The sequence below is a fragment of the Nocardia arizonensis genome (assembly GCF_001310275.1).
Taxonomy (GTDB): Bacteria; Actinomycetota; Actinomycetes; order Mycobacteriales; family Mycobacteriaceae; genus Nocardia; species Nocardia arizonensis.
Window position 1 is genome coordinate 1 of sequence record NZ_LGYZ01000118.1, and the last position, 94461, is coordinate 94461.

The 94461-nt window shown below is 69.5% G+C and carries 49 protein-coding genes; 35 read left to right on the forward strand and 14 right to left on the reverse strand.

What is annotated here, in order from left to right; genetic code table 11:
* The 5 genes from APZ21_RS33360 to APZ21_RS26820 all read left to right on the forward strand — a co-directional run.
* Window positions 1–417, forward strand: a 417-nt coding sequence (locus APZ21_RS33360; RefSeq protein WP_204249162.1) for an antitoxin VbhA family protein, incomplete at its 5' end; no start/stop codon positions are given.
* A gap of 14 nt (window positions 418–431) precedes the next feature.
* A complete protein-coding gene (locus APZ21_RS26805; RefSeq protein ID WP_054816054.1) occupies window positions 432–749 on the forward strand; it encodes a hypothetical protein in 318 nt (105 codons plus the stop codon).
* A gap of 112 nt (window positions 750–861) precedes the next feature.
* Window positions 862–1620: a MerR family transcriptional regulator gene (locus tag APZ21_RS26810; protein ID WP_054816055.1), complete on the forward strand. Its 759-nt coding sequence runs from the start codon at window positions 862–864 to the stop codon at window positions 1618–1620.
* 178 nt (window positions 1621–1798) lie between these two features.
* A complete protein-coding gene (locus tag APZ21_RS26815; RefSeq protein ID WP_054816056.1) occupies window positions 1799–3361 on the forward strand; it encodes an MFS transporter in 1563 nt (520 codons plus the stop codon).
* Window positions 3362–3403: 42 nt separating this feature from the next.
* The gene (locus tag APZ21_RS26820) at window positions 3404–4210 is read left to right on the forward strand and encodes an alpha/beta fold hydrolase (RefSeq protein WP_054816057.1); all 807 of its coding nucleotides are present in this window, start codon (window positions 3404–3406) and stop codon (window positions 4208–4210) included.
* Window positions 4211–4213: 3 nt separating this feature from the next.
* Here the strand turns inward: APZ21_RS26820 and APZ21_RS26825 are convergent, their stop codons facing one another.
* Window positions 4214–5431: a lipase family protein gene (locus APZ21_RS26825; RefSeq protein ID WP_082393481.1), complete on the reverse strand. Its 1218-nt coding sequence runs from the start codon at window positions 5429–5431 to the stop codon at window positions 4214–4216.
* A 367-nt stretch (window positions 5432–5798) separates the two neighbouring features.
* Here APZ21_RS26825 and APZ21_RS26830 point away from each other — a divergent pair, with 367 nt between their 5' ends.
* Genes APZ21_RS26830 through APZ21_RS36070 form a run of 3 tightly spaced genes read left to right on the forward strand, consistent with a single transcriptional unit; the run spans window position 5799 to window position 7930 of the window.
* Window positions 5799–6995, forward strand: coding sequence for an NAD(P)/FAD-dependent oxidoreductase (locus tag APZ21_RS26830; RefSeq protein ID WP_054816058.1), 1197 nt, complete (start codon window positions 5799–5801; stop codon window positions 6993–6995).
* Window positions 6996–7046: 51 nt separating this feature from the next.
* The gene (locus APZ21_RS26835; RefSeq protein WP_054816059.1) at window positions 7047–7808 is read left to right on the forward strand and encodes a glutamate racemase; all 762 of its coding nucleotides are present in this window, start codon (window positions 7047–7049) and stop codon (window positions 7806–7808) included.
* Window positions 7805–7930, forward strand: a complete 126-nt coding sequence (locus APZ21_RS36070; RefSeq protein WP_275426227.1) for a hypothetical protein — start codon at window positions 7805–7807, stop codon at window positions 7928–7930. Before APZ21_RS26835 ends, APZ21_RS36070 begins: the two co-directional genes overlap by 4 nt.
* On the opposite strand, the gene APZ21_RS26840 is transcribed toward APZ21_RS36070, so the two are convergent.
* Both APZ21_RS26840 and mftR2 read right to left on the reverse strand, forming a co-directional pair.
* Entirely contained in the window at window positions 7914–8969 is a 1056-nt protein-coding gene (locus APZ21_RS26840) for a ferredoxin--NADP reductase (protein ID WP_054816092.1), read from the reverse strand. The two genes, APZ21_RS36070 and APZ21_RS26840, sit on opposite strands and share 17 nt — an antisense overlap.
* A 55-nt stretch (window positions 8970–9024) precedes the next feature.
* Window positions 9025–9663 carry a mycofactocin system transcriptional regulator MftR2 gene (mftR2, locus tag APZ21_RS26845; protein WP_239476828.1) on the reverse strand — a complete coding sequence of 213 codons (639 nt, stop codon included), beginning with the start codon at window positions 9661–9663 and terminating at the stop codon, window positions 9025–9027.
* 550 nt (window positions 9664–10213) lie between these two features.
* Between mftR2 and mftF the strand changes: the two genes are divergently transcribed.
* The 6 genes from mftF to APZ21_RS26875 all read left to right on the forward strand — a co-directional run bounded on the left by mftF (window position 10214) and on the right by APZ21_RS26875 (window position 58317).
* Entirely contained in the window at window positions 10214–11617 is a 1404-nt protein-coding gene (mftF, locus tag APZ21_RS26850; RefSeq protein WP_054816061.1) for a mycofactocin biosynthesis glycosyltransferase MftF, read from the forward strand.
* A 21-nt stretch (window positions 11618–11638) separates the two neighbouring features.
* Complete coding sequence (gene mftG, locus APZ21_RS26855) at window positions 11639–13102, forward strand: mycofactocin dehydrogenase MftG (protein WP_054816093.1); 1464 nt, start codon at window positions 11639–11641, stop codon at window positions 13100–13102.
* Between the two features lie 177 nt (window positions 13103–13279).
* Window positions 13280–14605: a GAF domain-containing protein gene (locus tag APZ21_RS26860; RefSeq protein WP_239476829.1), complete on the forward strand. Its 1326-nt coding sequence runs from the start codon at window positions 13280–13282 to the stop codon at window positions 14603–14605.
* A 485-nt stretch (window positions 14606–15090) separates the two neighbouring features.
* Window positions 15091–32808: a non-ribosomal peptide synthetase gene (locus APZ21_RS26865; protein ID WP_082393480.1), complete on the forward strand. Its 17718-nt coding sequence runs from the start codon at window positions 15091–15093 to the stop codon at window positions 32806–32808.
* Window positions 32808–58067, forward strand: coding sequence for a non-ribosomal peptide synthetase (locus tag APZ21_RS26870; protein WP_054816063.1), 25260 nt, complete (start codon window positions 32808–32810; stop codon window positions 58065–58067). The genes APZ21_RS26865 and APZ21_RS26870 overlap by 1 nt, the downstream gene beginning before the upstream one ends.
* 28 nt (window positions 58068–58095) lie before the next feature.
* The gene (locus tag APZ21_RS26875) at window positions 58096–58317 is read left to right on the forward strand and encodes an MbtH family protein (protein WP_054816064.1); all 222 of its coding nucleotides are present in this window, start codon (window positions 58096–58098) and stop codon (window positions 58315–58317) included.
* 147 nt (window positions 58318–58464) lie between these two features.
* On the opposite strand, the gene APZ21_RS26880 is transcribed toward APZ21_RS26875, so the two are convergent.
* Window positions 58465–59478, reverse strand: a complete 1014-nt coding sequence (locus APZ21_RS26880) for an NsdA family TPR-like regulatory protein (RefSeq protein ID WP_156371353.1) — start codon at window positions 59476–59478, stop codon at window positions 58465–58467.
* Window positions 59479–60103: 625 nt separating this feature from the next.
* Between APZ21_RS26880 and APZ21_RS26885 the strand changes: the two genes are divergently transcribed.
* Window positions 60104–60292: a hypothetical protein gene (locus APZ21_RS26885; protein WP_054816066.1), complete on the forward strand. Its 189-nt coding sequence runs from the start codon at window positions 60104–60106 to the stop codon at window positions 60290–60292.
* A 3-nt stretch (window positions 60293–60295) separates the two neighbouring features.
* Window positions 60296–60562: a hypothetical protein gene (locus APZ21_RS26890; protein ID WP_054816067.1), complete on the forward strand. Its 267-nt coding sequence runs from the start codon at window positions 60296–60298 to the stop codon at window positions 60560–60562.
* A 407-nt stretch (window positions 60563–60969) separates the two neighbouring features.
* On the opposite strand, the gene APZ21_RS26895 is transcribed toward APZ21_RS26890, so the two are convergent.
* The gene (locus APZ21_RS26895) at window positions 60970–61194 is read right to left on the reverse strand and encodes a hypothetical protein (protein ID WP_054816068.1); all 225 of its coding nucleotides are present in this window, start codon (window positions 61192–61194) and stop codon (window positions 60970–60972) included.
* A gap of 652 nt (window positions 61195–61846) precedes the next feature.
* On the opposite strand from APZ21_RS26895, the gene APZ21_RS26900 reads away from it, so the two are divergent.
* Genes APZ21_RS26900 through APZ21_RS26915 form a run of 4 tightly spaced genes read left to right on the forward strand, consistent with a single transcriptional unit; the run spans window position 61847 to window position 64041 of the window.
* Window positions 61847–62293, forward strand: coding sequence for a hypothetical protein (locus tag APZ21_RS26900; protein WP_156371354.1), 447 nt, complete (start codon window positions 61847–61849; stop codon window positions 62291–62293).
* Window positions 62290–62610, forward strand: coding sequence for a hypothetical protein (locus APZ21_RS26905; protein ID WP_054816070.1), 321 nt, complete (start codon window positions 62290–62292; stop codon window positions 62608–62610). The genes APZ21_RS26900 and APZ21_RS26905 overlap by 4 nt, the downstream gene beginning before the upstream one ends.
* Window position 62611: 1 nt before the next feature.
* Window positions 62612–63376, forward strand: coding sequence for a hypothetical protein (locus tag APZ21_RS26910; protein ID WP_054816071.1), 765 nt, complete (start codon window positions 62612–62614; stop codon window positions 63374–63376).
* A complete protein-coding gene (locus APZ21_RS26915) occupies window positions 63373–64041 on the forward strand; it encodes a hypothetical protein (protein ID WP_054816072.1) in 669 nt (222 codons plus the stop codon). Before APZ21_RS26910 ends, APZ21_RS26915 begins: the two co-directional genes overlap by 4 nt.
* A 414-nt stretch (window positions 64042–64455) precedes the next feature.
* On the opposite strand, the gene APZ21_RS26920 is transcribed toward APZ21_RS26915, so the two are convergent.
* A complete protein-coding gene (locus APZ21_RS26920) occupies window positions 64456–65364 on the reverse strand; it encodes an oxygenase MpaB family protein (protein WP_054816073.1) in 909 nt (302 codons plus the stop codon).
* A gap of 393 nt (window positions 65365–65757) precedes the next feature.
* On the opposite strand from APZ21_RS26920, the gene APZ21_RS26925 reads away from it, so the two are divergent.
* The 11 genes from APZ21_RS26925 to APZ21_RS26975 all read left to right on the forward strand — a co-directional run bounded on the left by APZ21_RS26925 (window position 65758) and on the right by APZ21_RS26975 (window position 75765).
* Window positions 65758–65982 carry a hypothetical protein gene (locus APZ21_RS26925; RefSeq protein WP_054816095.1) on the forward strand — a complete coding sequence of 75 codons (225 nt, stop codon included), beginning with the start codon at window positions 65758–65760 and terminating at the stop codon, window positions 65980–65982.
* Window positions 65982–66170 (forward strand): hypothetical protein, encoded by a 189-nt coding sequence (locus APZ21_RS26930; protein ID WP_054816074.1) that lies wholly within the window; start codon window positions 65982–65984, stop codon window positions 66168–66170. The genes APZ21_RS26925 and APZ21_RS26930 overlap by 1 nt, the downstream gene beginning before the upstream one ends.
* A gap of 301 nt (window positions 66171–66471) precedes the next feature.
* Window positions 66472–67326, forward strand: a complete 855-nt coding sequence (locus tag APZ21_RS26935) for an MlaE family ABC transporter permease (RefSeq protein ID WP_054816075.1) — start codon at window positions 66472–66474, stop codon at window positions 67324–67326.
* 1 nt (window position 67327) lies between these two features.
* Window positions 67328–68191: an ABC transporter permease gene (locus APZ21_RS26940; protein WP_054816076.1), complete on the forward strand. Its 864-nt coding sequence runs from the start codon at window positions 67328–67330 to the stop codon at window positions 68189–68191.
* Between the two features lie 8 nt (window positions 68192–68199).
* Window positions 68200–69636, forward strand: a complete 1437-nt coding sequence (locus tag APZ21_RS26945; RefSeq protein ID WP_054816077.1) for an MlaD family protein — start codon at window positions 68200–68202, stop codon at window positions 69634–69636.
* A 2-nt stretch (window positions 69637–69638) separates the two neighbouring features.
* The gene (locus APZ21_RS26950) at window positions 69639–70661 is read left to right on the forward strand and encodes an MCE family protein (protein ID WP_054816096.1); all 1023 of its coding nucleotides are present in this window, start codon (window positions 69639–69641) and stop codon (window positions 70659–70661) included.
* Entirely contained in the window at window positions 70658–71668 is a 1011-nt protein-coding gene (locus tag APZ21_RS26955; protein WP_054816097.1) for an MCE family protein, read from the forward strand. The genes APZ21_RS26950 and APZ21_RS26955 overlap by 4 nt, the downstream gene beginning before the upstream one ends.
* The gene (locus APZ21_RS26960) at window positions 71668–72768 is read left to right on the forward strand and encodes an MCE family protein (protein WP_054816078.1); all 1101 of its coding nucleotides are present in this window, start codon (window positions 71668–71670) and stop codon (window positions 72766–72768) included. The genes APZ21_RS26955 and APZ21_RS26960 overlap by 1 nt, the downstream gene beginning before the upstream one ends.
* Window positions 72765–73883 (forward strand): MlaD family protein, encoded by a 1119-nt coding sequence (locus APZ21_RS26965; RefSeq protein WP_054816079.1) that lies wholly within the window; start codon window positions 72765–72767, stop codon window positions 73881–73883. The genes APZ21_RS26960 and APZ21_RS26965 overlap by 4 nt, the downstream gene beginning before the upstream one ends.
* Entirely contained in the window at window positions 73880–75058 is a 1179-nt protein-coding gene (locus APZ21_RS26970) for an MlaD family protein (protein WP_054816080.1), read from the forward strand. Before APZ21_RS26965 ends, APZ21_RS26970 begins: the two co-directional genes overlap by 4 nt.
* 8 nt (window positions 75059–75066) lie before the next feature.
* Entirely contained in the window at window positions 75067–75765 is a 699-nt protein-coding gene (locus tag APZ21_RS26975; RefSeq protein ID WP_174553628.1) for a hypothetical protein, read from the forward strand.
* A 13-nt stretch (window positions 75766–75778) separates the two neighbouring features.
* Here APZ21_RS26975 and APZ21_RS26980 read toward each other — a convergent pair whose 3' ends face one another.
* Complete coding sequence (locus APZ21_RS26980; RefSeq protein ID WP_054816081.1) at window positions 75779–77047, reverse strand: TetR/AcrR family transcriptional regulator; 1269 nt, start codon at window positions 77045–77047, stop codon at window positions 75779–75781.
* Between the two features lie 187 nt (window positions 77048–77234).
* Window positions 77235–78482 (reverse strand): TetR/AcrR family transcriptional regulator, encoded by a 1248-nt coding sequence (locus APZ21_RS26985; protein ID WP_054816082.1) that lies wholly within the window; start codon window positions 78480–78482, stop codon window positions 77235–77237.
* 324 nt (window positions 78483–78806) lie between these two features.
* On the opposite strand from APZ21_RS26985, the gene APZ21_RS26990 reads away from it, so the two are divergent.
* On the forward strand, window positions 78807–79535 hold the full coding sequence (locus APZ21_RS26990) for a DJ-1/PfpI family protein (RefSeq protein ID WP_275426228.1): 729 nt from the start codon (window positions 78807–78809) through the stop codon (window positions 79533–79535).
* 19 nt (window positions 79536–79554) lie between these two features.
* Here the strand turns inward: APZ21_RS26990 and APZ21_RS26995 are convergent, their stop codons facing one another.
* The 6 genes from APZ21_RS26995 to APZ21_RS27020 are packed head-to-tail and all read right to left on the reverse strand — an operon-like array spanning window position 79555 to window position 87639.
* Window positions 79555–81489, reverse strand: coding sequence for an acetoacetate--CoA ligase (locus APZ21_RS26995; protein ID WP_054816084.1), 1935 nt, complete (start codon window positions 81487–81489; stop codon window positions 79555–79557).
* Window positions 81490–81520: 31 nt separating this feature from the next.
* The gene (locus APZ21_RS27000) at window positions 81521–82336 is read right to left on the reverse strand and encodes an HpcH/HpaI aldolase/citrate lyase family protein (RefSeq protein ID WP_054816085.1); all 816 of its coding nucleotides are present in this window, start codon (window positions 82334–82336) and stop codon (window positions 81521–81523) included.
* A complete protein-coding gene (locus APZ21_RS27005) occupies window positions 82333–82809 on the reverse strand; it encodes a MaoC family dehydratase (protein WP_054816086.1) in 477 nt (158 codons plus the stop codon). The genes APZ21_RS27000 and APZ21_RS27005 overlap by 4 nt, the downstream gene beginning before the upstream one ends.
* Window positions 82806–83966 (reverse strand): acyl-CoA dehydrogenase family protein, encoded by a 1161-nt coding sequence (locus tag APZ21_RS27010; RefSeq protein WP_054816087.1) that lies wholly within the window; start codon window positions 83964–83966, stop codon window positions 82806–82808. The genes APZ21_RS27005 and APZ21_RS27010 overlap by 4 nt, the downstream gene beginning before the upstream one ends.
* Complete coding sequence (locus APZ21_RS27015; RefSeq protein ID WP_054816099.1) at window positions 83963–86035, reverse strand: acetyl/propionyl/methylcrotonyl-CoA carboxylase subunit alpha; 2073 nt, start codon at window positions 86033–86035, stop codon at window positions 83963–83965. The genes APZ21_RS27010 and APZ21_RS27015 overlap by 4 nt, the downstream gene beginning before the upstream one ends.
* 5 nt (window positions 86036–86040) lie before the next feature.
* A complete protein-coding gene (locus APZ21_RS27020) occupies window positions 86041–87639 on the reverse strand; it encodes a carboxyl transferase domain-containing protein (RefSeq protein ID WP_054816088.1) in 1599 nt (532 codons plus the stop codon).
* Window positions 87640–87838: 199 nt separating this feature from the next.
* Here APZ21_RS27020 and APZ21_RS27025 point away from each other — a divergent pair, with 199 nt between their 5' ends.
* From APZ21_RS27025 to APZ21_RS27035, 3 genes are all read left to right on the forward strand, one after another.
* Entirely contained in the window at window positions 87839–88390 is a 552-nt protein-coding gene (locus APZ21_RS27025; protein WP_082393482.1) for an SACE_7040 family transcriptional regulator, read from the forward strand.
* A gap of 90 nt (window positions 88391–88480) precedes the next feature.
* On the forward strand, window positions 88481–89227 hold the full coding sequence (gene cobM, locus APZ21_RS27030; protein WP_054816090.1) for a precorrin-4 C(11)-methyltransferase: 747 nt from the start codon (window positions 88481–88483) through the stop codon (window positions 89225–89227).
* Window positions 89228–89569: 342 nt separating this feature from the next.
* On the forward strand, window positions 89570–94461 hold a 4892-nt coding region (locus tag APZ21_RS27035), incomplete at its 3' end, for a non-ribosomal peptide synthetase (RefSeq protein WP_156371355.1).

Genomic DNA, 94461 nt, shown 5'->3' on the forward strand with positions numbered 1-94461 from the left:
GAGGCCGCGCCTGCATTCGCAATCGTGGAGGCACGTGACCAGCTCGAAATCCGCCCGGTAGAGCGCGTCAAGTGTACACATTTGTGTACACTTGACCGTATGTTGATGGAGACCCTTTCGGTGCGAGAAGCGCGCGAGCAGTTGTCCGGGTTGCTCGACAGGTTTCGTCGTGGCGATCGCACACCGATAGGTGTCGGCGCGCACCGTAAGACAGAGGCCGTCATGGTGCCGGTCGAAGTCTTCGAGGAATTGACCGAGGAACGCAACCGGTCGATGCGGCAGGCGGAGGCTTCCGTTCGGCTCGAAGGACTTTCGCCGAGCTCCGAAGCGCAGACGATCGTCGACCGGTGGGCGAACGGTGAGATCAGCACCGCGCAGATGCGAGAAAGCGTGCGGCGGCTGCACGGTGTTCGGTGACCACGGATCCATATTTGGATCCCGATTCGGGCGTGCTACGTAACCGTCTCGGAATCGTCGACGCCGGCCGGTTGCGTAGCGTAGAAGCCGATCTGACCTTCGCCGCGATAACCGACCTGGGAACCCGCATCCTGCCCGGCGTCTACGATCTCGACCACCTGCGAGCCTTTCACCGGGAGATCTTCGGTGATCTCTACACGTGGGCCGGCGAGATCAGATCGATGGGGATCGCGAAATCCGACCCATTCTGCCTTCCGCAGCATATCGAGCAGTACGCGGACGATGTCTTCCGTGTGACAACGGACCGCTTCGCGACGCCTTGTCGTCGTTGATTCGGGGCTGATCCGAGCCCGCGGCGATTTCGGGTTGACCTTGACGTTGCGGCAACTTCTAGCGTTGTCGGTGGAGGGCGGAAGGTCCGGCCTCCGGGCGAGGGGATGGGTGATGAGTTGGTCTATCGCGGAAGTGGCGCGGATGTCGGGGGTTACGGCCCGGACGTTGCGGCACTACGACGATATCGGGCTGCTCGCGCCATCCCGCGTGGGCGCCAACGGGTATCGGTATTACGAGCGGGAGCAGTTGCTGCGGTTGCAGCAGATTCTGGTGCTGCGGAAGTTGGGTTTGGGGCTGGCCGAGATCGCGGAATCGGTTGATTCCGAACCAGATACGCTCGCCGCGCTGAAGCGGCAGCATGTTCGGCTTGTCGGTGAGAGCGACCGCCTGGCACGGATGGCCGAGACCGTGGCGCGCACCATCGCGGAATTGGAAGGGAGGGCCGACATGGCCGTCACGATCAACCGTCCTGAGAACCTGTTCGAGGGTTTCGACCACACCGAGTACGACGACGAGGCGCGCCGTCGCTGGCCCGAGGAGTTCGAAGATTCTCGGCGCCGGACCGCCGAACTCACGCCCGAGGACATCGAGCGGATGCAGCGCGAGGCCACCGCGGCGATGATCCGCATGGCAGAGTTCATGGCCGCGGGCACCCCAGTCGATGATCCCGCGGTCCAAGCCGAGGTCGACGGCCACTACCGCGGTACGTGCCGCTTCTGGACCCCGAATCGCGAAGCGTACAAACGCCTCGGCCGCATGTACGTGGACGACGAACGTTTCACCGCCACCTACGACAAGATCGCCGAGGGGCTGGCCGAATATCAGCGTGACGCCATGATCGCGTACGCCGATTCGCGTCTGGACGACTAGGGCGACGCGGCGGTCGCTCGGAAGGCGCGCACGGCGTGCCGTGCGGCGTCTCCGCGATACGCTGGACGGTAGCTGACCGGCGTGTCGCATGTCGACCCGAGGCCGCGCCCGCTGTCTTCCGCGGGGCCGGACCCGCGCTCGCCGGGTCGCTGACGCCCGCGCGGGACGCGGCGACCGAATGAGGCGACGATGCGGGAGGTGCGTGGTGGCTGCGATCCGGTCCCGCGGCGACGCGAATACGACGCCGATCGTCCTCGCACTGGCGATCGCGTTCACGGTCACCGTCGTCGATCCATTGGTGCTCAGCCTCAACCTGCCCGAGGTGAGCCGGGACCTGCACGTCCCGGCTCAGCTCGTCGGGTTGCTCGGCGGAGCGGCGACGCTGGTGATGGCCGCGGGCGTCCTCGCCGCGGGCAATCTCGCAGATGCCTTCGGGCTCAAACGGCTGATGATGTCGGGGCTGGTTCTCGTCACGATCGTCAACCTGCTCTCGACGCTCTCGCCCGGCTACGGATTCCTGTTCGTGATGCGCCTGGTGGGCGGCCTCGGGATGACGGCGCTGCTCGGTGTGCCGCTGGCACTGCTGAAAACCTCGGTCCCGGAGGACAAGCGGGCGGCGGCTATCGGCGCGTTCATGGCCGTCGAGATGCTTCTGTGCGGGGTGACGCCCGCGTTGACCGGCTTGGCGGTGGCGGCGGTCGGATGGCGGGTGCTGTTCCTGGTCGCCCCGCTGCTCGCCCTGGCCTCGCTGTGGCTGAGCGCCAAGTACGTTCCCGAGTCGCCCGTCCGAGAGCGCGGACGGCTCGACGTGGTCGGCATCGTCCTGGTCGGAACGGCTCTGCTCGCGCTCGTCGTCGGCCTCGCGGCGGCGCAGAAAGGCGTCTCCCGGCCTCCGACCGTGCTGGCTGCGGTGGTCGGTGCGGTGGCCGCCGCACTCTTCGTGCGCCACGAACGCCGCGTCGCCGAGCCCGCCTTCGACTTGGCGTTGTTCCGCAGCTGTGGGTTCAGCGTGGCCCTCACGGCGAACCTCACGCTCAACCTCCTCTCCGCGGGGCTCGGTATCGCACTCGGGCAGTTCGGCAGCTTGGTGCTCTCGCTGTCGCCGGAGTCCATCGGCCTGTTGTACCTGCCGGGAACTCTGCTGATCGCCGCCGCGGTGATTCTGACCGGGCGCCTGATCGGGAAGTACAGTCCGCGACCGGTGATGGTCGCCGGCCTGGCAGTGCTGGGGATGAGCGGGCTGTTCATGGCGGGAACGGTCGGCCCAACCATGGCGATCTGGTTGCTGGTGCCCGCCGTTTGGCTGTGCAACCTGGGGGCACTTGTCACATCCACATCGGTGTCGGAGACGGTCCTGTCCGAGGCGCCGCCGGCGCAATCCGGCACGGTGGCTTCCGCGCAGCTGGCCGCTGGAATGACCGGTTACGCGCTCGGGCCGACCATCTACCTGCTGCTTCTCCGGGTCTTCTTCGAAAAGGAGTGGCTGGCGGAGGCCGAGTCGCGCGGATTGTCCGCGACCGACGCCGAGCGGACCGTCGACGCCGTGCGCGGCAGTCTGGCGCTCGGCCCCGGCAGCGGCGGATTCGATCCGAATCTGATCCGGTACGCCAACGGCCTGCATCTCGGACAGGACTTCGCGGACGCACTGCGGCTCACCATGCTGACCGTCAGTCTGCTTCCGTTCGTCCTCGCGGCGGCGGCCTATCTGCTGATGCCACGCCGCGAAGGTCGCGCACACTGATCTCGGCTGACAAAATCACATCCTCTCGGCGACCATTGACGTATGAGCAAGCTCGACGGTGTGTTCGGTGTCACGGAGGGGGCGTTGGCGTGCGGGCTGCCGTATTTCGCGTTCGGGGCGGGGCAGCCGTTGGTGTTCCTGCGGTGGTTCAGTCCTGACCATGCCAATCCGTCACGGTGGATTCGTGACTCCGAGATCAGGACGCTCGCACGGCTGGCGTGCCGGTTCCGGGTGTACGCGGTGACTCGGGCGCCGGGGATGGCCGAGGGGACCACCATGGCCGATATCGCGGCGCAGCACGCGGAGGCGCTACTCGCGGAGTTCGGTGAGCCGGTGGATGTGCTCGGGATCTCCTCGGGCGGTTCGGTGGGGTTGCAGCTGGCCGCCGATCACCCGGGGGCGGTGCGGCGGCTGGTGATCGCGGCCGCGGGGTGTCGGCTGGAGGAGCGGGCGCGGGCGGATCAGCTCAACTACGCGGAGGCGGCCGCGGCGGGAAAGCGGGCGCTGCATCATATGGCCCCGCATTCGCGCGGGCCGGTGGATCGGCTGGTGTTCGCGGCGATGTGGTTGGCCGATCCGTTCCTGCGCCCGCGCGACCCCGCCGACACGCTGGCGTTCGTGCGCGCCGAGGACGCCTTCGACATCTCCGACCGGCTCGGGGAGATCAAGGCGCCGACACTGGTGATCGGCGGTGAGCGTGACGAATATTATTCGGCCGCCAATTTCCGACGCACGGCCGACGGGATTCCGCATTCCCACCTGATCATCTATCCAGAGGCGGGGCATATCGCCGCGATCACGCACCGCCGATTCGCCCGCGACGTCATCGACTTCCTCGACGCGGAGTGACGCTCAGCAGTTCGACGGCGCGGGCTCGCCGCGCAAGCGCGCGTCCAGCCACATCGCGGCGGCGGGCAGTCCGAGTACCGCCGCGGACATATGCTCCGGCGACGGGGTGAGTTCGGCCTGCACGGGCACACCGGCCGCGCAGTAGCGTCGGTTGGTGGCGACGATGGAATCCACCGGTATGAGCGGGTCGGAGGCCGAATGCCATTCGAATATCGGCATATTCGGCACGCCGTCGAAGAGTTCGAGGCTGTTCTCCTCGATGACTGCCCGCGCCTGCGGATCGGTCGTCAATGCCATACTGCTCGCGAAATCGGAGACGCTGCGCCACGCGCCGATGGCGAGAATGTCATTGGTGCAGCCATTGGCGACATCGTCACGCGCGGCCAATCCGCGGGCATTCATCGAATCGCTGATGGGGAATCGGTCAGGGTATTCGCGTTCGAGCCCGATGCCCGCGGCCATCACCAACCCGAACGCCGGATGCGGCTGGGTGTTCACCACTTCGATCATGCGCATCAAATTCATCGGGACGCCGCCGGTGGCCGCGCCGACGATATCGAGTTCGGGAGCGTAGCGCGGGGCCAGCGCGGCGGCCCACGCGGTGGCCATTCCGCCGCCGGAGTAGCCCGCCATCGCGACCCTGCTGTTGTGTAGTCCGAGATCGGGGACGGCGCGGACCGCGCGAATGCCGTCGAGGGTGATCTGACCGCCGAGACGGGCGGCGCCGTAGGCGAAGGTGGGCCCGAGGTGGTCGGGAAGGGCCACGCTCCACCCGCGCGCCAGCACCGCGTTGAGTGCCGCGGCCTCGCGGACCTGGAGATTCGGGTCGGAGGTGTAGAGCACGCGGGAGATCGCGCACTGGGCGCCGAGACCATTGATGACGTGCTGATACGACAGCAGCGGTGCGTCGGCGGCCCGCCACGGCGGACTGAGCACGGTGGATGTCGCCGCGATGGGCCGCCCTTGGGAATTGGTGGAGCGGAATTTCACCAGGGTGACCGCGGTTCCGGGAAAGGTCGCCAGCGGCGGCATGACCCGCGTTTCCAGAACCTCGCCGGGGAATTTCTCGGCGATATCGGCCGGTGCGGCATAGAACGGGTCGGGATCGGGTGTCGGATAGCGTGGAGCGGCGCAGGCGGCGCCGGAACCGAATGCGGAAAGGGCGGTCGCGCCGCCGATGAGTACGGCGGTGAGAGTGCGAAAGACAAGATTTCCATCGATCCTGGGAGTCGGCACGTGGGATGACTACCACGGGCCGGGACCGACGATTGGAAACGTGTTCTTTTCAACCCTTCTGTGTCATGGTCTCGGGTGCCGCGTTTGTCGTAAATGGAAATTTTCCGGCCCCGCCGACAGTGTATGTGAACGAAGGTGTAACGAATGCCGGATGCCGGGCGTGGCGTGTGCGTCGGATTCGGGCGAGTCGGGCGAGTCGGGCGGTGTGCGCGGACCGGCGCGCGAGTGCCGTTCCCGCGACGGTGGATACGATGGCTCTGCGATCGTCCGATCGCTGCGTGGACGCGGGAACCCACCCTCGACCAAGCAGACATTAGGGTGCTCGGTATCGAACGGGTGAAGGGATGGCCGCATGACAGCGCCGATCGTGATCGTCGGGGCCGGGCTCGCCGGCCTGCGCACCGCCGAGGAATTGCGCCGCGCGGGCTACGAGGGGGAACTTGTCCTGGTCGGTGCGGAGCCGATGCTGCCCTACGACCGGCCGCCGCTGTCCAAGCAGTTCGTGCGGGGTGAGACCACGGACACCACTTTGCGGCCCGCCGAATTCTTCGAGGAGAAGCGGATCGAGCTGCGGCTCGGCACCGAGGCGACGGCGGTCGACACCGCCGCGCGCACGGTGACCCTGTCCGACGGCTCCGCGCTGTCCTACGACCACCTCGTGGTCGCCACCGGACTGCGCCCCCGTCGGCTGCCGGGCCTGCCGGATCTCGCGGGCGTGCACGTGCTGCGCGATCACGCCGACGCCACCGCACTGCGGGCCGGGCTGACCGGCGCGAAGTCGGCGCTCGTGGTCGGTGCGGGCTTCATCGGTTGCGAGGTCGCGGCCGCCCTGCGGGCCGAGGGACTGGCCGTGACGCTGGTCGAACCGCAGCCGACCCCGCTGGCCTCGGTGCTCGGGGAGACCATCGGCGAACTCGTGGCGAGGATGCACCGCGCGGAAGGCGTCGACCTGCGCTGCGGCACCGGACTCGACACCCTGCTCGGCGACGACGCGGGGCGGGTGCGCGGTGCGCGGCTGTCCGACGGCTCCGAGGTGGCCGCCGATCTGGTGGTGGTCGGCGTCGGCTCGCGTCCGGTCACCGAATGGCTGGCCGAGTCCGGCATCGAGTTGGCCGAACCCGCGGCCGGCGGCGGCGTACTCGCCGACGAGGTCGGGCGGACCTCGGCCGACCGCGTGTGGGCGGTCGGCGATGTCGCGGCCTGGCTGCACGAGACCGGCGACCGCAAGCGGGTCGAGCACTGGACCAATGCGGGCGAACAGGCCAAGATACTGGCTTGCGCGCTGCTTGGCGCGCAACCTCCGAGCGCGGTCCGGGTGCCGTACTTCTGGAGCGACCAGTACGACGTGAAGATCCAGGCTCTCGGCACACCGGGCCCGGACGACACCGTCGATCTCGTCTCCGACGACGGTCGCAAATTCCTCGCCTACTTCTCCCGGGACGGCAAGCTCACCGGTGTGGTCGGCGGCGGCATGACGGGTGCGGTCATGAAGGTGCGCGCCAAGGTCGCCGCGGCCGCACCGGTCGCGGAACTGCTCGCGGCCACCTAGCGGCCCGGCGGCCGTGTCGGAGCGCTCGGCGACCTGTAATACGGTGGTCCGGTGATCGTCGCGCTCATCGATTCCGGTTTGGGGTTGCTGCCCACGGCGGCCTGGCTGCGCACACTGCGTCCCGATGTCGATCTGCTGTTGCAGACCGATACCGATGGCGCTCCGTGGGGGCCGAAACCGGAACCGTGGGTCGTCGAGCGCGTGGTGGACGCGGCGCGCACCTCGTTGCGCGAGGGCGCTGAGGTGATCGTGCTGCCGTGCAATACCGCGAGCGTGACCGCGCTCGCGCAGGTGCGCGCGGAGGTAGGGTCCGCGGTGCCGGTCATCGGCACCGTGCCCGCGATCAAACCCGCCGCGGCGGTGTGCCGTTCGGTCGCGGTGTGGGCGACGGCGGCGACCACCGCGAGCCGGTATCAGGCCGATCTCATCGCCACCTTCGCCGGTGACGCGAAGGTGGTCGGCGTGGCCTGTCACGGTCTGGCCGATTCGATCGACAGCGGTGATCTGGTGGCCGCCGGTGACGCCATCGCCCGTGCCGCCGAACAGACTCCGTGCGATGTGGAGGGCGTGGTGCTGGGCTGCACCCACTATCCGCTCGTGATGGACGCGATCCTGGCGGCGCTGCCAGAGGGCGTGCGGCTGTTCGACAGCGCGCAGGCCGTCGCGGCGCAGACGATCCGTCGCATGGACGCACTGGGTCGCCCGAGCGCCGGGACCGGTGCCGTGCGGGTGCTGAACAGCGGTCGCCCTGCTGAATTGCCCAGGGGCGCGGCGGCTTTCGAATCCGGCCGCGTGCTCGGGGCCCGGCCGTGACCGACGCCGGTACGGCCGAACGGGTGCGGGCGGCGCTCGCCGACGCCGCGCTCGCCTACGTGACCGAACATCTCGACCCGGCGGTGCGGACGGCCCATCGGACCCTCAGAACTGGATCTTGAGGCGGTCGGTGACCGGTCGCGCCTGGCAGCCGAGGATGTAGCCGTTCTCGATGTCGGCCGGATCGAGGATCTCCGCGTTGGCCATCTCGACCTGGCCCTCGAGCACCGTGCAGGCGCAGGAGCCGCATTCGCCTTCCTGGCAGCTGTAGGGCACGTCGATGCCCTTCGCCAGCATGATGTCGACGAGGGTCTGGCTGCGCGGCCATGACAGCTCGTGCACCTCGCCGTCGAGTTCCACCTCGACGGTGGCGGCGTCGGCGGCCTCCTGTTCGCTGACCTCGACCGGCGCCTGATCCGCGAACGGGTCTCCGGCAAGGGAATTGAACACCTCGGCGTGGGTGCGCGCGCGCGGCACCTCGAGGCGGGCCAGCGCGTCGTGCACGCGGTCCATGAACGGCTTCGGGCCGCACATGTACGCGTGGTATTCGCGGTACGGTCCGACGAGGGCGGCCAGCGCGTCGGCGGTGGGCAGACCCTGGAGGGTTTCCAGCCAGTGGATCACGACCAGCCGCTGCGGATTCTTGGCCGCCAGTTCGGCCAGTTCGGCGGCGAAGATGACCGCATCGGGATCGCGGTTGGCGTAGACGAGCACGATGCGCCCGTTGCCGCGGGCCAGCGCCGACTTGAGGATGGAGATGACGGGGGTGATGCCGCTGCCCGCGCCGAACAGCAGCAGGTCGTCGTCGAGATCCTTGGGCGTGAAGACGCCCGAGGGCGGCAGCACTTCGAGGCTGTCGCCCGCTTTGACGTTGTCGCACACCCAGTTCGAGCCGTAGCCGCCCGCGGTGCGCTTGACGGTCACCTTGGGTTTGTCGTCGGTGTGCGGCGAGCTGGCCAGCGAATAGCAGCGCGCGACCGACCCGGTGAGGTCGCTTGGGATGCGCAGGGTCAGGAATTGGCCCGGCTTGTACTCGAACCTGCTCTTGGATTCCTCGGGCACGTCGAAGACCAGCGAACAGGTGTCGGCCGTCTCGGCGATGACCGCGGACACCCGCAGTACGACCGAACGCGACCCGTGTGGAACCTCGACGGTAGTCATCTCGCCCTCTCGTACGTTGGTCTGCGCGACCGGCAAACTAGAACGTGTTTCAGTTTCATCGTACGTCCACGTCCGCCTGACGGACAAGCTGGGCTTCCAGACCGGCGATCAACACCTCCATGCCGAAGTCGTAGACATACTTGCCGCGCAGGTCGGAAATGTATTTCGCGGCCTTTGCCACGACCTCGGGCAGTGCGACGTCCGAGAGCGTCGTGGACTCGCGCGGATTCACCCGGCGCCGCCCGAACAGATAGGTGTGGATGGTCGCGTAGGCGGCCAGCACATTGCGTTCGGTGAATCCGGCCTCGAACAGGATCTCCATGATCGCGGTGATCAGATCGAGCTGTTTGCCCAGCATCTGCTCGATCAGGATGTCGCCGAGGCCGGGATGTTTGCGCAGTTTCTCATCGATCTGATCGACGAGATCGCGCAGCCGCCGCTGCCACGGACCCGATTCCCGGGGCGGCGTGCGCACCCCCGTCAACGCCGCGGTCGCGACCAGATCGAGCAATTCCCGTTTGTCCGCGACGTAGTAGTACGGTGCCATCGGAGAGACGCCGAGTTCGCGGGAGAGCCGTCGCATGGATAGCTTCTCCACGCCGTCCTCGCGGACCACGCGCAGCGCGGCCTCGACGATCTCGGACTCCGACAGCGTATTGCCGCCCCCGCTCGCCTGCATTCGTCCGACTCCCATGCCACCTCTACCACCGCCGGCGGGGATGCCGGCACGTTCTGTTCAGCTGTGCTCCACCGGGAAGTCTAGAGTGCGGCGGCGTCGGCCGGTTCCGCCCCGGCGGACTCGGTGCGCGACGCGCGCGCCACGCCACCGAGGCGCGCGCTTGCGCAACGGCTCCGGGGTGAGATGATCGTCGGCGCGCCGGAGCGCATGCCCGGCGCCGCGGGTACTGCGCCCGCGGTGGCGCAGTCCGTCCGGCCCCGACGCGGGGGTGGTCCCGCGGTCGGGCGGTGCTGTGCCCGTTCCACCCGATGCCGCCTCGGTTGCTCGCAATAAGCCGACAATCGAAAACGTATCCGCCGTCGCGGGCGGAACCGAAATTTGCCTGTCCGTTGCCGAGGGAGGGATTACCACGTGTCGCAGCCCGGTCGCACACGAATTCCGGGGGATGGGGCCGACTTCGGCGCGATGTTCCGCGCGGAGGTCGTCGCGGACTTCCGCGCGGAATTCCGTCCTTTTTTCCGTACCGATGATGCCCGCGCTGGAATCGCCACCTAACATGCCAGGAATGCGCCATGATCGCCTGCCCGACGGATTCGGGGTGCGGATCGATCCCCGGGTGCGCGCATATTCCGGGGGACGCATCCTGATCGGCGGCTCACCCGCTCGGTTGCTGCGACTTGCCCCAGAGGCCGCCGAGATGATCGGCGACGGGTATCTCGAGGTCACCGGCCCCAAGTCGGCGGTCGTTGCCAGACGGCTGCTCGACTCCGGCGTCGGCAATCCGCGGCCCCGGCTGTTGCCCTCCCCGGAGGATGTGACCGTCATCGTGCCGCTGCACAACAATCCCGACGGCCTGGCCCGGCTGCTCGCGGTCCTGCGCGGCCAGAACGTGATCGTCGTCGACGACGGCTCCGACCAGCCGGTGCGTATCACGGACAACCGGGGCAGCCGCTGCCGGGTGACGGTGCTGCGCCACGAGCGCAAACAGGGTCCGGCCGCGGCGCGCAACGCGGGGCTGCGAGCGGCGACAACCGAATTCGTCGCCTTCCTCGACTCCGACGTGGTGCCGCGCAGCGGGTGGCTCGAGGTCATGCTCGGCCATTTCAGCGATCCCGAGGTGGCGCTGGTCGCGCCGCGCATCGTGGCGCTCGATCCCGAATCGAACGCGCTGGCCCGCTACGAGCACACCCGTTCCTCGCTGGATCTTGGCCGCCGCGAATCGGCGGTGCATTCGCGCGGGATGGTCTCCTACGTGCCGAGCGCCGCGCTGCTGGTGCGTCGGGAGGCGCTGCTCACCGAGGGCGGATTCGACGAATCCATGCACGTGGCCGAGGATGTCGACCTGTGCTGGCGACTCGAGCAAGCGGGCTGGCGGTTGCGCTACGAACCGGCCGCGCACGTCGCGCACGACCACCGCATCTCCTTTCGGGCCTGGTTCGACCGAAAGCTGTTCTACGGCACCGGGGCCGCGCCGCTGGGCGAACGCCACGACGCGAGCATGGTCTCGCCGCTGTCGGTGCCGTCCTGGACGCTGCTGGCCGCCTTCCTGTTCGCCACGCTGTCGAAATGGGGTGTGCTCGGCGGTCTGATAACCCTCGCCACGGCGCTGGTCCGGCTGCGGCGCGTCTTCACCGAATTGGACAACCCGACCAGGATCGCCGCCATCTATCTGGCCCGCGGCTTCTTCGCCGGACTGTGGCGGCTGGCATCGGCGATGTGTAGGCACTACTGGCCTGTGACATTGCTGGCGATGGCCTGTTCGCGCCGTATCCGGCGCATCGCGGTCACGATGGCGGTGGCCGACGGTCTGGCCGACTGGTTCACCCACCGCGACGCGGGCGGCCTCGATCCGTTCCGCTATATCGCCTACAAGCGGCTCGACGACATCGCCTACGGCACCGGCCTGTGGCTCGGCGCGTTCCGGGCGCGCAGCCTGGAGGCGCTCAAGCCCACCGTGCCGACGCGCTGAGCGCGCGGGATGGTTCCGCTCGTGGTCGATACGCTGATCGTCGGCGCGGGGACCGCGGGTTGTCTGCTCGCGGCCCGGTTGAGCGCGGTGCCTGGGTATCGGGTGCTGGTGCTGGAGGCGGGGCCGGTGTGGCCGGATCTCGCCGCGGCGCCGCCAGCGGTGCGCCGGGCCGACCGCATGCCGATCGGACCCGAATCGCCGTGGGTGTGGCGGTATCGGACCGGGTTGACCGACGGGCCGGACGCGGTCGAGGCGGAATTGGTGCGCGGGCGGCTGCTCGGCGGATCGGCCGCGGTCAACGGCGGATATTTCGTGCGCGCTACGGCCGCGGACTTCGCGGCGTGGACGACCGAACTCGGCGGGTGCGGACAATGGGCGCTGGACACCGTATTACCGGCGTACCGGCAAATCGAGCGCGATCACGATTTCGGCGCGGCTCCCGGACACGGACTCAACGGTCCGATTCCGGTGCGCCGGACGGCGAATCCGGCTCCGGTCAGCATCGAATTCGCGGCGGTCGCGGCGGCGGCCGGTTTCCCCGAAATCCCTGACCTCAACGCATTGCCGGATACGGTGCCCGACACCGGCTTCGGTCCGGTGCCGTGCAATGTCGCGGACGGTATGCGCGGCGATACCGCCTCGGCCTGTCTGCTGCCGGTCGCGGCGCGGCCGAATCTGACCGTCGCGGGCGGAAAGACGGTGATCCGCATCGTATTCCGGGGCACCCGCGCGGTCGGCGTGGAGTACCAGGGCGGCACGATCGCGGCCGATCGCGTCGTGCTGTGCGCGGGTGCGGTGGAATCGGCCGCGCTGCTGCTGCGGTCTGGTATCGGCGATCCCGCGCGGCTGCGCGAACTCGGTATCGAGGTGGTGGCTCCGGCGCCGGTCGGCGCGTGGTTCAGCGACCATCCCGAAGCCGGGGTGGAATACCGGCTGCCGGGCGCCGCGCGCGCGGGCGTGCCGGTGGAGTACGCGCTGACCGTCGGTGATGTCGAGATTCGTCCGTACACGTTCGGCTTCGGGGCCGATCCGCATCTGTTGCGGGTCGGGGTCGCCCTCATGCGCCCGCGGTCGGTGGGCGAGTTGCGGCTGCGGTCGGCCGATCCGGCGGTCGCGCCCGCCCTCGCGCACCGGTATCTGGCCGACCCGCGGGATCGGGAGGCGCTGCGCGCGGGGGTGGCGGTGGCCGCGGATCTGGTGGCCGCGATGCCGGGTGCGCGGCTGTCGCCCGCCTGGCGCGGGCCCGTCGATTCGGCCTTGCTGCGTGCGAATCTCGGTACGTCGCAACACTTGTCGGGCACCTGCCGAATGGGCCGCGCCGGCGACGAACGGGCGGTGGTCGACCAGTGGTGCGGTGTGCACGGTGTGCGGGGGCTGTCGGTGGTTGATCTGTCGGTGGTGCCGGTACCGCTGGGCCGTGGGCCTGCGGCGACTGTCATGATGGTCGCGCAGCACGTTGCGAACCACTTCGCGTCCCATATGTGAAAGATGATTGGGTCACATTTCACGACGAAGTGAATCGGGTGTGACCTGGCGGACAAACCGCACTATCCGACCTTGCCCGCTAAATCGCGCCGGTACAGTTTGGGGCGGAAAGAAAGGCAAATGGTCAGCAATCTTGCGGGTGGGCGGCCCCCACGGCGAAGCGGCAATCGATCGACGGTGGAACCGGGGACTCAACTCGGCGCCCTCGAAGCTTATGCCGCGCAGGCGCACGGATACCTTAGCGCGGGCGGTGAACAACTGTCGCAGCTGGCCGGTTTGCTGCGCCCGCTGGTACTCGAATCGTGGTTGCGCAGCATTCGCGGCGGCATCGACCCGATGGAAGTGCTGAGCGAACGCGGACTGCGTGGCGTCGACCTCCAGCGCTACCGCGACGCGCACCCGATCGCCGCCCTGATGCCGCTGATCGACAAGCTGCTCGTACAGGACACGGCCAGATCCGGCCTGATCGTCGTGGTAGCCGATCAGTTCGGGCGCGTGCTGTCGGTGCACGGCAACGCCGAACAGGTGGCCGCGGCCGCCGAGATCGGCCTGCGCGCGGGCGACGACCTCAGTGAGCGCCGCGTCGGCACCAACGCCGTCGGCCTCGTGGTGCGCACCGGACGGGCCACCTGGATACACGGACCCGAACATTTCCTGCACCGGATGCACCAGATCACCGGTGCCGCCGCGCCCGTGCACGATACGGACGGGCGGCTGGTCGGCGTGCTCATGATCGCGGGCGGGGTGCGGGTCGCCAAGCCGGAGATCCTGGCGCTGGTGAAGGCGGCGGCCACGGCCGCGGAGATGGATCTCGTGCTCAGCGCCATGCGGGCGCAGCAGCACGGCGGGCCGCGCAACGGGCACCGGGAGCCGTCCGCGGTCGAACCGGGCGACCTCGCCCTCGACGTGCTCGGGCTGGGGCAGCCGCAGGTGACCATCTCCGGCGAGCGGGCGCCGCTGTCGCAGCGGCACGCGGAGATCCTGTTGTTGCTCGCCGAACATCCCGAGGGCCTCGGCGCGGACCATCTCGCGCTGCTGCTCGATGACACGGATCTGGACAACGGCACCATTCGCGCGGCGATGTCGCGGTTGCGCGCGGTGGTGGGGCCGGGGGCGGTGGCGTCGCGGCCCTACCGTCTGCGGGTGCATGTCGCAACCGATGTCGAGGCATTGCGATCCGCGCTCGATTCCGGTGATGTCGAATATGCATTGCGGTTGTACGCCGGTCCGGTCCTGCCTCGGTCGACCGCTCCCGGGATTATCGACATCCGCGACGAGCTGCGGGTGCGGCTGCGCGCCGCGGTGCTGGCCTCCGGCGATCCGGGGGTGCTGCGCCGGTGGACCGCGTGTCAGGAGGGGCGCGACGACGCCGCCGCGTGGGCGGCGTACCGCGCGACCGTAGATCGCGATTCGCCCCTGTATGCCCAGATCGAAGCCAAGATCCGCGTGCTCGATCGGCGATTGGGCGCCGATGCAACGCGAATGCAACGTTCCGGCTCATAGTCTGCACGTCCAGAGTGTTATAGCTCACATAGGTGGCCTTGATGTGGTCGCGGACACAGGCATGTCCTCGGGCCGTCGCCGCCCGATCACCTTGTACGGGCGTCCAGAAGTTTTTAGTGGAACTTGTTCCTTTTTATAACTTTTGGGCTTAGTGTTCGCACTGCACGGGTCACATCCGTGTGACGTACGAAACACAGCCGCAGCGCAGGACCGGCGTGGCGGCAGCGGAGTTGGAGGAAAGATCAAGGGCTAGACGCATCCGTCGGCGGCCGCAGCTCGCCGCGGGGGTGACCACGACGGTCACCGAACTCGTATCTCACAAATCTGTTGGATCCCGCGCCGGAGACGTGCTCACGTCCCGCGCATTCGCCGAATCACCCGTGGTGGCCATCCCGCCCCGTGTCGGTCGCACCGACCGGAGGCGCTATTCGCGCTGCCCGAAAAGTGTTCGGCCGGCTGTTGTTTCACCGATCGAGGAGGCTCTGGTGCACGGTACGGAGTTGAGTGGGTTCAGCGCACGGCCCGACGAGGCGGCGCCTCCCACGACATCCGATCCGAGCCGGTTCCCGCTCGCGCCCGCACAACTCGGCCTCTGGTACGCGCAGCTGCTCGATCCCGAGGTGCCGATCAATATCGCCCAGTACGTCGACGTTCGCGGCGAACTCGACGCCGAGGTGCTCGCCGAGGTCTCCCGCGAGGCCGCACTCGACTACGGTTCCACCCTCGTGCGCCTCGGCGTCGAGGACGGCGTGCCCTACCAGTGCGTCGACCCCGCGCTGAGCATCGATATCCCGCTTATCGACCTGCGCGACCACGACGATCCGGTGGCCGCGGCGCACGCCTGGATGCGCGCCGACGCGGGCGCACCGGTCGACCTGCTGCGCGACCGCCTGTTCGCGGGCGCCGTGCTGCGCGTCGCCGACCAGCGGTACTTCTGGTATCTGCGGGCGCACCACATCGTGCTCGACGGCTTCGGCGCGCTGACCAACACCATGCGGGTGGCCGAGCGCTACACCGCGCGCGTACTCGGGGCCGAGCCGGCGGCGGTTCGCCCCGGAACCCTGTCCGACCTGGTCGACGGGGAGCTGAGCTATCGCGAGAGCGGCCGATTCGACTCCGACCGGGCGCACTGGGCCGAGCGGGTCGCCGGACTCGAGGCGCCCACCAGCCTGGACGGGCGCACCGCCGCGCGCGCCGCGCAGAATCTCGTCGTCGGGCGGGCGCTGCCGCAGCGGCTGGTCGACCGGATGAACGAGCTCGCCGCGAGCCAGGACGCCACCATCGCGGTGATCCTGCTGGCCGCCTTCGCCTGCTATCTCGGGCGGCTCACCGACCGTGACGACGTGGTGCTGAGCCTGCCGGTGACCGCCCGCACCACCGCGGTCATGCGGCGTTCCGCGGGCATGCTGTCCAATATCGTGCCGTTGCGGGTCGGCGTCGGCTCCGAGGTGAGCTGGGGCGATCTGCTGCGCGCGACCCGGGTCGAGGTCGCGGGCGCCCTGCGCCATCAGCGCTACCGGCACGAGGACATCCGCCGCGACGCCGAACACGACGGCCGCCCCGCGCGCCGCGCGCTGTTCGGCCCATTGGCCAACATCATGCTGTTCAGCAACGATCTGACCCTCGGGACCACCTCGGGGCGCTACCACGTGCTCTCGACCGGACCGGTGGAGGATCTGAGCCTCAATGTCTACTACGGCGACAGCGACAGCGTGCACGTCGACTTCGAGGCAAATCCGAATCTCTACCGCGGCGACGACATCGCCCGCCACCACACCCGCTTCCTCAACTACCTCGAACGGCTGGTCCGGCTCGACCTGACGAGTCCGGTGGTGTCGGTGGATGCCGCCACCGAACTCGAGGTCGAGGTCAGCACCGAGATCTGGAACGCCACCGAATTCGACGTCGCCGCGGCGCTCGACGGCCCGCCGACCCTGATCGCGATGTTCGAGGCCCAGGTAGCGCGCACGCCCGACGCCGTGGCGCTGCGCAGCGCGGTGACCCCGGGCCGGAGCCTGACCTACCGGGAACTGGCCGCCCGGGTTCGGCGGCTCGCGCGGCGGCTGCTCGCCGACGGCGTCGGTCCCGAGAGCGTGGTCGCGGTGCACATGCGCCGGTCCACCGAACAGGTCGTCGCCATGTACGCGGCGCTGGCGGCGGGGGCGGCCTACCTGCCGCTGGATCCCGACCATCCGGCCGAGCGCACCGCCCATATCCTCGGCACCGCCCGCCCGGCCTGCCTACTGTGCACGGAGTCGGCCGCGCCCGAGGTCGACGGTGTGCCGGTCGTCGCGGTGGACCGGCTCGACCTGTCGGCGCTGTCCGACGCCCCGATCGAGACGGCGGAACTGCGGACACCGCTGCGCGCGGCGCATCCCGCCTACGTCATCTTCACCTCGGGATCCACCGGTCTGCCCAAGGGCGTCACGGTCGCGCACGCCGCGATCGTGAACCGGCTGGTGTGGATGCAGCACACCTATCGGCTCACCCCCGCCGACGTCGTCCTCCAGAAGACGCCCGCCACCTTCGACGTCTCGGTGTGGGAGTTCTTCTGGCCGTTGCAGGTCGGCGCGAGCCTCGTGCTCGCCGCGCCCGACGGCCATCGTGACCCGGCCCAGCTGCGGTCGGTCATCGCCGAATACGGCGTGACCACCGCCCACTTCGTCCCCTCGATGCTGGAAGTGTTCCTCGCGCACCAGGACATCGCCCGCAGTAGCACGCTGCGCGCGGTCTTCGCCTCCGGTGAGGTGTTGCCCGCGTCGGCGGCCCAACGGCTGCGGGTGCTCACCGGTGCCCGACTGCACAACCTGTACGGCCCGACCGAGGCGGCCGTCGACGTCACCTACCACGAGGTGACCGACGCCGACACGGTTACGGTGCCGATCGGCGCACCGGTGTTCAACACCCGGCTGTATGTGCTCGATTCGAGACTGCGGCCGACCCCGGTCGGCGCTGCGGGCGAGCTGTATCTGTCGGGGGTACAGCTCGCCCGGGGATACGCGGCCCGGCCGGGCCTGACCGCGGACCGTTTCGTGGCCGACCCGTTCGTCCGCGGCGAACGCATGTACCGTACCGGCGACCTGGTGCGGTGGACCGCGAACGGGGAACTGGAATATCTCGGCCGCACCGATTTCCAGGTCAAACTGCGTGGACTGCGCATCGAACTCGGCGAGATCGAGGCCGTGCTGGCCGGGGTCGAGTCGGTGGTGCGCGCGGTGGTCGTCGTGCGCGACGACACCGGCGCGGGCGAACAACTCGTCGCCTACGCGGTGGAATCCGAACCCGATACGGTGACGCCCGCGCAACTGCGCGCCGCGGCTGCCCGCGCGCTGCCCGCGTACATGGTGCCCGCCGCCTATGTCGTGCTCGACGCGCTGCCGGTGAACGCCTCCGGCAAACTCGACCGCGCCGCGCTGCCGGCGCCCGAACGGGTCGTCGCCGAATATCTGGCGCCCGTGACCCCGGTGGAGCGGGCGGTCGCGGAGATCTTCGCCGAGGTGCTCGGCCGCGACCGGGTGGGGCGCGACGACGACTTCTTCGTACTCGGGGGCAACAGTTTGGTGGCCACCCAGGTCGCCGCGCGATTGAGCGCCGATCTGGGATGCCCGCTCGGCGTGCGCGAGGTTTTCACCGCGACCACGGTGGCCGGACTCGCGGACGTGATCGAGCGGGCGAGTGGAACCGGCGGCGACGCCACGGCCGCGCGGCTGCGGGCGCGACCGCGGCCGCCGCTGGTTCCACTGTCTCCCGCCCAGCAACGGATCTGGTTCCTGAACCGGTTCGAGGGTGCGGGCGGGGGATACAACATGCCCTTCGTGGTCCGCATGGACGGTGCGGTGGACACCGGCGCGCTGCGCGCGGCGCTCGCCGACGTGGTGCGTCGCCACGAGGCGCTGCGGACCTTGTTCCCGGCTCTGCCCGCCGGACATCCCGACGGCGTGGCCGCCCAGCAGGTGGTCGCCGACGTGGTGCTGACGGGTGAGCCGGAGCCGATCGCGGCCGCCGCGCTGGCGGACGAACTGGCCGTATTCGCCGCGACCGGATTCGATCTGGAGCGCGAGATCCCGCTGCGGACCCGGCTGTTCGCGGTGGACGACGGCAGCAATGCGCTGGCCATCGTGCTGCACCACATCGCCGCGGACGGTCTGTCGCTGCGGGTGCTCGCCCGCGATGTCATGTTCGCCTACACCGCCCGGCTGGCCGGGCGGGAACCCGGCTGGACCCCGCCGGCCGTGCAGTACGCCGACTATTCGCTGTGGCAGCGGGAGATTCTCGGCGCGACCGAGGACGCGGACTCGCCGGCCGCGCGGCAGTTGGCGTATTGGACCGACGCGCTGGCGGGCGCGCCCGCACAGCTCGACCTGCCCGCGGACCGCCCGCGTCCGGCCGTCGCCTCGGGTCGGGGCGCGGTCTACCGCTTCGAGATTCCGGCGACGCTGGCGGCGGGGGTCACTGCGACCGCGCGCGCACAGGGCGTCTCGGCGTTCATGGTGCTGCACGGCGCGCTGGCGGTGCTGCTTTCGCGCATCTGCGGCGAGGACGACATTCTCATCGGCACGCCGGTCGCGGGCCGCGGCGAGCGCGCGCTCGACGATCTGATCGGCATGTTCGTCAACACCCTGGTGCTGCGGACCGAAATCGACGCGAGCGAATCCGTCACGGCGCTGCTGCGCCGGGTACGCGAGACCGACCTGGCCGCCTTCGGGCACGCCGAGCTGCCGTTCGAGCAGCTGGTCGAGGCCCTCAATCCGGTACGGTCGCAGGCCAGACATCCGCTGTTCCAGGTCATGCTGGCCTTCGACAATGCCGCCGCGGTCGAATTCGACCTGCCCGGCCTCGCCGTGCGCACCGAGGTTCTGGACACCGGGACCACCAAATTCGACCTCCAGCTCACGTTGAGCGGTGAATTCGCGGGCGACGACCCGGTGCCCGCCGAGTTCGCCTATGCCACCGACTTGTTCGACGAGGCGACCATCGCCGATTTCGCGGACTGGCTGCTTCGGCTGCTGGCCGGACTCGTCGCGCGTCCCGATGCGGCGGTGGGTGACCTGCCACTGCTCGATGACGTCCGACGGCGCGCGGCGCTCACCCGCGGTGAGCGCGGCGGCGCGTTCGGCGAGACCACCGTTGTCGAATCCTTCGCCGCGCAGGTGCGGCGCACGCCCGACGCCGTCGCGGTGCGCGACGGCGAACGGGTACGGACCTATGCCGAATTCGCGGCCGAGGTGAACCGGCTGGCGCGTGTCCTCGTCGGGGCGGGGGTCGGCGCCGAGACACGGGTCGTGCTCGGTATGCGGCGGTCGCTGGAATTCGTCACCGCCGCGTACGCGGTGCTCACCGCGGGCGGCGCGTACGTCCCGGTGGATCCCGACCAGCCCGCGGCGCGACTGGATCGGATCATCGAGGAGGCGGGTCCGCTCTGCGTGCTGACCCGGGACGCGGACGGCTGGGACGGCAGCGGAATTCCGGTGCTGACGGTCGACGAGATCGACGGTTCGGTGAGCGCCGAGCCCCTGGCCCCCGTACGCCGTTCACGTGCGGCCGATGCCGCCTATCTGATCTTCACCTCGGGCTCCACCGGCCGGCCGAAGGGCGTCACGGTGCAGCACGGTTCGATGGCCAATCAGGTGCGCTGGATCGCCGACGAATACGCCATCGCCGCCACCGACATCGTGCTGTTCAAGACCCCCGCGACCTTCGATGTCTCGGTGTGGGAACTGTTCGCGCCGCTCACCCGGGGTGCGAGCGTCGTGGTCGCCGAACATGACGGACATCGTGACGCGAGCTATCTCGCCCGGCTCATCGCGGCGACCGGTGTGACCATGACCTCCTTCGTGCCGTCCATGCTGACGGTATTCGCCGATGTGGTCGATCCGGCCGATATCGCCACCCTGCGAACGGTTTTCGTCGCGGGCGAGGCGATGACCGGCGAGGCGGCGGCGGCATTCGCCGCGGTGTGCGACGCCGAACTGCACAATCTGTACGGGCCGACCGAATTCACCGTGCACGCCACGCACGCGCCCGTCGACGCGCGCGTGGCGGGTCCGTCGCCGATCGGTGCGCCGGTCGCGGGTAGCCGGGTGCTTGTGCTCGACTCGCGACTGCGACCGGTGCCGGAAACCGTCGCGGGCGAACTGTATCTGGCCGGTGCGCAGGTGGCGCGCGGCTATCACGGACGCGGCGGGCTCACCGCGCAGCGGTTCGTGGCGGACCCCTTCGGCCCGGCCGGTGCGCGCATGTACCGCACCGGCGACCTGGTGCGCCGCAATCGCGCGGGCGCGCTGGAGTACTTGGGCCGCAAGGATTTCCAGGTGAAGCTGCGCGGGCAGCGCCTCGAACTCGGCGAGGTCGAGGCGGCCGTGCTCGCCCAGGACGAGGTGCGCGCGGCCGCGGTGCGGGTGCACACCCATCCCGGCGGCGAACTGCTCGTCGCCTACGTCGTCGCCGATATCGCCCAGGAGCGGCTCGCCGAGACGGTCGGGGAGCGGCTGCGCGAGGTGCTGCCTTCCTACATGGTGCCGGGCGCGTACGTGCGGCTGGCGGCCATGCCGTTGACCAGTTCGGGCAAATTGGACCGTAACGCGCTACCCGATCCGGTGCGCGCCGCGGTGTCGTACACGGCGCCGGAGACCGCCGCCGAGCGGCTGGTAGCGGCCGAATTCGCCGATGTGCTCGGGCTAGAGCGGGTGGGTCGCGCGGACGACTTCTTCGCGCTCGGCGGAAATTCACTGGTCGCGACGCAGATCGCGGCGCGGCTCGGCGCTGCCGTCGGCGCGGAGGTGCCGGTGCGGCTGCTGTTCGAACGCCCGACGGTGGCCGCACTCGCCGCGGCACTGCCCGCGGGTGGCGCCGCGCCCCGAACCGCGCCGTCGGCGGGTGCGCGCCCGGATGTCGTGCCGCTGTCCTACGCGCAGCGGCGCATGTGGTTCCTGGCGCAGCTGGACGAGAATTCGGTGGCCGACAATCTGGTCGCGGCCTTGCGCCTGGAGGGCGCGCTCGACCTCGCGGCATTGCGCGCCGCGGTCGCCGATCTGGTGGACCGGCACGAGACGCTGCGGACCAGCTATCCGGCGGTGGACGGTATCGCACGCCAGGTGGTCCGACCCGCCGACACGGTGGCGCGGGCGCTGCCGGTGGAATCGGTCGCGCCCGAGGAACTTCCGGCCCGGATCGCGGCCGTGGTCGCGGCGCCCTTCGCCGTGGACGTCGAACCGCCGGTGCGGTTGGCGCTGCTGCGCACCGGAGTCGACGAACACGTGCTCGTGGTGGTCATCCATCACATCGCCGCGGACGGTTGGTCGCTCGCGCCGCTGACCCGGGACCTCATGACCGCCTATGCCGCGCGCCGCGAGGGCACGGCTCCCGCCTGGACGCCGCTGCCGGTGCAGTACGCGGATTTCGCGCTGTGGCAGCGGGAAGTCCTCGGCGCGGAGGACGATCCGAATTCGTTACTGGCCGCGCAGATCCGGTTCTGGTCGGACGAATTGGCCGGACTGCCCGACATCGTGACGCTGCCGGGCGATCGCCCGCGTCCCGCCGCGGTCTCGGGACGCGGTGCGCGGCACCGGTTCACCGTGAACCCGGCCACCGTCGGTGGCCTGCGGGCCGTCGCCGCGAGCGCCAATGCCTCGCTGTTCATGGTGTGCCACACCGCCTTCGCCATCCTGGCGGCGAAACTGTCGGGGCAGCGCGATATCCCGATCGGCACGCCCGTCGCGGGCCGCGGCGACCGCGCGCTCGACGATCTGGTCGGCATGTTCGTCAACACGCTGGTGCTGCGCGCCGAGGTGCGGCCGGAGATCCGGTTCACCGATCTGCTGGCGCGGGTGCGCGAGGTCGACCTGCGCGCGCTCGCGCACGCCGACGTGCCGTTCGAGCGGCTGGTGGAAGTGCTCGACCCGCCGCGGTCGACCGCGCGCCATCCGTTGTTCCAGGTCATGCTCGACCTACAGAACATCGAATCGCGGGCGCTGGAACTGGCCGGGCTGAATGTCGGCGACCTCGATATCGACACCGGCACCGCCAAATTCGACCTGCACCTGAGCCTGCGCGAAGCCGGTGCGGGACTCGCCGCGGTCATCGACTATGCCACCGACCTGTTCGACGCCCGCACCGTCGCGACCTTCGCCGAGCGACTGTGCCGCATCCTCGACGCCATCGTCGCCGACCCGACCCGCACGGTCGCCGACATCGATGTGCTCGCGCCGGCCGAGCGCACCCTGCTGCTCGAGACCCGCAATGCCACCGCGCACCCGGTCGACCCCGCGGCGACACTGGTGTCGCTGTTCGAGGCGGGTCTCGCGCGCGACCCGGGCGCGGTCGCCGTCACCTTCGAGGGCGAATCGCTGACCGGCGCGGAGTTCGCCCGCCGGGTCCATCGGCTGGCGCGGTTGCTGGTATCCGTCGGCGTCGGCCCGGAGCGCACGGTGGCCGTCGCCGTACACCGCTCCCCGGACCTGGTCGTCGCCCTGTACGCCGTACTCGGCGCGGGCGGCGCGTACGTCCCGATCGATACCGAACATCCGGCCGAGCGCATCGCCGATGTGCTCGACGGCGCGCGACCGGTCTGCGTGCTGAGCCGCACCGGCGACGGCCTCGACCGGTCCGGCCTGCGCGGGCGATGGCCGGTGCTCGATCTCGACGTGCTCGACACCGCCGACTATGCCGACGCCCCGCTCACCGACGCCGACCGAATCGCGCCACTGCTGCCCGCGCACACGGCGTATGTGCTGTTCACCTCCGGGTCCACCGGCAGGCCAAAGGGTGTCGCGATCTCGCACTCGGCGATCGTGAACCGCCTGGTGTGGATGCAGGACGCCTACCCGATCGGCCCGGCCGACGCGGTGCTCCAGAAGACCCCGGTGACCTTCGACGTCTCGGTGTGGGAGTTCTTCTGGCCGTTGCAGGTCGGCGCGCGACTGGTGGTCGCCCGTCCCGACGGCCACCGCGAACCCGGCTATCTGGCCGAGGTAGTCCGCCGCGAACGGGTGACGGTGGCGCATTTCGTGCCGTCCATGCTCGCGGTGTTCGTCGCCGATCCGGCCGCGGCCGAATGCGCCGACCTGCGAATGGTGTTCAGTTCCGGCGAGGCGCTGCCCCCCGAACCCGCGCGGCGGCTGCGCGAGCGCACGGGTGCGCGGGTGCTGAATCTGTACGGTCCCACCGAGGCCGCCGTGGACGTCACCCACCACGAGGTGAGCGACGCCGACACGATGAGCGTGCCGATCGGCGTACCGGTCGCCAACACCGGGGTGTTCGTCCTCGACGAGTGGCTGCGCCCGGTCGCGCCGGGCGTGGCGGGCGAGTTGTACCTGTCGGGTGCGCAGTTGGCGCGCGGCTATATCGGGCGACCGGATCTCACGGCCGACCGTTTCGTCGCGCACCCCTTCGGCGCACCGGGCGCGCGGATGTACCGCACGGGCGATCTGGCGACCTGGAATCGAGACGGGGAACTGGAATATCTCGGCCGCACCGATTTCCAGGTCAAATTGCGCGGATTGCGCATCGAACTCGGCGAGATCGAGACCGCGCTGACCGAACTGGACGCGATCGCGCAGGCCGCCGTCGCGGTGCACGAGGGTACCCGGTTGGTGGCCTATCTGGTCCCCGCCGACGCCGAGATCGATCTCGCGGCCGTGCGTGCCGCCCTCGCGCGCAGGCTACCGGCCTATATGGCCCCCTCGGACTACGTCGTGCTGGCCCAGTTCCCGCTCAACACCTCGGGCAAACTGGACCGCAGGGCGCTGCCCGCACCGGATGTGGAGCCGGTCGCCTTCCGCGAACCCGTGACCGCGACCCAGCGCGGCGTCGCCCGCGTCTTCGCCGAGGTGCTCGGCGCCGACGGCCGCATCGGCCGCATAGGCCTCGATGACGACTTCTTCGCCCTCGGCGGCACCTCGCTCTCGGCCGCCCAGGTGGTCGCGCGGGTCGGCGCGCAGGTGGACGCCCGTATCCCGGTGCGCGTGCTGTTCGAGGCCGCGACCGTGGCGGCGCTGGCCGAACGCGCCGACCTGCTGCGCGGTGACGGACGGCGGGTCGCGCTGACGCCGCGTCCGCGTACGGAGCCGATTCCGCTCGCGCCTGCCCAGCAGCGAATCTGGTTCCTCAATCGGTTCCTTTCCACCGCCCAGGGCGGACCGGGGGACGCGGTGGACAATATCCCGCTGGCCCTGCGCCTGACCGGAGATCTGGACGTCGAGGCGCTGCGCCGGGCGCTGGCCGATGTCGTCGGGCGGCACGAGTCGCTGCGTACCCGCTACCCGGAGGGGCAGGACGGCCCGACGCAGGTCGTCGTGACTGCCGCACAGGCCGTTTCGGAACTGGACACATCGCGGATCGGACCGGTCGCGATCACCGAATCCGAACTCGACGATCGCCTGCGTGACTGTGCGGCGAGGACTTTCGACCTGACCGCGGATCTTCCGCTGCGGATCGAACTGCTGTCGCTCGCATCCCGGGTGCACGTGCTGGTGCTGGTCGTACACCACATCGCCGCGGACGGCGTCTCGCTCGCACCGCTGGCGACCGACCTGATGACCGCGTACACCGCACGCCGCGCGGGTCACGCTCCCGAGTGGACCGCACTGCCGGTGCAGTACGCCGACTACAGCCTGTGGCATGCCGAAATCCTCGGCGCGCCCGAGGATTCCGAATCCCTGGCGCACCGGCAGCTGGAATTCTGGCGCGCCACCCTCGACGACCTGCCCGAACAACTCGACCTGCCCGCGGATCGCCCGCGACCCGCGGACTCGACCTTCCGCGGCGCGGCCCACCGCTTCCGCATCGATTCCGATCTGCACAGCGAACTGCGCGAACTGGCGCGCAAGCGCGAGATCACGCTGTTCAGCACGGTGCACGCGGCGCTCGCGGTCCTGCTGGCACGCCTGTCCGGCAGCGGCGACATCGCCATCGGCACCCCGGTGGCGGGTCGCGGCGAGGCCGATCTGGACGGGCTGATCGGCATGTTCGTCAACACGCTGGTGCTGCGCAGCCGCATCGACCTGCGGGCGCGTTTCGAATCGGTGCTCGACGCGGTGCGCGGGGCCGATCTCGACGCGCTCTCGCATGCCGACATCCCCTTCGACCTGGTGGTGGACCGCCTCGCGCCGACCCGGGCGCGCAATCGGCACCCGCTGTTCCAGGTGGCGCTGAGCTGGCAGGACTTCACCCTGCCCGAATTGGAATTGGACGGACTCGCCGTCGCTCCGGTCGAGTTCGACGCCGCCGTGGCGAAGTTCGATCTCCAGTTCACCGTGCGCGAATCCGATGACGCCGACGGCCGCGCCGACGGACTCGATATCGAGATCGTGTACGCGACCGACCTTTTCGACGCGGACACGGTGGCCGTGCTGGCACGGCGATTCACCCAGGTGCTCGCGGCGGTGGCCGCGGACGCGACCGTGGTCGTCGGCGATATCCAGCTGCTCAGCGCCGAGGAGCAGCAGCGAACGCTCTACGAATGGTCGCGCACCGGAACCGATGTCGCCGCCGCGCCCGCCACGATCGTGGACCGCTTCGCCGTCGCGGCCCTGCTCGACCCGGAATCCGTCGCGGTCGGCGACGGCACGCGCGCGCTCACCTACGCCGAACTCGACGCGCGCTCCAACCGGCTCGCGCGCCGACTCGTCGCGGCGGGCGTCGGCCCGGAAGCGCTGGTGGCGGTGGCGCTTCCGCGTTCGGTCGACCTGGTCGTCGCACTGCTGGCGGTGCTGAAGGCCGGCGGCGGATATCTGCCCGTCGACCCGAACTATCCGGCCGACCGCATCGAGTACATGCTCGACGACGCCGCGCCGCTGTGCGCCATTGACGGCGCGGGCACGCAACTGCCGCGCGGTTGGTTCGGCGGCCCGGTGCTCGACGTCGACACGGACGATCTCGCCGACCCGTCCCCGCTCACCGACGCCGACCGTCGCGCGCCGCTGCGCGCCGACCACACCGCCTATGTCATCTACACCTCCGGATCCACCGGCAGGCCCAAGGGCGTGGTGATCCCGCACCGCACGGTGCTGCGGCTGCTCGACAACACCCGCGACCGTTTCGATTTCGGCGCCGCCGACGTGTGGACCATGTTCCACTCCTACGCCTTCGACTTCTCGGTATGGGAGCTGTGGGGCGCGCTGCTGCACGGCGGACGGCTGGTGCTGGTGGACTACTTCACCTCGCGTTCGCCCGAACAGTTCCGCGAGTTGCTGGTGCGCGAGCGGGTCACGGTCCTCAACCAGACACCCTCGGCCTTCTACCAGCTCGTCGCGGCCGACGCGATGCGCGAACCCGCCGACTTCGCCCTGCGCACCGTGGTATTCGGCGGTGAGGCGCTGGAGCCGCAGCGGCTCGACGGCTGGTTCGAGCGGTATCCCGACGCACCGCGTCTGGTGAACATGTACGGCATCACCGAGACCACGGTGCACGTGTCCTACCGGCGGATCACCCCGAGATCGGGCGCGGCGGGCCTGATCGGCGCGGCGATCCCGGGACTGGTCGTGCGCGTGCTCGACGCGCGACTGCGGCCCGTCCCGGTCGGCGTGCCCGGTGAGATCTATGTCAGCGGAGGACAACTCGCCCGCGGCTACCTCGGGCGGCCCGCGCTGACCGCGGGCCGGTTCGTGGCCGATCCGTACGCGGGTGACGGCAGCCTGGCCTACCGTTCCGGCGACCTCGCGCGCTGGACCGCCGACGGCGAGCTGGAATATCTCGGCCGCGCCGATCAGCAGGTGAACCTGCGCGGATTCCGCATCGAACTCGGCGAGATCGAGTCCGCGCTGCTCGAGGTCGGGGCGCCCGCCATTCGCGAGGCCGCGGTGGTGGTGCGCACGGATCTGGCGGACGAGGCCCGGCTCATCGGCTACGCGGTGGGCGAACCGATCGACTCGGCCGGGCTGCGCGCGGCGCTGGCGCGCAGGCTGCCCGAGCACATGGTGCCCGCCGCGATCGTCGCGCTGGAGCGGATTCCGTTGACGGTCAACGGGAAACTGGATCGCGCGGCCCTGCCCGCGCCGGTGTTCGACGGCACGGTCTACCGCAAGCCGACGACCTTGACCGAACAGATCGTCGCCGACGTCTACGCCGAGGTGCTCGGCCGGGGCGCGGCCGTCGGCGCGGACGACGACTTCTTCGCCCTCGGCGGCAGTTCGCTGCTCGCGGCCAAGGCCGTCGCGCGCATCGGCGCGGCGCTCGGCCGGACGGTGGGCGTGCGGGCGCTGTTCGAGACGCCCACGGTCGCCGATCTCGCCGCCGTGGTCGCGGCGCTGGAAACCGGCAGTGGCACACCGGCTCTGGTGGCCGGGGCGCGCCCGCCGCGGCTGCCGCTGTCTCCGGCGCAGCAGCGCATGTGGTTCCTCAACCGCTTCGACGGCGCCTCCGCCGCCTACAACATTCCGCTCGCGCTGCGGCTGCGCGGCGATGTGCAGGTGGCGGCGCTGCGAGCCGCACTCGGTGACGTGATCGCCAGGCACGAATCGCTGCGGACTCGGTATCCAGAGATCGACGGGTCGCCCGCGCAGGTGATCGTGCCGGTCGCCGAGGCCGTGCCCGCGCTGTACCCGATCGAGGTCACCGAGGAGGCGCTGCCGCGGCTGCTGCGGGAACTGGCCGAGACGCGCTTCGACGTCACCGCACGGGTGCCGGTCGCGCTGCGGCTGTGGCGCGTCGGCGCGGCCGAGGACACCGAGTACGTGCTGGCGGCCGTGTTGCATCACATCGCCGCCGATGGTTCCTCGATAGCCCCGTTCGTGCGCGATCTCATGTTCGCCTACGGAGCGCGACTCGACGACCGCGCGCCCGGCTGGTCGCCGCTGGCGGTGCAGTACGCCGACTACGCGCTGTGGCAGCGGGAGATGCTCGGCTCGGAGCAGGACCCGGATTCGGTGGCCGCCGCCCAGTTGCGGTTCTGGTCCGAGACACTCGCGGGCCTGCCCGATCAGTTGGCGTTGCCGACCGACCTGCCCCGGCCGGTGCGCCAGAGTCTGCGCGGCGCGCAGGTGCGGTGGCGGCTCGACGCGACCACGCACGCGGCGCTGCTGGCGCGCGGGCGGGCGCGCGGAGCGACGCTGTTCATGGTGGTCCAGGCCGCCTTCGCGGCGCTGCTGGCCCGGCTGTCGGGTACCGGCGACATCGCCGTCGGCACCCCGATCGCCGGGCGCGGTCACGCCGAACTCGACGACGTCATCGGCATGTTCGTCAATACGCTGGTGCTGCGGACCCGAGTGGAGGCCGCCGAATCCTTCGACGAGTTGCTGGCCAGGGTGCGCACCGCCGACGTCGCCGCCTTCTCCCACGCCGATGTGCCGTTCGAACGGCTGGTGGAGGTGCTGAATCCCGAGCGATCGACCGCCCGGCATCCGCTGTTCCAGGTCGGCTACTCCTTCCAGAACCACGAGCGCGGCGACCTGCGGCTGCCGGGCCTCGAGGTGCGGCCGCTCGAATTCGACAGCGGTGTGGCGCAATTCGATCTGCATCTGTTCGCCGTGGACGACTACGACGCCGACGGCGCACCGGCGGGTCTCACGCTGACCCTGCGCTACGCCACCGACCTGTTCGCGCCCGCGACCGCGCGGCGCGTCGCCGACCAACTGCGCCGCGTCCTCGACGCCGTGGTGCGCGGAACCGATGTGCCCGTGGGCGATCTCGACCTGCTCGGCGAGACCGAACGGGCGCGGCTGCTCGACGGCTGGAACCGCACCGCCCATCCGGTCCCGCCCGCGACCCTGGCCGATCTCACCGCCGACGCGGCGGCCCGGACACCGGACGCGCTCGCCCTCGTCGACGCGGCCGGCGGCGCGAGCCTGGACTACCGCGCCTTCGACGCCGCGGTCAACCGGCTGGCCCGCAGGCTCATCGCCGACGGCGTCGGCCCGGAGACCACCGTCGCACTCGCCATGCGGCGCTCGACCGCGCTGGTCACGGCCATGTACGCGGTGGTGCGCGCGGGTGGGGCGTACGTGCCCATCGACGCGGATCACCCCGCCGACCGCATCGCGCACATCCTCGGCACCGCCGCGCCCGCGTGCGTGCTCACCACCGCCGCCGACGGCGTGCCGGTGCGCACGGATCTGCCGGTGCTCGAGGTCGACCGGGTCGACCTCACCGGCTACGACGCCGGGCCCGTGTGCGATGCCGAACGGATTCGCCCGCTGCGGCCCGACCATCCCGCCTACGTCATCTTCACCTCCGGGTCCACCGGCCTGCCCAAGGGCGTGAGCGTGCCGCACTCCGCGGTGGTCAACCAATTGTTGTGGTTGCGCGCGCGTTTCGACCTCGGCGGCGCCGACGCGGTCCTGCTCAAGACCCCGGCGACCTTCGACCTTTCGGTCTGGGAGCTGTGGTCGCCGCTGAGCGTCGGTGCCAGGCTCGTCGTGACCGAGCCGGGCGTCGAACGGGAACCGGACCGCCTGCGTGAACTGCTCGACCGGCACGCGATCACCGTGCTGCACGCGGTGCCCTCGCTCATCGGACTGCTGCTCAGCGCGTCGGAGACGAAGCTGCCGCGCGGTCTGCGCCACGTCCTCGCGATCGGCGAGGCGCTGCCGCCCGCGACCGCCGCGGAATTCCTGCGGGCCGCCGACGGCGGCGCGCGCCTGTGGAATCTGTACGGGCCCACCGAGGCCGCGGTGTCCATCACCGGCTACGAGGTCACCGCGGAACCGGTGCACACCGTGCCCATCGGCGCGCCCGCCTGGAACAGCCGGGTCTACGTGCTCGACGGCCGGTTGCAGCCGGTTCCGGTCGGGGTGTCCGGCGAGTTGTACCTGGCGGGCACGCAGGTGGCGCGCGGATACCACGGCAGGGTCGCGCTGACGGCCGAGCGGTTCGTGGCCGATCCGTTCGCCCCGGGCCGCATGTACCGCACCGGCGACATCGTGCGGTGGCGGGCCGACGGCACCCTGGAATATCTCGAGCGCGCCGACTTCCAGGTGCAGATCGGCGGTTTCCGCATCGAACTCGGCGAGGTCGAGACGGCGCTGCGCCGCAGGCCGGGCGTGCGCGCGGCGGTCGCGGTGGCACACCGTGACGAGCGCGCGGGCACGCGGCTGGTCGCCTACGCGGCCACGACCGAATCCGGCGCCGTGCTGCGCACCGCGCTCGCGGCCGAACTGCCCGCCTATATGGTGCCCGCCGCCGTGGTCGCGCTGGACGCGTTGCCGCTCAATGCCAACGGGAAGGTCGATCGGGCCCGATTACCGGAACCGGTGTTCGCCGAGGCGGTATTCCGCGCGCCGGTCACCCCGGCCCAGCGGTTGGTCGCCGCGACCGTCGCCGAGGTCGTCGGCGTGCCCGCGGCCGGACTCGACGACGACTTCTTCGCACTCGGCGGCAATTCGCTGCTCGCAACCCGCCTGGTGGCGCGGCTCGGCGCGGCACTTGGCGCGCGAGTTCCGGTGGCGGCGGTCTTCGAGGCGACCACGGTCGCGGCGCTTGCCGAACACCTCGAGAACTTGGACACCACCGATGCCGGACCCGCGCTGGTTCGGCGGACCGGGACCGATCCGGTGCCGCCCGCGCCCGCGCAGCAGCGCATGTGGGTGCTCAACCGGCTGGCACCGGAGTCGGCGGCCTACAACATCCCGGTCGCCATCCGCCTCACCGGCGATCTCGACGTCGCCGGGCTCGGCGCGGCCGTCGCCGACGTGCTGGCCCGGCACGAGATCCTGCGCACCCGGTACCCGGACACCGACAACGGGCCGGTCCAGCAGATCCTCTCGGCGACCGAGGTTCCCGTCGACCTGACCCCGGTCGCGGTCGCACCCGAACAGCTCACCGACCGTATCCGCGAGGTCGTCGCGCAAGGATTCGACGTGACCACCGCCGCGCCGGTGCGTGCGGTCCTGTTCCGCACCGGCCCGCGCGACCATGTGTTGGTCGTGGTGCTGCACCACATCGCCGCGGACGGTTACTCCGTCGCGCCGATGGCGCGCGACCTGGTGCGCGCCTATCTCGACCGCATCCGCGGCGAGGAGCCCGCGTGGGCGCCGCTGGAGATCCAGTACGCCGACTACAGCGCGTGGCAGCACGCGCTGCTCGGCTCGACCTCCGATCCGGACAGTCTCGTATCGCGCCAACTCGACTATTGGACACGGGAACTGGCGGGCGTGCCCGAGGTGCTCGCACTTCCGACCGACCGCCCGCGGCCATCACGGCGCGATATGCGCGGCGGCACAGTGGATTTCGCCGTCGACGCGCAACTCACCGCCGGATTGCGGCGGCTGGCCGAGGAATACGGCACCACGCTGTTCACCGTGGTGCACGCCGCGCTCGCGGTCCTGCTGGCGAAGCTGAGCGGCGGCACCGATATCGCCATCGGCGCACCGGTGGCCGGGCGCGGCGCGCGCGAACTCGACGATCTCATCGGCATGTTCGTCAATACGGTCGTGCTGCGGACCGAGGTCGATCCCAAGGCGAGTTTCGCGGATCTGCTGCGTCAGGCCCGCGAACGGGACCTGGCCGCGCTCACGCACGCCGACGTGCCGTTCGACCAGGTCGTCGAGTCGATGGGGCGGGCGAGGTCGGGGGCGTACAGCCCGCTGTTCCAGGTGATGTTCACCTTCCAGAACTTGCCGAGCGGACCGGTCGAGCTGCCCGGGCTCGAGGTGGAGGTACTCGATCCCGATCTGGGCGAGGCCAAATTCGACCTCCAGCTCACCGGAATCGAACGCTTCGGCGCGGACGGCGCGCCCGCCGGACTGGATCTGCGGTTCGGCTACGCCGCGGACCTGTTCGACGCCGCCACCGCGGACCGGTGCGGGCAGCGGCTGCTCGGGATACTCACGACCGTCGCGGCCCAACCGACCGTGGCGCTGCGCGCCATCGACATCCGTACCGCGGACGAACGCGACCGCCGCGGACCGGGTGCGTTCCCGTCGGGCGGGCCGACGAACCGGACGGCCGCGTCCGCACCCACCGCCGCCGAGCTGCCCGAACTGATCGCGGCGGCCGCGCGCACCGCGCCCGAGGCCATCGCCTTCAGCCACGGCGCGCACGCCATCTCCTATCGCGAATTGGCCGCGAAGATGGCGACGGTCGCCAAGGCGCTCGGCGCGGCGGCCAAACCGGAAGCCCTGATCAATGTCTCGCTCGCCGGGCTCGTGCCCGGAGTGCTGGCCGCGTTGGGCGGCGGAGGTCTCGCCGAGGCCATCCGAACCCTCGTCGACGACGCGCGGTCGGTCGCTGCTCTAGGCCACCAGGAAGTCGATTCGGAAGGAATGCGCTGATGTCCTCAGCAGAATCGCTCACGTCCCACGGGTCCGGCACTCCCACCGAACCGCACGATCACGCCGCCCTGCGACGGGCCTACGGTATCGATGACCTACCGACCCTGATCGATATGGTGGCCGAGGTCGCACCCGACCGCACCGCGACAGGTCACGACGGCGTCGGGCTGACCTACGCCACGCTGGCCGCCGAGATCTGCGCGCTCGCCGAAGCGCTGGGCGACGGACTCGGCCCCGAGGCGCTGGTCTCGGTGGTGCTGTCGGCGCAACTGCCCACCCTGCTCGAGGCCGGTGACGGCGTACTCGGGGCGATGCTCGAACAGTTGCTCGACGACGCGCTGATCGCGGTCGGGCCGCTGCTGTCGGTGCACTTCGCGCCGGTGGAGACCCTGGTCACCGAATTCGAGGCGCAGGTGCGTCGCACCCCGGACGCGGTGGCACTCGAGTACGCGGGCGAGACCCTCAGCTACGCCGAATTCGGCGACCGGGTCTCGGCGCTGGCCCGGCGACTGCGTGAACTCGGCGTCGGCCCCGATGTGCTGGTCGGCCTGGCGGTGCGGCGTTCGCTCGAACTGCTCACCGGCATGTACGCGATCCTCCGGGCGGGCGGCGCGTACGTGCCGATCGATCCCGACCATCCGGCCGAACGCATCGCACACGTCCTCGGTACCGCCCGCCCCGCGCTGGTGCTCACCACCGCGGCCGACCAACCCGAGTGCGGTGCGGTGCCCGTCCTGCGGATCGAGGAATTCGACTTCGCCGCCGCCGCGCGTCTCGACGGCGACGACGCGGACCCGGTCTCGGCCGACGCCACCGCCTACGTGATCTTCACTTCCGGTTCGACCGGACGTCCCAAGGGCGTAGCGGTCTCGCACCGCGCCATCGTGGCGAATCTGCGCTGGCGGCAGCGGATGTACCGGCTGCGGGCCGACGATGTCGTGCTACAGAAGACCCCGTTCACCTTCGACGTCTCGGTGTGGGAGTTCTTCTGGCCCTTGCAGGTCGGCGCGCGACTGGTCATCGCCGAACCCGAGGGGCACCGCGATCCGGCCTATCTGGCCCGCGCCATCGCCGACCACGGCGTCACCGTCGCGCATTTCGTGCCGTCGATGCTGTCGGTCTTCGTGGCCGAACCCGGTGTCGAGGCCGCCGCGGCGTCGCTGCAACTGGTCTTCGCCTCCGGCGAGGCGCTGCCCGCGGCCACCGCCGCCGCCTTCCGCGAGATCAGCGGGGCGACCCTGCACAACCTGTACGGCCCCACCGAGGCCGCGGTCGACGTCACCGCGCACGAGGTGACCGGCGCGGATGTCACCACCGTCCCGATCGGCGCGCCCGCCGACGACACCGATCTGCTCGTCCTGGACGACACCCTGCGGCCGGTGCCAAGCGGTGTGGTGGGCGAGTTGTACCTGGCAGGGGTGCAGTTGGCCCGCGGCTATGTGGCGCGGCCGGGACTGACCGCGGACCGGTTCGTGGCCAATCCCGAGGGAGCGCCGGGCGATCGGATGTACCGCACCGGCGACCTGGTGCGCTGGGTGTCCGGGGTCGACGGCGGACCCGCGGAACTGGAATATCTCGGCCGCACCGATTTCCAGGTCAAACTGCGCGGACTGCGCGTCGAGCCGGGGGAGATCGAGGCCGCGCTGCTGAGCCACCGCCACGTCGCCCAGGCCGCCGTGGTCCTGCACCGCCGCACCGGCGGCGACCACCTGGTCGGCTATGTGGTCGCCGCGGCGGGCGAATCCATCGACGTCGCCGCGGTGCTCGCGCACACCCGCGACAGCCTGCCCGACTACATGGTGCCCTCGCTGCTGGTTGCGCTCGAGGCCATGCCGCTCAACGCCAACGGCAAACTGGACCGGCGGGCACTGCCCGAACCAGACTTCGGCGCGAGCGCCGCGGAATTCCGCGCGCCGTCCACCGAGGCCGAGCAGGCGATAGCGCGGATCTACGGCGAACTGCTCGGGCTCGACCGCGTCGGCGCCGACGACGACTTCTTCGCCCTCGGCGGCAACTCCCTCATCGCCACCAGGGCCATCGCGCGCATCGGCGCCGCGCTCGGCGTCGGCCTCGACGTACGCGACTTCTTCGCGGCCGCGACGGTCGCCGCCGTCGCCGCCTCGGCGGGTTCGGCGGTGGCGCGGCCGCCGTTGGTGGCGGGCCAACGGCCCCGGGTCGTTCCGCTCTCGCCCGCGCAGCGCCGTATGTGGTTCCTCAACCGGTTCGCCGATCTCGACACCGCGGCGGTGGACAACATTCCCGTGGCGCTGCGGCTGCGCGGCCCGCTCGACCTGCCCGCGCTCTCGGCCGCCATCACCGACCTGGTGGCGCGGCACGAGATCTTGCGCACCGTCTACCCGCAGGCCGAATCCGGTCCGGTGCAGCAGATCCGGTCGGTGCACGCGGCCTTCGACCTGTCGCCGGTGGACATTCCCGAAACCGACGTGGCCGATGCCGTGGCCGCCGCCGCGGCGCGCGGTTTCGACGTGGCCGAGGAGATCCCGGTGCGGGTCCGGCTGCTGCGCAGCGGGCCCGAGGACCACACCCTGGTGCTGGTGGTGCACCACATCGCGGCCGACGGCGTCTCACTCGGCCCGCTCATGCGCGATCTGCTCACCGCATACGCCGCGCGGCGCGAGGCGCGCCGCCCCGACTGGTCGCCACTGGCCGTGCAGTACGCCGACTACGCGCTGTGGCAGCGGGCGGTACTCGGCTCGGCCGACGACCCGGAATCCGTCGCGGCGCGCCAGCTCGAGTTCTGGAGATCCGAATTGGCGGATCTGCCCGCGCAATTGGACCTCCCCGCGGACCGTCCGCGCCCCGCCACCGCCTCATACCGCGGGGCCACCCGCGAATTCGATATCGACGCCGACCTGCGCGCCGCCGTCGAGTCGGTCGCGGCCGACCACGGCGCGACTCCGTTCATGGTGCTGCACGCCGCGCTGGCCGCACTGCTGGCGCGTCTGTCGGGCACGGTCGACATCGCCATCGGCACACCGGTGGCGGGCCGCGGCGATCGGGCGCTCGACGATCTGATCGGCATGTTCGTCAACACCCTCGTCCTGCGGACCGAGGTCGCCCCCGGGCGGACTTTCGCCGAACTGCTCGCCCATGTCAAGGACCGCGACCTGCGCGCCTTCGCTCATGCCGACGTGCCGTTCGAACAACTCGTCGAAGTTCTCGACCCCGCCCGCTCGCAGGCGCGTCACCCGCTGTTCCAGGTCGCGCTGTTCATGCAGAACATGTCCCCGGTTGCCCTCGACCTGCCCGATCTGGCCGTGCGCCCGGTCGAATTCGATCCCGGTTTCGCCAAATTCGATCTTCAGCTGACCGTATCCGAACCCGCCGTCCCCGAATCCGGCTACCGCGCCGAATTCACCTATGCCGCCGACCTGTTCGACGGGCACACGGTGGACGAGATCGCCGAGAAGTTCCTGCGGCTGCTGCGCGCGGCGCTCGCCGACCCCGGCCGCGCCGTCGGCGACGCCGAGCTGCTCGACGCGGGCGAACTCGACTACGTCACCGCGAGCTGGAATGCCAGCGGGCACAAGGTCGCCGACCGCTTCCTGCACGAGGGCTTCGACAACCAGGTCCGGCGCACCCCCGACGCGATCGCCCTCATCGCCGACGACGCCGCGGCCACCCGCTTGACCTACACCGAACTGTCCGAGCGCGCGAACCGGCTCGCGCGCGCCCTCATCGCGACCGGTGTCGGACCGGAATCGCTTGTGGTGCTTGCCATGCCGCGCTCGGCGGACCTGGTGATCGCCATGTACGCGGTGCTGCGCGCGGGCGCGGCCTATGTGCCGATCGATCCCGCGCACCCGGCCGAACGCATCGGCCACATCCTCGACACCGCGCGACCGCATTCGGTGCTGACCACCCGCGACGCGGGCTTCCCCGCGCCGGACACGGTGATCGTGCACTATGTCGACGAGATGGATCTGTCCGAATTCTCATCGGCCAAGATCGCCGAGCGCGAGCGCACGGCGACACTGCTGCCCGACCATCCGGCCTATGTCATCTTCACCTCCGGGTCGACCGGCAAGCCGAAGGGCGTCGCCGTCGGCCACCGGGCCATCGCCAACCAGATGGCGTGGATGCACGGGGAATACGCTCCGAATCGCGGCGACGTGTACCTCCAGAAGACCGCGACCACCTTCGACGTCTCGCTGTGGGGATACTTCCTGCCGCTGCGTGCGGGCGCGACCCTGCTGCTGGCCGCCCCCGATGGCCATCGCGACCCGCGCTATATCGCCGAAACCATTGCCGCGCGCGGTGTCACGCTCACCGATTTCGTTCCGTCCATGCTCGCGGTGTTCGCCGCGCACGCCGAGGCGGGCGAACTGGATTCGCTGCGCGATGTCTTCGTCATCGGCGAAGCGCTACCGCCGGAGACCGTCGCGGCATTCCACGACATCTGCGACGCCGGATTGCACAATCTGTACGGCCCGACCGAGGCGGCGGTGTCCATCACCTACCGCGAGGTCACCGCGGCGGATTCGCCCGCGGTGCCGATCGGCGAACCGGAATGGAATTGCCAGGTCTACGTGCTGGATTCGCGGCTGCATCCGGCGCCGATCGGGGTGCCGGGCGAGCTGTACCTCGCCGGTGACCAGCTGGCCCGCGGCTATTACGGCCGCGTCGACCTGACCGCGGATCGCTTCGTCGCCAACCCTTTCGGCGGCGCGGGCGAACGCATGTACCGCACCGGCGATCTGGTGCGGTGGAGTCAGGACGGCGAACTCGTCTACCTGGGGCGCGCCGATTTCCAGGTGAAGTTCCGCGGCCAGCGCGTAGAACTGGCCGAGATCGAGACCGCGCTGCTCGCCGCACCCGAGGTGAGTCAGGCCGCGGTGCGCCTCGTCTCCGGCGATTCCGGCGACTATCTGGCCGGGTACGTGGTGTGCGCGCCGGGTGCGCACTGGGACGCCGAGGCCGTGCGGGCAGGGCTGACGCGGCGACTACCGGGCTACATGGTCCCCACGGTGCTCGTCGACCTGCCCGAATTCCCGCTCAACACCAGCGGTAAGCTCGACCGCGCGGCACTGCCCGTTCCGGTGTTGCGCGCCAAGGAGTTCCGCGCGCCCGCCGATGCGGCCCAGCGTGTGGTCGCGGCCGTCTTCGCCGAGGTGCTGCGGGTGGCGCGGGTCGGTCTCGACGACGATTTCTTCGCTCTCGGGGGCAGTTCGCTCGACGCCACCCAGGTCACCGCGCGCGTGGGCGCGGCCACCGGCGCGCGCGTTCCGGTGCGTACCCTGTTCGAGGCCACCACGGTCGAAGCCTTCGCCGCCGCGGTGGACGCGCTCGGCCGCACGGGCGCGCCGCGTCTGGCGCCGACCCGGGGGCTGCGGCCCGCACGGGTGCCGCTCTCACCCGCGCAGCGGCGCCTGTGGTTCCTCAACCGGCTGGAGACCCAGGACCCGGACAGCGCGGCGTCCGGTGTCTACAACCTGCCCGTGGTGCTGCGGCTGCGCGGCAGGCTCGACGCCGCCGCGCTCGAACGCGCGGTGCTCGACGTGCTGGCCCGCCACGAATCGCTGCGCACCTACTATCCCGAGGACGACGACGGTCCGCACCAGGTGATCCTGGCGGCGGGCGATATCGGTCTGAGCCTGAATCCGGTCCCGGTGCGCGAGGACGAACTGACCGAGGCGATCACCGCGGTCGCCACCGCGGGATTCGACGTGACCGCCGATATTCCGGCGCGCGTCGCACTGCTGTCGGTCGAGGACGTCCCGCACGGCGACGGTGGCGACCATGTGCTGGTCTTCGTGGTCCATCACATCGCGGCCGACGCGCTGTCGATGACGCCGCTGGTCACCGATCTGCTGCGCGCCTACCGCGCGCGACTCATCAGCCACCGCCCGGACTGGGACGAATTGCCGGTCCAGTACGCCGATTACAGCCTCTGGCAGCACCGCCTGCTCGGCGCGGAGGACGATCCCGACGCGCTCGCGCACCGCCAGGTCCGGTACTGGCGCGAGGCGCTGGCCGGACTGCCCGGCGAACTGCCCCTGCCGACCGACCGCCCGCGTCCGGCGCGCCCGACCAATCGCGGCGCGACCGTGGAATTCAGCCTCGAACCGGCGGTGGTCGCCCGGCTGCGCGCCATCGCCCAGCGCGGCGGCGCGACACTGTTCATGGTGCTGCACGCGGCATTCGCCGCGACACTGGCGCGGTGCGGCGGTGTCGCGGACATCGTCATCGGCTCCCCGGTGGGCGGGCGCGGCGAACGCGAACTCGACGGGCTCATCGGCATGTTCGTCAATACGCTTGCGCTGCGCACCCGCGTCGACGGAGAACTGCCCTTCGCCGAATTCCTCGACCGGGTCAAGGACACCGATCTGGCCGCCTTCGCCCACGCCGAACTGCCCTTCGAACGGCTCGTGGACGTACTCGACGTCGATCGCGGCACCGGTGCGCACCCGCTGTTCCAGGTGATGTTCAGCTACGGCGAGGCGCACGGACTCGCACTGCCCGATCTGCCGTGGCTGACCGTGCGGCCGGTCGAGATCCCCGACGCCACGGTGAAATTCGACCTGCACCTGGTCATGAACGAGACCGCGGACGCGAATGGACTCACCGGCAGTCTGCGCTACGCCACCGATCTGTTCGACGCGCCGAGCGCCGAGGCCGTCGTCACCCGGCTGCGCAGGCTGCTGAGCGCCGTTGCCGCCGAACCACGCACGCGCGTCGGCGATATCGAACTGCTCGACCCGGCCGAGCGCGCTCGGGTACTGCGGGACTGGAACGCCACCGAACACCGCCTCGATCGCGCGCTCACCCTGCCCTCGCTATTCGCCGCGCAGGTCGCGCGGACACCCGAGCTGCCCGCCCTCACCTTCGAGGACACCACACTCACCTACTCGGAACTGGCCGCGCGCGCACACCGACTGGCGCGCTGGCTCGTCGCCCAGGGGGTGGGACCGGAATCGCTGGTGGCACTCGGTATGCGCCGCGGGCTGGATCTGGTCGTCGGCATGTACGCCATTTCCGCGGCGGGCGGCGGCTACGTCCCGCTCGATACGGACCATCCGGCCGAGCGCACCGCGCACATCCTCGACACCGCGGTTCCGGTCACGGTACTCACCTCGGGCGCGGATCTGGATCTGCCGGTCCCGCAGGTGCGTATCGACCGCCTCGACCTCGGCGGATACTCCGCCGCCCCGCTCACCGACGCCGATCGCCGCGCGCCGCTGCGGGCCACCAATACCGCGTACGTGATCTTCACCTCCGGGTCCACCGGGCGGCCCAAGGGCGTCGCGGTGAGTCATGCCTCGATCGTGAACCGGCTGCGCTGGCTGCAATCGGCGCACATCGCCCTCGACCGATCCGACGCGCTGCTCCAGAAGACGCCGGTGACCTTCGACGTGTCGGTCCCGGAGTTCTTCTGGCCCTTGCAGACCGGCGCGCGGCTGGTGCTGGCCCGCCCCGACGGTCACCGCGACCCCCGATATCTCGCCGATGTCATTCGGCGCGAGCACGTCACGGTCGCGCATTTCGTCCCGTCCATGCTTTCGGTCTTCGTCGCCGAGGAGCTACGGACGCCGAGCCTGCGGCACATCCTCTGCTCGGGCGAGGCGCTGCCCGCCGCGACCGCGCGGCACGCACGCGAGCTCACCGCGGCCCGCGTGCACAATTTGTACGGCCCCACCGAGGCCGCGGTCGAGGTCTCCCACCACGAGGTCACCGCGGCCGACACCGCCGGGGTGCCGATGGGCGCGCCGGTGTGGAACACCCAGTTCTTCGTCTTGGACGCGCGGCTGCGCCCGGTGCCCGCGGGCGTGCCGGGCGAGCTGTATCTCGCGGGCGCGCAACTGGCGCGCGGCTATCTGGGGCGCGCGGACCTGACCGGCGAACGCTTCGTGGCCAACCCTTACGGGCCGCGCGGGACGCGCATGTACCGCACCGGCGACCTGGTGGCCTGGCGCACCGACGGCTCCGGTGAACTGGAATTCCTTGGGCGCACCGATTTCCAGGTCAAGCTGCGCGGTCTGCGCATCGAGCTCGGCGAGGTCGAGGCCGCCCTGCTGAGCTTGCCCGCGGTGACGCAGGCCGCGGTGCTGGTGCGCGACGACCACGGCACCGGCGATCAACTCGTCGCCTACGTGGTCGCCGACGGCGACTTCGATATCGACGGCGCGCGTGCGGAACTCGCGCGCACACTGCCCGGCTACATGGTGCCCGCGACCTTCGTCGCGCTGGACGGCCTGCCGGTCAACGCATCGGGCAAACTCGATCGCGCGGCGCTGCCCGCGCCCACGGTGTCCGTCGGGGCATTCCGCGCACCGGAGGGCAGGGCCGAATCGCTGGTGGCCGAGACCTTCGCCACCCTGCTGCGCGTCGAGCGGGTCGGCGCGGACGACGACTTCTTCGCCCTCGGCGGCAATTCGCTCATCGCCACCCAGGTCGCGGCTCGGCTGTCGAGGGCGACCGGGTCCGAGGTCGCGGTGCGCGCGGTGTTCGAGGCCGCCTCCGTGCGGGAACTGGCCGCACGGCTGTGCATGGAGTCGGAAGCCGTGGCGCTGCCGCCGCTCGTCGCATACGAACGCGCGGATTCGATTCCGCTGTCGATCGCCCAGCAGCGCATGTGGTTCCTCAACCGGTTCGACAGCGCGAGCGGCGGTTACAACATCCCCTTCGCCCTGCGGCTGACCGGCGCGCTGGACTTGGCGGCACTCGAGGCGGCCATCGCCGACGTCATCGCCCGTCACGAGACCCTGCGCACCATCTACCCGGAGGTGGACGGCGAGGCCACACAGGTGGTGCTGCCCGCGGACACCCGGCTGGTCGAATTGGTCGTGCGCGCGGTGCGCGAGGAGGAACTGCCCGATGTGGTCGCGGCGGTCACCGACGCCGGCTTCGACGTCACGGCCGAGGTGCCGCTGCGGGTCCGGCTGCTGCGGCTGGAATCCGCGGGCGCGCCGCAGCACATCCTGGTGTTCGTCGTGCACCACATCGCCGCCGACGGCTGGTCCTTCGCCCCGCTGACCCGCGACCTGGCCGCCGCCTACGTCGCCCGCTGCGCGAACACCGCGCCGCACTGGGCTCCGATGCCGGTGCAGTACGCCGACTTCGCGCTGTGGCAGCGCGAAGTCCTCGGCCGCGCCGAGGACGAGAATTCGCTGCTCGCACGGCAACTGGGCTACTGGCGGCACCGCCTGGCCGGTATGCCCGATGTGACCTCGCTGCCATCGGACCGGCCGCGTCCCGCCGTCGCCACCGGTCGCGGCGGCGCGCGCACCGGACATCTCGACGCGCGTTTGCATCGCGAGATCCACCGCCTGGCCGCCGCCCACCGGGCCACCCCGTTCATGGTGCTGCACACCGCACTCGCGGTGGTACTGAGCAGGCTCGGCGGCACCGACGACGTGGTGATCGGCACGCCGGTCGCGGGCCGCGGCGACGAGGCCCTCGATGAACTCGTCGGCATGTTCGTCAACACGCTGGTCCTGCGCACCGAGGTGCGCGCAAACGCCGCACTGGCCGAGCTGCTTGCGACGGTGCGGGCGGCCGACCTGGCCGCCTTCGACCACGCGGCCGTGCCATTCGAACAGCTGGTGGATACGCTGAATCCGGTTCGCTCCCAGGCGCATTCGCCGCTCTACCAGGTGGCGTTGACCTTGCAGAACCAGCGCGGACCCGAATTCGAGCTGCACCGGCTGAGTTTCGCGCCGCTCGAGGTCGGCCCCGCGCCCATCCAGGTCGACCTGGATTGGACCTTCACCGACCGCTACGACGCCGACGGCGAACCCGACGGCATCGACGTGCACCTGCACTACGCACTCGACCTGTTCGACGCCGATACCGTCGACGGCTTCCTGGCCCGATTCGAGCGCGTGCTGCGCGCGCTCGCCGCCGACGCGCGGACCGAGGTGGGCGCGGTCGAGCTCATGTCGGTGGCCGAACGGGGTCTGCTGCTGTCGGATCGCAATGCCACCGCGCGGACGCTGCCCGAGGAAACCCTCGACGACCTGCTGACCGCACGCGTCGCCGTCGATCCGTCCGGTGTCGCGGCCCGCTTCGAGGGACAGTCGCTGAGCTACGCCGAACTCGAGGGGCGGGTGAATCGCCTGGCGCGCTGGCTCATCGGGCGCGGTGTCGGGCCGGAGACCATCGTCGGTCTCGGTGCGCTGCGCGGTGTCGACATGCTCGTCGCCATGTACGCGATCGTGCGCGCCGGCGGCGCCTACCTGCCCATCGACCCCGCGCATCCCGCCGACCGCATCGCCCAGCTCGTGGACAGCGCCGAGCCGGCGCTGGTTATCACGGTCGGTGGCGCCGAGCTGCCCGAGCCGAGCGCGGTCCCGGTCTACGATCTCGCCGAATTGGACCTCGACGGATTCGGCGCAGACGCGGTTACCGACGCCGAGCGCCGCGGGCCGCTGCGCGGCGCCAATACCGCCTACGTGCTGTTCACCTCCGGGTCCACCGGCCGTCCCAAGGGCGTGGCCGTCAGCCACCGCGCCATCATGAATCAGCTGCGCTGGCTGGAATCCCGCTACGGCGTGACGGGTGCGGACCGCATCCTCCAGCGGGCCCCGCTGACCTTCGACGTCTCGGTGTGGGAATGCTTCCTGCCGGTCGCGGTCGGCGCGCCCCTGGTGATCGCCCGCCCGAGCGGACACCTCGACCTCGCCTACTTCGCCGGGCTGCTGCGCGAACACGGCATAACCATCGCCGAGTACGTGCCATCGGTGCTTGCCGCGCTCATCGCCGAGGGGATGGGCGACGCACTGGCATCCTTCCGCCACCTGCACTGCGGCGGCGAGGCGCTCACCCCGGACCTGCTGTCGGCCGTGCGCGCGCATTCCGGCGGCGCGGTGCACAACTCCTACGGTCCGACCGAGGCCGCGATCTCGGCCGTCTTCCACGAATTCAGTGACGAGGACGTGGATTCCGGGCGTGAGGTCGCCATCGGGCGGCCGTGCTGGAACACCCGCGCCTACGTGCTCGACGCGCGGCTGCGGCCGGTGCCCATCGGGGTCACGGGTGAGCTGTATCTCGCGGGCGACCAACTGGCGCGCGGCTATCACGGGCGCGCGGGGCTGACCGCGGAGCGCTTCGTGGCCGACCCGTTCGGTGTGCCAGGACGGGTCATGTACCGCACCGGCGACCTGGTCAAGTGGAATCGCGACGGCGACCTGGTCTATCTGGGCCGCAACGACTTCCAGGTCAAGCTGCGCGGTCAGCGCATCGAGCTCGGCGAGATCGAGGCGGCACTGGCCCGCGTCGACGGTGTCGCCAATGCCGCGTGCGTGGTCGCCGAGGACACTTCCGGCTACGAATGCCTGGTCGGCTATGTCAGCGGCGTCGACGGCGGCTTGTCGGCGGACTACGTGCTCGACTCGGTGCGCGAGTCGCTGCCCGGCTATATGGTGCCCGCCCATCTGGTGGTCCTGGAGGAGATGCCGCTGACCACGGTGGGCAAGCTGAATCGCGCCGCGCTGCCCGCCGTGGAATTCAGCGGCGGCGGCGCGGAATTCCGCGCGCCGCGCGAGGGCGCGGAATCGGTGCTTGCCGCGCTGATCACCGATCTGATCGGACCGGGCGCCGCACTCGGCGCGGACGACGACTTCTTCGCCCGCGGCGGCAATTCGCTGCTGGCCATGCGTCTGGTCGCGCGCGCCAATGCCGCCTTCGGGTCCGCGCTTACCGTACGCGAGGTCTTCGAGGCTCCGACCGTGGCGGAACTCGCCCTGCGCGTGCGGGATTCGGCCGAGCCGGGCGCGGGGGAGAGCATGCCCGCGCTCACCGCGCGGCAGCGTCCCGCCCGGATCCCGCTGTCACCGGCGCAGACCCGTATGTGGCTGCTCAACCGGCTCGAACCGGAATCGGCGGTCTACAACATCCCCATCACCATCCGCCTGACCGGCGCGCTCGACGTGCGGGCGCTGAGCCTGGCCGTCGACGACGTGATCGCGCGGCACGAATCGCTGCGCACCGTCTTCCCCTCCGATGAGACGGGTCCGCATCAGGTGGTGCTCTCCGGTGCTGCCGCGCCGAGTCTGCGGCTGCACCCGGTCCAGGTCGCCGAGGCGCGATTGCGCGATACGGTTCTCGACGTCGTCGGGGCGGCTTTCGACCTGCGTGACCGTATCCCGGTGCGCGCCGCGCTGCTGCGGCTCACCGAACGCGACCATGTGCTCGTGGTGGTCGTCCACCACATCGCCGCCGACGGCGTCTCCACCGGCCCGCTGGCCCGCGACCTCATGGTGGCCTATTCCGCCCGCAGCGCCGGCGCCGCGCCGCGGTGGACCCCGATGCCGGTGCAGTACCCGGACTACGCCCTCTGGCAGCACGAACTCCTCGGGTCCGCCGACGACCCGGACTCGCTGCTGTCGCGGCGGATCGCGCACTGGCGCACCGAACTCGACGGACTCGCGCCCGTACTCGAACTGCCCACGGACAGGCCTCGGCCACCGGTGGCCTCCGGCCGCGGCGCGGTGGTGGAGTTCACCGTGCCCGCCGAACTCACCGCCGCCGCCACGAAACTGGCTCGCGCGCACGGTGTCTCGCTGTTCATGGTGATACACGCGACCTACGCCGCGCTACTGGCACGGCTGGCACGCACCGAGGATCTCGCCATCGGCACCCCGGTCGCGGGGCGGGGTGAACAGGCGCTCGACGATCTGGTCGGCATGTTCGTCAACACCCTGGTGCTGCGCACCGCCGTACCCGCGGGCGCCGCCTTCACCGATCTGCTCGCCGCCGTGCGCGATATCGACGTCCGCGCCTTCGCGCACGCCGAGCTGCCCTTCGAACGACTTGTCGACGAGCTGAATCCGGTTCGTTCGCAGGCGCATTCGCCGATAGTGCAGACCCTGCTCACCTTCGAGCACCGCGACGATGCCGTGCTGCGCCTGCCCGACCTCGAGGTCGCCGCCTATCCGCTCGACAACGGCATCGCCCAGTTCGACCTCGCGCTGGAACTCGCCGAATACGGCACCGATGCCGGCACCGCGCTGCGCGGTGTGCTGCGCTACGCCACCGATCTGTTCGACGCCGGTACCGCGCGGACCTACGCCGAGCGCTTCCTGCGCATACTGACCCGCGCCGCGGCCGATCCCTCGGTGGCGGTGGGCGATATGGAATGGCTCGACCCGGCCGAGCGCAGTCTGGTACTCGACCGCTGGAACGACACCGGCCGCGCGCTGCCCGACGAGCACACCCTGGTCTCGCTGTTCGAACGGCAGGTCGCGCGCACGCCCGAGGCCGTCGCGTTGCGCTGGGACGACGGCGAGCTGACCTACGCCGAATTCGCCGCGCGGGCGCGCCGATTGGCTCGCCTGCTGGTGGCCGAGGGCGTCGGTCCCGGCGTCTCGGTCGCGCTCGGCATGCGGCGCGGACCCGACCTGGTGCTCGGCATGTACGCCGTCGTCATGGCGGGCGGCGCGTACGTTCCGCTTGACGCGGACCACCCCGCCGAGCGCATCGGTCACGTGGTGCGCACCGCCCGACCGATCTGCGTGTTGACCTCGGGATTCGACCTCGACATCAGCGCCGTCCGGCAGCTGCGGGTCGACCGGCTCGATCTGAGCGGCTACGCCGCCGAGCCATTGCTCCAGAGCGAGCTGCGCGCCGCGCCGCATCCCGGGCAGACCGCCTACGTCATCTTCACCTCCGGTTCGACGGGCAGGCCGAAGGGCGTCGCGGTCTCGCACGCGGCCATCGTCAACCGCTTGCTGTGGATGCAGGACCGTTACGGTCTGCGCGCCGACGACGCCGTACTCCAGAAGACCCCCGCGAGCTTCGACGTCTCGGTGTGGGAATTCTTCTGGCCGTTGCAGGTCGGCGCGCGACTGGTGCTGGCCCGGCCGGACGGCCATCGCGATCCGCGGTATCTGGCCGAAGTCGTCGTCGCCGAGCGGATCACCACCGTGCATTTCGTGCCCGCTATGCTCGCGGTCTTCGTCGCCGAACCCGGTGCGGCGCGCTGCCGCGGTCTGCGCCGGATATTCGCCTCCGGTGAGGCACTGCCCGGCCCCGTCGCCCAGCGCGCCCGCGCGCTCACCGGCGCGCGGGTGCACAACCTCTACGGTCCCACCGAGGCCGCGGTGGACGTGACCTTCCACGAGGTCACCGACGCCGACGCGGTCACGGTGCCGATCGGGCGGCCCGTCTTCAACACGCGCCTGCTGGTCCTCGACGCCCGGCTGCGGCCGGTGCCCATCGATGTGCCCGGCGAGCTGTACCTGGCCGGTGCCCAGCTGGCGCAGGGCTATGTGGCCCGACCCGACCTGACCGCGGAACGATTCGTCGCCGATCCGTACGGTCCGCCCGGCGCGCGCATGTACCGCACCGGCGACCTGGTCGCCTGGACCGCCGACGGGGAACTCGACTACCTGGGCCGCACCGACTTCCAGGTCAAACTGCGCGGCCTGCGCATCGAACTCGGCGAGATCGAGTCCGCGCTCACCGCGCGAGCGGCGGTGGAGCAGGCGGTGGTCGTGGTCCGCGCCGACGAACGGCTCGGCGATCAACTGGTCGCCTATCTGGTCGGTTCGGATATCGACGGCGAGGCCGAGCGCGCCGCGGCCGCCGAGCGGCTGCCCGCCTACATGGTGCCCGCGGCCTTCGTGGTCCTGCCGGAACTGCCGGTCAACGCATCCGGCAAACTCGATCGCCGCGCATTGCCCGCCCCCGTGTTCGACACCGTCGCCTATCGCGCGCCCGCCACCGAGGCCGAACACGTCGTTGCCGCGATCATGGGCGAACTGCTCGGCGTCGACGGACTCGGCGCCGACGACGACTTCTTCGCACTCGGCGGCAATTCGCTCGTCGCCACCCGTTTGGCCGCCCGGCTGAGCGCGCGACTGTGCGGTGACATCCCGGTGCGCACGGTGTTCGAGGCGCCGACGGTAGCCGGACTGGCCGCGCGCGTGGCACACACGGGCCGAACCCGGAGCGCACTGACCGCGGGGCCGCGACCGGAGCCGATTCCGCTCTCGCCGGCCCAGCAGCGCATGTGGTTCCTGAATCGGTTCGATCCCGAGGAGACCGTGCACAACATCCCGGTCGCCATCCGGTTGACCGGTGCGCTGGACGAGGCCGCGCTGCGCGCCGCGCTCGCCGACGTCATCGCGCGCCACGAGACCCTGCGCACGGTCTACCCGGATCTCGACGGCACCGGCCACCAGCGGATTCTCGAGGCGACGACACCGGATATCACGGCACTCGACCCGGAGCGGATCACCGAATCCCTCGTCGAGTTCGTGGCCCGGCCCTTCGACGTGACCGCCGAGGTGCCGCTGCGCCTCGCCCTGACCCGACTCGGCGAGCACGAGCATCTGCTGGCGCTGGTGGTGCATCACATCGCCGCCGACGGCTATTCGATGGGTCCGCTGGCACGCGATATCGCCGCCGCCTACGCGGCGCGCGCGGCGGGGGAGAGCCCCGCCTGGGAGCCGCTGCCGGTGCAGTACGCCGACTACGCGCTGTGGCAGCGGGAACTGCTCGGCGCCGAGGACGATCCCGAATCGCTCGCCGCCCGGCAGCTGGGCTATTGGGCCGGTGCCCTGCGCGGTCTGCCCGCCCAGCTGGATCTGCCCGCCGACCGGCCGCGTCCGCCGGTGGCGACGCACGCCGCCGCCGCGACCACGCTCGACCTGCCCGAGGAGCTGCGCCGCGGCATCGACGCGGTGGCCGCGCGGTTCGAGGCGACGCCGTTCATGGTCGTGCACGCGGCGTTCGCGGCGCTGCTGGCGCGACTGTCGGGCACCTCCGACATCGCCATCGGCGCGCCGATCGCCGGACGCGGCGAAGCGGCGCTCGACGACGTGGTCGGCATGTTCGTCAACACCCTGGTGCTGCGCGCCGACATCCCCGGCTGGGAGTCCTTCGCGAGCGTGCTTCGCCGCGTCCGCGACACCGACCTCGATGCCTTCGCGCACGCGGACGTGCCCTTCGAACGGCTGGTCGAGGTCATCGACCCGCCGCGTTCGCAGGCCCGTCACCCGCTATTCCAGGTGGCGCTGTACTTCCAGAATCTGGCGCCGACCGGTATCGAGGTGGCCGGACTCGGCATCGGCGAATACGCCGTCGACTACGAGACGAGCCGTTTCGACCTGCAACTCACCGTCGCCGAGGACACGCTGCGGTTCACCTACGCCACCGATCTGTTCGACGAATCCACCGTCGCGGGCTTCGGCGCGCGGTTCCTGCGTCTGCTTGCCGCCGTCACCGCCGATCCCGAGCAGGTCGTCGGCGATATCGACCTGTTCGAGGCGGGCGAACTGCACCGGGTGGTCGGCGAGTGGAACGATTCCGCGCACACCGCGTTCGTCGCGGAACTGCTGCCCGACGAATTCGAGGCGCAGGCCGCCGCGACCCCGGACGATCCCGCGCTGATCTACGTCCCCGAGGACGGCACGGACCCGACCGTGCTCAGCTACGGCGAACTGGACCGGCGCAGCAATCGGCTGGCCCGCCACCTCATCGCGACCGGCGTCGGGCCGGAATCGCTTGTAGCCCTGGCAATTCGGCGCTCGATCGACCTGGTCACGGCCATCTACGCTGTGCTCAAGGCGGGCGGTGCCTACGTCCCCGTCGACCCCGACCATCCGGCCGTGCGCATCGCCCACATCCTCGACACCGCCCGTCCGGCGGCGCTGCTGACCGCGGGCGACGGTGCGGAATTCGGATTCGCGGGCCCGGTGGTGCGGGTGGACTCGGCGAACCTCGACGGCTACGACGACGGCCCCATCGCGGTGGACGAGCGGTCCGGTCCGGTCCATCCCGGACATCCGGCCTATGTCATCTTCACCTCCGGTTCCACCGGTAAACCCAAGGGCGTCAGCGTCTCCCACGCCGCGATCGTCAATCAGACGAACTGGATGCAGTCGCAGTACCGGCTCGACGCCGACGACGTGTACCTCCAGAAGACCGCGACCACCTTCGACGTCTCGCTGTGGGGCTACTTCCTGCCGCTGCGGGTTGGCGCGACGCTGGTGCTGGCCACCCCGGACGGCCACCGCGATCCCGGCTACCTCGCCGAGGTCATCGGCGAATACGGCGTAACGGTCACCGATTTCGTGCCGTCCATGCTCAGTGTCTTCGCCGGGCACGTGGCGTCGTCGGCGGGCCGCAACGCGCTCGCCACGCTGCGCACGGTCTTCGTCATCGGTGAGGCGCTGCCCGCCGAGACGGTGCGCGCCTTCGGCGCGGTGAGCGCGGCGCGGCTGCACAATCTGTACGGCCCCACCGAGGCGGCGGTGAGCATCACCTACCGCGAGGTCACCGGCGAGACCGAGCGCACCGTCATGCCCATCGGCAACCCCGAATGGAACAGCCGTGTCTACGTGCTGGATTCGCGACTGCGCCCGACCTTGCCCGGTGTCGCGGGCGAGCTGTACCTCGCGGGCACCCAGCTCGCGCGCGGCTACCAGGATCGCCCCGATCTGACCGCGGATCGGTTCGTGGCCAATCCCTTCGGCGGTCCCGGTGAACGCATGTACCGCACCGGTGACCTGGTGCGCTGGGATACCGGCGGCGGCGTCGCCGAATTGGTGTACCTGGGCCGCACCGATTTCCAGGTTAAGTTCCGCGGTCAGCGCATCGAGCTCGGGGAGATCGAGTCGGTGCTGGCGGGTGTGCCCGGTGTCGCGCAGGCGGCGGCCCGGGTGGTCGCCACGGTTACCGGCGATCACCTGGTCGGCTATCTCACCGTCCGTCCCGGCGCGCGCGTCGACGAGGCGACCGTGCGCGCGACGGCCGCGGCGGCGCTGCCGTCCTATATGGTGCCCTCGGCGCTGGTCACGATGGACGCCTTCCCGCTCAACGCCTCCGGCAAGCTCGACCGCGCCGCCCTGCCCGACCCGGTCTTCGACCGCGTCGCCTACCTCGAACCCGTCACGCCGGCCGAACGCCTGGTGGCGGCGGCCTTCGAGGCGGTGCTCGGCGGCGGACAGATCGGCCGTGACGACGGATTCTTCGACCTCGGCGGCAACTCCCTCAGTGCCACCCGGGTGCTGGCCCGACTCGGCGAGCGGCTGGGCAGGCGGGTTCCGGTGCGCATGCTGTTCGAGACCCCGACCGTGCGCGAGCTGGCGGCCAGGATCACCGCCGAGGCCGGCGCCGCCGATCGGGTGCTGCCGCTGATCGCCGGACCCCGTCCGCCGATAGTGCCGCTGGCGCCGGTGCAGCGGGGCATGTGGCTGCTCAACCGGCTCGACCCGGATTCGGCGGCGCACAACATCCCGGTCGCCGTGCGCATCCGCGGTGAACTGGACGAGGTCGCCCTGGCCGCGGCCTTCGCCGATGTCGTCGCCCGGCACGAGGCGCTGCGCACGGTGTATCCCGCCGACGCCGACGGCGTCGGACACCAGGTGGTGCTGCCCGCCGCCTCGGCGCAGGTCCGTCTCAATCTGTCCTCGGTCGACCCCGCCGCGCTGGACGCGCGCATAGCCGAATTGCTCGGCGGCGGTTTCGACGTCACCACCGAGGTGCCGCTGCGCGCGACACTGTTGCGGCTCGCCGCCGACGACCACGTGCTGGTCGCGGTGATCCACCACATCGCCGCCGACGGCTATTCCATGAATCCGCTGCTGCGGGATCTGCTCAGCGCCTACCTGTCCCGGATGCTCGGCAGCGCGCCGCTGTGGCCGCGGCTGTCGGCGCAGTACGCGGATTACGCGCTCTGGCAGGCGCGCGCGATCAGCGAGGTCGCGCGGGCCGAACTCGCCTACTGGCGGGAGACGCTGCGGGATCTGCCCGAGGACGCCACCCTGCCCACCGACCGGCCGCGTCCCGCGGTCGCCACCAAGCGCGGCGGCACCGTCCGCGGCCGCATCGGCGGCGGAATCGCCGGGCGGGTAAGGGAATTGGCGGCCGCGCACGGCGCGACGCCGTTCATGGTCGTGCACGCCGCGCTGTCGGTACTGCTGGCGCGGCTGTCGGGCACCGACGACATCGCCATCGGCACACCGGTGGCCGGACGCGGCGCGGCCGCGCTCGACGATCTGGTCGGCATGTTCGTCAACACCCTGGTGCTGCGCACCCGCCCGGCGGCCGAACGCGGCTTTCTCGACCTGCTCGCCGAGACCAGGGCCACCGATCTGGCGGCCTTCGCGCACGCCACCGTGCCCTTCGAACAGGTCGTCGAGGAACTGGGCGTGGAGACCTCGCTGGCCCGCCACCCGCTGTTCACCGTCGCGCTGAGTTATCTCGACACGGGCGCCGACACCTTCGCGGTGCCGGGTCTGGACCTGTCCGCGGTCGAATTCGACGAGCCGGTCGCGCGTTTCGACCTCCAGTTCACCGTGGACGCGGGCACGGACACGGACGGACATCTCGGCGTCGAGGTGAACTACGCGACCGATCTGTTCGACGCCGACACCGCCGCGAGCCTGCTGCGCCGCTTCGGACGGTTGCTCGGCGCGCTCACCGCCGATCCGGCGGGCCCCGTCGGCGCGGCCGACCTGCTCGCCCCCGCCGAACGCGCCGAACTGCTCCGCGGCGGCGGTGGCGCGCCCGAGCCGCGCCGCCGTACCCTCGCCCAGATGATCGCGGCCGCGGTCGCGTCCAATCCCGATGGCGTCGCGGTGATCTGGCAGGATCGCACGCTGACCTACCGGGAACTGGACGAGCGGTCCGCGCGACTGGCGCGCATGCTCATCGGCTACGGCGTCGGCGCGGAGGACATGGTGGCCGTCGCCATCGAACGCTCGCTGGAATCGGTGCTTGCGGTGTGGGCCGTGGCCAAGACCGGCGCGGCCTTCGTCCCGGTCGATCCCACCTATCCCGCCGACCGCATCACCCATATGCTCACCGACTCCGGTGCGCGCGTCGGCCTGACCCTCACCGCGTCGCACGCGGCGCTGCCGGGCGCGACCGAATGGCTGGTGCTCGACTCCGAGGCCACCGCCTCGCGGCTGCGGCACACCAGCGCGGCGCCGATCGCACCGGCCGAACTCGTGCGTCCGGTGGGCACCGACCATCCGGCCTGGATGATCTACACCTCGGGATCGACGGGCGTCCCCAAGGGCGTCGTCGCCACCAACGCCGGTATCGCGGCGGTGGCGCTGGCACAGGCCGACCGGTATCGGGTCGACTCCGACGCCCGGGTGCTGCACGTGGCCTCGCCCAGCTTCGACGCGTCCATGCTCGAATATCTGCTCGCCCTGCCCGCGGGCGCGGCGCTGGTGGTCGCGCCGTCGGGTGTCTACGGCGGTGCGGAACTGACCGCGCTCATGCGCGAACAGCGTGTCAGCCACGCCTTCATCACCCCGGCGGTGCTGCGCACCCTGGACCCGGCCGGACTGCCGGATCTGGCGCACGTCACCGTCGGCGGCGAGGCGTACGGCCCGGAACTGGTGCGGCGCTGGGCCGACGGCCGCAACTTCTACAACACCTACGGCCCCACCGAGACCACCGTCATCACCACGATCAGCGCACCCTTGCGTCCCGGCGCGGCCTTCGACATCGGCACCCCGATTCCGGGCACCGCGGCGCTGGTCCTGGACGCGCGATTGCAGCCGGTGCCGGTGGGTGTCACGGGCGAGCTGTACCTGCGCGGTCCGGGACTGGCCCGCGGATACCACGCGCGACCGGGTCTTTCGGCGGAGCGCTTCGTCGCCGACCCGCACGGACCCGCGGGCGGGCGACTCTACCGCACCGGCGATCTGGTGCGCTGGAGCGCATCCGGTGCGATCCAGTACGTTGGACGCTCCGATCAGCAGGTCAAGGTGCGCGGACTGCGTATCGAACTCGGCGAGATCGACGCGGTGCTCACCGCGCACGACGCGGTCGAATTCGCGGTCACCGTCGGCCATACCGACGCGGGCGGCGCGGTGGCGCTGGTCTCCTACGTGGTGCCGGTCGCGGGTAGCATCGTCGACGTCGACGAGCTCATCGCCTTCGCGGCGCGCTCGCTGACGGCCTATATGGTGCCCGCTGCCGTCATGGTGCTCGACGCCATTCCGCTCACCCCGGTCGGCAAGCTCGACCGGAAAGCCTTGCCGGAGCCCGTCTTCCGCACGGCCGATTTCCAGGCGCCCGCCACCGAGGCCGAACGCGCCGTGGCCCGGATCGTCGCGGGCGTGCTCGGACTCGACCCCGACCGGATCGGCCGCGCGGACGACTTCTTCGCACTCGGCGGCAATTCGCTGACCGCCACCCAACTGGCCGCACGGCTCGGCGCGGCGTTGGGGGTCTCGGTCGGCGTACGCACGGTATTCGAACAGTCGACCGTGGCCGGACTGGCCGCGGCGTCGGGGGGCGACGGCACGGCCGAACCCGCGCGTCCGGCGCTCACCGCGCGCCGCGGCGATGTGCCGGTGCCGCTGTCGCTGGCCCAGCAGCGCATGTGGTTCCTCAACCGCCTGGACCGCCAGTCCACCGCATACAACATCCCGCTCGCGGTGCGGCTGAGCGGGGCGCTCGACATCGCCGCGCTCAACGCGGCCGTCGCGGACGTGGTGGCCAGGCACGAGGTGTTGCGGACGGTGTATCCGCAGCGCGACTCCGGTCCGGTGCAGGTGGTGCTCGCCCCCGAGGACGCGGGCACGCCGGTGCTGTCCCCGATCGCGGTGCCCGCCGACGATCTGCCCACGGCCGTGGCCGATTTCGTCGGCGCGGGTTTCGACGTGGCCGAGGCGGTGCCGCTGCGTGCCCGGCTGTTCGCACCGGTCGCCGAGGCGCCCGCGACCACGCCGGAGCATGTGCTCGTCGTGGTCGTCCACCACATCGCCGCCGACGGTTCCTCACTGGCGCCGCTGGCCCGCGACGTGATGCTCGCCTACGCCGCGCGCCTGCGCGGCACCGCGCCGCGGTGGACGCCACTGCCGGTGCAGTACGCGGACTACAGCCTCTGGCAGCGCGAATTGCTCGGCGACGAGGGCGATCCCACCTCGCTGATCGCGCGTCAGCTCGACTTCTGGCGGACCACGCTCGCGGATCTGCCCGCGCAACTCGACCTGCCCGCCGACCGGCCCCGGCCCGCCATCGTGTCCACCCGGGGCGGTCACGTCGACTTCACCGTCGACGCCGGACTGCACGCCGAGTTGGTCGAGCTCGGCCGCGCCCGCGGCGCGACATTGTTCATGGTCGTGCACGCGGCCTTCGCCCTGCTGCTGGCGCGGCTGTCGGGCACCTCCGACATCTGCGTCGGCACACCGGTGGCCGGGCGCGGCGCGGCCGAACTCGACGACGTGGTCGGCATGTTCGTCAACACCCTGGTACTGCGCACCGAGGTCGCGGCGTCCGAGGGCTTCGCCGCACTGCTCGACCGCGTGCGCGGCGGCGACCTGGCCGCGTTCGCGCACGCCGATGTCCCATTCGAACGGCTGGTGGAGGTGCTCAACCCCGAGCGCTCGACCGCGCGCCACCCGCTGTTCCAGGTCGGCTACTCCTTCCACAACCAGAGCGAGGCGCGGTTCGCCCTCGACGGGGCCGACGCGACCGCCGTCGACTTCGAATCCGAAATCTCACAGTTCGACCTGCACCTGGTGGTGACCGACCGCTACGACGCCGACGGCACACCGCTGGGACTGGCGGCCTCGATCACCTACGCCACCGCCCTGTTCGACGAATCCACCGTCGCGGGCTTCGCGGGCAGGCTGCAGCGGCTGCTCGGCGCGGTGCGATCCACGCCCGAGACGCCGGTCGGGGATCTGGCCCTGCTCGACCCCACCGAATCCCGGCGCATCCTCGACACCTGGAACCGCCCTGACCGCACGGTGACCGGCGGCATCCTCGTCGCCGAATTCGAGCGGCAGGTCGCCCGCACACCCGGCGCGATCGCGGTCGTCGAGGGCGATGACACCGTGACCTACGCGGAGTTCGCCGCGCGGGTCAACCGGACCGCGCGCGCCCTCGTCGCCCGCGGCGTCGGACCGGAAACCCTGGTGGCCTTGGCCATTCCGCGCAGCGTCGACCTCATGGTCGCCATGTACGCGGTGGTGACCGCGGGCGGCGCGTACGTGCCGCTCGACCCGAACCATCCGCTGGAACGCACCACCGCGGTCCTCGCCGCGGCCGCGCCGGAGCTGGTGATGGTCTCCGGTCGGCGGCCCATGCTGCCCGCCTCGGTCTGCGGACACGAGGTGCTGCTGGACGTGTGCGCTGTCGATCCGGCGCTGCCCGCCGGACCGGTGCGCCCCTACGAGCGGCTCGCCCCGCTGCGTCCGATGAACACCGCCTACGTCATCTTCACCTCCGGTTCCACCGGCGCGCCCAAGGGCGTGGCCGTGCCGCACGCGGCGGTCAGCCACCAATTGGCCTGGATGCAAACGGAATACCGACTCGGCGGCGAGGACACGGCCCTGTTGATGACCTCGGCCGCCTTCGACCTGTCGGTGTGGGAGTTCTGGTTGGCCTTGCGCACCGGAGCCAGGGCGGTGCTCGCGCCGCAGGGCGCGCAACGCGATCCCGAGGGCGTGCTCGCGCTGATCGAGCGCGCGGGCATCACGACGGTGACCCTGGTGCCCTCCCTGCTGGCAATGCTGAGCGAGGTGAGCGGCGGTCGTGAGCTGCCGTCGAGTCTGCGCAGACTGCTCGTCATCGGCGAGGCGCTGCCCTCGGCGACCCTCGACCGGGTCGAGCGCGCCACCTCGGCCCGCATCGACAATCTGTACGGCCCCACCGAGGCGGCCGTCTCGGTGACCGGATTCCGCACCGCCGAGCGGCATTCGCTCCCCGCGCGGTCGGTGGTGCCGATCGGCCGCGCGCAGGCGGGCAATACCGTCTACGTGCTCGACGACCGCCTGCATCCGGTGCCCGCGGGCGTCACCGGCGAGCTGTACCTCGGCGGGGCGCAATTGGCCCGCGGCTATCACGGCAGGCCGGAGCTGAGCGCGGAGCGATTCGTCGCCGACCCGTTCGGCGCGCCGGGCGCCCGGCTCTACCGCACCGGCGACATGGTGCGCTGGAGCGCGGACGGCCATCTCGAGTACGTCGAACGGCGCGACTTCCAGGTCAAGGTGCGCGGATACCGCATCGAGCCCGCCGAGGTCGAGCACGCGCTGCGGTCGCGGCCCGAGGTCGGCGAGGCCATCGTGATCGTGCACCGCACCGGCGGCGACAATGCCATGCTGGTCGGCTATTTCACCGCCGCGGCGGCGGTGGACGCCACGGCGCTGCGGTCGGAACTCGCCGAGATTCTGCCGAGCTATATGGTGCCCGGGGTGCTGATGCGGCTTGACGCCCTGCCGCTCAACGCCAACGGCAAGGTCGACCGGGCCGCGCTGCCGCGTCCCGAACTCGAGGCGCGCGAATTCCGTGCGCCCGGCACCGATGCCGAACACACGGTCTGCGCGGTCTTCGCCGAGGTGCTCGAGGCGCAGCGGATCGGCATGGACGACAACTTCTTCGAACGCGGCGGCAATTCGCTGCTCGCGACCAGGCTCGCTACCCGGCTGAGCGAGGAACTGGCCGAACGGATTCCGGTGGTGTGGTTGTTCGCCGCGCCCACGCCCGCCGGTCTGCTCGCTCATCTCGCCCTCGCCCGCGCGGGCCGGGGCCGGGTGGCCGCCGAGGCCGCCTTCGACGTGCTGCTGCCGCTGCGCCGCGGCGGGACGAAGGAGCCGCTGTTCTGCCTGCATCCGGCGGGCGGGGTGGCCTGGTCCTTCGCGGGACTGGCGGCCTATATCGGCGCCGACCGCGATATATACGGTCTGCAATCGCCGGTGCTCAATTCGGCCGAAGCGCTGCCGGATTCGATCGAGGACTGGGCGCGGCGCTATGTCGTCGAGATCCGCGCGGTGCAGCCGGAGGGCCCCTATCACCTGCTCGGATGGTCGCTGGGCGGCGTGCTCGCGCACGCCGTGGCGGTGCGATTGCAGGAGCAGGGTCAGCACGTCGCGGTGCTGGCCATGATGGACAGCCCGCGCACGGTGCCCGACGGCGCGTCGGCGACCGTGCCGCTGGCCGATCTCGTCGGCGGCCTGCTCGGCGACCGTGCCGGTGACTTCGCCGAACTCGACGCCGCGCAATTGTTGCGGCATATGGACGAGCTGCCGGAACCGTTCGCGTCCTTCGGCGCCGACCGATTGGCGCGGCTGCTCGCCGCAGGGGGCAGATCGCTGGAATTGATCACCCGCTACCGGCCGCGGCCCTATAAGGGCAATCTCGTGTACTTCACCGCGTCACTGGACGACCCCACCGGCGCGACCGGTGCGGCGGGCTGGGCGGACGCGGTGGACGGCACCGTGCACAACCACGCCGTGGCGACCACGCACTGGCGGATGACCTCCGATGCCGCGCTCGCCCGGATCGGTCACGTGCTGTCCGCACTGTGGGAGCGCGCCGAACGCGCCTGAGCGCACCGACAACCGAGGAAGGTTCACCATGCACAATCCGTTCGACGACGACACCGCCCAGTTCTACGTGCTCGTCAACGAGGAGGGCGAACACTCGATGTGGCCCGTCTTCGCCAGCGTGCCGACCGGCTGGCACATCGCCTACGGCCCGGCGGGCCGTGCGGCCGGACTGGCCTATGTCGAGGCGCACTGGCTCGACATGCGCCCGGCCTCGCTCATCGCGGCCATGGAGACCGAGTCCTCGCGCTGAGGACCGGGTCCTGTCACGACCGGACCCGCTGAATACGCGGGGCGCACCGGGTCATCCCACGCCGACCGGTGCGCCCCGCCCCCTCACCCCGCCCGCGTGCGCACGCCCGGTCCTACCCCTCGGTGGCCGTCCGGGCCGGGCGTGCGACTACGCGCGGATCTGGGAAGGCCCGAGCACCGCCGCGGCCTGCTGACGCCAGTCCGACAGCGCTCGGCCGCGCAGCGGCGCGAGGGCGGCGTCGAACTGTCTGGCCCGCTTGGACACCGTCATGCCGACATAGGTGTGATTGTCGGTGATGGCCGCGGTGGCCACCGCGCACGCCTCCTCGATCTCGCCCGAGCCGAGCAGCGCGGTGGCGTGTTCGAAGCGCACCAGCGCCGGTTCCATCGTCTCGCGCGGATCGTAGAGCGACATCGCGCGCGCGGCGGCGCGCGCGGTGTCGTCGGGTCTGCCGAGTTCGGCGTAGCCGACCGCTTGGTAGAAGGCCAATTTCTCGGGACGGAAGGAGAAGATGCCGACCGGGAGGTCCTGTCCGGCCACGCTGTCGAGCGAGGCCGCGGATTTCTCGATGCAGTAGGTGAACTGGTCGGCGTCGCCGAGTTTGGCGTGCGCGCGCGCAGCCATACCCCACAGCCAGGCCGCGGCCGCGCCCGTGCGCGGATCCTCGGCCAGGCGCGGCGTCAGCAGATCGAGCACATCGCGGGGGCGGTCGCTGTAGGTGGGCAGATAGCTCAGTCCGGCCAGCGCGATGTCCTCGGAATAGCGGTCGCCGATGTCCTGTGCCGCGTGAATGGCCGTGGTGTACCACAGCCGGGCCTGGCCGAAATGTCCTTCGTTGAAAAGTATCTCTCCCGCGACATTCGCCAGCCTGCCCGCGGTGCGCACCAACCGGATCTGGTGCAGCGTGGCCTGTCTTTCGCCGAGACAGCCTCGTACCATACGGAATTGCTCCAGCGTCGATTGCAGCAATTCGTGCGGGGGTACCTGGACGACCCGGCTGCCGAGCACGTCGGCGGTCTCCTCCAGCAACCCGAGCCTGCGTTCACTCACCGATCCCGCATCCAGCGCCGCGAGCATCTTCTCCGGTTCGCTCACGACGAGGTCGGCCGCGTGGCCCGCGAGGCCCGCGCCGATGCAGGCCAGCAACTCTCGACGTCTCACGTCGTCATCCTCGACTTCCTTGTCGAGCCCGATCGGCGCCGCACGGTTTTCCGTGTGTTCCGGCGCGCTGTCCCTACCGAGCTTGGTGTTCCGAACGAGCGCCGCGCTCGTATCGCCGGTTTCACTGGCCGCGTCGTGGCCCGCCGTGATCGCCCGCTCGAATCGCGCGACGATGACTGGATCGGCTTCGGATAGCACCCGGTCGAGTAAGCGTCTGCTTGCGGCATGCATCCGGGTTGTCCGGCCCTTCTCCCACAAGACGACGGTGCGCGGGGTAACGCCCACCAGGCGCGCGAACTCATAGCGACTTCGCCGCATCGCCGCCCGCAGTGCTACAACATCTTCACCGGTCCAGTCGACCTCAACCATAGGTCCTACTTCCTCGCACCAGGCTGATTCAATCGGAAATTACTCGCAATTACCGCCTTCGGGACTGTTATCTACCGAATCGCAACGCGCACTCTTGAAATCGCATCCGGCACCGGGGTTCTGCCCAGACCTTACGAGGGCGCCGCTCCACGGAAACCCGGCGCACGGTCCCGGGGCGGTCCGATCCAGCCGCCTCGAGCGCGGTTCCGATGGCGCCTTCCGGTGCCGGATGCACTGAACCGCTCGGAGGTGAACGATGGACGTGCTGAACTCGGATATGAGGGAATTGTGGCTGGTGCAGAGCCGTGATTGCGCACAGGAACCGCTGCTGCTCGATGACGAACGCGCCAGGTTCGTCCTCACGGTGCACGCGGGTCACGGCGCCGCGTGCCACCAGTATCTAGCCGCGTCGGCCTACCGCTTCCGTCGAGCCGCCGGTAGGTGAGTTATGGGATCGCTGTGGTCGATCCTCACCTGTTGCGCCGTCCTGGTCGCGACCGCCGGCGCGATCGGTATGTCGTTGGGGCGCACCATGACCACCGACCACCATGAGCCACCGCTCGACCCGCTGACGGTGCAGCAGGCGCACGACGTCATGCAGTCGCATCGCGGATGCGGTGCCGACGACTGCCCGAGTAAAGGCGCGGCATTCCGCGCCTTGGTGGCGGCGGGGCGCATCGTCCCCGATTCGCGCGCGGACGGATACTCGCTCTGAATCGTCCCGAATCGCAACGCGGTTCCGTATTGGAAACCGACTTCGCATATTGCGAATACTTCGCACACCTGTGAACGGCGCGCGGTTGTCGCGAACGACGCGCTACCACCCGTATCTTCTACGGGTTCTAGGGGGTTGAGACTCCGAGAGGAAAGTCACGCTAAGCTGACGGGGCTGAATCGGGTTGTTCTGCTGATGGTTTCATGTCCGCGTGATTGATGCGGGTGTGTCCGGTTACGGGCGTTTCGGTGTGTTGTCGCGGTTGGTGTATCCGGACGGGCGCGGGCGGATCTTCAAATCCCCGCACGTGCTGCGCCTGGCCGACGACGAACCCTACCGCCGCGAGATCAAAAGCCCAAGCGGTCTCGCGCGGTGCCCTGTTCACTGCACTGCTGGGTCCGATTCACCTACTCGATCCGCGTCTCGAGCTGGCCATCGAAAGCAGCGCCCAGAACGTCGGCTACGCGCTGAGCAACATCGCTGTCGGCTACGAAGCCACGCGCAACCTCGACCTGTACCAGGGCGCCCGCGCCGAACTCCTCGGCCGCCGCGGTCATCTCCTCGCGGTAGCGGCGCTCGAACTCTGGGTCGACGAAACGCGGTGGGGCCGGGTCGACCTGGTGCGTGGGCATCCGGCCGCCGGGGAGATGTCAGCCGCGACCAAACACCAGCGCGGCAACTGATCGAGGCTAGCGCCACCGCCGAGGTCAGCAGCGATACCGCCGAGATCGTCGAGGGTGCGGTGTCGTGGTTGGTGAGACTGGATCTACTCCGTCGCCGGGGGCGCCGCCACCAACGGTCGCGCGCCCCGCACTGGCGGGCACAATTGCGCGGCCCGCACCGGCCGGGCTGCGCAATCACCAGCCAGCTAGCGCACAAGCTTTGCTGGCCAGCAACTTTCGGTCCGAGATTTCCTGTAGATACTGACAAGGACACATTCGACACGGTTTCCGAGGTACAGCGATGACCCCACAGGCTTGGTACAACCACTACGACGATCCCGATGAATTCTGGGACGAGGAACCGCTCATCAAACCATTGGCCCCAACAGGTCGGGTCACCGCTGCGGACCCGAGCACGCGGAGGAATCCTCCACCGGTGAGCGACGTCCGCCCACCTCCACCGCAGGCCGGTTCACCCAACCCGTGCGCCAGCATCCGACACACCTCACAACGGGTTCACAGCCCGATCCGCTGACCATCTGGCCTCTGCCTGTGTGACTCCGGATGGCGCTGTCCACAACATCGTGCTGGCCAACGGATTCTGCGACCGCGCAGCGCCCGCGTGGAGCGCCGCCCAACAGATCACCATCGCGGCACACGCCATCGTCGACGCCGTCAACTCCGCGCGGCGCGGAGCAGCGAAGTCGTCCACTGCAGCATTGCCGCCAGGGGGCGCATCGTGAATCAATACAATCGGCTGTTCGATCTCGTGCAGGAGATGAACCAGAAGTGGGCAAAGCTCGACCGTGATATCGAATCCGGAAAGCGCAGGCAAGACCGCGCCCAGACCATCGCGACCACTCGACTCATCGACCGTGACACCTTCATCGATTACGGATCGGTTTCCGTCGATGCCAATGGATTCGTCCGTTCGCTGCAGTTGAACCCCGATGAAGTCGTCCGCGCCAGCGACGATCACGTTCTGATGCTGATCTGCGATGCCATCAACTCCGATAACTCGATGCCGTCACCGCAGATCGACCTGACCGAATACGAGGTGACACCGTGACCGATTTCCATGTCGTACCCGAGGCGTTGAAGCTGGAGGCAGAGCGCGTACGCGGTGCCGCCGACTACTGGGCGAACGCACACCTGTCGATCCTCAATACGATGCCGATGCGGGAGATGATGTTCGGTAACAAGGGGATCGACATCGTCAAGAAGCTGCAGGCATGCACAGAGACGCTCAGTGCCAAGCTCATCGACGGCAAGAACTCCACCGACGACGCTGCGGACAAGCTGATGACCTGCGCGAACCACTTCACCTCGGTCGATGCCGACTACTATCGGAAGTTCGGTTACATCGACGAGAAGGCCGGATACTGACATGGGAACCACAGAGGGACTGGCGATTCCAGCGGACAAGAACCCGCAGGGCCTTCCGTCGGAGTTCGTATTCCCTTGGGAACAGGCCGCATACGTGGTCAAGAAGGCCAAGGAGTGCGACATCACCAACATCGAGGAGATCGTCGACTCCATCCGGAATTCGCTGGGCAACCCGAATTGGGTTTCCGAGGTCCTGACAGGGTGGCTGGGCGCGATCACCTCGCTGACAAAGGCAGTCGACGGAAGCGGCAACGGGGTCGGACTCGAGACCGCGAACGAGAACCTCAAAGCACGCTGGACCGGCACTGCGAGCGAGTCGGCAACCAGCTATGTCGGCCGCTTGGTCACGGCATCCCGTGAGGAAAAGACCCAGCTGCAGGCGATGTACGACAAGATCAACGACATCGGCGCCTTCGTGTCGAAGTCCTACGCCGCTAACATCGCGCACATCCACAACTACGCGGCCCGCCTACGCGAGAACGAGGGAAACGAGTACGACATCCGTGTCGGAAGCTTCTTCCCGGGAGGTAGCGACACGTCCATATACGCTGAAAAAAAGCGCATCCTCGCGGAATTCACCAGAGAAACAGCTGCCGTCTTCAAAGATCTCACCGACTACCTGACCGACGTCGGTGGCTCGGTCGACACCATCGTCAGTTTGATCGCCGGCGTCGAAATACCGGGAAATATCGCACCGTCGGTAGGCGACCCCGGCTCCTGGCAGCCTCGCAACCCCACCGGCCCGCCCTGGGGACAGCCGTCATGAACGTCGCCACATTCACACGCCGCTGCACCACCATCGCACTACTCGCGATTGTCTTCATCGGAGTTCCCGCCTGCGGCACCGACAGCGGATCTACCCCGGACACACCGGTGATGTTCTCCGCGGCCCCCAGTGACTGCAGCCCCGTCGTCGCTGATGTGGCGACTCAGATCGCACGGTTCACCGGTGACCTGTACAGCGCCGACCTTCAGTACCAAACCGGAGGAGTCGATGACCCACCCAGGACCGAGACACTCACCTGCAGCGGCTCCTACCCCCGGACCGGTGGCGACGTAGCCGGCTCCAACTCGGCGCAGGTCAAGCTGCGGACGGTCTACCTCGGCTTTACGGTCACCACCAGCGACCTCGGCCTCGAACCCGGATATCGACTGCGCTTGTCCGAAGACTCGTTCACCAGGTCCAGGCCCGACGAGCACACACGCTGCGACAGTATCGGCGAGGACTGCTACATCGTCACCGAGACCACACCCGGAACAATCTCCACCGCACTACATTTCCGGTCGAGAAATCTCAATGTGCTCGTCCGCCTATCGACCTCCACTCAGCCAGACATGACGACGCACCCGGACACGATGGCAGACAGTGTCCACGCCCGCGAGATCGCTCGCGTCTTGGCAGACGATCTCGATGACATAGTCCCGCGATAGACCTTGGAAGTACGTGGAGATTGTCTGACCAGAACTGTCGGATCGCCTGCGGATCGGCAAGGCCGGTTCCGGCCGTACAGCGGTCCTCGATCAGACACAGCGGCTCGGTGGCCGCCGGGACTTTGTTCTCGGCGGCCACACTCGTAGCGCTTAGCCTCGATCCATGGACGCAATCCGAGATTGGGGTGTGTTGAAATACAGAAAATGCCTTCTGACCTGGGATGATTGATGTTCTGACGCATTGATCAAGACCAGGGCAGGAGTAGCGTGACTTTTCCTGGATGTTCCCCGATCCCCTTCTACCCGGAAAGGCTCACTGTACGGCGCGCACCCGTCGGTGGCGAGGTTGTCCGTAACGAGTTGCGCCCGCGCCGACGGGGATTCGGCGCGGGCGATACGGCGACGGCAGGCGTGCTACACCAACTGCTTGTGCCTGCGCATACGCAGTCGCAGGTCCGCCATCAAGGCATGCGTGCCGCCGTGGCGCAGGAATCGCGGAATGAAGCGGTTGACGAAGCCGACGAACACGAACAGGTTCTCGAAACGGCGCTGATCGGCCGCGGTCCACTTCACACCCATCTGCTCGCGGAAGTAGGGCGCGAGGAACCCGATGGTGAGGAACTGCAACAGATTACGGAACGGCAACCGCAGATACCAGTGGATCATGCGCAGATTCAGCAGGTCATCGATGTAGGAGCGCACGAAGTCGTCGAGTACGGCCTGTTCACACGCCTTGTTCCAGTACTCGTCGAATTCCTTGCGGGTGGCGGGCCACATCTCCTCGGTGACCTGGAGTGTGGTGCCGAGCGTGGCGGAGGAGGCGTAGAACGCCTCGGCCTGTTCCTCGTTCATGCGCCCGTGCAGTAGTTGGTAGGTGTCCTCGAAGCCGATGAAAAGGCAGGCGGCCACCCAGAGTTGGAGCTCGCGGTCGAAGGCGTTGTACTTCACCGGTGCGCCGGGTTCGGAATGGACCTGGCGGTGCGCCACGTTCACCGCCTCCCGGAAGGCCGCGCGCTCCTCGTCGGTGCCGAGAACTGCCACCGCCAGGTACTGCGTTGTGGTGCGGGCACGCTTCCACGGCCGCTTCATCAGCGAGCCGGACTCCACCTTGGACTCGGCGACGCCGTAGCCGACGCCGGGGCGCGCCATCTGCATCGCCACATTGGCGGCCGCGCCCGCGAAGGCCCAGAAGTCCAGCGCGTCGGTCAGTTTCACCGGGCGCTTGGTGAGCGGGCGGTGCGAGGCGCTGATGTGGATGCGGGTCCGGTCGACGTCGAGGGGCGCGGGACCGGAGTGGTCCGTCGGTTGGGCGGCGAGGGTCATGGGAGCCCTTTCGTGTCGGTGCGTTCGCCGCGGACGCCGCGGCGCGCGAGCGTCGCGGCGGGCCGGACGGAGGCGGTGAGAACTGCCCTCGCGGGGCTATGTTACTGAATATTCTGGGCTATGTCAGCGGTTCGCGATCAACTTTCCCGTAGCGCTCCTGCTGTTGTCTTCCTGGGAGAATCTGCTGTTCTGGCAGGTGCTGGTGATGAATCGACCCGATGTCGGATCCGGGGCCGCATGGCGGGGGCTTCCGAAAAGATGTGAATCATGCGTAACATGTGCACACCCCGTCCGATCGTCGAACGGTCGGGTCGACCCGCGGTGTGGCGGTCCCCGGTCACACCCGGGTCGGTCCGTTCGGTCGACCGGGTGCAGGAAAGGACGCAAACGCCCATGCTCGCGAAGCTGGATCGAATATTCAGCTATGAGATGAAGGTGTCCGAGTTCATCGGAACGCTGATCATCATCGGAATCCCCTACGGGCTCATCGGTCTGGTCTGGTCGCTGACCCACACCAGCCACCTCGAGCGCATGCACGGCATCGATGTCGTCATCTCCTTCCTCGGCTCCATCGTGTGCTGGCCCGTGCTCACCTTCTCGAATGTGTGCATGACCTGATGATGGCGCTGGTGTGGCTCATCGACATCCTGGTGATCGGCGTCAAGATCCTCGGTGGGCGGATGAAGGTCAACCCGATCCTGCGATTCGGACTCTGGTTGGCGGTATTGAGCGTCGTCGTCGCCGGAGTCGGCGCCCTTGGCTACGGACTGGTGCTGCTACAGCATCGACTGGCCGGGACGACCTGATCCGAATCGGCCTTCGGGTTCTGAAGTAGACGGAAACATATCTGACCGTCATGGCGGGAAATTTATCCGCTAACCTTCCCGTATGACGGCATATCGCCAGCTCAAGGTGGTATCCAGAAATATGGATGCCCTCATTGGGTATGAACGCTCACCGTTCGAAACAATCGGAATTCAGATTCACATACAGCTTGTGCCGCGCATAGGGTTGTGCAACACTTCACACGCTCCGTGCCTCGTGGGGGCGACCGGTCGTCCGGTTGTCGAGTGAGCGGCGGACAGCCGAGAAAGGACTCGGGCACCAGTGACCATCACCGAACAACCTCGACAACGAACCGACCTGGAGCTGGCGGTCGAGGATCTCAAGGGCCTGTGGCAGCGTCATCCGCAGCGTTCGCTGGAGACGCTGGGCCGTCAGGTGGTGCTGGGACGCGACGCGATCATCGAACTGTTCCGCGCTATCGCCGCCCGCCGATTCCCCTACCAAGAGTTCATCAAGCAATGCGCGTTCATGTCGAGCGTCTCCGCGGCGCCGACGATCTTCGTCGCCATCCCCATCGCGGTCGTGGTCTCCATCCAGGTCGGCGCGCTGGTCAACCAGGTCGGCGCGACCACCTTCATCGGCGCGGTCGCGGGTCTCGGCATCATCCGTCAGGGCGCGCCGCTGGTCACCTCGCTCATGATCGCGGGCGCGGTCGGCTCGGCCATCTGCGCCGACCTCGGCTCGCGCACCATCCGCGAGGAGATCGACGCCATGATGGTCATGGGCGTCGATCCGGTCCGCCGCCTGGTCGCCCCGCGCCTGGTGGCCGCCGTGCTGGTCAGCATGCTGCTGTGCGGATTCATCGTCTTCGTCGGCTTCGCGACGGCCTATATGTTCAACGTCTATGCCCAATCCGGTACGCCGGGTTCGTTCATCGGCTCGTTCGCCTCCTTCGCGGTGTCGAACGACTTGCTGGTGGCGTTGGTGAAGGCCGCGATCTTCGGCGCGCTCACCGCGATCATCGCCTGCGATGTCGGCCTGCACGCCAAGGGCGGACCCGGCGGCGTCGCGAACGCGGTCAACTCGGCGGTCGTCACCTCGGCGCTGATGTTGTTCGCCACCAACATCATTCTCACGCAGCTGTACAACACGCTGTTCCCCACGAAGGTCATCTGAGGTGGGATCGCAATACACCCCGCCCGCACTGCGACCGTTCCGGGCGGTCGGCGCGGTGGTCGCCGCGCCGTACCAGGTGAACCAGCGCGTCGGACATCAGGTCGTCACCTTCCTCCAAGCGCTCGCGGCGATACCGTTCGTGCTCAAGCACTACCGCAAGGAGGTGCTGCGCCTCACCGCCGATGTCGGCTGGGGTAACGGATCGCTCATCGTCGGCGGCGGCACCGTCGGCGTCGTCATCATCCTGTGCGCCTTCGGCGGCATCACCGTCGGCATGGAATCGTTCACGGCGCTGAACCTGCTCACGATGGGACCGCTGACCGGCGCGATCTCCGGATTCGCCACCACGAGGGAACTGGCTCCGATCCTGGCCACGCTGGCCTTCGCGATCCAGGCCGGCTGCCGCTTCACCGCGCAACTGGGATCGATGCGCATCTCCGAGGAGATCGACGCGCTCGAATCGATCGCCATCCGGCCGCTGCCGTATCTGGTGAGCACCAGGATGATCGCGGCGACGCTGACCATCATCCCGCTTTACACCGTCGGGCTCGCGACCGCCTATATGGCGACCAAACTGTCGGTGCTGTTCCTCGGCGGCACCTCGGCGGGCACCTACGACCACTACTTCTTCCAGTTCCTCGTCGGTCCCGACGTCTTCTTCTCCCTGCTCAAGGTCGCCATGTTCACCCTGCTGGCGACCTTCGTGCAGTGCTACTACGGCTTCACCGCGACCGGCGGCCCCGAAGGGGTCGGGGTGGCGGCGGGCCGTGCGATCAAGATGGTCATCGTCATCATGGTCTTCGCCAATTTGTTTCTGACCCTCGCGATCTGGGGAATCGACCCCGGATTCCGCATCTCGGGATAGGGGCCGCGGTGATACTCGATCCAAGTGGACGCGGCGCAACCGCCCGTCAGTTGACCCTCGCGGGTCTGGCCATGTTCGCGACGCTGTTGCTGCTGCTCGGTCTGCTCATGCTGCGCTACAACGGATACTTCGAGGAAAAGGTGCCGGTCACAGTCGAATTGACCAGCACAGGTGACGGACTGCCCGCCCGCGCCGACGTGAAGTTCCGCGGCATGGTCGTGGGCGCCGTCGCCGATGTCGAGGTGGTCGGCAAAGGGTTGCGCCAGCGCGCCTCGGTCGACCTCGACCCCGCCGTCGCGGGCAGTATCCCCGCCAACGTCACGGCGCGGGTGGTGCCGAACAACCTGTTCGGCGTGACCGCCGTCGAACTGGTGGACAATGGCTACTCCGGCGCGAAACTCACCGCGGGAGCGACCATTCCGGAGGACACCGGCGCCGCGACGGTCCAGTTGCAGACCACGCTCACCGTCCTGCGCGACGTGCTCGACAATATCCAGCCCGAGAAGCTCGGCCGCGTGCTCGCCACCCTGTCGGCGGCGCTCGACCCGGGCGCGCGCATGCCCGGTTCCACCATCGAACGTCTGGATCGCTGGCTCACCGAGGTGCACTCGATTCCCGAGATCGGCGACCTGCTCGGCGATCTCGGCCGCGCGACCACCGAGCTGAGCAAGTCCGCACCCGAACTGGTCGGCGTGCTCGCCGAATCGGTGACCTCCGCGCGCACACTCACCGAACGCCGCGCCAACCTCGTCGCGCTGCTGGCGAACGCGAGCAACACCATCGACACCGTCAACGGGCTGTTCGCGGCGAATCCGAATTCGGCCAAGGAACTCGTGCCGGGTCTGGGCCAGTTGTTCGGCTCGCTGGCCAAGGACACCGACGCCATCCCGTTCGCCATCGGCAACCTCAACAAGACACTGAACAATATGTCCTCGGTGTTCACGTGGGGTCCGCAGCGGCAGATGGTGTGGTCGATGGACGTGAGCTTCACGCCCTTCAAGCAGTACACCGCCCAGGACTGCCCGCACTACGGCGATATGTACGGTCCGCGCTGCGGCGGGCCCACCGTGCCGCAGGTCGCACCGGAACAGCAGTACCCGGCGCAGCTGACCCCGCGCTGGCTCGATGCCGCGGGCCCCGCGCCGCTGCCCGCGACCCTGCCGCAGTCCGCGCCGGGCGGGATTGTCCCCGGACTGCCCGCGACCCCGGGCCTGCCGTCGCTGCCCGCGATCCCCGGCATCCCCGCGATCCCCGGACTGACCGCACCCGCCGCCGACAGCGCCGCGCCGACGCCGAACGCCAAGCCCATCGCGAGCGGACGCGGATACGCGGGTGTGGCCGCCATGGTCGGCGGCAAGCCGACCGCCGCCCAATTGCTGCTGCTCACGCCGCTGATCGCGGGTGGAACGGTCACCGTCTACGACACCGCCGAAGGAGGTAAGTGACCGTGAAATCCGCTAGGGCACTGATCGGATTCAGCTTCTTCGCGGTGCTGGCCATCGCGCTGACCTACACCATCTGGTCCACCCTGCAACGCTCGGTACCCGGCGACACCTCCAGCTATTCGGCGACCTTCTCCGATGTGATGGGCGTGCGGGTGGGCGACGACGTGCGCATGGCAGGCGTGCGGGTCGGGCGGGTGGACGCCATCGACTTCGAGGACAACTATCTGGCGCGCATCGAGATCCGTATCCAGCAGCGCCAGCGGCTGACCACGACCACCAGGGCGCTGGTGCGATACCAGAACCTCATCGGCCAGCGTTATATCGCGCTGGCGCCGGGCAAGGAGCAGGGACAGCCCCTGAGTCCGGGCGGGCACATCCCGATCGAGCACACCGAACCTTCCTTCGACGTCTCCTCGCTGCTGTCGGGATTCGAGCCGCTGTTCAGCGTGCTGCAACCGGATCAGGTGAATTCGCTGTCGGAGACCCTGATCCAGGCATTGCAGGGCGACGGGGTGTCACTGAGCACCCTGGTCACCCAGGCCGCCGACCTGGCGACCACCTTCGGGCAACGCGATCGCATCCTCGGCGACGTCATCACCAACCTCAGCGCTGTGCTGACCGGTCTGGCCAATCGCAGCCAGGAACTGGAAACGCTGATCACACAGTCGCGTGCGCTGGTCGAGGCGCTCTACGCCGAGGGCGAATCGCTCAAATCCTCGGTCGCACAGGTCGCCACCGCGACCGATTCCCTGGTGGGACTGGTAACCCAGGTGAAGCCGAATCTGGCAGAGGCGCAGAACGACGCCACCGACGGTGTCGCGCTGCTGCTGCTCAACGGCGCCGCCTTGGACAAGGCCGCGGTGCAGTTCCCGACCTTCCTCAACGCACTGGCCCGCTTCACCGGTTACGGCGCCTACGGCAACGCCTACGTGTGCCGCCTCGACGTCTCGCTGTGGGGCGTGCTGTTCCCGCCCGGGGTGTTCTCGCAGGTGGGCGGAAATTCGCAATCGGAGGTGTGCCGATGAGAACACGGATGCTTACCTTCTACTCGCGCAACAGATTCCTGTGGCTCGGCGTCATAGCCGCCGCGTCGGTGGCGCTGCTGCTGGTCGGGTCGAGCGCGATCTCGCAGGCCCGCTTCGCGGACAAGACGATCCACGCGGAATTCGCCCAGGCCGCGGGTCTGCGCCCGGGTGCGACGGTGGACGTCTCGGGTATCGAGGTCGGCGCGGTGCGCGCGGTGCGGTTGGTCAACGACAAGGTGGTCGTCGACCTGCGGGTGCGCCGGGATCTGCGCCTCGGCGCCGATGCCCGCGCCGCGATCAAGATGTCGACCATCCTTGGACGGCTGCACATCGAACTCGTGCCGGGCGACGGCAAGGGCCTGCCCGACGACACGATCGTGCTGGCGAACACCGCGGTGCCCTACAACCTGGGCAAGGTGATCCAGGACCCGCAATACAAGTCATCCTTCGAGCGCATCGAGCGCATCGACCCGGCCAAGCTGCGCCAGTCACTCGACCTGTTGGACCGGCAGATGGGCGATTCGCCGCAGCTCACGGTCGCCGCGCTGGACAGCATCGGCTCACTCGCCAAGGTGATCAACGAACGCCGCGACGAGGTCGACGCGCTGCTGAAGAGCATGGACCAGGTCTCGGAGCTGGTGTCGGACAACCAGAACAGCGTGCTGCTGCTGCTGACCCGCGGTGAGGCCATCGGCAACGCGGTGGCGCTGCGCCAGGACATGCTGCGCCGCCTGCTCGACAATGTCGCCCAGTTGTCGGGTCTGCTGCAACAGATGGGCGTGGAGAACGGCGGCCAGTTCGGCCCGCTGATCGACAACCTCAACACGATGACCGAGGGGTTGGAGAAGAACCGCGACAACCTCGACCACCTCTACGAGATCATGCCGGTGGCCTTCCGGCAGTTCAACAACGTCCTCGGGAACGGCCCCTACGGCGAAGTCTGGGCGCCATGGATATTCCCGGACAACTGGCTGTGTTTCGCGCAAGCGGTACCGGGGTGCAACTGATGAGAATTCGTAGGATTGTCGAACTCGTGGTGATGTGCGCGGCGGCGACCCTCGCCGCCGGATGTTCGGTGCTGCCCGACAGCGTCACCGCGCTGCCGGATCGGTACCTCGCCGAACACGTCCGCATCAGCGCCGATTTCGAGAATGTGGCCGGCCTGTACGCGGGTAACGAGGTCGCCGTGCTCGGGGTACCGGTGGGCACGGTCGACACCGTGACCGCGCGCGGCAGCTATGTCGAAGTGACCATGTCGATCGACAAGGGCGTCAAGATCCCGGCCGACGCCATGGCCGCGCTGATCTCACCGCAGTTGATCACCAATCGCCACGTCGAACTCGCGCCCGCCTACACCGGCACCGGCCCGACCCTCGCCGACGGCGATCACATTCCCTTGGCGCGCACCAGAACTCCGGTGGAGCTCGACCGCATCCTGGAGAACTTCGATCAGCTCGGCGCGGCGCTCAAGGGCGACAGCGAGAGCGGCCCGATGGCAAGCCGCGTGCTGTTCCCGCTGTTGAACGGCAACGGCGACCGGCTGCGGGAGACCCTGGACGCGCTGTCCTCCGCCTTCGAGGTCACCTTGGCGAACAAGGACCAGATCGCCAACACCATCGTCAAATTGAACGAGATCACCCAGGTCATCGCCGCCAACGACCAGACCGTGCGCGACTTCAGCGGCAGGCTCACCGAATTGGTGCGCCTGCTCGGCGAGCAGGCCCCCGGCTTGCAGGCCGTGATCACCCAGCTCAACGACTTCGTCGCGAACACCTCGGCGGTGGTCGGCCAGAACCGCGACCAGTTGGCCGGGGCCGTCACCCGTTTCGTCGCCATCACCGAACAGATGCGCGCCAACGCCCGCCAACTCACCGAAATCGTCGACGTCGGCCCGCTGTTCCTACAGAACCTGTCCAATGCCATCAGCCGGGAGCAGCGCGCGATGCGTGTGCACGGTCTGCTGGACAAGGCGGTGCTCGACGGCGAGGCGCTGTCGCTGTTCTGCGAACGCGTGCAGATGCGCCTCGACGGCTGTCGCACCGGAAAGATTCAGGATATGGGACCGGATTTCGGACTCACCGCCGCGCTGCTCGGGATCACCAAATGACGGGCCGGACGCGCGGACATCTCACTCGCACGGTGGCGGCGGCCGTCGCCGCGGCGGCCGTGTGCACCGCCACCGGCTGCGCGGTCACCGTCGACAACGTGCCGCTGCCCAAACCGGGTATCGGCGGCGACGGCTACGTGCTGCACGTCGCGTTTCGCGACGCGCTCAACCTGCCCGATCGCGCCCACGTGAAGATCGGCGGCACCGATATCGGCGTGGTCACCGACATCGACACCACCAATTTCATCGCCGACGTGGAGATGTCGATCCGCACCGATATCCAGTTGCCGCGCGGCACGACAGCCGAATTGCGCCAGGCGACCCCGCTCGGCGACATCTTCGTGGCCATGACGCTGCCCGCGCCGGACCCGAACGCCCCGCTGCTGCGCGACGGCGACACCATCGGCACCGAACTCACCTCGGCGGGCGCCTCGGTCGAGCAGTTGATGATGTCGATCTCCATGCTGCTCAACGGCGGCGGCCTGAATCAGGCGGCCAGGATCACCGCCGAGATGAACTCCATGTTCGGCGGCCGCGCACCGCAATTGGCGCATCTGCTCACCGAACTCACCAGTGCCATCGAAGCCCTCAACAACCGCACCGCCGATATCGACAGCACGCTGTCGGGCATTTCGGTGCTCACCGGTGAACTCGCCCGGCGCAAGGCCGAACTCGGCCAGGCCGCCGACACCTTCCCCGCGCTGCTCGGTCTGGTCGCGGAGAACAACCGCGACCTCTCCTCGCTCATCGGCAAGGTCGCGGTGACGATGGCCGCGCTACAGGATTTCACCGACACCACCGGCGGGGACACCGTCGGCCTGTTCGACAGCATCCAGAAACTGATGTCCGGCTTCGCCGAAGCGCGGGAGTTCGGCGAGGCGCTGGAGCGCTTCGACAAGCTGTACCCCTCGTTGATGGCGGGCTTCGACGGTCCGGCGCTGGCCTTCGTCGCCAATATCTCGTTCCTGAGCGTCGGTGCGCTGACCGATCCGACCGGCAGCCGGTTGCCCGAGATCGGCGACGTGCCCGCCTTCATCGGCAGCCTCGCCCAGGTGCTCGAGAAGGTCTTCGGCAGGCTGACCAGCCCGCCGCAGCAGCCGGGAGGCGGACGGTGAACATCCCACTCTGGAACTATCTCGCCCGGCACCGTATCGGCGTCGCCAATATCGGCCTGATCATCGTCCTGATCCTCGGCTCGTCCTATCTGGCGACCGCGGTGCTGCGCTTCGATCCGCTGCCGAACACCTACCGGGTCACCGTGGAGTTGGCGAGTTCGGGCGGTCTGGCGGCGAACAACGATGTGACCTTCCGCGGCACCCGGGTCGGCCGGGTCTCCGAGGTTCGGCCCTCCGACACCGGTGTTGTCGCCGTTGCCGACATCCGTACCAGCGCGAAGATTCCGGTCGGGGGCATCGTCGCGGTGGGCAGGCTGTCGGCGGCGGGCGAGCAGTACCTGGATTTCCGCCCCGACTCCGACACCGGGCCGTATCTGGCCGACGGCGCGGTGATCCAGCGGTCGCAGACCGCCGCACCGGTCGCGATCCAATCCCTGCTCACGAATCTGAGCGGCCTGATCGGCGGCCTGAATCCGCAGCGGCTCACCGTGATCGTCGACGAACTCGACAAGGCGCTCGCGGGCGGTCCCGATCGGCTGCGCAATATGATCGCGGGCATCAGCCGGGCGATGGCGGGTCTGGACGGTCTGCTGCCGCAGACCCGTCAGCTCATCGAGAACCTCAGCGTCATCGCCGAGACCACCTCGCACGCGCAACCCGACCTGACCACCCTGACCACCGGCGCGGGCGCGCTGTTCCAACAGCTCACCGCCGCCGATCAGGAGGTGCGCCGATTCCTGGATCTGGGTCCGGGACAGCTGGCCACCCTGGGCGGGGTCATCGAGGACACCAAGGATCCGATCACCGATCTGGTCACCAACTTCAGCGCCATCACCCGGGCGGCCAAACTGCGCGCCCCCGCCATCGCCGCGCTGTTCCCCTCGCTGCGCGAAGGCGTCGGCGCGGTGAGCATTCCCGCCTGGGACGGGTCCTTCCACACCATCGTCGACCCGTGGCCGCGCGAGACCTGCGACTATCCCACCAAGCCGCTGGCGCCCACGCTCGTGCAGACCGACACCAGGGTCCGGCTCTACAACTACTGCGTCACCGACAATCCCGCGTTGCAGGTCCGCGGTTCGGCGAACGCGCCGCGGCCCAATGTGCCCGACAACGGATCCGGGCCGCCGCCCGGCGTGACCGGCAACGAATTGTCCCGCCCCGCCCCCGGTAGATAGGAACGACAGTGAACGAGAAGGAAATCGACAAGGACGCCGCGACGGCGGCGGAGGGGGCGAAGGAATCGGAGACCGTCGCGCGAGCGGCAGTGGACGAGAAGGTGTCGACGGAGCGGGTCTCGACCGAGAAGTCCGCGTCGGACAAGGCCGCGGAGAAGTCGGCGCATGGCGCGGTCGTTCTCTTGAACAAGCTGCGTCCCGGCCCGAAGGGCGCGGTGGCGCTGCGGGTCGCGGTCGCCCTGCTGCTCGGCGCTTCGCTGGCGACCTCGGTCTACTACTTCCTCCAGGACCGGTCGGCGGATTCGCGGATGCGGGCACAGGAACAGGCCCGCGCCGCCGCCTGCGCCTACGCGCCCGTACTCGCCAACTACGACGCCAAGAATCTGGACCCGTACTTCGCCGCGGTCCTCGCGGGTGCGACCGGTGACTGGAAGAAGCAGTTCGACGACACCAGCAGAGAACTGAAAGAGGTGCTCTCGCAGGGCGAGGTGGTGTCCAAGGCCGACGACGTGCAGTGCGCGATCAAATCGGCCGACGAGAACTCGGCCGAGGCGATCGTGGTGATCGGCCAGACCATCACCAGCGTCGGCACCCAGGGCAAGCCCGCGCCCGGTCAGCTCTCCATGGTGATGCGGATGGCCAAGGTGGACGGCAAATGGCTTGTGAACAAGGTCAATTCGCCGCTCACCCCGTCGTCCGCGCAATAACGGCGCGCCCGTATCAGGCGGTGGTGTCTCGGAATGCGGTGCGGCCGAACAGGATGATTCGCATCAGCCGCATCACCCGGGTCGGCGAGCAGATGGGGCTCTCGGGTCCGAGCCACTGGCCCACGTCGACCACTTGGGCGAATGCGGCGTGCACCAGCACTCTGGCCTCGGCGGGGGACAGTTCCGGCCGCGCGCCGACGACCAGCTTGGCCCACTCCTCGACATTGAGCCGCTGGATATTGCGCAGCACCGTGCGATCCTCCGGCGGAACATTGCTGATCTCGGAGTAGTAGACGAAGGTCAGTTCGCGTTCGTCGAAGGAACCGCGCACATACAACTCGATGAGCGTGTCGAGTGCCTGTTCCGGGCCGTCGGAGGCGGCGATGGCGGGGCCGATGGCCGCCGAGACCCGGTCGGCCGCACGGCGAAAGGCCGCGGCCAGCAGATCGCCTTTGCTGCGGTAGAACCGGTACACCGCCGAGGAGGCGGGCAGGCCCGCGGCCGAGGCGATGTCCTCGACGCTGACATTCGGGTAGCCGTGTTCGTGGAACAGTTCGATCGCCCGCTTGAGCAGCAGTTCGTGTTTGAAGGTGAGCGGTATCTCGGTGGCCGCGGGCGTGGGCGCGGACGCGCCGATCGCGGGCAGGTCCGCGTAGAGCACGGTGCGGCAGGCCGAATGCAGCAGTGCGGTGAGCGCGCGCACGGGCATGGAGACGTGGTGGTCGGTGATGCTGCCGATGATGCTCAGCGCCGCGGTGGACAGCACCGCGCGGTCCGCGCCGCCGAGTTCGGGGCGCGCCTCGCCCAGCAGAGTGGCGAGGACCCGGTAGGTGCGGATCAGCTGGTCGATGAGGGTGCGGTAGTCGGCGGGTTCGAGATAGCGGCTCTGCCAGCGCAGCAGCGCCGCGCTGCGGCGGTTGGCGATCGAGGCGGCGATCAGGGTGTCGATGGTGTGATCGAGTCGCCGGGCGGCGGGCGTGCCGGACAGCCGGTCCGGCAGGTGCACCGCGGCCTCGCTCATGGCGCTCAGCCGCAGCGCCTCCTCGCGGAACAGCGCGTATTTGCTTGGGTAGTGGCGGTAGAGCGCGGTGGAGCTGATGTCGAGGCGGGAGGCGATGTCCTCCATGCTGACACCGTGGTAGCCCAGGGAGCCGAACGCTTCGGCGGAGGCCGCCGCGATCTGCGCGCGCCGGTCGCGAGGGCGGCGCCGTACGACCCGCTGGGCGGTCGCGGCGTCCTCCGCATTCGGCGCCCGGCGAGGGCGGCGTTTGGGGGCGTCCATTCAGCGATGGTAACCCAACCGGTTACCGAGCAAACCGGTGTCAACCGACCCGGAACGGGATTGAATTAAAGATCACAAAGACCTGGTAACAATGCAATCTACGTGGGCGATCAACCTATTGAGGCGTAGAATATCGCCTAACATAGAATGGCGCGGCCCGACCCGTTCGGCGCGTGTTACCGACCGATCAGTTCGCGGAGGGGCGACCGAAGAGGACCACCTGCATGAGCAGGCGCACCCGCGGTTGCGCCGCGAAGGGCGCCGAGCCGAAGGAGCGGCCGAGATCGACCACGAGTGCGAAGGCCGCGTGCACGAGGAAGCGGGCCTCGGCCGGGGACAGCTCCGGCCGGACCGCGCGCAGCAGCCGCGCCCACTCCTCGACGCTGAGCCGCTGGATATTGCGCAGCGAGGTCCGGTCCTCGGCCGGAACGTGCTGGAATTCGGTGTAGTACACGAAGGTCAGCGCCCGCTCCTCGAAAGAGCCCGCGACATAGTGCTCGATCAGCGTGGTCAGCGCGGCTTCCGGCCCGGTCGCGGCGGCCACCGCCGGGCCGATCGCGCCGGAGACCCGGTCGGCGGCGCGCCGGAAGGCCGCGGCCAGTAGATCGCTCTTGCCGCGGTAGAAGCGGTAGACCGCAGAGGCCGCGGAAAGTCCGGCGGCGGTGGCGATCTCCTCGACGCTGACATTCGGATAGCCGCGGTCGTGGAACAGTTCCACGGCCTTGCGCAGCAACAGTTCGTGTTTGAACGAATCCGGGATCTCGGCCGCCGTGGGCACCTCGACCGTCTCCTCCGGCGGCGGCAGCGGCGCCTCGCCGATCGCCGAGCAGGCCGAGGCGAGCAGGCGCACAAGGGCTTTCGCGGGCAGGGCGGCGTGGTGATCGGCGATGCTGGTGATGACGCTCAGCATCGCCGCGCGCAGCACCCGGACGTCGTCGGTGCTCAATTCCGGTCGCAGCTGCGCCAATTGGGAACCGAGGGCGTCGAGTACGGTCTTCTGCTGCTCGTCGAGCAGTTCCCGGTCGGGTTGCTCGAGGTAACGGCCCTCCCAGCGAACCAGGGTGACACTGGGCCGATTCTCGATGGTGGCTCCGATGAGCGCCTCGAGCACATGGCGCAGCCGCTGCTGCGGCGACCAGCCCGCCGACTCCGCGGGCAATTCCACCGATTCGGTCATGGCCCGGCCCACCCGCAAGAGCTCCTCGCGGAAGAGCGCGTATTTGCTGGGGAAGTGGCGATACAGCGCCGCGGAGCTGATGCCCAGTCCCGAGGCGATGTCCTCCATGCTCACGCCGTGGTAGCCGAGGGAGCCGAAGGCGGCCGCGGAGGCCGCGGCGATCTGGGCACGCCGGTTCTTCGGCCTGCGCCGGATCTCCCGGGGTGCCGAATCGCCGGTGACAGCCTGCCGCGCCGTTCGGCGATTGTCGACACTCATAACGGCCATGGTATCGAGACCGGGCGGGCAGCGATTTGCCCAGGTCGCGCCTGTGCTCATCGAACCGGGCGCACCGACGCGATCGCGCGGGGATCGGTGCCGCCACGGTGCGCCCGAGTGCCGGTGACATCGGTTCGAGTCACCGGCCCGCTTCGGTCGAGCAATGAGTGAATGGAACGTCACTTATATGACCATATGCAATGTTAGAGCTACCTATTCTAGGTAGAATAGATATTTACATATTTCGGCTACTTCACTCTTCTGGCGCGGGTGGGCGTGTTAGTGTGAGGTCGCGGAACTTCGACAGGGGGAATGCGCGTGCGGATCGAACAGGTCGCGATCGTTCTGTATCCAGGTATGACGGCGCTGGACGCCATCGGCCCGTACGAGGTGCTGCGGCTGGTGCCGGACGTGGAGGTGCGCTTCGTCGGCCACGCTACCGGCCCGGTGCTCACCGATAGCGGGGTGCTGGCCCTCGGTGTCACGCACACCTTCGCCGAAACACCCTCGCCCGATATCGTCGTGGTCCCCGGCGGCCCGGCGGCAACCGCCGTCGCCGCCGACGACACCGTGCTCGACTGGATTCGCAACGCCCACCAGCGCACCACCTGGACCACCTCGGTGTGCACCGGGGCGCTGGTGCTTGCCGGAGCCGGGCTGCTGCGTGGCAAACCCGCGACGACCCACTGGGCCGCCCAGCAGATGCTCGGCGCGCTCGGCGCCCGTCCGCAGCGCGGCGAGCGCATCGTGCGCGTGGACCGGATCGCAACGGCCGCAGGCGTTTCCGCGGGCATCGACCTGGCGCTGTGGCTGGTCGGCGAATCCTTCGGCCCGCAACGCGCGAAAGCCGTACAACTCGACATCGAATACGACCCGCACCCCCCGTTCGACTCCGGTCACCCCGACAAGGCCGAACCCGCCGTACGCCGCACCGCCATCGCCGACCAGGCCCGCATGGTAAGCGGTCTGCGCCGCGACGGCCTACTCACGGAATCGATCACCGGCGCACAGAAATTACTGTGGCGCACGGCAATCCAGCGCATCCGCCGCTGAAACCCACACATATATACGCTTATTTCAGGTTGGCGTACCAGTCCAGGAGGGTGGGGTTGTCGACGGCGCTGCGTTCCACCACTCTGGCCGGATCCGCGCCCTGGAACAGCTTCTTGATCGGCACCTCGAGTTTCTTGCCGGTGCGGGTGTGTGGAATGCCGGGGGCGGGCAGGATCTCATCCGGCACGTGTCGCGGGGAGACCTCGGCGCGGATGACCGCGGCGATGCGGGTTTTCAGTTCCTCCGTCAATTCCGCGCCGGGGGCCAGTACCACGAACAGCGGCATCCAGTAGCCGCCGTCGGGCTGCTCGACCCCGATCACCAGTGCCTCGGCGATTTCCGGCAGCCGCTCCACCACCTGGTAGATGTCCGCGCTGCCCATGCGGATGCCGTGCCGGTTGAGGGTGGAATCGGAGCGCCCGTGCACGACCACGCTGCCGCGTTCGGTGATGGTGATCCAGTCGCCGTGCCGCCAGATGCCGGGGTACATGTCGAAATAGGCGTCGTGGTAGCGGTGTCCGTCCTCGTCGCGCCAGAACCGGACCGGCATGGACGGCATCGGGCGGGTGATCACCAGTTCACCGACCTCCCCGCGCACCGGGGCGCCCGCGGGGTCGTATGCGTCCAGCGCCACACCGAGGTAGGGGGCCGACAGTTCGCCCGGCCATACCGGAACGGTGCGCACGCCGCCGATGAAGGCCGACACCACGTCGGTTCCGCCGCTGATGGAGGAGATCTGCACGTGGTCGCCGATGTTCTCGCCCAACCAGACCGCCGAGGAGGTCGGCAGCGCCGAACCGGTGATGCCCACCGTGCGCAGTGCGGTCAGGTCGTGGTCGACGCGCGGCACCGATCCGGCTTTGATGCAGGCGAGCACGTAGCCGGGGCTGGTGCCGAGCACGGTGGCGCGCACCCGGGCGGCGATGTGCCACAGCGCGTCCGGGGTCGGATAGGTCGGGCTGCCGTCATAGCAGACGATCGTCGCGCCCACCAGTAGGCCGCCGACCTGGAAGTTCCACATCATCCAACTCGGACTCGTGTACCAGAAGAAGGTGTCGTCGGGTCCGATATCCGATTGCAGGGCAATGGCTTTGAGATGTTCGAGCAGTACGCCGCCGTGTCCGTGCACGATGCCCTTCGGCAGTCCGGTGGTGCCGGAGGAGAACACGATCCACAGCGGGTGGTCGAAATCCACCGCCACGGTCTCGATGACCGTGGCGGCGTTCTCCTCGGCCCGCACGGCCTGCGCCCACGGGGTCGCGTCGGTGACGGGCAGATCGAGTTGGGAGACCGCGATGGTGGCGCGCAGACTCGGCAGCGCCTCGCGCAGTGCCGCGATGTCCTCGCGTTTGTCGTGGGCGCGCCCGCCGAAGCGATAGCCGTCGGCGGTGATCATTACGGCCGGTTCGAGTTGGCCGAGCCGGTCGGCCGCGGCCTTGGCCGAATAGTCTTGTCCGCAGGCGCTCCACACCGCGCCGATGGCGGCGGTGGCCAGGAAGGCGACCACGGCTTCCGGGATATTCGGCAGATATCCCACGACCCGGTCACCCGGTTCGACGCCGAGTGCGCGCAGTGTGCGGGCGAAGGCCGCGGTGTCCTCGATCAGGTCGATCCAGGAGATCTCCCGCGGTTCGGCGTCCTCGCGCACGTGGATGATCGCAGGCCGGTCGGTGCGGGCCTGGCGCACGATCTGATCGGTGTAGTTGAGTTTCGTGCCGGGAAACCACCGCGCTCCGGGCATGTCGGCGCGTGCAAGCACCTCGCCGCCGATCTCGCCGAGTTCGAAATAGTCCCACAGCGCCCGCCAGAAGGCCGCCGGGTCGTCGACCGACCACTGCCACAGCGTGCGGTAGTCCGGCGCGGTCAGGCCGGTGGCGGCTTCGACCGAGCGCGCGAAGTCGGTGATCCGGGCGTTCGCGATATCCTGTTCGTTGGGCACCCACTGTGGTTGCACGCAATCCTCCTGGCTCGACAGTTCCGGCGCGCTAGGTCGTGCTCGCGGCCCGCCGCACGATCTGCTCGGCGTGGCGCAGCACCGGTGCGTCGACCATACGACCCTCGAAGGTGAACGCGCCCCGGTGCCGAGGCGCCTCCTCCAGCACCTGGCGCGCCCAGGACAGCTCCTCCGGTCCGGGCGCGTAACCCGCCCGGATCACCGCGACCTGGGTGGGATGGATGGCGACCTTGGCGTCGAAGCCGACGGCCACCGCGTCGGCGGTCTCGGCGCGCAGTCCGTCGAGATCGGGGATGTCCAGGTAGACCGAGTCCAGTGCGAAGCGGCCGTAGGATTTGGCGGCCAGCAGCGCGGCGGAGCGGACATGGCGCGCCACGTCGCGGTAGCCGCCGTCCTCGTGGCGGCTGGACTTGCCGCCGAGTCCCGCGACGAGATCCTCCGCGCCCCACATGAGGCCGATGGTGTTCTCGGCGCGGGCGGTCTCGGCGACCGTGAGCGCGCCGAGCGGCGATTCGATGAGTGCGATCACCTCGTAGTCGCCCAGAGCGGCGACCTGACCGGCGGATTCGGCCTTGGGCAGCATGAGCCGCCGGTAGCCGGTGCGGGCAAGGGTCTCGAGGTCGAGCGCGTGGTCCTCGGTGCCTGCGGCATTGACCCTGACGACCGTGGTCCGCGCGTCCAGCGGCGTCCGCACCAGCGCCGCGCGCGCGGCGGCCTTGTCCGCGGCGGCGACGCCGTCTTCCAGATCGAGGATGACCACATCGGCCGCCGCCGCGGCCTTCGCGAACCGTTCGGGACGGTCGGCCGGACAGAACAGCCAACCCGGTCCCGGCAGCCGCCAACTCATGACGCCGCCGGATTCTTGCGGACCAGCGCCTTGCGCGTGGCCGTCGCGACGATTTCGCGGTGCTGATTGCGCGCGGTATGCGCGAGGGTCACGATGCCTTCGCCCGGACGGGATACGGATTCGCGCTTGTCGGTCACCACGGTTTCGGCGTACATGGTGTCGCCGTGGAAAAGCGGCTTCGGGAAGGCGATCTCGGAGAAGCCGAGATTGGCGACAAGGGTGCCCTGGGTGAGCTGGCCGATGGACAGTCCGACCAGGGTGGACAGGGTGAACATGGAGTTGACAAGCCGCTGGTTGAACGGCGGCTGTGAGTCGGCGAAGGCCGCGTCGAGGTGCAGCGCCTGCGGATTCATGGTCAAGGTGGTGAACAGGACATTGTCGGCCTCGGTGATGGTGCGGCCCGGCCGGTGGTCGTAGATCACGTCGGTCTCGAACTCCTCGAACCAGAGTCCGCGCTGCACAACCCGTTTCACAGGCCGAGCTCCCGCCCGATCAGCATCAGCTGCACTTCCGTCGTCCCCTCGCCGATTTCCAGGATCTTGCTGTCACGGTAGTGCCGCGCCACGGCGTATTCGTTCATGAAGCCGTTGCCGCCGAAGATCTGGGTGGCGTCGCGGGCATTGTCCATCGCGGCCTCGCTGGCCACCAGTTTGGCGATCGACGCCTGCTTCTTGAACGGTTTGCCCGACAGCATGAGCGCGGCGGCGTCGTAGTAGGCGGTGCGCGCGGCGTGCGCGCGGGCCTCCATCCGGGCGATCTTGAAGGCGATGGCCTGATTGCGGCCGATGGGCTGTCCGAAGGCCAGGCGTTCCTTGGCGTAGCGCACACTCTCGTCCACGCAACCCTGCGCCGCGCCGACCGAGAGCGCCGCGATGGCGATACGTCCTTCGTCGAGGATGCGCAGGAAGTTCGCGTAGCCGCGCCCGCGTTCGCCGAGCAGATTGTCCTCGGGAACACGGACGTCGGTGAAGCTCAACGGATGGGTGTCGGAGGCGTTCCAGCCGACCTTGTTGTAGGCGGGTTCGGCGACGAATCCGGGGGTGTCCGCGGGCACGAGGATGGTGGAGATCTCCTTCTTGCCGCCGGACTGCCCGGTCACCGCGGTGACCGTGACCAGCGCGGTGATGTCGGTGCCGGAATTGGTGATGAACTGCTTGCTGCCGTTGATCACCCATTCGCCGCTGTCGAGCACGGCGGTGGTCCTGGTGCCGCCCGCGTCGCTGCCCGCGTCGGGTTCGGTGAGGCCGAAGGCGGCCAGCGCGCGTCCGCTGGTGAGCCGGGGCAGCCATAGCGCGCGCTGTTCGTCGGTGCCGAAGCGGTACACCGGCATGGCGCCGAGCGAGACGCCCGCCTCGAGGGTGATGGCCACGCTCTGATCGACCTTGCCCAGCTCCTCGAGCGCCAGGCACAGGGCGAAGTAGTCCCCGCCCATGCCGCCGTATTCCTCGGGGAAGGGCAGTCCGAACAGTCCCATCTCGGCCATGCCCGCGACCACCTCGTAGGGGAAGGTGTGGTTCGCGTCGTGTTCGGCGGCCACCGGGGCGACCACCGATCGCGCGAAATCCCGCACCGTCAGCGCGAGATCGCGATAGTCCTCGGGCAGTGTGCCGGTGGACAGGTAGTCGGTCATGCGGGATTTCCCTCTCGCTCGGCGTCTTTCGGTTCCGTATCGGCGGGATGGATACGTGCCAGTGGCTGGTCCAAACGGACCTGCGCGCCCGGATCGACGAGGATCTCGACGATGCCCGCCACCGGCGCGGTGAGTGTGTGCTCCATCTTCATGGCCTCCACCACGACCACCGGAGCGCCCGCGGCGACCGTCGCGCCCCGAGCCGCGGGCACCGCGATCACCGAACCCGGCATGGGACTGCGGATCTCGGCGTCGCCGAGCTGTTCGCCGCCGCCGCGCACGCTGGTCTCCGCCACGATGCGCAGCGGCGCCGCGCCCGCGTCGCCCGCCACCCAGATCTCCTCGCCGTCGGACACGACCAGGTAACTCGCGCGCACCCCGTCGCGGGTGAGGGTGAGCAGGTCGCCGTCGCCGGTGACGGTGAGCGCGGATGCCGTGCCGTCGCCGTCGTCGAGGCGGACGGTCGCGGCCGAGGGGGTGCCGGTGAGGTGGACGTGGCGAATGCGTTCGCCCGCGGCCAGTCTGACGGTAGTCGGCGCGTGCGCGCCGAGACGCCAGCCGGTCGGGACGTCCCACGGATCGGATCCGGGGGCCGGCCAGCGGTCGAGCCAGTGCCGGGCCGCGGCGGCGACGAATTCGGCGTCGCCGACCGGGGCCGGGGTGAAGTCGGCGACGCGGCGGTCGAGCAGACCGGTGTCGAGGCGGCCGGCCGCGACATCGGCATCGGCCAGCAGCATACGCAGGAATCCGATATTCGAGGTGACCCCGAGCAGCACGGTATCGGCCAGCGCCCGGTCGAGGCGGGTCAGCGCGGCCTCGCGATCGGGCCCGTGCGCGATCACCTTCGACAGCATGGGGTCGTAGTCGCTGCCGATCACCGTGCCGACCCGAAGACCCGAATCAACCCGGACCCCTTGGCCTTTCGGTTCCCGCAGCGTCAGAACCGTTCCGCCCGTCGGCAGGAAGCCGCGCCCCGGGTCCTCGGCGTAGACGCGAGCTTCCACGGCGTGCCCGACCAGGCGGATGTCGTCCTGGCTCACCCCGATCTTCTGGCCCGCGGCGACCCGTACCTGGCATTCGACCAGGTCGATCCCGGTGACCATCTCGGTGACCGGATGCTCGACCTGCAATCGGGTGTTCATCTCCATGAAGAAGAACTCGTCGGGCCGGTCGGCCGAGACGATGAATTCGACCGTGCCCGCGCCCACGTAGTTCACGCTGCGCGCGGTATTGCAGGCGGCAGCGCCGATGCGCGCCCGGGTGGCATCGTCGAGCAGCGGCGAGGGCGCCTCCTCGATGACCTTCTGGTGGCGCCGTTGCAGACTGCATTCGCGTTCGCCGAGGTGGATCACGGTACCGAAGCGGTCGGCGAGGATCTGCACCTCGATATGGCGCGGCCGGGTGACGAACCGCTCGAGAAACAGGGTGTCGTCGCCGAACGCGGCCGCGGCCTCGCGCCGGGCGCTCGCCAGCGCGGCGGGCAACTGCGCCGGGTCCTCGACCCGGCGCATACCCTTGCCGCCGCCGCCCGCGGACGGTTTCACCAGCACCGGATATCCGATCTCGACCGCGGCGGCGATCAGGTCGGCGTCGGAGAGTCCGGGTTCGGCGATACCGGGCACCACCGGGACGTCGAAGGCCGCGACAGTGTTCTTCGCGGTGATCTTGTCGCCCATGACCTCGATGGCCCGCGCGGGCGGACCGAGGAACACCACACCCGCCGCGGCCAGCGCGGCGGCGAACGCGGCGTTCTCCGAAAGGAATCCGTAGCCGGGATGGACCGCCTGCGCCCCGGTGCGCACGGCCGCGTCGACCACCTTGTCGATATCGAGGTAGCTCTCGCGGGCGGGCGCGGGGCCGAGGCGGACCGCGACATCGGCCTCGCGCACGTGGCGGGCGTCGGCGTCGGCGTCGCTGTAGACGGCCACGCAGCGAATGCCCATGGCGCGCAAAGTCCGCATGACGCGCACCGCGATCTCGCCGCGATTGGCGACCAGGACGGTGTCGAAGGCGACCGGGTGGGACCGGTTGACCGGTGCGGCATTCGGCGGGGTGGTGGGGGTCGTCATCGCGATCACATCCGGAATACGCCGTAGGAAACGGGATCGAGCGGCGCCTGCGCGCATACCGATAGCGCCAGTCCGAGAACGGTTCTGGTGTCGGCGGGGTCGATGACACCGTCGTCCCACAGGCGCGCGGTGGAGTAGTAGGGATTGCCCTGGTGTTCGTACTGTTCGCGAATGGGGGTCTTGAACGCCTCCTCGTCCCGCGCCGACCACGGCTTGCCGCTGCTGTCGAGTTGATCCCCGCGCACCGTGGACAGCACCGAGGCCGCCTGTTCGCCGCCCATGACCGAGATGCGGGCATTGGGCCACATCCACAGGAACCGCGGCGAATACGCGCGCCCGCACATGGAGTAGTTGCCCGCGCCGTAGGAACCGCCGATCACCACGGTCAGCTTCGGCACTCGCGCGCAGGCTACCGCGGTGACCATCTTGGCCCCGTGTTTGGCGATGCCGCCCGCCTCGTAGTCGCGCCCGACCATGAATCCGGTGATGTTCTGGAGGAACAGCAGCGGGATCTTGCGCTTGTCGCACAGTTCGATGAAATGCGCGCCCTTCATGGCGGATTCGCTGAACAGCACGCCGTTGTTGGCCACGACGCCGACCGGATGACCGTGGATGCGGGCGAATCCGGTGACCAGGGTCTTGCCGTACTCGGCCTTGAACTCGTGGAATCCGCCTTCGTCGAACGCGCTGCCGCCGTCCACGATTCGCTCGATGACCGCGCGCACGTCGTATGGGGTGCGCAGGTCGACCGGGACCACGTCGTACAGTTCGGATTCCGGCGCGGCCGGCGGTGTGCTCGCACGCACCTCCCAGGGACTCGCGGGCCGGGGACCGAGCGTCGCCACGATGCGGCGCACGATGCGCAGGGCGTCGCGATCGTCGTCGGCGAGATGGTCGGTGACCCCGGACGTGCGCGAATGCAGTGCGCCGCCGCCGAGTTCCTCGGCCGTGACGACCTCGCCGGTGGCCGCTTTCACCAGCGGCGGGCCGCCGAGGAAGATCGTGCCCTGATCGCGCACGATCACGGCCTCGTCGCTCATCGCGGGCACGTACGCGCCGCCCGCGGTGCAGGAACCCATGACCGCGGCGATCTGCGGTATGCCCGCGGCGCTCATGGTGGCCTGGTTGTAGAAGATGCGCCCGAAATGCTCGCGGTCGGGGAAGACCTCGTCCTGGCGCGGCAGGAAGGCGCCGCCGGAGTCGACCAGGTACACGCACGGCAGATTGTTCTGCGACGCGATCTCCTGCGCCCGCAGATGCTTCTTCACCGACATGGGGTAGTAGGTGCCGCCCTTGACCGTCGCGTCGTTGGCGACGATCACGCATTCGCGCCCCGACACCCGCCCGATGCCCGCGATGACGCCCGCACCCGGACATTCGTCGTCGTACATGCCGGTGGCCGCGAGCGGGGACAGCTCGAGGAAGGGACTGCCAGGGTCGAGCAGTTGGTCCACGCGCTCACGCGGCAGCAGTTTGCCGCGGGCGATATGGCGTTCGCGGGCCTTCGCCGGGCCGCCGAGCGCCGCCGCGGCCAGCCGCTCCCGCAGATCGTCGACCAGTGCCAGATGGGCGCCCCGATTGTCGACCCGGTGGGTAACCGTCATCACGTCCTGCCATCCCGGTTAGTCGTCGATAACTGGAATTCAGGTTAATCTTGATTAACCGAGATGTCCAGGGCATGGTGATTTCCAAGGCACGGTGATCTCCAGGGCACCGAGATGTTCGGGGCACCGAGATGTTCAGGGCGAGAAAGGGGCGGCGGTGACCGATACCGAATCCGGCGCGCTCACCCGGCGCGAGCAGATGAAGGCCGAGCGTCGCAAGGAACTGCTCGTCGCGGGTGCGCGGCTCATCGCCGATCACGGATTCCTCGGGGTCCGGCTCGATGATCTCGGCGCGGCGGTCGGAATCAGCGGCCCGGCCGTCTACCGGCATTTCGCGAACAAGGAGGCGCTGCTCACCGAACTGCTCATCGAGGTGAGCGAGCGTCTGCTCGCGGGCGGACGCCGCGTGGTCGCCGAGACCGAATCCCCGCGCGAGGCACTGGCCGCCCTGATCGATTTCCACCTCGACTTCGCCTTCGGCGAACCCGAACTCATCCGCATCCAGGATCGCGACCTGGACAAGGTCCCCGCGGCCGCGCGCCGCGAGCTGCGCCGCACCCAGCGCCGCTACGTCGAGATCTGGGTCACGGTGCTGCGCGAACTGCGTCCCGGGCTGCCGGAGGAGACGGCCCGGGTCCAGGCGCACGCGGCATTCGGCCTCATGAACTCCACCCCGCACAGCGCGTCCTCGGCGACCGCCGCGCGCGCCCGCCCGATCCTGCGGACGATGGCGCTGTCGGCGCTGTCCTGAAACGGGCTTGGCGCGCACTTCGACGCTGCGCACTTCGACGCCGCCGCCCGAGCGGCGCCCGCCCGCGTCGGCGATCCTAGACTCACCCGCATGACGGTGCACTTCATCGGGGCGGGACCGGGCGCGGCGGATCTGCTGACCGTGCGTGCGGTCACCCTGTTGCGCACCTCGCCGGTGTGCCTCTACGCCGGTACCTACCTCGACCCCGAGGTGCTCGCGCACTGCGCGCCCGAGGCGGAGCTGATCGATACCCAGCACCTCGACATCGACCGGATCACCGCCCACCTGGTGCGCGCCCATGAATCCGGCGCCGACGTCGCGCGGCTGTGCTCCGGCGACCCTTCGCTGTACTCCGCGCTCACCGAGCAGACCCGCAGGCTCGACGCCGCGGGCGTGCCGTGGGACGTCACCCCGGGCGTGCCTGCCTACGCCGCCGCGGCGGCCGTGCTCGGCGTCGAACTCACCGTGCCCGAGGTGGTCCAGTCGGTGGTGTTGACCCGCACCCGGGCCCGGTCCACGGTCATGCCGGAATCGGAGGGGCTCGGCGAGTTCGCCCGGACCCGGGCCAGTTTGGCGCTGCATCTGGCGATCACCCGCATCCGCCCGCTGGCCGCCGAACTCGCGGCCGAATACGGGGCCGACTGTCCCGTCGCGGTGGTCTACCGGGCGAGCCAACCCGAGGAACTGGTGCTGCGCGGCACCCTGGCCGATATCGCCGATTCGGTGGAGGCCGCCGGACTGCGCCGGGCCGCGATCATCCTGGTCGGCCGTGCTCTTGCGCCCTCGGCGAGCTGCGGCACATCCCATCTCTACGATCCGGCCCGCGACCGCGGCTGAGTCCCATCGGTGTGTCCGTAATCCCAGCAAACGCGTCTCGACGCGGCTGCCAGCCGTGATGTTTCACAGCTATGGATCTTGGTTGGTCGCTCGCCCGGGGCGACGGTAGATTGTTCCGGTGGTCAGCACTCGAGGTCCCGGCACGATCTGTCGGTGGGTAAGTGGAACTGTCGGACCCATGTAACAAGATCGGTCCAGCACAGATAGTGCCAATGAACATTTTTGCCTGATTGATTACGAGAACTGAACCTGGAAGCACAGGCGCCGCCGTCGAATGGGTGCGCGTCCTGTCCGGGTGTCGTCGGGGAGCGCTTGCGTGGTGTTCCGGAAGCGAGGTTACGGTTGGACCGGCTGGATTTCGGCGCGAACGGCGAAGCTGATGGCGAGTACTTCCCGCTGTCGCCCGCGCAGCTGGGCATCTGGTACGCCCAGCACCTCGATCCGCAGGTGCCGATCAATATCGCACAGTATGTCGACCTGCGCGGTGATCTCGACGTAGGCGCGCTGGAGCGCGCAAGTCGCGATGCCGCCGTCGAGCTGGGGTCGGGCTTCATCGCGATCGTGGAGATCGACGGCGAACCCGTGCAGACCGTCGACACCACCCTCGATTCCACCCTCGAATACGTCGATCTGCGCTCGGCCGACGACCCGGAGGCGGCGGCCGCCGAGTGGATGCGTGCCGAGTACAGCCGCCCGCTGGACATCGTCGGCGACCGGCTCATCCGCGCCGCCGCGCTCCAGCTCGAGGATTCGCGCTGGTACTGGTACTCGCGGGCGCATCACATCGTGCTCGACGGTTTCGGCGCGATGACCTTCATGCAGCGCATCGCCGAGCTCTACACGGCCGCGGTGACCGGTGTGGAACCCGAACCCGCCAAGGCCACCGATCTGCGCACGCTCTACGAGCAGGAGATCGCCTACCGCGACAGCACCCGATTCGCCGCCGACCGGGAGCACTGGGCCAAGCGGGTCGCAGGACTCGAGGAGGGCTCGAGTCTGGCGGGGCGCTCGGCGCCGCCCGCCCCCGTCAACGGTGTGGCCAGCGCCGCGCTGTCCACCGAGCAGGACGCGCTGCTCGCCGCCGCGGTCGAGCGGCACGACAATTCCCCCGCCGGGCTGCTGATCGCGGGCTTCGCGGCCTATCTTGCCCAGATCACCGGCACGCAGGACGTGATCCTGAGCCTGCCGGTGACCGCGCGCACCACCGCGGCCATGCGCCGCTCCGGCGGCGTGGTGTCCAACATCGTGCCGCTGCGCCTGAGCGTCGCCTACGACACGACGGTCGCCGACCTGCTCAAGGCCGTGACGGTCGAGGTCTCGGGCGCGTTGCGCCATCAGCGCTACCGCCATGAGGACATCCGCCGCGACGCCGCGGGCGACGGCGTGGTGACCACCGAGTTCTTCGGCCCGTGGGTCAACATCATGCTGTTCCACAGCGAGATGTCGCTCGGTCCGATGGTGGGCCGGTTGAACGTGCTTTCCACCGGAAGCATCGAGGACCTCGGCGTCAACTTCTACCAGTCCGGCACCGGGTCGCACATCGACTTCGAGACCAACCCGAACCTGTACACCGACCACGAGGCGCGCACCCATCACGCGCGGTTCCTGGAATTCTTCGAGCGCTTCCTGGCCGCCGACGCCGCGACACCGGTGTGGGAGCTGTCGGTCACCACCGAGGACGAACTCGAACTAACCCTGCTGGAGTGGAACGACTCCCAGCAGGAGGTACCCGACACCACCCTGCCCGCGCTGCTGGCCGCGCAGAAGGCGCTGACCCCGGACGCCGTCGCCCTCGACTTCGAGGGCGAGACCCTGACCTACGCCGAATTCGACGCGCGGGTGAACCGGCTGGCGCGGTCGCTGATCGCCGACGGCGTCGGCCCCGAGGCACTGGTCGCGCTGGGTATGCGGCGGTCGCTGGACCTGGTCGTCGGCATGCACGCGGTGCTGGAGGCGGGCGGCGCCTACGTTCCCATCGACCCGGACCATCCGGCCGAGCGCACCGCCTACATCCTGGAATCCGCCGATCCGGTGTGCGTGCTGACCGCCGCGGACGACGACCTCGACCTGCCGGAGACGGTGCGGCGGGTGCGGATCGACACCCTCGATCTGTCGGGATTCTCCGCCGCACCGGTCACCGACGCCGACCGCCGCGCTCCGCTGCGGCCGGACAACACCGCCTATGTCATCTACACCTCCGGTTCCACGGGCAGGCCGAAGGGCGTCGCGGTCACCCATCGCGCGATCGTCAACCAGCAGCTGTGGATGCTCGACGAGTATCGCCTGACCGCGGACGACGTCTATTTCCAGAAGACCGCGACCACATTCGACGTCTCGCTGTGGGGTTACTTCCTGCCGCTGATGGTCGGCGCGAAACTCGTCGTCGCGGCGCCGGACGGACACCGCGATCCGCTCTACGTCGCGCGGATGATCGCCCGCCACGGCGTGACCGTGACCGACTTCGTGCCGTCCATGTTGACGGTCTTCGTCGCCCACGCCACCGCGGAGCAGTGCGCGAGCCTGCGCGCGGTCTTCGTCATCGGCGAGGCGCTGCCCCCGGAGACCGCCGCCGGACTCCGCGCGATCTCCTCGGCGGGACTGCACAACCTCTACGGCCCCACCGAGGCCGCGGTGTCGGTCACCTACTGGGAGGCCACCGCCGCCGACACCGTGACGGTGCCGATCGGCATTCCCGAATGGAATGTCGAGGTCTACGTACTGGATTCGCGGCTGCGTCCGGCCGCCGTCGGCGCGCCCGGCGAGCTGTACCTGGGCGGACGCCAGTTGGCGCGCGGCTACCGGGGCAGGCCGGACCTGACCTCCGACCGCTTCGTCGCCAATCCGCTCGGCACGCACGGCCAGCGCATGTACCGCACCGGCGACCTGGTGCGCTGGAATGCCGCGGGCACGCTGGAATACATCGGCCGCACCGACTTCCAGGTCAAATTCCGCGGTCAGCGCATCGAACTCGGCGAGATCGAGACCGTGACGCTGGCACACCCAGCGGTCAGCCAGTCCGCGGTGCTCGTCGTCGACACCGCCACCGGTCAGCAACTGGTGGCCTATGTCGTGCCCGCGCCCGGTCAGTCCATCGATCCGGCCGAACTCACCCGATTCGCCGCTGAACAGCTGCCCGGCTACATGGTGCCCGCCTCGATCATGGTGCTGGAGGCGTTCCCGCTCAACACCAGCGGCAAACTCGACCGCAAGGCACTGCCGGAACCGGTGTTCAGCGCCGACGCCGCCGGTTACCGCGCCCCGCGCACCCAGGCCGAACAGATCGTGGCGGGCATATTCGCCGATGTGCTGTCCCAGCAGCGGGTCGGCATCGATGACAACTTCTTCGACCTCGGCGGCAACTCGCTGGTCGCCACCCAGGTCGTGTCCCGCATCGGCGCCGCCTTCGGCACCCAGATCGGTGTGCGCGCGCTGTTCGAGACGCCGACCGTGGCCGGGATCGCCGGGCGCGCCGAGAAGGCCGCACCGACCGACGGCAGCCGTCCGCCGCTGGTGGCCCAGCGTCTGCCCGACCGGGTGCCGCTCTCGCTGGCGCAGCAGCGCATGTGGTTCATCAACCAGTTCGATCCCGCCGCGCCCACCTACAACCTGCCGTTCGTGGTGCGGTTGCGCGGTCACGTCGATCTGGCCGCGCTGAGGACCGCGCTCAACGACGTCATGGCGCGGCAGGAGTCGCTGCGCACGGTCTTCCCCGAATCCGGGGACGGCGGCTACCAGCAGGTGGTGCCCGACGACGAGGTCAACCTCGCCATCGCGGTCGCCTCCATCGATGAATCCGAACTACAGGCCACGCTGACCGAATTCGCCTCCACCGGCTTCGATGTCTCGCGCGAACTGCCGATCCGGGTGCGCATCTACAGGGTGACCGGCGGTTCGACCAATGGCAGCCCCGATCACGCGGTCGCCTTCGTCGTCCATCACATCGCCGCCGACGGCTTCTCCTTCGGGCCGCTGTCGCGGGATGTGGCCGCGGCCTATCTCGCGCGCGCCGCGGGCGCCGCGCCGAGTTGGACGCCGCTGCCGGTGCAGTACCAGGATTACAGCGTCTGGCAGCGTGAGCTGCTCGGCTCCGAATCCGATCCCGGCTCCATGGCCGCACGGGAAATCGCTTACTGGCGCAGGCAATTGGCCGGTCTGCCGGATCAGCTGGATCTGCCGACCGATCGCCCGCGCCCGCCCATGCAGAGCTTCCGCGGCAGCCGGGTGCACTTCGACATCGATGTCGACCTGCACACCCGACTCGCCGGATTGGCTCGCGCGCAGGGTGTTTCGCTGTTCATGGTGATGCACGCCTCGCTCGCGCTGCTGTTGGCGCGGCTGTCGGGCACCGACGACATCGCCATCGGCACCCCGGTCGCCGGTCGCGGCGAGCAGGCGCTCGACGACCTCATCGGCATGTTCGTCAACACGCTGGTGCTGCGCTCGGAGGTGGACGGCAACGCGGCGTTCACCGAACTGCTGACCCGCACCCGGGAAACCGATCTCGCCGCCTTCGCCTACGCCGACGTGCCGTTCGAGCGGCTGGTCGAGGTCATCAACCCGACCCGGTCGCAGGCGCGCCATCCGCTGTTCCAGGTGATGTTGTCGTTCCAGGAGATGTCGCACGCGACCCTGGAACTACCCGGTCTGTCGGTGACCGCCGACGAACTCGACGTCGACATCGCCAAATTCGATCTCCAGTGGACGATCACCGAGGAGCGCGGCGCGCAGGGCGAGCCGGCGGGCATGGGCGCGGTGGTGTCGTTCGCGACCGACCTGTTCGACGCCGACACCGTCGCGGAATTCGCCCGCCGGTATCTGCGGGTGCTCGAAACCGTCGTCGCCGCACCGGAATCCAAGGTGCACGATATCGACATCCTCGACGACGCCGAGCGCGAGCAGGTGCTCGTCGGATGGAATCGCACCGCGTACGAGGTGCCCGCCGCGACCCTGGTCTCGATGTTCCAGGCGCAGGTCGAGCGCACCCCGGATCTGCCCGCGCTGACCTTCGAGGGGACGACTCTGTCCTACGCCGAGTTCGCGGATCGGGTGAATCGCCTCGCGCGGCACCTGATCTCGCTGGGCGTCGGCCCGGAGTCCACGGTCGCCCTCGGGATGGCGCGTTCGCTGGACCTGGTCGTCGGCATGTACGCGGTGAGTGTGGCCGGCGGCGCGTATGTGCCGTTGGACCCGGACCATCCGGCCGATCGCACCCGGTACGTGCTGGAGATGGCCGC

Bases quoted from the DNA above. Each gene is read 5' to 3' on its own strand.
- APZ21_RS26890 (WP_054816067.1), top strand. From the start codon at position 60,296: ATGGGATCGCTGTGGTCGATCCTCACCTGTTGCGCCGTCCTGGTCGCG.
- APZ21_RS26965 (WP_054816079.1), top strand. From the start codon at position 72,765: ATGACGGGCCGGACGCGCGGACATCTCACTCGCACGGTGGCGGCGGCC.
- APZ21_RS26920 (WP_054816073.1), bottom strand. From the start codon at position 65,364: ATGACCCTCGCCGCCCAACCGACGGACCACTCCGGTCCCGCGCCCCTC.
- mftR2 (WP_239476828.1), bottom strand. From the start codon at position 9,663: ATGGGAGTCGGACGAATGCAGGCGAGCGGGGGCGGCAATACGCTGTCG.
- APZ21_RS27015 (WP_054816099.1), bottom strand. From the start codon at position 86,035: ATGACGACCCCCACCACCCCGCCGAATGCCGCACCGGTCAACCGGTCC.
- APZ21_RS26955 (WP_054816097.1), top strand. From the start codon at position 70,658: ATGAGAACACGGATGCTTACCTTCTACTCGCGCAACAGATTCCTGTGG.
- APZ21_RS26885 (WP_054816066.1), top strand. From the start codon at position 60,104: ATGGACGTGCTGAACTCGGATATGAGGGAATTGTGGCTGGTGCAGAGC.
- APZ21_RS26910 (WP_054816071.1), top strand. From the start codon at position 62,612: ATGGGAACCACAGAGGGACTGGCGATTCCAGCGGACAAGAACCCGCAG.
- APZ21_RS26815 (WP_054816056.1), top strand. From the start codon at position 1,799: ATGAGGCGACGATGCGGGAGGTGCGTGGTGGCTGCGATCCGGTCCCGC.
- APZ21_RS26985 (WP_054816082.1), bottom strand. From the start codon at position 78,482: ATGAGTGTCGACAATCGCCGAACGGCGCGGCAGGCTGTCACCGGCGAT.
- APZ21_RS27000 (WP_054816085.1), bottom strand. From the start codon at position 82,336: ATGAGTTGGCGGCTGCCGGGACCGGGTTGGCTGTTCTGTCCGGCCGAC.
- APZ21_RS26925 (WP_054816095.1), top strand. From the start codon at position 65,758: ATGCTCGCGAAGCTGGATCGAATATTCAGCTATGAGATGAAGGTGTCC.
- APZ21_RS27025 (WP_082393482.1), top strand. From the start codon at position 87,839: ATGAAGGCCGAGCGTCGCAAGGAACTGCTCGTCGCGGGTGCGCGGCTC.
- APZ21_RS26895 (WP_054816068.1), bottom strand. From the start codon at position 61,194: ATGCCCACGCACCAGGTCGACCCGGCCCCACCGCGTTTCGTCGACCCA.
- APZ21_RS27020 (WP_054816088.1), bottom strand. From the start codon at position 87,639: ATGACGGTTACCCACCGGGTCGACAATCGGGGCGCCCATCTGGCACTG.
- APZ21_RS26840 (WP_054816092.1), bottom strand. From the start codon at position 8,969: ATGACTACCGTCGAGGTTCCACACGGGTCGCGTTCGGTCGTACTGCGG.
- cobM (WP_054816090.1), top strand. From the start codon at position 88,481: ATGACGGTGCACTTCATCGGGGCGGGACCGGGCGCGGCGGATCTGCTG.
- APZ21_RS26930 (WP_054816074.1), top strand. From the start codon at position 65,982: ATGATGGCGCTGGTGTGGCTCATCGACATCCTGGTGATCGGCGTCAAG.
- APZ21_RS26870 (WP_054816063.1), top strand. From the start codon at position 32,808: ATGTCCTCAGCAGAATCGCTCACGTCCCACGGGTCCGGCACTCCCACC.
- mftF (WP_054816061.1), top strand. From the start codon at position 10,214: ATGCGCCATGATCGCCTGCCCGACGGATTCGGGGTGCGGATCGATCCC.
- APZ21_RS26960 (WP_054816078.1), top strand. From the start codon at position 71,668: ATGAGAATTCGTAGGATTGTCGAACTCGTGGTGATGTGCGCGGCGGCG.
- APZ21_RS26820 (WP_054816057.1), top strand. From the start codon at position 3,404: ATGAGCAAGCTCGACGGTGTGTTCGGTGTCACGGAGGGGGCGTTGGCG.
- APZ21_RS27010 (WP_054816087.1), bottom strand. From the start codon at position 83,966: ATGACCGACTACCTGTCCACCGGCACACTGCCCGAGGACTATCGCGAT.
- APZ21_RS26875 (WP_054816064.1), top strand. From the start codon at position 58,096: ATGCACAATCCGTTCGACGACGACACCGCCCAGTTCTACGTGCTCGTC.
- APZ21_RS26830 (WP_054816058.1), top strand. From the start codon at position 5,799: ATGACAGCGCCGATCGTGATCGTCGGGGCCGGGCTCGCCGGCCTGCGC.
- APZ21_RS26810 (WP_054816055.1), top strand. From the start codon at position 862: ATGAGTTGGTCTATCGCGGAAGTGGCGCGGATGTCGGGGGTTACGGCC.
- APZ21_RS26980 (WP_054816081.1), bottom strand. From the start codon at position 77,047: ATGGACGCCCCCAAACGCCGCCCTCGCCGGGCGCCGAATGCGGAGGAC.
- APZ21_RS26915 (WP_054816072.1), top strand. From the start codon at position 63,373: ATGAACGTCGCCACATTCACACGCCGCTGCACCACCATCGCACTACTC.